Annotated in this window: 105 protein-coding genes and 1 other RNA gene (2 of these 106 only partly in view); 68 read left to right on the top strand and 38 right to left on the bottom strand. The window is 68.7% G+C overall.

Annotated features, from left to right (window positions below):
• Positions 1–705, bottom strand: the 5' portion of a protein-coding gene (gene cysK / locus AC07SQ_RS18365) for a cysteine synthase A (protein ID WP_062478599.1). It extends 216 nt beyond the left edge of the window; 705 of the gene's 921 nt are visible here — the first part of the coding sequence; the start codon lies at positions 703–705; the stop codon falls past the left edge of the window.
• Between the two features lie 115 nt (positions 706–820).
• Entirely contained in the window at positions 821–2005 is a 1185-nt protein-coding gene (hmpA, locus tag AC07SQ_RS18360) for an NO-inducible flavohemoprotein (RefSeq protein ID WP_495272295.1), read from the bottom strand.
• A gap of 135 nt (positions 2006–2140) precedes the next feature.
• Here hmpA and norR point away from each other — a divergent pair, with 135 nt between their 5' ends.
• The 7 genes from norR to AC07SQ_RS18325 all read left to right on the top strand — a co-directional run bounded on the left by norR (position 2141) and on the right by AC07SQ_RS18325 (position 9521).
• Positions 2141–3733: a nitric oxide reductase transcriptional regulator NorR gene (gene norR / locus AC07SQ_RS18355; protein WP_495272296.1), complete on the top strand. Its 1593-nt coding sequence runs from the start codon at positions 2141–2143 to the stop codon at positions 3731–3733.
• Positions 3734–3792: 59 nt separating this feature from the next.
• Positions 3793–4161: RNase P RNA component class A (gene rnpB / locus AC07SQ_RS18350), an RNA gene on the top strand.
• Positions 4162–4320: 159 nt separating this feature from the next.
• Positions 4321–4779, top strand: coding sequence for a MarR family winged helix-turn-helix transcriptional regulator (locus AC07SQ_RS18345; RefSeq protein ID WP_139701559.1), 459 nt, complete (start codon positions 4321–4323; stop codon positions 4777–4779).
• A 12-nt stretch (positions 4780–4791) separates the two neighbouring features.
• Complete coding sequence (locus tag AC07SQ_RS18340; RefSeq protein ID WP_495313010.1) at positions 4792–6891, top strand: FUSC family protein; 2100 nt, start codon at positions 4792–4794, stop codon at positions 6889–6891.
• Complete coding sequence (locus tag AC07SQ_RS18335) at positions 6888–7094, top strand: DUF1656 domain-containing protein (RefSeq protein WP_062483051.1); 207 nt, start codon at positions 6888–6890, stop codon at positions 7092–7094. The genes AC07SQ_RS18340 and AC07SQ_RS18335 overlap by 4 nt, the downstream gene beginning before the upstream one ends.
• A gap of 25 nt (positions 7095–7119) precedes the next feature.
• Entirely contained in the window at positions 7120–8043 is a 924-nt protein-coding gene (locus AC07SQ_RS18330; protein ID WP_495272298.1) for an efflux RND transporter periplasmic adaptor subunit, read from the top strand.
• Positions 8040–9521, top strand: coding sequence for an efflux transporter outer membrane subunit (locus AC07SQ_RS18325; RefSeq protein WP_495272299.1), 1482 nt, complete (start codon positions 8040–8042; stop codon positions 9519–9521). Before AC07SQ_RS18330 ends, AC07SQ_RS18325 begins: the two co-directional genes overlap by 4 nt.
• A 30-nt stretch (positions 9522–9551) precedes the next feature.
• Here AC07SQ_RS18325 and AC07SQ_RS18320 read toward each other — a convergent pair whose 3' ends face one another.
• The 3 genes from AC07SQ_RS18320 to AC07SQ_RS18310 form a co-directional block, all read right to left on the bottom strand.
• Complete coding sequence (locus AC07SQ_RS18320; RefSeq protein ID WP_495272300.1) at positions 9552–10121, bottom strand: hypothetical protein; 570 nt, start codon at positions 10119–10121, stop codon at positions 9552–9554.
• Between the two features lie 85 nt (positions 10122–10206).
• Positions 10207–10935 carry an RNA pseudouridine synthase gene (locus AC07SQ_RS18315; RefSeq protein ID WP_159278590.1) on the bottom strand — a complete coding sequence of 243 codons (729 nt, stop codon included), beginning with the start codon at positions 10933–10935 and terminating at the stop codon, positions 10207–10209.
• On the bottom strand, positions 10932–12614 hold the full coding sequence (locus AC07SQ_RS18310; protein ID WP_495272301.1) for an MBL fold metallo-hydrolase: 1683 nt from the start codon (positions 12612–12614) through the stop codon (positions 10932–10934). The genes AC07SQ_RS18315 and AC07SQ_RS18310 overlap by 4 nt, the downstream gene beginning before the upstream one ends.
• A 110-nt stretch (positions 12615–12724) precedes the next feature.
• On the opposite strand from AC07SQ_RS18310, the gene AC07SQ_RS18305 reads away from it, so the two are divergent.
• Positions 12725–13729 carry a Bug family tripartite tricarboxylate transporter substrate binding protein gene (locus AC07SQ_RS18305; RefSeq protein WP_095743580.1) on the top strand — a complete coding sequence of 335 codons (1005 nt, stop codon included), beginning with the start codon at positions 12725–12727 and terminating at the stop codon, positions 13727–13729.
• On the opposite strand, the gene AC07SQ_RS18300 is transcribed toward AC07SQ_RS18305, so the two are convergent.
• The 3 genes from AC07SQ_RS18300 to AC07SQ_RS18290 all read right to left on the bottom strand — a co-directional run bounded on the left by AC07SQ_RS18300 (position 13730) and on the right by AC07SQ_RS18290 (position 16395).
• Positions 13730–14560: a TorF family putative porin gene (locus AC07SQ_RS18300; protein WP_495272302.1), complete on the bottom strand. Its 831-nt coding sequence runs from the start codon at positions 14558–14560 to the stop codon at positions 13730–13732.
• A gap of 50 nt (positions 14561–14610) precedes the next feature.
• Positions 14611–15558, bottom strand: coding sequence for a DMT family transporter (locus AC07SQ_RS18295; protein ID WP_495272303.1), 948 nt, complete (start codon positions 15556–15558; stop codon positions 14611–14613).
• 69 nt (positions 15559–15627) lie between these two features.
• Entirely contained in the window at positions 15628–16395 is a 768-nt protein-coding gene (locus tag AC07SQ_RS18290) for a GntR family transcriptional regulator (RefSeq protein ID WP_495272304.1), read from the bottom strand.
• Positions 16396–16562: 167 nt separating this feature from the next.
• On the opposite strand from AC07SQ_RS18290, the gene AC07SQ_RS18285 reads away from it, so the two are divergent.
• From AC07SQ_RS18285 to AC07SQ_RS18265, 5 genes are read left to right on the top strand one after another with little or no spacing between them, the layout of a single operon-like run.
• Positions 16563–16781, top strand: a complete 219-nt coding sequence (locus AC07SQ_RS18285) for a DUF3311 domain-containing protein (protein WP_495272305.1) — start codon at positions 16563–16565, stop codon at positions 16779–16781.
• Positions 16778–18253, top strand: coding sequence for a sodium:solute symporter family protein (locus tag AC07SQ_RS18280; RefSeq protein WP_495272306.1), 1476 nt, complete (start codon positions 16778–16780; stop codon positions 18251–18253). The genes AC07SQ_RS18285 and AC07SQ_RS18280 overlap by 4 nt, the downstream gene beginning before the upstream one ends.
• Positions 18254–18291: 38 nt before the next feature.
• Positions 18292–19494: an amidohydrolase family protein gene (locus AC07SQ_RS18275; protein WP_495272307.1), complete on the top strand. Its 1203-nt coding sequence runs from the start codon at positions 18292–18294 to the stop codon at positions 19492–19494.
• Entirely contained in the window at positions 19491–20804 is a 1314-nt protein-coding gene (locus AC07SQ_RS18270; RefSeq protein WP_495272308.1) for a cyanate transporter, read from the top strand. Before AC07SQ_RS18275 ends, AC07SQ_RS18270 begins: the two co-directional genes overlap by 4 nt.
• Positions 20805–20824: 20 nt before the next feature.
• Entirely contained in the window at positions 20825–21319 is a 495-nt protein-coding gene (locus AC07SQ_RS18265) for a nucleoside deaminase (RefSeq protein WP_139702979.1), read from the top strand.
• 4 nt (positions 21320–21323) lie between these two features.
• Here the strand turns inward: AC07SQ_RS18265 and AC07SQ_RS18260 are convergent, their stop codons facing one another.
• Positions 21324–22169, bottom strand: coding sequence for a DUF7822 domain-containing protein (locus AC07SQ_RS18260; RefSeq protein ID WP_495272309.1), 846 nt, complete (start codon positions 22167–22169; stop codon positions 21324–21326).
• Between the two features lie 131 nt (positions 22170–22300).
• On the opposite strand from AC07SQ_RS18260, the gene AC07SQ_RS18255 reads away from it, so the two are divergent.
• Positions 22301–22690 (top strand): hypothetical protein, encoded by a 390-nt coding sequence (locus tag AC07SQ_RS18255; protein ID WP_495272310.1) that lies wholly within the window; start codon positions 22301–22303, stop codon positions 22688–22690.
• 25 nt (positions 22691–22715) lie between these two features.
• Here AC07SQ_RS18255 and AC07SQ_RS18250 read toward each other — a convergent pair whose 3' ends face one another.
• The 5 genes from AC07SQ_RS18250 to AC07SQ_RS18230 all read right to left on the bottom strand — a co-directional run bounded on the left by AC07SQ_RS18250 (position 22716) and on the right by AC07SQ_RS18230 (position 27003).
• Positions 22716–23141 carry a PaaI family thioesterase gene (locus AC07SQ_RS18250; RefSeq protein WP_070060148.1) on the bottom strand — a complete coding sequence of 142 codons (426 nt, stop codon included), beginning with the start codon at positions 23139–23141 and terminating at the stop codon, positions 22716–22718.
• A 98-nt stretch (positions 23142–23239) separates the two neighbouring features.
• Positions 23240–23572, bottom strand: coding sequence for a hypothetical protein (locus AC07SQ_RS18245; protein WP_495272311.1), 333 nt, complete (start codon positions 23570–23572; stop codon positions 23240–23242).
• A gap of 185 nt (positions 23573–23757) precedes the next feature.
• Positions 23758–24696, bottom strand: a complete 939-nt coding sequence (locus tag AC07SQ_RS18240; protein WP_495272312.1) for a M35 family metalloendopeptidase — start codon at positions 24694–24696, stop codon at positions 23758–23760.
• A 225-nt stretch (positions 24697–24921) separates the two neighbouring features.
• Positions 24922–25743 carry a 2,5-didehydrogluconate reductase DkgB gene (dkgB, locus tag AC07SQ_RS18235; protein ID WP_495272313.1) on the bottom strand — a complete coding sequence of 274 codons (822 nt, stop codon included), beginning with the start codon at positions 25741–25743 and terminating at the stop codon, positions 24922–24924.
• Positions 25744–25800: 57 nt separating this feature from the next.
• Positions 25801–27003 carry an MFS transporter gene (locus AC07SQ_RS18230; RefSeq protein WP_070060146.1) on the bottom strand — a complete coding sequence of 401 codons (1203 nt, stop codon included), beginning with the start codon at positions 27001–27003 and terminating at the stop codon, positions 25801–25803.
• 247 nt (positions 27004–27250) lie between these two features.
• Here AC07SQ_RS18230 and AC07SQ_RS18225 point away from each other — a divergent pair, with 247 nt between their 5' ends.
• Positions 27251–28231 (top strand): DUF4238 domain-containing protein, encoded by a 981-nt coding sequence (locus AC07SQ_RS18225; RefSeq protein WP_495272314.1) that lies wholly within the window; start codon positions 27251–27253, stop codon positions 28229–28231.
• A gap of 56 nt (positions 28232–28287) precedes the next feature.
• Here the strand turns inward: AC07SQ_RS18225 and AC07SQ_RS18220 are convergent, their stop codons facing one another.
• Positions 28288–29091, bottom strand: coding sequence for a hypothetical protein (locus AC07SQ_RS18220; RefSeq protein WP_495272315.1), 804 nt, complete (start codon positions 29089–29091; stop codon positions 28288–28290).
• A 411-nt stretch (positions 29092–29502) separates the two neighbouring features.
• Here AC07SQ_RS18220 and AC07SQ_RS18215 point away from each other — a divergent pair, with 411 nt between their 5' ends.
• Complete coding sequence (locus tag AC07SQ_RS18215) at positions 29503–29823, top strand: hypothetical protein (RefSeq protein ID WP_495272316.1); 321 nt, start codon at positions 29503–29505, stop codon at positions 29821–29823.
• 48 nt (positions 29824–29871) lie between these two features.
• Here the strand turns inward: AC07SQ_RS18215 and AC07SQ_RS18210 are convergent, their stop codons facing one another.
• On the bottom strand, positions 29872–30717 hold the full coding sequence (locus tag AC07SQ_RS18210) for an alpha/beta hydrolase (protein WP_235944225.1): 846 nt from the start codon (positions 30715–30717) through the stop codon (positions 29872–29874).
• Positions 30718–30881: 164 nt separating this feature from the next.
• On the opposite strand from AC07SQ_RS18210, the gene AC07SQ_RS18205 reads away from it, so the two are divergent.
• Positions 30882–31511 (top strand): 2-hydroxychromene-2-carboxylate isomerase, encoded by a 630-nt coding sequence (locus AC07SQ_RS18205; RefSeq protein WP_495272317.1) that lies wholly within the window; start codon positions 30882–30884, stop codon positions 31509–31511.
• Positions 31512–31532: 21 nt separating this feature from the next.
• Here AC07SQ_RS18205 and AC07SQ_RS18200 read toward each other — a convergent pair whose 3' ends face one another.
• Positions 31533–32444 (bottom strand): LysR family transcriptional regulator, encoded by a 912-nt coding sequence (locus tag AC07SQ_RS18200; protein ID WP_056575757.1) that lies wholly within the window; start codon positions 32442–32444, stop codon positions 31533–31535.
• Positions 32445–32625: 181 nt separating this feature from the next.
• Between AC07SQ_RS18200 and AC07SQ_RS18195 the strand changes: the two genes are divergently transcribed.
• From AC07SQ_RS18195 to AC07SQ_RS18140, 12 genes are all read left to right on the top strand, one after another.
• Positions 32626–33279, top strand: a complete 654-nt coding sequence (locus AC07SQ_RS18195; RefSeq protein ID WP_495272318.1) for a hydrolase — start codon at positions 32626–32628, stop codon at positions 33277–33279.
• A 29-nt stretch (positions 33280–33308) separates the two neighbouring features.
• Positions 33309–33605: a DUF1427 family protein gene (locus AC07SQ_RS18190; protein WP_495272319.1), complete on the top strand. Its 297-nt coding sequence runs from the start codon at positions 33309–33311 to the stop codon at positions 33603–33605.
• 80 nt (positions 33606–33685) lie between these two features.
• A complete protein-coding gene (locus AC07SQ_RS18185) occupies positions 33686–35578 on the top strand; it encodes an amidohydrolase (RefSeq protein ID WP_495272494.1) in 1893 nt (630 codons plus the stop codon).
• Positions 35579–35586: 8 nt separating this feature from the next.
• On the top strand, positions 35587–35985 hold the full coding sequence (locus AC07SQ_RS18180; RefSeq protein WP_492686307.1) for a DoxX family protein: 399 nt from the start codon (positions 35587–35589) through the stop codon (positions 35983–35985).
• On the top strand, positions 35978–37561 hold the full coding sequence (locus AC07SQ_RS18175) for an MFS transporter (RefSeq protein ID WP_070060141.1): 1584 nt from the start codon (positions 35978–35980) through the stop codon (positions 37559–37561). Before AC07SQ_RS18180 ends, AC07SQ_RS18175 begins: the two co-directional genes overlap by 8 nt.
• Positions 37562–37621: 60 nt before the next feature.
• On the top strand, positions 37622–38443 hold the full coding sequence (locus AC07SQ_RS18170; protein WP_495272320.1) for an alpha/beta fold hydrolase: 822 nt from the start codon (positions 37622–37624) through the stop codon (positions 38441–38443).
• Positions 38444–38519: 76 nt separating this feature from the next.
• On the top strand, positions 38520–39404 hold the full coding sequence (dapF, locus tag AC07SQ_RS18165; RefSeq protein ID WP_489059356.1) for a diaminopimelate epimerase: 885 nt from the start codon (positions 38520–38522) through the stop codon (positions 39402–39404).
• Positions 39401–40096 (top strand): DUF484 family protein, encoded by a 696-nt coding sequence (locus AC07SQ_RS18160; protein WP_062474254.1) that lies wholly within the window; start codon positions 39401–39403, stop codon positions 40094–40096. Before dapF ends, AC07SQ_RS18160 begins: the two co-directional genes overlap by 4 nt.
• Positions 40093–40737: a YdcF family protein gene (locus AC07SQ_RS18155; protein WP_489059354.1), complete on the top strand. Its 645-nt coding sequence runs from the start codon at positions 40093–40095 to the stop codon at positions 40735–40737. Before AC07SQ_RS18160 ends, AC07SQ_RS18155 begins: the two co-directional genes overlap by 4 nt.
• Before the next feature lie 41 nt (positions 40738–40778).
• Positions 40779–41699, top strand: coding sequence for a tyrosine recombinase XerC (locus tag AC07SQ_RS18150; RefSeq protein ID WP_495272321.1), 921 nt, complete (start codon positions 40779–40781; stop codon positions 41697–41699).
• A gap of 61 nt (positions 41700–41760) precedes the next feature.
• Positions 41761–42975: a class I SAM-dependent rRNA methyltransferase gene (locus AC07SQ_RS18145; protein ID WP_159273863.1), complete on the top strand. Its 1215-nt coding sequence runs from the start codon at positions 41761–41763 to the stop codon at positions 42973–42975.
• 101 nt (positions 42976–43076) lie between these two features.
• Positions 43077–44129, top strand: coding sequence for a CobW family GTP-binding protein (locus AC07SQ_RS18140; protein WP_062474247.1), 1053 nt, complete (start codon positions 43077–43079; stop codon positions 44127–44129).
• Positions 44130–44210: 81 nt separating this feature from the next.
• Here the strand turns inward: AC07SQ_RS18140 and AC07SQ_RS18135 are convergent, their stop codons facing one another.
• Positions 44211–45749, bottom strand: coding sequence for a YdgA family protein (locus AC07SQ_RS18135; RefSeq protein WP_495272322.1), 1539 nt, complete (start codon positions 45747–45749; stop codon positions 44211–44213).
• Positions 45750–46191: 442 nt separating this feature from the next.
• Here AC07SQ_RS18135 and dksA point away from each other — a divergent pair, with 442 nt between their 5' ends.
• From dksA to AC07SQ_RS18030, 21 genes are all read left to right on the top strand, one after another.
• Entirely contained in the window at positions 46192–47082 is an 891-nt protein-coding gene (gene dksA, locus AC07SQ_RS18130) for an RNA polymerase-binding protein DksA (RefSeq protein WP_409574652.1), read from the top strand.
• A gap of 48 nt (positions 47083–47130) precedes the next feature.
• On the top strand, positions 47131–48783 hold the full coding sequence (locus AC07SQ_RS18125) for an STAS domain-containing protein (RefSeq protein ID WP_495272323.1): 1653 nt from the start codon (positions 47131–47133) through the stop codon (positions 48781–48783).
• A gap of 104 nt (positions 48784–48887) precedes the next feature.
• Complete coding sequence (gene hslV / locus AC07SQ_RS18120) at positions 48888–49433, top strand: ATP-dependent protease subunit HslV (RefSeq protein WP_042578379.1); 546 nt, start codon at positions 48888–48890, stop codon at positions 49431–49433.
• Positions 49434–49435: 2 nt separating this feature from the next.
• Positions 49436–50764, top strand: a complete 1329-nt coding sequence (gene hslU / locus AC07SQ_RS18115) for an ATP-dependent protease ATPase subunit HslU (RefSeq protein WP_139702997.1) — start codon at positions 49436–49438, stop codon at positions 50762–50764.
• A 273-nt stretch (positions 50765–51037) separates the two neighbouring features.
• Positions 51038–51466: a division/cell wall cluster transcriptional repressor MraZ gene (gene mraZ / locus AC07SQ_RS18110; protein ID WP_056576192.1), complete on the top strand. Its 429-nt coding sequence runs from the start codon at positions 51038–51040 to the stop codon at positions 51464–51466.
• 8 nt (positions 51467–51474) lie between these two features.
• Positions 51475–52398 carry a 16S rRNA (cytosine(1402)-N(4))-methyltransferase RsmH gene (gene rsmH, locus AC07SQ_RS18105; RefSeq protein WP_062474238.1) on the top strand — a complete coding sequence of 308 codons (924 nt, stop codon included), beginning with the start codon at positions 51475–51477 and terminating at the stop codon, positions 52396–52398.
• Positions 52399–52400: 2 nt separating this feature from the next.
• The gene (gene ftsL, locus AC07SQ_RS18100) at positions 52401–52742 is read left to right on the top strand and encodes a cell division protein FtsL (protein WP_062474236.1); all 342 of its coding nucleotides are present in this window, start codon (positions 52401–52403) and stop codon (positions 52740–52742) included.
• On the top strand, positions 52739–54493 hold the full coding sequence (locus AC07SQ_RS18095; RefSeq protein WP_095743607.1) for a peptidoglycan D,D-transpeptidase FtsI family protein: 1755 nt from the start codon (positions 52739–52741) through the stop codon (positions 54491–54493). The genes ftsL and AC07SQ_RS18095 overlap by 4 nt, the downstream gene beginning before the upstream one ends.
• 1 nt (position 54494) lies before the next feature.
• Positions 54495–56051 (top strand): UDP-N-acetylmuramoyl-L-alanyl-D-glutamate--2,6-diaminopimelate ligase, encoded by a 1557-nt coding sequence (locus AC07SQ_RS18090; RefSeq protein ID WP_495272324.1) that lies wholly within the window; start codon positions 54495–54497, stop codon positions 56049–56051.
• 5 nt (positions 56052–56056) lie between these two features.
• Positions 56057–57496, top strand: a complete 1440-nt coding sequence (locus AC07SQ_RS18085; protein WP_495272495.1) for a UDP-N-acetylmuramoyl-tripeptide--D-alanyl-D-alanine ligase — start codon at positions 56057–56059, stop codon at positions 57494–57496.
• Positions 57497–57511: 15 nt separating this feature from the next.
• Positions 57512–58690 (top strand): phospho-N-acetylmuramoyl-pentapeptide-transferase, encoded by a 1179-nt coding sequence (gene mraY / locus AC07SQ_RS18080; RefSeq protein WP_070060130.1) that lies wholly within the window; start codon positions 57512–57514, stop codon positions 58688–58690.
• A 10-nt stretch (positions 58691–58700) separates the two neighbouring features.
• On the top strand, positions 58701–60983 hold the full coding sequence (gene murD, locus AC07SQ_RS18075) for a UDP-N-acetylmuramoyl-L-alanine--D-glutamate ligase (protein ID WP_495272325.1): 2283 nt from the start codon (positions 58701–58703) through the stop codon (positions 60981–60983).
• Entirely contained in the window at positions 60980–62275 is a 1296-nt protein-coding gene (ftsW, locus tag AC07SQ_RS18070; RefSeq protein ID WP_062474228.1) for a putative lipid II flippase FtsW, read from the top strand. Before murD ends, ftsW begins: the two co-directional genes overlap by 4 nt.
• Entirely contained in the window at positions 62272–63333 is a 1062-nt protein-coding gene (gene murG, locus AC07SQ_RS18065; RefSeq protein ID WP_492698066.1) for an undecaprenyldiphospho-muramoylpentapeptide beta-N-acetylglucosaminyltransferase, read from the top strand. Before ftsW ends, murG begins: the two co-directional genes overlap by 4 nt.
• The gene (gene murC / locus AC07SQ_RS18060; protein WP_307635886.1) at positions 63330–64793 is read left to right on the top strand and encodes a UDP-N-acetylmuramate--L-alanine ligase; all 1464 of its coding nucleotides are present in this window, start codon (positions 63330–63332) and stop codon (positions 64791–64793) included. The genes murG and murC overlap by 4 nt, the downstream gene beginning before the upstream one ends.
• On the top strand, positions 64790–65761 hold the full coding sequence (locus AC07SQ_RS18055; RefSeq protein WP_492698064.1) for a D-alanine--D-alanine ligase: 972 nt from the start codon (positions 64790–64792) through the stop codon (positions 65759–65761). The genes murC and AC07SQ_RS18055 overlap by 4 nt, the downstream gene beginning before the upstream one ends.
• 3 nt (positions 65762–65764) lie before the next feature.
• Positions 65765–66553 carry a cell division protein FtsQ/DivIB gene (locus AC07SQ_RS18050; RefSeq protein WP_062474220.1) on the top strand — a complete coding sequence of 263 codons (789 nt, stop codon included), beginning with the start codon at positions 65765–65767 and terminating at the stop codon, positions 66551–66553.
• A 20-nt stretch (positions 66554–66573) separates the two neighbouring features.
• Positions 66574–67803, top strand: coding sequence for a cell division protein FtsA (ftsA, locus tag AC07SQ_RS18045; protein ID WP_056575685.1), 1230 nt, complete (start codon positions 66574–66576; stop codon positions 67801–67803).
• Positions 67804–67973: 170 nt separating this feature from the next.
• Entirely contained in the window at positions 67974–69188 is a 1215-nt protein-coding gene (ftsZ, locus tag AC07SQ_RS18040) for a cell division protein FtsZ (RefSeq protein WP_062474218.1), read from the top strand.
• Positions 69189–69518: 330 nt separating this feature from the next.
• Positions 69519–70442: a UDP-3-O-acyl-N-acetylglucosamine deacetylase gene (gene lpxC / locus AC07SQ_RS18035; RefSeq protein ID WP_056575680.1), complete on the top strand. Its 924-nt coding sequence runs from the start codon at positions 69519–69521 to the stop codon at positions 70440–70442.
• 25 nt (positions 70443–70467) lie between these two features.
• Complete coding sequence (locus AC07SQ_RS18030) at positions 70468–70644, top strand: hypothetical protein (protein WP_167394968.1); 177 nt, start codon at positions 70468–70470, stop codon at positions 70642–70644.
• A gap of 10 nt (positions 70645–70654) precedes the next feature.
• Here AC07SQ_RS18030 and AC07SQ_RS18025 read toward each other — a convergent pair whose 3' ends face one another.
• Positions 70655–71602 carry a LysR family transcriptional regulator gene (locus AC07SQ_RS18025; protein WP_495272326.1) on the bottom strand — a complete coding sequence of 316 codons (948 nt, stop codon included), beginning with the start codon at positions 71600–71602 and terminating at the stop codon, positions 70655–70657.
• 123 nt (positions 71603–71725) lie between these two features.
• Here AC07SQ_RS18025 and AC07SQ_RS18020 point away from each other — a divergent pair, with 123 nt between their 5' ends.
• Positions 71726–73048 (top strand): alpha-methylserine aldolase, encoded by a 1323-nt coding sequence (locus AC07SQ_RS18020; RefSeq protein WP_495272327.1) that lies wholly within the window; start codon positions 71726–71728, stop codon positions 73046–73048.
• A gap of 4 nt (positions 73049–73052) precedes the next feature.
• On the opposite strand, the gene ruvC is transcribed toward AC07SQ_RS18020, so the two are convergent.
• Entirely contained in the window at positions 73053–73601 is a 549-nt protein-coding gene (ruvC, locus tag AC07SQ_RS18015) for a crossover junction endodeoxyribonuclease RuvC (protein WP_062474210.1), read from the bottom strand.
• 148 nt (positions 73602–73749) lie between these two features.
• On the opposite strand from ruvC, the gene AC07SQ_RS18010 reads away from it, so the two are divergent.
• The gene (locus tag AC07SQ_RS18010) at positions 73750–75834 is read left to right on the top strand and encodes a tetratricopeptide repeat protein (RefSeq protein WP_495272328.1); all 2085 of its coding nucleotides are present in this window, start codon (positions 73750–73752) and stop codon (positions 75832–75834) included.
• A 19-nt stretch (positions 75835–75853) separates the two neighbouring features.
• Here AC07SQ_RS18010 and AC07SQ_RS18005 read toward each other — a convergent pair whose 3' ends face one another.
• Both AC07SQ_RS18005 and AC07SQ_RS18000 read right to left on the bottom strand, forming a co-directional pair.
• Positions 75854–76843: a phosphatidate cytidylyltransferase gene (locus AC07SQ_RS18005; protein ID WP_095948182.1), complete on the bottom strand. Its 990-nt coding sequence runs from the start codon at positions 76841–76843 to the stop codon at positions 75854–75856.
• Positions 76844–76847: 4 nt separating this feature from the next.
• Positions 76848–77717, bottom strand: coding sequence for a lysophospholipid acyltransferase family protein (locus AC07SQ_RS18000; RefSeq protein ID WP_495272329.1), 870 nt, complete (start codon positions 77715–77717; stop codon positions 76848–76850).
• A gap of 9 nt (positions 77718–77726) precedes the next feature.
• Here AC07SQ_RS18000 and AC07SQ_RS17995 point away from each other — a divergent pair, with 9 nt between their 5' ends.
• A complete protein-coding gene (locus AC07SQ_RS17995; protein ID WP_307583343.1) occupies positions 77727–78164 on the top strand; it encodes a ribosomal maturation YjgA family protein in 438 nt (145 codons plus the stop codon).
• On the opposite strand, the gene mtgA is transcribed toward AC07SQ_RS17995, so the two are convergent.
• The 5 genes from mtgA to AC07SQ_RS17970 form a co-directional block, all read right to left on the bottom strand.
• Positions 78109–78852, bottom strand: coding sequence for a monofunctional biosynthetic peptidoglycan transglycosylase (mtgA, locus tag AC07SQ_RS17990; protein ID WP_307583033.1), 744 nt, complete (start codon positions 78850–78852; stop codon positions 78109–78111). The genes AC07SQ_RS17995 and mtgA overlap by 56 nt on opposite strands.
• On the bottom strand, positions 78849–79706 hold the full coding sequence (gene aroE / locus AC07SQ_RS17985; RefSeq protein WP_495272330.1) for a shikimate dehydrogenase: 858 nt from the start codon (positions 79704–79706) through the stop codon (positions 78849–78851). Before aroE ends, mtgA begins: the two co-directional genes overlap by 4 nt.
• A 35-nt stretch (positions 79707–79741) precedes the next feature.
• Entirely contained in the window at positions 79742–80593 is an 852-nt protein-coding gene (locus AC07SQ_RS17980) for an energy transducer TonB (protein ID WP_062481214.1), read from the bottom strand.
• Between the two features lie 49 nt (positions 80594–80642).
• The gene (locus tag AC07SQ_RS17975; RefSeq protein WP_495272331.1) at positions 80643–82712 is read right to left on the bottom strand and encodes a ribonuclease catalytic domain-containing protein; all 2070 of its coding nucleotides are present in this window, start codon (positions 82710–82712) and stop codon (positions 80643–80645) included.
• A 136-nt stretch (positions 82713–82848) separates the two neighbouring features.
• Entirely contained in the window at positions 82849–83445 is a 597-nt protein-coding gene (locus AC07SQ_RS17970) for a YqiA/YcfP family alpha/beta fold hydrolase (protein WP_062481219.1), read from the bottom strand.
• 290 nt (positions 83446–83735) lie between these two features.
• Between AC07SQ_RS17970 and AC07SQ_RS17965 the strand changes: the two genes are divergently transcribed.
• From AC07SQ_RS17965 to AC07SQ_RS17940, 6 genes are all read left to right on the top strand, one after another.
• A complete protein-coding gene (locus AC07SQ_RS17965; RefSeq protein WP_307635879.1) occupies positions 83736–84479 on the top strand; it encodes a response regulator transcription factor in 744 nt (247 codons plus the stop codon).
• A gap of 6 nt (positions 84480–84485) precedes the next feature.
• Positions 84486–86321 carry a sensor histidine kinase gene (locus AC07SQ_RS17960; RefSeq protein WP_495272332.1) on the top strand — a complete coding sequence of 612 codons (1836 nt, stop codon included), beginning with the start codon at positions 84486–84488 and terminating at the stop codon, positions 86319–86321.
• Positions 86322–86356: 35 nt separating this feature from the next.
• Entirely contained in the window at positions 86357–87511 is a 1155-nt protein-coding gene (gene rodA, locus AC07SQ_RS17955) for a rod shape-determining protein RodA (protein WP_062481224.1), read from the top strand.
• A 48-nt stretch (positions 87512–87559) separates the two neighbouring features.
• The gene (tldD, locus tag AC07SQ_RS17950) at positions 87560–89020 is read left to right on the top strand and encodes a metalloprotease TldD (RefSeq protein ID WP_095743620.1); all 1461 of its coding nucleotides are present in this window, start codon (positions 87560–87562) and stop codon (positions 89018–89020) included.
• An 81-nt stretch (positions 89021–89101) separates the two neighbouring features.
• Positions 89102–89641 carry a hypothetical protein gene (locus tag AC07SQ_RS17945; protein ID WP_062481228.1) on the top strand — a complete coding sequence of 180 codons (540 nt, stop codon included), beginning with the start codon at positions 89102–89104 and terminating at the stop codon, positions 89639–89641.
• Between the two features lie 235 nt (positions 89642–89876).
• A complete protein-coding gene (locus AC07SQ_RS17940; RefSeq protein ID WP_495272333.1) occupies positions 89877–90995 on the top strand; it encodes a 3-deoxy-7-phosphoheptulonate synthase in 1119 nt (372 codons plus the stop codon).
• 15 nt (positions 90996–91010) lie between these two features.
• Here the strand turns inward: AC07SQ_RS17940 and AC07SQ_RS17935 are convergent, their stop codons facing one another.
• Complete coding sequence (locus AC07SQ_RS17935; protein ID WP_495272334.1) at positions 91011–91520, bottom strand: cupin domain-containing protein; 510 nt, start codon at positions 91518–91520, stop codon at positions 91011–91013.
• Positions 91517–92929: a UDP-N-acetylmuramate:L-alanyl-gamma-D-glutamyl-meso-diaminopimelate ligase gene (mpl, locus tag AC07SQ_RS17930; RefSeq protein WP_495272335.1), complete on the bottom strand. Its 1413-nt coding sequence runs from the start codon at positions 92927–92929 to the stop codon at positions 91517–91519. Before mpl ends, AC07SQ_RS17935 begins: the two co-directional genes overlap by 4 nt.
• Before the next feature lie 101 nt (positions 92930–93030).
• On the opposite strand from mpl, the gene AC07SQ_RS17925 reads away from it, so the two are divergent.
• From AC07SQ_RS17925 to AC07SQ_RS17895, 7 genes are all read left to right on the top strand, one after another.
• Positions 93031–93627, top strand: coding sequence for a hypothetical protein (locus tag AC07SQ_RS17925; protein WP_062481235.1), 597 nt, complete (start codon positions 93031–93033; stop codon positions 93625–93627).
• A complete protein-coding gene (locus tag AC07SQ_RS17920) occupies positions 93627–94187 on the top strand; it encodes a TlpA family protein disulfide reductase (RefSeq protein ID WP_159273882.1) in 561 nt (186 codons plus the stop codon). The genes AC07SQ_RS17925 and AC07SQ_RS17920 overlap by 1 nt, the downstream gene beginning before the upstream one ends.
• A gap of 101 nt (positions 94188–94288) precedes the next feature.
• On the top strand, positions 94289–94750 hold the full coding sequence (gene accB, locus AC07SQ_RS17915; RefSeq protein WP_070060113.1) for an acetyl-CoA carboxylase biotin carboxyl carrier protein: 462 nt from the start codon (positions 94289–94291) through the stop codon (positions 94748–94750).
• Between the two features lie 2 nt (positions 94751–94752).
• On the top strand, positions 94753–96102 hold the full coding sequence (accC, locus tag AC07SQ_RS17910) for an acetyl-CoA carboxylase biotin carboxylase subunit (protein WP_062480332.1): 1350 nt from the start codon (positions 94753–94755) through the stop codon (positions 96100–96102).
• 20 nt (positions 96103–96122) lie between these two features.
• Positions 96123–97013 carry a 50S ribosomal protein L11 methyltransferase gene (gene prmA / locus AC07SQ_RS17905; protein WP_070060112.1) on the top strand — a complete coding sequence of 297 codons (891 nt, stop codon included), beginning with the start codon at positions 96123–96125 and terminating at the stop codon, positions 97011–97013.
• Positions 97014–97095: 82 nt separating this feature from the next.
• Positions 97096–98514, top strand: a complete 1419-nt coding sequence (locus AC07SQ_RS17900; RefSeq protein WP_495272336.1) for a zinc-ribbon and DUF3426 domain-containing protein — start codon at positions 97096–97098, stop codon at positions 98512–98514.
• 58 nt (positions 98515–98572) lie between these two features.
• Positions 98573–99475, top strand: a complete 903-nt coding sequence (locus AC07SQ_RS17895) for a carbohydrate kinase family protein (RefSeq protein ID WP_095948198.1) — start codon at positions 98573–98575, stop codon at positions 99473–99475.
• Positions 99476–99584: 109 nt separating this feature from the next.
• Here AC07SQ_RS17895 and AC07SQ_RS17890 read toward each other — a convergent pair whose 3' ends face one another.
• From AC07SQ_RS17890 to AC07SQ_RS17855, 8 genes are all read right to left on the bottom strand, one after another.
• The gene (locus AC07SQ_RS17890) at positions 99585–100145 is read right to left on the bottom strand and encodes a histone H1-like DNA-binding protein (protein WP_056575601.1); all 561 of its coding nucleotides are present in this window, start codon (positions 100143–100145) and stop codon (positions 99585–99587) included.
• 199 nt (positions 100146–100344) lie between these two features.
• The gene (locus tag AC07SQ_RS17885) at positions 100345–101535 is read right to left on the bottom strand and encodes a ribonucleotide-diphosphate reductase subunit beta (protein ID WP_062480340.1); all 1191 of its coding nucleotides are present in this window, start codon (positions 101533–101535) and stop codon (positions 100345–100347) included.
• Between the two features lie 212 nt (positions 101536–101747).
• Complete coding sequence (locus AC07SQ_RS17880; RefSeq protein WP_062480342.1) at positions 101748–104660, bottom strand: ribonucleoside-diphosphate reductase subunit alpha; 2913 nt, start codon at positions 104658–104660, stop codon at positions 101748–101750.
• Between the two features lie 349 nt (positions 104661–105009).
• Positions 105010–105627: a 1,6-anhydro-N-acetylmuramyl-L-alanine amidase AmpD gene (ampD, locus tag AC07SQ_RS17875; protein WP_495264411.1), complete on the bottom strand. Its 618-nt coding sequence runs from the start codon at positions 105625–105627 to the stop codon at positions 105010–105012.
• The gene (locus AC07SQ_RS17870; protein ID WP_495272337.1) at positions 105614–107164 is read right to left on the bottom strand and encodes a sigma-54-dependent transcriptional regulator; all 1551 of its coding nucleotides are present in this window, start codon (positions 107162–107164) and stop codon (positions 105614–105616) included. Before AC07SQ_RS17870 ends, ampD begins: the two co-directional genes overlap by 14 nt.
• 5 nt (positions 107165–107169) lie before the next feature.
• A complete protein-coding gene (locus tag AC07SQ_RS17865) occupies positions 107170–108867 on the bottom strand; it encodes a two-component system sensor histidine kinase NtrB (RefSeq protein WP_495272338.1) in 1698 nt (565 codons plus the stop codon).
• A complete protein-coding gene (locus tag AC07SQ_RS17860; RefSeq protein ID WP_062480350.1) occupies positions 108864–109121 on the bottom strand; it encodes a PP0621 family protein in 258 nt (85 codons plus the stop codon). Before AC07SQ_RS17860 ends, AC07SQ_RS17865 begins: the two co-directional genes overlap by 4 nt.
• Positions 109118–109930, bottom strand: coding sequence for a cytochrome C assembly family protein (locus tag AC07SQ_RS17855; protein ID WP_056575582.1), 813 nt, complete (start codon positions 109928–109930; stop codon positions 109118–109120). Before AC07SQ_RS17855 ends, AC07SQ_RS17860 begins: the two co-directional genes overlap by 4 nt.
• Before the next feature lie 162 nt (positions 109931–110092).
• Here AC07SQ_RS17855 and ffh point away from each other — a divergent pair, with 162 nt between their 5' ends.
• The gene (gene ffh / locus AC07SQ_RS17850; RefSeq protein ID WP_095743629.1) at positions 110093–111487 is read left to right on the top strand and encodes a signal recognition particle protein; all 1395 of its coding nucleotides are present in this window, start codon (positions 110093–110095) and stop codon (positions 111485–111487) included.
• A gap of 47 nt (positions 111488–111534) precedes the next feature.
• Complete coding sequence (locus tag AC07SQ_RS17845) at positions 111535–111870, top strand: ankyrin repeat domain-containing protein (RefSeq protein ID WP_495272339.1); 336 nt, start codon at positions 111535–111537, stop codon at positions 111868–111870.
• A 90-nt stretch (positions 111871–111960) separates the two neighbouring features.
• On the opposite strand, the gene mdoH is transcribed toward AC07SQ_RS17845, so the two are convergent.
• Positions 111961–112077, bottom strand: the end of a protein-coding gene (mdoH, locus tag AC07SQ_RS17840) for a glucans biosynthesis glucosyltransferase MdoH (protein WP_495261927.1). 1902 nt of this gene lie beyond the right edge of the window; only the last 117 of its 2019 coding nucleotides appear in the window; the start codon falls outside the window, past its right edge; its stop codon occupies positions 111961–111963.

The following is a 112077-nucleotide window of genomic DNA, read 5'->3' as shown; positions in this document are numbered from 1 at the left end:
CAGCGAGGTGTCCAGGTTCTTCGGAATGAAGCCTGCGCCGATGCCCTGGATGGGGTGGGGTGCCGGCGCGCCGCCCGAGATCACGGGCGAAGCCACGGGCTCCACTGCGAACACCTGCAGCTTGGGCCACTTCTTCTTCAACACCTTCGCCACGCCGGTGATGTGGCCGCCCGTGCCCACGCCGGTGATGAGCACGTCGATGCCCTCGGGAAAGTCGGCCGCGATCTCTTCGGCCGTGGTGCGCACGTGCACGTCGACGTTGGCGGGGTTGTTGAACTGCTGCGGCATCCACGCGCCCGGCGTGCCGGCCACGATTTCCTCGGCGCGGGCGATGGAGCCCTTCATGCCGTTGGCGCGCGGCGTGAGGTCGAAGGTGGCGCCGTAGGCCAGCATGAGGCGGCGGCGCTCCACCGACATGCTGTCGGGCATCACCAGGATCAGCTTGTAGCCCTTGACGGCCGCGACCATCGCCAGGCCGATGCCGGTGTTGCCCGAGGTGGGCTCGACGATGGTGCCGCCGGGTTTCAGCGCGCCGCTCTTCTCGGCGTCTTCCACCATCGACAGCGCGATGCGGTCCTTGATCGAGCCGCCGGGGTTGGCGCGCTCCGACTTGATCCAGACCTGCTGCTTCGCATGGCCGAACAGGCGGTTGATGCGGATGTGCGGCGTGTTGCCGATGGTCTGGAGGATGTTCTGGGCCTTCATGGAATCTCCTTGGGTGCGAGGGTCGGATGGTCAGCGCGCATTGTGGCGCCCCCTGGGCCGGGTTGCACCCGGCCCGCGACCGTTTCAGCACGAGGGGATGGCGGGCCGTTGCGGTTCAGGCCTCCAGGGCTTCCAGCGGCCCGAAGAACTCGTAGCGAAGCTGCTGCTTCGGCACGCCGAGCGCCAGCCCGTTCGCATACACCGCCTGCATGAAGGGCTTCGGTCCGAGGAAGTACAGGTCGACGTCGCGGTCGGCCGGCAGCAGCCCGGCCAGCAGCTCGCGGGTGACGAAGCCGGTCGCGTGCGGCGTGTCGCTCTCGCGCGGCGCGTCGTAGACATACAGCGGCTTCACGTTCGCATGCCGCTGCGCGAGCGCGTCGACGCGGGCGCGGAACGCATGCGCGCCGCCGTGCCGCGCCGCATGGACGAAGTGCACCGGCCGGCCCGTGTGCGCCACCGATTCGAGCATGCTCATCGCGGGCGTGATGCCCACGCCGCCCGTCACCAGCACGAGGGGCCGCGCCTGCTCGCCGGCGGGCTGCAGCACGAAGTCGCCGCACGGCGCCTGCACCTGCAGCCGCGTGCCGACCGCGGCGGCCTCGTGCAGCCAGTTCGAGGCGCGGCCCCCTTCTTCCTTCTTCACGCTGATGCGGTACCACGGCTTGCCCGGCGCGTCGGACAGCGAGTAGTTGCGCCGCACCGGCTGGCCGTCGATCTCCAGCACCAGCGTGAGGTACTGCCCCGGCGAAAAGGCCAGCAGCGCGCCGCCGTCCACGGGCTCCAGGTAGAACGAGGTGATGACCTCGCTCTCGTCCTCGCGCCGGGCCACGCGGAATTCGCGCGTGCCGCGCCATCCGCCGGGCTGCGCCGCGTTGGCGCTGTAGACGGCTTCTTCCGCGGCGATGAGAAGGCCCGCCAGCGATTCGTAGGCCTCGCCCCAGGCGGCGATCACTTCGTCGGTGGCGGCATCGCCGAGCACCTCCTTCACGGCGCGCAGCAGGTAGTGGCCGACGATCGGGTAGTGCTCCGGCAGCACGCCCAGCGCGGCGTGCTTCTGGATGATGCGGGGCAGGGCGCCCGCGATCGCTTCGAGCCGGTCGATGTGCGCGCCATAGGCGATGACCGCGCCCGCCAGCGCGCGCGCCTGCGTGCCGGCGGCCTGGTGCGCCTCGTTGAAGAAGGCCTTCACCTGCGGATGGCCCTCGAACATGATCTTGTAGAAGTGGCTGGTGATGGCCTCGCCGTGGGCCTGGAGCGCGGGCACGGTGGACTTGACGATGGCGATGGTTTGCGGGTTCATGGTCTGGCGCTTCCTCTGTTGAGATGCCTTTGTCTTCTCACGATCCGTGCCAGCCGGAAGGCCTCTGCAAGTGCTTGACGCCATTGGGGATTTATTGGGCGTGGTCAAATTAGCAACAACTTCAGCGTTGTACTTATGACCACATTGCGTGTCGATTCGACCACCGAGGCCTCACCACCCGAGCCTGAGCCCGAAGCCGAGGCTGCCCGCTACCGGTCGCTGCTCGCCGCCGCGCGGGGACTGGTCCGCTGCGATGCCGCCGCGCTGCTGCAGCTCGACGTCGACGTGCTGAAGCCCATCGCGGTCGACGGCCTGAGCGATGAAACCCTGGGGCGCCAGTTTCCCGTCGCCGCCCATCCGCGTTTTGCGCGCCTGCTCGACAGCGAACGGGGCCTGCGTTTCGCGCACGACTGCAACCTGCCCGACCCGTACGACGGCCTCGTCGCCGGCCAGCCGGGCATCCTGCCGGTGCACGACTGCATGGGCGCGCCGCTGCGCCTGCGCGGCGCCGTCTGGGGCCTGCTCACGCTGGATGCGCTGGAACCGCACGCCTTCGATGCCGTGGGCCCGGCGCAGATGGAGGCACTGATCGCCCTCGTCGAAACCGGCATCGAGGCCGCCCACACGATCCGCGAGATGCAGGCGCGCGCCATGCGCGAGCAGGCCGTCGCGCAGGCGCTGCGTGCGGGGCGTGGCGCGCCCCGCGAACTGCTGGGCAGCAGCCCGGCGATGAAGCAGCTGTGCCACGAGATCGACACCGTCGCCGTGTCCGACCTCACGGTGCTGCTGCTCGGCGAAACCGGCGTCGGCAAGGACCTGGTCGCGCAGCGGCTGCACGCGCGCTCGCGCCGCAGCGAGCAGCCGCTCGTGCAGGTCAACTGCGCGGCGCTGCCCGAGTCGCTGGCCGACAGCGAACTCTTCGGCCACAAGCGCGGCGCGTTCACCGGCGCCGTGCAGGACCGCGACGGCAAGTTCGAGATCGCCGACGGCGGCACGCTCTTTCTCGACGAGGTCGGCGAGCTGCCGCTGAGCGTGCAGGCCAAGCTGCTGCGCGTGCTGCAAAGCGGCGAGGTGCAGCGCCCCGGCAGCGACCGCATGCGCAAGGTCGACGTGCGCGTGATCGCGGCCACCAACCGCGACCTGCCCGCGGCGATCGCGCAGGGGCGTTTTCGCGCCGACCTGTACCACCGGCTGTCGGTCTATCCGCTCGTGGTCGCGCCGCTGCGCGAGCGGGGGCGCGACGTGCTCGTGCTCGCCGGCAGCTTTCTCGAGGAGAACCAGCACCGGCTGGGCGCGCGCAACCTGCGGCTCTCGCCGGCGTCGAAGGCCGCCATGCTGGCGCACGGCTGGCCGGGCAATGTGCGCGAGCTCGAGCATGTGATCAGCCGCGCCTCGCTGCGGGCGTTCCGGGAACAGCCGCGCGGCTCGCGCTGGACGGCGATCGAACCGCATCACCTGGCGCTGGACAGCGCTGCCGTCGTCGGAAGCGCCATGGCAGCGCCCGTGCAGGCCCCGGCGAACGAACACGCGGGGCCTGCCATCGCTGGCGGCACGCTGCGCGACGCGACCGAGGCCTTCCAGCGGGCCTGGCTCTTGGAACTGCTCGCCCGCCACGGCGGCCGCGTGGCCAGCGCCGCGCGCGAGGCCGGCATCGACCGCAGCAACTTCCACCGGACCTTGCGCAAGCTGGGCCTGGTGCAGGCTGGCGACAGCGAAACGCCCGGTTGAAAGTCGGCGCGCGGCACCGCCTGAAGGGTCATTGATGGAGCGGGCGATAATCGAGCGGTGAAGCACGCCAGACCGCCGCTGGTGCAAGCCCGAAAGGGACGATGCTCTGCCTTCGGGCAACAGCATCGGGTCGAAAGATCGCACTGGAGGAACGTCCGGACTGCACAGGACAGCGCAGGAGTTAACGACTCTCCACCGTGAGGTGAGGATCAGAGCAACAGAGACGAGCCGATTCAGTTCGGGTGAAACGGGCAATCTCTGCGCGCAGCAACACCAAGTAGGCCAGTATCGAGGTGGTTCCGCTGAGCTGGCGGGTAGGTGGCATCGAGCCGTTTGGCGACAAACGGCCCAGAGTAATGGCGGTCACGCCGGGGTCTTCGCAAGAGGGCTCCGGTGCACAGAATCCGGCTTATCGGCGAGCTTCACACTTTTCTTTCCCTTCCCCCTTTTCCCTGGGCCGCGCGCTGACGTCGTGCGCGGCCACGTGCAAGACTTGGTAGAAACCCGTACAATTGTTAGCAAGCTAACTAATTGATAACGCCGTGGCCGATACCGAACCCATCTCCCCGTTGCGCGAACATGCGCTGATGCGGCTCGGCACCTCGCTGTCGGTGCTCCAGCGCGGCTACCGCGCGGCGGCCGACAAGGCGGTGGCGCACGTGGGCCTGTCGCAGACGCTGGCCTGGCCGGTGGTGGTGCTCGGGCGCATGGAAGACGGCGTGCGCCAGGGCACGGTGGCCGAGGCGCTGGGCATCGAAGGGCCGTCGCTGGTGCGTTCGCTCGACCAGCTGGTCGAGGCCGGCTTCGTCGAGCGCCGCGAAGACCCGGCCGACCGCCGCGCCAAGACGCTGCACCTCACGCCCGCCGGCCGCGCCGTCTGCGAGCCCATCGAGGCCGCGCTGCGCCAGATGCGCGCCGCGCTGTTCGAAGGCATTCCCGACGAGGACATCGCCGCCACCTTGCGCGTCTTCGGCGCGCTCGAGGCCAAGCTCGGCCGCAGTGCCGCCGGCATGCAGAGCCTGCAGCAGGAAGGGCGCGGCCAGTAGATGTCCACGGCGATGACGTTGCCGCGCTTCACCCGCGCGGAAGTTCTCTTTTCCGTCAAGAGCTTCGCCGCCGCGATGCTGGCGATGTACCTGGCCAGCCGCGCCGGCCTGCCGCGCCCGTTCTGGGCGCTCATGACCACCTACGTCGTCGCCCATCCGCTGGCCGGCGCCGTGCGCTCCAAGGCGGTGTTCCGCTTCTGCGGCACGCTCATCGGCAGCGTTGCCACCGTGCTGATGGTGCCCGCGCTGTCCAACGCGCCCGAGCTGCTCACGCTGGTGCTCGCGCTGTGGGTCGGGCTGTGCCTGTATGTGTCGCTGCTCGACCGCACGCCGCGCTCGTACGTCTTCATGCTCGCGGGCTACACGGCGGCGCTGATCGGCTTTCCGTCGGTGCAGACGCCGCTCGTGCTGTTCGACACCGCCGTGGCGCGCGTGGAAGAGATCGGCCTGGGCATCTTCTGCGCCACGCTGGTCCACAGCCTCGTGCTGCCCGCGGGGCTCGCGCCCACCGTGCTGGGCCTGCTCGACCGCACGCTGAAGGACGCGCGCCAATGGATCGGCGACCTGTTCCAGCCCGGCGACCGCAGCACGCCCAAGGACGCCGACCCCAAGCGCCTGGACGACGACCGCCGCCGCCTCGCCGGCGACATCACGCAGCTGCGCCTGCTCTCGACCCACGTGCCCTTCGACACCACGCACCTGCGTTGGACCGCCGGCGCGATCCGCGCCATGCAGGACCGCGTGGCGGCGCTCACGCCCGCGCTGTCGGCCGTCGAAGACCGGCTGCAGGCGCTGGCGCAAGCCGAAGGCCGCCTCGCGCCCGACGTCACCGCCGTGCTGGCGCTGGCCGCACAGTGGCTGCGCGACGAAAGCGACCCGGCCGTCGATGCCTCCGCACGCCTGCAGGCGCTGCGCCAGGCGATCGCCGCGCTGGGCAGCGCGCAGGACGCGGGGTTTAGTCCCTGGACCCGCGCACTGCGCATCGGCCTCGCGGGCCGGCTCGAAGAACTGGTCGACGGCTGGACCGCCTGCGCCCGGCTGCGCCGCGACATCGACGAAGGCCTGAAGGGCGGCGCGCCGCTGCGCCGCACGGCCGCGCTGGGCCAGCGCGCGATGCACCGCGACCACGGCATGGCGCTGCTGTCGGCGCTGGCCGCCGTCATCGCGATCTGCGTGTGCGGCGCGTTCTGGATCCTCACGGGCTGGACCATGGGTTCGGCCGCCACCATGATGGCCGCCGTCTTCTGCTGCTTCTTCGCCACCATGGACGACCCCGTGCCCGCGATGCACGGCTTCCTGAAGTGGACGCTGTGGTCCATTCCCATCTCGGCCGTCTACGTGCTCGTGCTCATGCCCACGGTGCAGGACTTCGGCATGCTCGCGCTGGTCTGCGCGCCGCTGTTCCTGGTGCTGGGCCTGTATCTGCCGCGCCCGACGCACTTCATGGCCGCGATGGCGCTGGTCTTCGGCGTGTCGGGCACGCTGGCGATGCACGACACCGCCAGCGCCGACCTCGTGAGCTTCATCAACAGCATGACCGGCCAGATCGTCGGCGTGGTGATGGCCGCGCGCGTCACGCGGCTGGTGCGCTCGGTGGGCGCCGACTGGAGCGCGCGCCGCATCCAGCGCGCCACCTGGCGCGAGCTCGGCGACATGGCCGCCTCCACCCAGCCGCAGTACGCGCAGAGCGACGCCTACGCCGTGCGCATGCTCGACCGCATCGGCCTGCTGGCGCCGCGCATCGCGCAGGCCGGCGGCACCGTCGAGGGCGTGGCTGCCAACGACGCGCTGCGCGACCTGCGCATGGGCGCCGACATCGCCGTGCTGCAGCGCGTGCGCGCCCAGCTGCCGATGGCCACCTCGGCCGCGCTGCTCGGCGGCATTGCGCGGTTCTTCCGCCAGCGCGGCGAAGGCCGCATGGCGCCGCGTCCGGCGGCGCTGCTGCCGCAGATCGATGAAGCGCTGGCGGCCGTGCTCGCCGCGCGCGACAGCTCCACCGCCTCGCGCGCCGCCGTCACCGCGCTGGTCGGCCTGCGCCGCAACCTGTTTCCCGACGCACCGCCTTCGCTCGCGGCTGTGTCTTCCTCTTCACCGCAAGGAGCTTCCGCATGATCGGCGAAGCCAGTTTCTACGGGCTCTACGTGCCCTGGCTCATGCTGCTGGCCGGCGCCGCGCTGCTCGCCCTGTGGGGCGTGCGCCGGCTGCTCGCCGCCACCGGCCTGTACCGCTGGGTGTGGCACCCGGCGCTGTTCGACATGGCGCTGTACCTGCTGCTGCTGTACGGCCTGAGCCGCCTCACGGCGCACCTGCAATGACAACGCAAACCACACAGAGATTTCCATGAAAGCCAACCCCTTCGCAGACAACCCCCGGGCCCAGAGCCTGCTGCGCGTTCTCCTCACCGTGGCCGTGGTGGCCGCCGCCGTCTGGGCGGGCTTTCGCCTGTGGGACCACTACGAGCTCGCACCGTGGACGCGCGACGGACGCGTGCGCGCCAACGTGGTCCAGATCGCACCCGACGTCTCGGGCCTCGTCACGGCCGTGCCGATCCGCGACAACCAGCCGGTCGCCGCCGGCACGCTGCTGTTCGAGGTGGACCGCGCGCGCTACGACCTCGCCGTGCGCCAGGCGCAGGCCGCGCTCGCCGCGCAGCGCGCCGTGAGTGCGCAGGCCCAGCGCGAGAACGCGCGCAACACGGGGCTCGACGAGCTGGTGTCCAAGGAGTCACGCGAACAGACCCGCGCCCGCGTCGAGCAGGCGCAGGCCGCCGTCGCGCAGGCCGAGGTGGCGCTCGATTCGGCGCGCCTGAACCTGCAGCGCGCCGAAGTGCGCGCGCCGGCCGACGGCCTCGTCACCAACCTCGACCTGCGCCAGGGCAGCTACGCCGCCGCGGGCCGTCCGGTGCTCGCGCTGGTCGATGCGCAGTCGTTCTACGTCGAGGGCTACTTCGAAGAAACCAAGCTGCCGCGCATCCACCTGGGCGACCGCGTGCGCGTGACGCCGATGGGCGGCGGCGCGGTGCTCGAAGGCGCGGTCGACAGCGTGGCCGCCGGCATCGCCGACCGCGACCGCTCCACCAGCGCCAACCTGCTGCCCAGCGTGAACCCGACCTTCAACTGGGTGCGGCTGGCGCAGCGCATCCCGGTGCGCGTGAAGCTCGACCCGCTGCCCGAGGGCGCGCGCCTCGTGGCCGGCCAGACGGTCACGGTGCAGGTCCTCGAACACGACACGGCCCACGCTGCCGCCGCACCGAAGAAGGGATGACCGCCATGACCCGCTTCGCCTTTCGCATGGCTTCGCTCGCGGTCGCGGCCGGGCTCGCGGCCTGCGCGGCGGTCGGCCCCGACTACCGGCAACCGCCCGAGGCGCTGGCCAGCCAGCCGGCTGCCGGCAAGCCGTTCGCCGAAGCATCGGCCAACGCCGCGCCGCTGCCCGCGCACTGGTGGCGCCTGTACCACGACCCGCTGCTCGACCGGCTCGTCACCCAGGCCCTTGCGCACAACACCGACCTGCGCCAGGCCGTCGCCAACCTCGAGCGCGAACGCGCCATCGAAACTGAAGTGGCCGGTGCCAAGTACCCCACCATCGGCGTGAACGGCGGGCCGTCGTTCGGCCACGTCTCGGGCCTGTCGCTGCTGCAAAAGGGCTACGAGCCGCCGAACACCTTCAACTACAGCGCGGGCGCGTCGCTGTCGTACCAGGTCGACCTGTTCGGCCAGATCCGCCGCGCCATCGAGGCCTCGGCCGCCAGCAGCCAGGCCGCCGAAGCCGCGCTCGACCTCGTGCGCGTGAACGTTGCGGCGGGCACCGCGCGCGCCTACGCCGAGGCCTGTTCGGCCGGCCTGCGGCTGCAGATCGCGCAGAAGTCGGTTGCGCTGCAACAGGACGCCGTGAACGTCACCGAGCGCCTGCAGCGCGCGGGCCGTGCCGGCGCCATCGACGCCGGCCGCGCGCGCGCCCAGCTCGCGCAGCTCGACGCCGCGCTGCCGCCGCTGAAGGCCCAGCGCCAGGGCGCGCTCTACCGCCTGGCCACGCTCACCGGCGCGCTGCCGCAAGACTTTCCGCGCGAGGTGGCCGACTGCACCACGCCGCCGCGCGTGGCCGGCGCACTGCCGGTGGGCGATGGCGCCGCGCTGCTGCGCCGCCGGCCCGACATCCGCCAGGCCGAGCGCAGCCTCGCTGCCTCGACCGCGCGCATCGGCGTGGCCACGGCCGACCTCTATCCGAAGGTGACGCTGGGCCTGTCAGGCTCGTCGGCCGGCCATGCCACCGGCTTCGGCCGCCAGGACACGCTGGCCTGGAGCGTCGGCCCGCTGATCTCGTGGACCGTGCCCAATACCGGCGCCGCGCAGGCCCGCATCGCGCAGGCCGAGGCCGGCACGCGCGCCGCGCTCGCCAAGTTCGACGGCACCGTGCTGACGGCGCTGCGCGAGACCGAGACCGCGCTCGGCACCTACGCCCGCGAGCTCGACCGCCGCGCCGCCCTGCAGGCCTCGCGCGACGAAAGCGCCAAGGTCGCCGCGCAGGCGCGCCAGCTGTACCGCAACGGCCGCACCGCCTACCTCGACGCGCTCGACGCCGAGCGCGCACTGGCCGGCGCCGACGCCGCATTGGCCGCCAGCGAGGCGCAGCTGGCCGACGACCAGGTCGTGCTGTTCATGGCGCTCGGCGGCGGCTGGGAGCCGGCTGATGACGCGCTCGCACAAGGCCAACAAGACAAGCCCGCCACGACCGTCCGCTGAGCGGCACGCGCCGCTCGCCGGTCACACCGCTCAGCGCGTGAACAGCCAGCCGCCCTTGGGCTGGCGCGTCAGCTCGTGGCGCTTGATGGCGCGCTCCTCGCCGTCGTCGCCCACGTAGACCACCTCGAAGCGCAGCAGCCGGGGTGACACCAGCTTCCAGTTCTGGATGCGCTGCACCGTCACGCAGGCGGTCTTGTCGTGGTACTGCATCTCGGCCATCGGCCCGCCCTGGAAGCCCGTGCCGTCGAACAGCCGACCCGGGGCCGCGAAGGGGTTGAGCACCGCGCCGTTGCGCGCCGTGATGCAGCCTTCGGTGCGCAAGAAGGATTCGATGGTCGGCGACGCGCTCCCCACCACCTTGCCCACCGCGGGGCTCGGGGGCTTGCCGCCGACGGCTTCGCGGATGCGATCCACCTGCACCGCGGTGATCGGCGCGAGGCCGTCCTTGGAAACCACGGCGGGCGGGGCGGCTGTTGTCGCTTCGGTCGGCGAACCGACCGGCGCGTCCGGGAACAGCAAGGCCGTGAGGTAGCTGCAGCCCGCCAGCAGCGTCAGGGGCAGGGTGCAGGCCAGGGTGCGGATCGGTGTGCCGAACTTCATGGTGCTGGTATCTCCCGTGTGCGGCGCGGGGCCGCTGTCTTCAGGTGGCAGTTTGCGGTGCTGCCTCGTCGTCCTCAAGCCGCTTTCAAAAACGCTCGTTCGGCGCCAGGTAGCGCCACTGGCCCGGCTGCAGCCCGGCCAGCGAGACGCGGCCCACGCGCAGGCGCCGCATGGCGACGATGCGCAGGTTCACGCCGTCGCAGATGTGCGCGATCTGCCCGGGCCGCGCGCCCTTGAGTGCAAAGCGCAGGCCGGTCTGCTCGGGCGACTGCCGGCCGATGCTCACGCGCGCGGGCGAACGCTCCAGCCGCGCCAGCACCTCGGGGCTCACCGGGCCGGCCACGTCGACCATCACTTCGTGTTCGAGGATGCCCGCGTCTTCCTGCAGTTTGCGCTCGATGCGCCATTCCTGCGTGTAGGCCACGAGGCCGCTGGCGCCGGTTTCGAGCGGCGTCATGCAGCGCTGGCCGCGCGCATGCGCCGGCAGGAAGCGCTGGCCCTCGCGCTCGGGCTCGTGGTGGTTGGCGGCCACCAGCAGCTGGTGGGCGTTGTCGGTCGGCATGCCGGCGGGCTTGTAGAGCACCATCGTCACCGGCACCACGGGCTCGGGCCGCGCGCCGGCGGCGATCTCGACCTGCTGGTGCGGCTGCACGCGCGACTGCGGCAGCAGGGCGGGCACGCCGTCCACGCGCACTGCGCCGTTCTCGATGAGCAGCTCGGCCTCGCGGCGCGACACCTGGGCCATGGCGGCCACGCGCTTGGCCAGGCGCACGCCTTCGTCGTCGGGCGCAGAGGGGCGGTTCGAGCGGTTCATCGCGCGTCGGCCAGTTGACGGATGCGCGCCACGTGCGCCGCCAGCGAACGCGCCGCCACCGGCCACATGCGCTCGGGCACGTCGTCGTAGGCGAGCGGCAGCCACTGCTCGGGCGTGCCGTCGGGCAGCCGCTGCATCGCGGCGGCGATCTTGGCCTCGCGCCTGAGGCGGTGCGCCTTCAGGTGCGCGATGGCCGTGCGCGCAAAGCCGATCACGTAGCCGTGCGCCGGCAGGATGAAGTCGATGCCGCCGGCCGCGCAGGCCGCGTCGAGCTTGTCGAGCGAATCGAGGTACGCCGTCATGTCGCCGTCCGGCGGATCGACCACCGTCGTGCTGCCGTTGAGGATGTGGTCGCCCGAGAACAGCAGGCCGTCTTCTTCCAGCACCAGGCACAGGTGGTTGGCCGCGTGGCCGGGCGTGTGGATGGCGCGCAGCGTGTGCACGAGCGGCGTGCCGTCGGGCGCGGTGCCCGAGAGCACCAGCCGTTCGCCGTCGGCCAGCTCGCGCTCGGCGCTGAAGCGCGCGGTGGAACGGGCCGTGGGCGCGGACGACAGGCCCAGGATCGGCGGCTTGCGCTCTGCAGCGCACAACGCCTGCAGCGGCGCGGCGCCCGGCGAGTGGTCGGCGTGCGAGTGCGTGCAGACGATCAGGCGGATGTCGCCCTGCGTGGCTTCGATCAGCCGTGCGAGGTGCGTCGCGTCGTTCGGGCCCGGGTCGATCACGAGGTAGCCGGTGGCCGCGTCGCCCACGAGATACGTGTTGGTGCCCGGGCCGGTCATGGCGCTGGGGTTCGGCGCCGTGAGGCGCTGCACGTTCTTCAGCAACGCCACGGGCTGCGTGCTCTGCCAGTCGAGCGCGTGCGCGATCTGGCCGTCGGGGCACACCAGCGCGAGCTCGCCGAAGGGCGACTCGTGTTCCATGTAGCGCGCGTCTTCGCCCTTGAGCAGGCCGGCGCGCGGGCAGCTGGTCCACAGCGGCCTCTCCTGGCCGTCGGCACCGGGCGCGCAGGCCGCGAGCACCGCATCGACCGTCGCATAGGCCGCCATGCGCTGCAGCGTGCGGATGGTCGGGAAGATCATGAAGAAGCTGCCCGCCTCGTGGCGCGCCAGCGCGTCGGCCGGGCGCACCCAGCAGGGCTCGAACTGCTCGCTCTCGTCGGCCGTGGGCACCTGGCCCTCGGGCATGCGTGCCACCAGGAAGGGCACGTCGAAGCGCTTGGGCAGGTCGCGGTCGGTGATCCAGTGCGCGAAGGTGAAGACCTGGTCGGCCGACAGCACCAGGCCGCGCGCCGCGCACTGGTCGGCGAAGGCCGTGCCGGCGGTGGCGTTGCGGTCCATCGCGGCGACCTCGCCGGCAGTCACGGCGCGGCCGTCGGCGTGGCGGGCCAGCAGGATGCCGAGTTCTTCGAAGGCCTCGCGGATCGCGGCGATGGCCTGCGTGTGTTGCGTGTCGCTTTGCGTGGCGCGGCGTGCCGCGATGCGCGCGGCGGCGGCGTCGGCCGCGTCGATGTGGCCCCCCGGAAAGACGTAGGCACCGGGTGCGAAGCTCGCGGTGGCCGAGCGGCGGGTCATCAAGACCTCCAGGCCGGCGTCGGTGTCGCGCAGCAGCAGGACGGTGGCGGCGGCGCGCACGGGCACCGGTTCGCGATGGGTGTGGAGTTGTTGTGTGGGGCGGACCATGGAGCGATTATGGAGAGGCAAGGGGCGCGGTGCATAAGCACATGTGCAAACAGATATCAGCCGCGCGCCACAATCGGCGCCTGCACCGTCCGCCTCGAAGAAAGACCGACATGGCCCATTCTCCCTTCCCGCGTCGCGCCCTGCTGGCCGCTGGCGCCTTGCTCTGCACCGCTGCCGCATCGACCCTGGCGCTGGCCCAGCCCGACTGGCCGCAACAACCCGTCACACTGATCATGGGCTTCCCGGCCGGCTCGGGCGTCGACGTGGTCGCCCGCGCCATCCAGGAGCCGCTGTCGCGCCAGCTCGGCAAGCCCGTGATCATCGACTACAAGTCGGGCGCCGCCGGCAACATCGCCAGCGAGTACGTCGCGCACGCCAAGCCCGACGGCTACACGCTTTCGTTCGGCACCGCCGCCACGCACGGCAGCAACGCTGCGCTGTACAAGAAGCTGCCCTTCGACGTGGAGGCCGACTTCGTGCCCGTGGCGCCCGTGCTCGACGTGTCGAACGTGCTCACCATCAACCCCGACGTGATCAACGTGCGCACGCTCAAGGAGTTCGTCGAGCTGGTGAAGGCCAACCCCGGAAAGTACAACTACGCCTCCACCGGCAACGGCGCGGGCACGCACATGGCCTTTGCCGAGTTCAACTCGCGCCTGGGCCTGAACATGGTCCACGTGCCCTACAAGGGCGGCCCCGAGGCCATCACCTCGGTGGTGCGCGGCGAGACCTGCTGCATCATGAACCAGGTGCAGACCGTGCTGCCGCACTACAAGGCCGGCAAGGTGCGCCTGCTGGGCGTGACCACCGCCACGGCGGTGCCGGCCGTGAAGGAGGTGCCGACCATCGCCTCCAGCGGCCTGCCCGGCACCAAGGGCTTCGACAGCGCCATCTGGTTCGGCATCTTCGCGCCCAAGGGCACCGACGCGCACATCGTCGACAAGCTCAACGCCGCCGTGAAGACCGTGCTCGAGCAGCCCGAGATCCGCGAGCGCTTCGAGAGCCAGGGCAACACCGTGCGCATCGAGTCGCCCGCCCAGTTCAAGAAGACCGTGCACGCCAACCGCGTGAAGTGGGCCGAGGTCGCCAAGGCGGCGAACATCAGCATCGACTGATCACAGCGTCTTGGTCAGCGTGAGGATGAAGCGGGCCTTGTTCGGCGAGTAGGTCGTCTGGCCGACGGTGCCGAAACCGTAGTCGAAGCCCGGGTTGGCCACGGAAACGTACGAACTCTTCTTGTTCGCGCCCTGCACCGAGCCGGTCAGCGTGAGGCCGCTGCCGAAGTCGTACGTCGCGCCGACGTTGTAGTCCACGTAGCTCCTGTAGCCCAGGCTGCGGATGTCGCTCGACATGTTCGTGTAGCCCACGGCCGCCTTCAGCGTGACCTTGGGCACGATCTCCTTGCTGTAGGCCAGGTTCAGGTAGCCGGTGTTGCGGCCCGTGCGGCCCGAGCCGGTCTTGGCACCGGCATAACCGAAGTAGTCCTTCGACACCGTGTGCGAGTACTTCAGCGTGAACGAGCCGAGCGTGGCGTCGGTGTAGCCCGCGCTGGCGTACAGCTCCGTCGTGTTGCCCGTCGAATTGCCCGGGTACAGGTAGGTGAGGGCGCCCACGTCCATGTCGAGCGGGCCGGCCTTGAACTTGTAGCCGCCGTACAGGTCGCTCTCGAGGCTGTTGCCCTTGAGCCAGTTGACGCTGGAGTTCCAGTTGCCGATGTAGAAGCCGCTGTCGCCGAAGGTGTAGTCGAAGCCGCCCTGCACGGCGGGCTTGAAGCCGCGGGTCTTGGCGTAGTCGTTCTTGCCCAGCGTGTCCTGGTCCTGGCCGCGGAACTTGTAGTTCGTGGTCAGCGCCACGTTGCCCGTGAGCTGCGCGTTGGCGAGCATCGGCAGGGCGAACAGGGTGGGAAGAACGAGCACCGGCAAGGCGGTGCGAAGGAGGTGTTTCATCGAAAGAATTCGCTAACGGATGGAGGAGCCGGCAGCGTAGAAGCGCGGGTCTAAAAGCCGCGTAAAAAACGAAGGCCCCGGCGCAAAAGTTGTGTGTCGGGCATCGTCATCGCGACCACGCCCACCACCACACAGGCCAGCCCGATCCACGCCGTGGGCGCCAGCGTCTCGCCCAGGCACACCACGCCGATCGTCACGCCGATGGGCACGCGCAGGTAGGCCTGCGCCGAGGTCGACATCGGCCCCAGCGTCTTGATGAGCCGGAAGTAGATCGTGAAAGCCAGCGCCGTGGAGAGCACCGCCAGCGCCAGCACGGCGAGCACCGAGGCGGTGGAGGGGGCGAGCGTCCAGGGCCTGTCGATCGCCAGGCTCGCGGGCACGAGCAGGGCCGCGCCGCTCAGCAGCGAGCCGGCCGCGGGCACCATCGGGTCCAGGCCCTTGAACACGCGGCCGAACATCGCGGCGCAGCCGTAGCAGACGGCGGCCACCACCAGCGCCAGCTGCGCCAGCAGCGAATGCCCCAGCCCCTGCAAGGCCTCGAAGCCCACGATCAGGCAGATGCCCGCCAGCCCCGTCCCCACGCCGAAGAGGCGCTGCAGCGTGGGCTTGCCCGCCCCGCCCAGGCCCCAGCCCAGCAGGAAGATGAAGATCGGCGAGGTCGAGTTGAGGATGGTCGCCAGCCCCGCATCCACGCTGCGTTCGGCCCACGCGATCAGCCTGAACGGCAGCACGCTGTTCAGGCAAGCCTGCAGCGCGAAGCGCCGCCATGTCGCGCCATCTGTTGGCAAGCGCACGCCGCGCACGCGCAGCATCAAGAGCAGCAGCAACCCCGCGATCAGGGTGCGCGCCGCGATCAGCGTGACCGGCGGGATCGTCGCCACGCCGATCTTGATGAAGGTGTACGAGGCGCCCCAGCAGGTCGCGAGCACCGCGAGCAGCGCCCATTCGAAGGCAGGGGCGTGGGGGCGGCCTGAGGCGGCGAGCGGGGTCGTTGGCATGGTGCGCCGATCTTCGCGAGACCGGCCCCTCGACACTTCGCTGGTGGACGAAATGTGGGCGCGAAAGCCTCAGTGATCGTGGCCGTGGCTTCGCGCCGGGGCACTGCCGTTCAGCAGCGCCGCCAGGTCGACTTCCTGCTCCGCCGCCGCGCCTGCGATCACGCGCTGCTCCAGCTCGTCCAGGTGCTCCAGCGCCACGGCCAGCGCGGCGTCGAGCGAGTCGCCCATGAGCGCTTCGATGATCTGTTCGTGCTCGCGCGGCGCGCAGCTCGCGGCCTCGGCCGAGTCGTACAGCGCCTTGTACAGCTCGGTGTTCGCAATCAGCCGCCGGATGTACGACAGCAGCTCGTCGCTGCCCGCCATCTGCGCCAGCAGCAGGTGGAAGTCGCCGGCCAGGCGGATCGCGTCCTCGCGCCGGCCTTCCTTGAACGCCTTCTGCTCCGCCTGCACGTGCTTGCGCAGCGCGGCCACCTGCTCGCGCGCCAGCCGGCCGAACAGCGTGGCGACCAGCCCGGCCTCCACGATGCGGCGCGCGCGGTAGATGCCGCGCATGTCGTCGATCGACGGGTTGGGCACGAAGGCGCCGCGGTTGTGCTCCAGCACCAGCCGCCTTTCGGAGCCCAGCCGCGCCAGCACCTTGCGCACCGCGCCGCGCGTGCAGCCCAGCGCCTCGGCCAGCGCGCGCTCGCGCAGCGGCGTGCCGGGGCGCAGCTTGCCGCTGAGCAGCGCCTTGGACACGGCGGCGTAGACGCGCTCGTCCACGTTCGCGTCGTCAGCGGACTCGATGGGTTCGGTCGAAGGGGCGGGCGTGGCGGATCGGCGGGTGGCGGCAGGCATGGGCCTGCGGATTATTGCCTGCACCCCGTCACCTCCGGGAAAGCCCCCGGATTGACGCGGCCCGCCCGGCTCCGTACCATTTGCGCCGTTTGGTTAACCAAAATATACAAAATGGTTAACCAAAAGAAGATCGAATTTCCAACCACCCGAACACACAGAGACATCCCATGAAACTCGCCAAATGGCTGGCCCTGCTGCCGGTCGCCGCCTTCTTCAGCGGGGGATGGCTGTCGTCCGTCGCGCCCACCTTCGTGCTCGGCATGCCCTTCCTGATGGTCTGGAACGTGAGCTGGCTGGTGCTGACCTCGCTGGTCATGGTGGTCATCGACCGCGCCGAGGGTGACCTCGACGCGCAGGACGCGCAATCTGCAGGAGACGCGCGATGAACGCCGCACTCGGCGTGATCGCGCTCTTCGTGGCCGGCGCCCTCGGCCTGGCCGTGCTCGCGCGGCGCGGGCGCACCATGAGCCTGGAGCAATGGGCGCTGGGCGGGCGCGGGCTGGGCACGATCATGGTGTTCCTGCTCATGGCGGGCGAGTCGTTCTCGACCTTCACCTTCCTGGGCGCCAGCGGCTGGTCGTACAGCAAGGGCTCGCCGGCCTTCTACATCCTGGCCTACGGCGGCCTGGCCTACCTCATGGCCTTCTGGATGCTGCCGGCCATCTGGCGCTACGCCACCGCGCACAAGCTGGTGTCGTTCTCCGACTTCTTCGCCCACAAGTACGACAGCCGCCCGCTCGGCGTGCTGGTGTCGGTGGTCGCGCTCATGGGCATGGTGGCGCTGCTCACCATCCAGCTGCGCGGGCTGGGCATCATCGTGTCGGAGGCCTCGTACGGCTCCATCGCGCCGCAGGTGGCGATCTGGATCGGCACGCTGGTGATGGTCAGCTACATCCTGTTCTCGGGCATCCACGGCTCGGCCAGCATCGCCATCGTGAAGGACATCCTGATCCTCGTGCTCGCCGTGTTCCTGGGCGTGTACCTGCCGTGGCACTACTACGGCGGCGTCACGCCGATGTTCAGCGCCATCCACGCGGCCAACCCCAGCTTCTTCGAGTTTCCGAAAGAGGGCCTGAACCTCACCTGGTACAACTCGACCATCCTGCTCACGGCGCTGGGCTACTACCTGTACCCGTTCAACCTGACCTCGGTGTATGCCGCGCGCAGCGCGAGCGCGGTGCGCCGCAACACCATCCTGATGCCGCTGTACCAGGTGGTCATCGCCTTCCTGTTCCTGGTGGGCTTCGCGGCCATCCTGCAGGTGCCGGGGCTCAAGGGCTCCGAGGTCGACCTGGCCCTGTTCGGCCTCGTGAAGCACACCTTCGATCCGTGGTTCGTCGGCGTGATCGGCGGCACGGGCGTGCTCACCGCGCTGGTGCCGGGCTCGATGATTTTGCTCACCGCTTCCACGGTGATCGGCAAGAACGTCTACAAGGAAGGCTTCGCGCCCCATGCCACCGACAAGCAGGTCTCGCGCGTGGCGCGCGGCGTGCTGCCCCTGTTCGCGCTGGTGGCCGTGTACTTCGTGCTGCGCGGCGGCACCACCATCGTGGCCGTGGCCATCTTCGCGTCGAGCCTGCTCACGCAGCTGCTGCCCTCGCTGCTGTTCAGCCTGCGGAAGAAACCCTTCGGCAGCAAGCACGCCGCCTTTGCGGGCATCCTCGCGGGCGGTGCGGTGCTGGCCTTCACGATGACCACCGGCGCGAACCTCGGCACGCTGTTCCCGGCGGCGCCCGTGGTCTTCAAGTCGCTCAACACCGGGCTGGTGGCGCTGGCGGTCAACGCGCTGGTCTTCGTGGCGGTGGCGCTCGTCACGCCGCGCGTGCTGCCGCGCACCGTGGCGGCGCAACCCGCCTGACCGGTCTTCTCTTGCCTCTGACCCACGAACGAAACCGAATGACCCAGCTATTGATCCGCAACGTGCGCCCCCTGGGTGCGTCTCCTGTCGATGTGCGCGTGCACGACGGCCGCATTGCCGAGATCGGCGCGGCGCTGGCCGCGCCGGCCGGCGCCACCGTCGAAGACGGCGAGGGCGCCTTGCTGCTGCCCGGCCTCGTCGAAGGCCACACCCACCTCGACAAGACGATGTGGGGTATGGACTGGTACCGCAACGAGGTCGGCACCCACCTCACCGACAAGATCGAGAACGAGCGCGCCTTCCGCCACGCCAGCGGGCACGACGCCGCCGCGCAGTCGCTGGTGCTGGCCAAGGCTTTTCTCGCGCTCGGCACCACGCGCCTGCGCACGCACGTCGACGTCGACACCCAGGCCGGCCTGCGCCACCTCGAAGGCACGCTGCGCACGCGCGAGACGCTGCGCGAGGTGCAGCAGATCCAGGTCGTCGCGTTTCCGCAGTCGGGCCTGCTCGGGCGTGCCGGCACGCCCGAGCTGCTCGACCAGTCGCTGGCCCTGGGCGCCGACGTGCTCGGCGGCCTCGACCCCTGCGCCATCGACGGCGACCCCGTGAAGTCGCTCGACGTGCTCTTCGGCATCGCCCACAAGCACCAGCGCCCCGTCGACATCCACCTGCACGAGCCCGGCGCCATGGGCGCCTTCTCGCTCGAGCTGATCCTGCAGCGCACCGAGGCGCTCGGCATGCAGGGCCAGGTCGCGATCAGCCACGGCTTCTGCCTGGGCGACGTGAGCGAACGCGAGCGCGACGTGCTGCTCGCGCGCATGGCCAAGCTCGGCGTGGTGCTCATCACCAGCGCGCCGGCCTCGCGCAACGTGCCGCCGCTCATGGCGTGCCGCGCGGCCGGCGTCACCGTGCTCGGCGGCAACGACGGCATCCGCGACACCTGGTCGCCCTACGGCAACCCCGACATGCTTGAGCGCGCCATGCTCATCGGCCTGCGCTACAACCTGCGCCGCGACGACGAGCTCGAAGTGGCGCTCGACACCGTCACCCATTCCGGCGCGCGCGGCTGCGGCTTCACGGCCTACGGGCTCGACGTGGGCTGCCGCGCCGACCTCGTGCTGGTCGACGCGCAAACGCCCGCGCAGGCCGTGGTGAGCCGCCCGGTGCGCAAGCTCGTGGTGTCGGGCGGCCGCGTGGTCGCGCGCCACGGCACGCTCGTGCCCGGCGCCGTGCCCGCGTGAGCCGCGCCACGCTCCCCGCATCCGACAACCCGCGCACCGGCGCGGGCCCGGTCTTCTTCGCCTGCGTGGTCGTGCTGGTGGCGCTCAACCTGCGCGCCTTTCTCACGTCGAGCAGCCCCTTGCTCGAACCGATCCGCGCCGCGACCGGCATCGGCTTCCACGCCGTCGCATTGCTCACCGTGCTGCCGATGTTCGCGATGGGCGCGGTGTCGCTGTCGGGCGCGGCCGTGGGCCAGCGCCTGGGCGCGCGCGGCGGCATCGCGCTCGGGCTCGGCGCCATCGCGCTGGCCTGCGCCAGCCGCTACGTGGCGGGCGGCGCCGCGGCGCTGCTGTGGAGCGCCGCGCTCGCGGGCGCGGGCGTGGGGCTGGTGCAGGCGCTCATGCCCGGCGTGGTCAAGCAGGCCTACCCCGCGCGGCTCGGCCTCATGACCGGGCTCTACTCGGCCGCCATCATGGGCGGCGGCGGGCTCGGCGCCATGGCCAGCCCGTGGCTCGCGCGCGCCGTGGGCGGCGATGCGCAACTCGACTGGCACGCCGGCCTCGCCATGTGGGCGGTGCTCGCGGTCGTGGCGCTGGCGGCCTGGCTGCGCGGTGCGCGACAGCTGCCGTCCGCGTCGTCATCCGTGCGCGCCGCCGACCCCTCGCTCGACCGCGCCTGGCTGCGCTGCTTCGGCCACCGCCGCGCGTGGCTGCTGGCGCTGTGCTTCGGCCTCATCAACGGCGGCTACACCAGCCTCGTCGCGTGGCTGCCGCATTACTTCCACGCCGAGCGCGGCTGGACGGCGCAGCAGGGCGGCGCTGTGCTCGCGCTCATGACGCTGGCGCAGGTCGTCGGCGCGCTCACCCTGCCGGCGCTTGCGCGGCGCGGCGGCCAGCGCGACCTGCGGCGCTGGCTGGTTGGGGCGCTGCTGGCGCAGCTCGCGGGCTTTGCGGCGCTCGGGCTTGCGCTGCCCGTGCCAGCGGCCGTCATCGCCGTCGTGCTCGGCGCGGGCCTGGGCGGTGCGTTCTCGCTGTGCATGGTGCTCGCGCTCGACCACCGGCCCGACCCCGCGCAGGCCGGCGCGCTCGCGGGCTTCATGCAGGGCGTGGGCTTCATGATCGCGGCGCTCGCGCCCTTCGTCACCGGCTGGGTGCGCGAGCAGACCGGCGGCTTCACCATGGCCTGGGCCTACCTGGCCGCCGTCACCGTGCTGCTGCTGCCCGCCGTGCTGCGCTTCGACCCGCGCCGCTACGCCAGCGCCACCGCCGGCCTGTTCGACGCGCAGGCCGCGCCCGCGCCGTCCCCCATCGAGCAGGCCCGCAAGGCCTGAGACAAACGGAGATCCGACCCATGTACAACGAACACTTCATGCAGCGCGCCCTGGCCCTTTCGGCCCGTGCACTCCAGGAACCCGGCACCGAGCCCTTCGGCGCGGTCGTCGTCAAGAACGGCGAGGTGGTGGGCGAGGGCTTCAACCACTCCGTCGCGCACCACGACCCCACCTCGCACGGCGAGGTCGAGGCCATTCGCGATGCCTGCCGCCGGCTGGGCACCGTCGACCTGTCGGGCTGCGAGCTCTACACCTCGTGCGAGCCCTGCGCCATGTGCGTGGCGGCCATGCACATCGCGGGCATCGGCCAGCTGTACTACGCGGCCACGCTCGCGCAGTCGGGCGACGCCTTCAAAGGCGTGACCGTGGCGGCGCGCCACCCGATCGACGTCGATGTGCTGCGCACCGAAGCCGGCGCACCGCTGGCCGCGCGTGCGCAACCGGCCGAGCAGAAGATGGACGCCGAGGCCGTGCGCATCCTCTCGGCGTGGGCCGAGCCGCGACGCGGCAACTGACACGCTACGCGGCCGCAGCATCGCCACGCGTGGCCGCTTCGAACTCGGCGCGGTTGAGCAGGCCGAAGTACAGCACGTCGTACCACTGCAGCCCCAGCGGATATTCCGTGGCGCGGCTGCGCGTGCTGTCGCAGTCGTCGTCGAAGCGCAGCCCGAAGAACGCATCGAGCGGGGCCGCCTGCTTTTTCGCACCGGCTTCGCGCAGCAACTGCGCCGCTGCCGCGATGTCTTGCGGCAGCGCATCGAGCGCGGCGCCGGCCTGCTGGCAACGCGCGAGCTCCTTCTCGACGCAGGCCCGCAGCGGGGCTTCTTCCGATTCGGTCATGGTGTCGAGCTCGACCGTCTCCAGCAGCAGGTGCTCGTTGCGGTGGGCTTCGAGAAAAGCCAGGGTCTCGTCCAGCCAGCCCGGCAGCTGCGTCGAGCCCGTCGCGGGCGCGACAGCCGCAGGCGGTGCCTTCGGTGCGGCGGGCGGCGAGAACCAGCCCTTGAGCCGATCGACGAACGACGTGGCCTTCGGCGCGGCCACGACGGGTGGGGCAGCGGGTGCGGGCGCAGGCACCGGCGCTTGCGCCGCCAGGTACCGCACGATGTCGCTCAAGCGCTTCACCCGCGCAAAGCCCGGCTCGAAGCGGCCGCTGATCGCGTACAGCCTGACCTTCTCATCCCCCTCGTCGCTGTCGAGTCCGTCGGAGATCAGCGACGCGCACAGTTGCGGGTCGCCCGACATCAGCAGCCGGTACATGAACGGAATGTCGTAGTTCCATTCGGACAGGCCCGAGATGGTTTCGGGCCGGTCCGTGTACGCCGTGGGCCGGTTGGTGAGGCTGTAGAGGTAGGAGCGATTGGCCATGGATCAAAGTGTGAATGGCGGCTGCAATGCGAACGCGTCGCCGTGACAAGAATGAAGAAGAGCCACCCCTTGCGAAGCGGCCTTCGGCCTGGTCGGCAGATTCTGCCTTCGCCAGATTTACACTCCGCCCCATGCAAGGAAAGCAAGGCAACGGCGAGGTTCAGCGCGGTCTGCAGCCCGTGGTGGAGCTGCGGTCTGAAGGCGCGTCGTACCTGTATTCCGTGCGCGCGCCGCGCTCCAAGGGCGTGATCCCGCCCAGCTCGTACAGCCACACCGGCTTTGCCAGCGTGGCCGATTGCCTGCGCGACATTGCCCGCGCGCTCGGGGGCAACTTCAGTCGCATCTATGTGCGCCTCGAAGGCCACTGCGTCGGCGAGCGCGACATTGCCGAGCTGCGCAAGGCGCCCGACATCGTCGCGGCCGAACTGCAGGCGCTGTGCCGTGCGGTGATCGCCGAGCAGCAGAAGCAGCAACAACAACAAGAACAGCCCAGCGAAGTCACCGCCACGCCGCGCTGCTAGCCGCGCGAAGCGGGGTGCCGTCAGCTTACTGCGGCACGTTCACGATGGTCGCCTGCATCATCGCCACCACCTTGTAGTCCGTGTCGCCCGCCTTCGCGAAGGCACGCACTTCGCCCGTGCACACCGCGAGCAGCTTGCCCGAGCTTTGCACCCGGCCCACGGCCAGGAAGCGTTCGCCCAGCGCGGGCCGCATGAAGTTGATCTTGAACTCCGCCGTCACCACGTCGCAGCCCTGCGGCGCCTTCGTGAGCCCCGCGTAGCCGCAGGCGCTGTCGACGATGCTCGTCACCGCGCCCGCATGCACATAGCCGCGCTGCTGCGACAGCGCCTTCGAGAACGGCATCTCGATGTGCACCTCGCCGTCGCCCACATGCACCAGCCGCGCGCCGAGCGTGGCCATCAGGCCCTGTGCGTTGAAGCTGTCGGAGATGCGGGTGTGGAGGTCGGTCATGGCTGGCAGGGAAAAGAAGCAGAAGAAAAGGGTGCCGGTGGAGGCGCCCCGAGGGGGCACTGCATTCTGCCGCGCGGCGTCATTTCTGTTTTCGGACCTCAGCCGCTCGCCCCGGTCGAGTGCCGCGGAGCCGGTGCCTTGTAGAGCGGGTCACCCATCTGGCAGGTGCATTCATGCGGACAGGCCGGCAAGAAGTCGAGCTGAACGCCGAGGGCCCGCTGGTTCTCTACCGACTTGTTCGCAGACGGCTCACGGCCGACAACGTGGCTGGTTTTCGGAAGATCGATCCTGGCGGTGAATTGCAGGTTCTCCCGAAGCACGCGGGCCACGTTGCGACCTCGTTCCAAACCCAGCCCGTGAGGGCGATGGTCACGCTCCCCGGGCTCGACCGAGGCTCCGACATAGATCGCCTCATGGTTGGGATAGCGCATTCGAAGCTCTGTCATCCAGCTGCCAAGCCGTAGCACTTGATCGGCCGATACGGCCGCGGAGTCTCGGTCGAAGTACACGTAGAAGACCTTGATGGGACTGCATGCGAGCACGGCGGTCGGCCCGAGTGTTGCCAGAGCGAGAGCCACGCCCCTCAGAGATTTCAGATGCCTGATCACGGTGTGCCTTAGCGGGTAACGCCAAGAATATAGGCCGCAAGGCTGTCTGCATTCAGCCGGGACTTGAATTCCTTCGCATGCTCTCTGGAGTTCGAGGTTCCGTACCAGGTGTCGTCCGAGCCAAAGGTGTCATCGAAGTGGGTGACCTCATGGATCAGCGTCAGCAATCGCGAGTCACCGTCCAGCACGGCACCTGTGTCGAAGTTGGTCTTGTTGTCGAACCTGAAATTGCAGAAGACAAGCGCGATCGCCACAGTGTGGGTGCCCGTGTCCGGTTTGCAGACTGCCGCGGCGGCGCCGTTCGCGCTGGGCAGAACGCAGGTCGCCACCTTGCCGTCTTCCGTGTATCGAATGAAGTTTTTCGCTTCCATGCCTTGAAGCACACGGATGCATGCGGACAGGCCTTTCTGCAGATGTTCGCGGATGCCTTGATCGGCCACGCCAAACCATTCGCTCACCCGGGCCTGGGCCCCCTTGTCCCATCGCTCCAGTTCAGGGAGCCGCTTTTTCGCGATGTAGTCGACCGCCATGTCGCGCAGCTTCATCACCAAGGCGGCGAACTCCTTGTTCGTCATGTTCGGGCAGATTCTTTCGGTCTGCGCCGCTTCGGGTGGATGCGTGACGCCTTCGTCCACCGCCTGCTTCAGGGCTGCCATCTCCGCTGAAGGCACGGTGACTGCCGTCATCGCCGATGCCATCAGATTCGTCTGCGCCGTAGCAGCCTGCCAGGCCCCGTCGTCGCAGGTCGACGTGTGCTGAAGTGTGGCAACCAGTGGCTGCGGCACCGGACAGTGGCAGACCACCACGTCTCCCTCCAGCGCAGCCTCCGAGATGAATCGAGGGCGCCGTGTCCCTCCGGCCTTGGCAATGATGCCGACGCTGTTGCAGCCCTCGCAATAGGCCCTGCCGCCGATCAGGGCGACCCGATGCCCGTGCAGGTCGAACATGGGTCCGCTGTACGGAAGGATTCGACCACCAGGGACTGGTGGGTCTCCAACCACAAGAATCTTTCGCTCCATTCGATACGCTCCCGTTTGATGACGGGGCGTTGTATGTGGGCGAGCGCGCTAACACTGTTGTCTATCGTCAACCGGTTGGGAGCGCGTCATCGGCGCACGTGCGACCCGCGAATGCGGGTCGCACAAAAAGCGGCTGGGGAATGGCTGGGGTGATCAATCCCACGCCGGCGACAGCCCTTGCGGATCGGTCAGCCGCTCGCCGCGGTCGAGCGCGGCGATCTGCGCCATCTCGGCCTCGGTCAGCGTCAGTTGCTGCGCCTTCAGGTTGCTTTCGAGGTTCGCGCGCTTCGTCGACGAAGGAATCACCGCGTAGCCCAGCTGCATCGCCCAGGCCAGCACCACCTGCGCGGGCGTGGCGCCGTGCGCCGTGGCAATCGCGCCGATCACCGGGTCGTTCAGCACCTTGCCGTAGGCCAGCGTCATGTACGAGGTGATGCGGATGCCCTGGCTCTGCGCGAAGGCCGCCACCTTGCGGTTCTGCAGGTAGGGGTGCAGCTCGATCTGGTTCGTGGCAATGGCCGGCGCGCCCACGGCGGCAATGGCCTCCTGCATCAGCGCGATGTTGAAGTTCGACACGCCGATCTGCTTCGTGAGCCCCAGCGCCTGGGCCTCGGCCAGCGCGCCCATGAACTCGGCCACCGGCACGGCGTTGCCGGGCGAGGGCCAGTGGATCAGCGTCAGGTCCACATGGTCTGTGCGCAGCTTGGCGAGGCTGTCTTTCAGGCTGGGCACCAGCTTGCCTTTCGCGTAGTGGTCGGTCCAGATCTTGGTGGTGATGAACAGGTCGTTGCGGGCCACGCCGCTTTCGGCAATGGCCTGGCCCACCTCGGCTTCGTTGCCGTAGATCTGTGCCGTGTCGATCGTGCGGTAGCCCAGGTCGAGGCCGCTCTTCACCGAGTCGATCACCACCTGGCCCTGCAGGCGGAAGGTGCCGAGGCCGAAGGCGGGAATGGAAGAGTTGTTGTTCGTGGTCATGGCGTGTGTTGTCCTTGTGCGTTCAAAGAAAGGGAAAAGAAGAGGGAGGAAGAAGGCTCAGTGCCCGACCGGCACCGGCCCCGAGGCGCGCACCGGAATGCCGGCACGGCGGTCGAGCGAGCCGCTCCACTGCGTGAGGGCCAGAGAGACCAGCACGACGAGTGCGCCGATCCAGGGCGTGTGCATCAGCCCGAGGTGCGTCACGATCAGGCCGCCGGCCCAGGCCGCGCCGGCAATGCCCAGGTTGAAGGCCGCGATGTTCAGGCCCGAGGCCACGTCCACCGCCTGCGGCGTGAAGCGCTCGGCCTGCTTCACCACGTACACCTGCAGCCCCGGCACGTTGCCGAACGCCACCGCGCCCCACATCAGCACCGCCACCAGCGCCAGCCACTTGTGCGGCGCCGCGAAGTTGAAGACCAGCAGCACGGCCGCCAGCAGCGCAAAGATGATCTTCAGCGCCGGAATCGGGCCCATGCGGTCGGCCAGCTTGCCGCCCCAGATGTTGCCCACCGCCACCGAGATGCCGTACACCAGCATCACCCAGCCCACCGCGCCGGCGCTGAAGCCCGACACATCAGTGAGGATCGGCGCCAGGAACGTGAACGGAATGAACGAGCCGCCGTAGCCGATGGCCGTCTTGGCATACACCAGCAGCAGGCGCGGCTCGGCCAGCACCTTGGCTTGTTGCGCCAGCGAGGCCGGCGGCGTGTGGCGGATGTTGCCCGGCACGAAGATCCAGCTGCCGATGAAGGCGACCACGCCCAGCGCCGACACCGCCAGGAAAGTCTCGCGCCAGCCGAAGTGCTGCCCGATGAACGTGCCCAGCGGCACGCCCGTGACCAGCGCCACCGTGAGGCCCGTGAACATGATCGCGATGGCGCTCGCCGCCTTTTCCTTCGGCACCAGGCCGGTGGCAATCGTCGAGCCGATCGAGAAGAACACCCCGTGCGCCAGCCCCGTGAGCACGCGGGCGGCAATCAGCGATTCATAGCTGGGCGCCTGCCACGCCAGCAGGTTGCCGACCGTGAACAGCGCCATCAGCCCGAGCAGCAGCGCCTTGCGCGGCAGCTTGCCCGTGAGGGCCGTGAGCACCGGCGCGCCAATGGCAACGCCCAGCGCATAGAGGCTGACCAGCAGGCCCGCCGAGGGAAGGCCGATGCCGAGGTCGGCAGCGACGGTGGGAATGAGGCCAACGATGACGAACTCGGTCGTTCCGATGGCGAAGGCGCTGAGGGTCAGCGCGAGTAAGGCGATTGGCATGAGAGCACTCCTTGTGGGATGAGGAGGAGTGTCTTGCGGTTACCTTTGCGGATAAATGGGGTTAAATGCAGAAGATAGTTGACTTGGTGGCAAATATGTCTGAAGGCCAATTTTGAAGGGCTGACCGTGAGTTGTTGACTCGGGCAGTCCAAGTGAGCATTTCAGAAGTAGATAGCCCTTTCGCATCCCATTTGTGGGGGTGACTCGATCAAATACCATGACTGGAGTCGAAATCAGAAGAGACCAAATGACCGCCGCAAAAATTCAGCACTATGTTCCTCAGTTTCTCCTGCGAAATTTTGGGACGGGAAAGAAAGACCAAGTTTTTGTCTTCGAGAAGCGATCGGGTAAGACTTTCACCGCGAATGCTAAGAACATCGCAAGCGAGAGTCGCTTTTATGATTTTCAAACTGAGGATCGTGCGATTTCTCTAGAGCCCTATTTGTCCAAGCTTGAATCCGCTGCGAAGCCAGTTTTTCAGTCAGTTCTTGATGCAGATTCACTCAAAGGACTGGATGCAGATGACAAATTTGTTTTGGCTGAATTTTTCTCGGTTCAACTCGTGCGTACGCGAGCCTTTCGAGAGCAGTGGGCTGAGTTTCCTCGAATGCTGCGAGAGCATCTGAGGAGAGCGGGTGATGAAGTGGCACTTGGATCGCAAGCAGAAGAGCTGCTCAAAGAACCATCTGAGAACGACTTGAAAGCTCAGACGGGAAAATTTCTAGTCAACGCCCCAAGCATGTTCGTCGAACACTTTCTCAGCAAGGTATGGGGGCTTGCTGCCACATCAAAGAAGGACCCTTTCATACTTGGGGATCACCCTCTTGCGATGCAAAACAGACGCGACATATCACCACGCGGCAATGTCGGGCTGGCAGCCCCTGGAATTGAGGTGTACTTTCCGTTGAGTCCAACGCGCGCCTTAGTGCTCTGGTGTTCAACGTTGGCTGATACGGTGTTTAGCGGAGCAGATAAATTGCGACGCATGCCGCCTGGGATGATGAAAGCTCAGATCGAGCACCCCGAGGAGATCCTTCTCCTTGATTCCGCTTTGCGCAACGGCACGCCAATCTCGTATCGGCCTCAAAACGTAGAGAACTTCAACTCGCTACAAGTGAAATGGAGTGAGCGTTATCTCTTCTCATATGCTGATCACTTTGATCTAGCTAGGCGGATGCTGAGTGAGCATCCAGAGTTGAAGAAGGGGCCACGCATGCAGGTCAACTAGGCGCGGCAGCTGTTCCAAAAACGCTTGAGGACGACCACCTTGTTCGGGCGAACCGCTTATGAGTCAGCTTCACTGGAAGTGTTGGTCTGAGAAGCATCCACCGTAGAACTTCCGTCACTGGATTCTTCGACGTAGAAGTCAAACCGAGTGCCATTGGGTTTTGTTGCTGTAGCAAGGGTGAGCACCTTGCCGCCGTACGGGGTGGAAGCAACATCTAAGGGGAGTTGCTCTGTCATTGTCCTGATACCAACCCCGACACGCGACACTTCCATCGCGATCCCTTGAGCATTTTTAACAAACCACTCCTCACCATTGGGTGGGCAGTATTGGACCCAGAAGTCGCCTGATCCGAGCGGCGCGTGGTCAAGCATGGTCGTGCTCACCGCGTCATCTGTCAGAAGTATTTGAAGCAGGGCTGGCATGGCTCCCACTAGTTCTCCTGATTTGCGAAACCACTGTGCATCGAAAGCGTTGTCGATGCGCTCGAAAGACCCATTCGGGTGTTTCACATCTATGAATGGTCTGAAGGCGGGTGAAACCAAGCGAACTTGCGCTCCCACCATACTTCGAGCCTTCGCCGCCCAGTCCGTTTTCTCGACATCTTTGGCGGACACGAGGTCTATTTTGAAAAGGCGAGCTTTGCTTATGGCGGTCCGCGAGAACCCATTTCGAGACCAAAGCACGAGCTTAGAAGTCGGCAGGCTCTCGTGTTTCTTCGCCATAGCTTCGACCCAAGTGACGTCGGCGGGGCGTGCATGATCCCGACACTCAATACACAAGAAGAGCTTGTGCTCCATGACAGTTGCTAGCGCCACTACATCGACTTCGCGCTCCTGACCGGTGGACAAGTCGCGCAGCATTCGCGACTCCTCAACTTCCCAAGCCTTGGAGAGCCGTCCGTGAATCACTGCCGCGAGGCGTTGGAATTGATTTGTCCGCTTAGGCATAGATTTAGAGTAGGAAGCCCAGCAAGTTTCCCATGGGCGAACGCCGTTTTCTACGGGGGCGTCCCCGCCTATACTGCGCCCGTCGCGCAAAATCGCGACCGGGTTTGGAAGCCCGTTCGAAACTCTGCGACGAAAGCCGCAGCCACCGCACAGAGTCTGCGGCTTTTTCGTTCGCGCGCCAGTTTTTGGCGGCTCGGACGGGAGGGCGCGAGCCCTGCCGGTTTCTTGCAAGAGTTTCCCGGTCTTCCAACCCGTTCGAGCTGCCGCCCCCGTTTGGAAGCGGGTGCGGCGGTTGTAGCAAACCGAAATTCTTGGAGGCCTCTCATGGCTGAAGCTGCATCCGCGCCCGAGCAATCGCCCACTCGGCACGACCCCGCATTCCCCTGTCTCGACGACCTCGCCCTGCAAGCCTGCGACGACGCCGACAACCTCAACGCAGTAATGCGCGCCTACACCGCCCTAGAAAAGCTCGTAGACACCAGCGCTCTGAACGACAGCGAAGAGCTCGCCCCCACCCGCACCGAACTGAGCGCCTTGCTGCGCCTGCTCAACGAAGCGTTGATGACGCGCATCGCCACCGTCAACGCAACAGCCGGCGCCGTGCGCGATGCGCTGCAAGCGCACCCCTCGCTCAAGCCGGCCTAGCCCCGGCGGCCGGCGTGAAGCCTCTGCCTCACGACCGGCCCGCAGCCCTCAAGCCGCCTTCGTCTCCGGCAACACAGCCGTCAACGCAAAGTCCACCAGCATCAGCCAGGTCTCTTCGAGCCCGGTGATGTTGTGGTGGTCCGAGTTCGACACGGTCTGCACGCTCACGGGCGTGGGCCAGGCGGCGATGAGTTTCTCGGAGCGCTCGTGGGGCACCACGTCGTCCTTCGCGGCGAGCAGCACCTGGGTCTTGGCGGCGACTTCCTTGCTGTGTTCGATGGAGTTGAAGCGGTGGCGCAGCAACAGCGACAGCGGCACGAGCGGAAAGCGCTTCTTGGCGACTTCGAGCAGCGAGTCGTAGGGGGTGATGAGCTGCAGGCTCGCAAATTCCTGCCGCGCCACGAGCTGGATGGCCACGCCGGTGCCCAGGCTGCGGCCCACCACGTGCAGCCGTGCCTGCGGAAAGGCGCGGCGCAGGTGGCTGGCGAACTGGGCGGCGTCGGCCACGGAGGCGATTTCAGACGGCGCGCCCTGCGAGTCGGCCACGCCCCGGTAGTTGAGCGCCGCAAAGCCGAAGCCCTCGGGCAGCCAGTGCAGCATCTGCGCGGTGGCGCGCACGTCTTCGCCGCGGCCGGCGAAGTAGATGAACAGGTCCTGCAGCGCGTCTTCGCCCTGCGGGTGGTAGACGTAGCCGCGCACCATGCCGCCGGGCACGGGGTGCGAGTAGGTCGAGAAGTCGTCCGACAGATGCACCACGGGCAGCTTGCGGGCGTTGAAAAGAATGTGGCCCTGTCGCGTGGCGAGCAGGGTCCAGTAGGCGGCCAGGCTGCCAATGGCGGCGGCCGAGGCCGACAGGGCAATGCGGGCAATCTTGGCTTGGGTGTTCTTCTGCAAATCAGGGCTCCCGAGAAAGTGGCGGCGTGGCATCGCAAGGGCAGGGCCCGGCCGGTGCACAACGCGCAAGGGGCGTAGTTTCACCGCGTTCGCGAGGCGGTGCGTTGCGAGGTGTATGGCCGTGGCGCGCGGCGCGCCGGCCGGGGGCTGAAGATAATCCCCGCATGATCGCCATCGACTGCTACTACAGCCTTTCCTCGCCCTGGGCCTACCTCGGCGGCCCGCAACTGCAAGACATCGTGCGCCGCCACCATGTGCAGCTCACGCTCAAGCCCTACGACTTCCAGGCGGTGGTGCCGCAGACCGGCGGCATTCCGCTGAAGACGCGCCCCGAGCCGCGCCGCACGTACCACGCGCTGGAGCTGTCGCGCTGGCGCGATTACCTCGGCATGCCGATGAACCTGGAGCCCGCGCACTACCCGAAGGGCGCGCCGACCGACCCGAACTGGAACAAGTACCCCGGCTGGATGGTGATCGCCGCCCAGCTGCAGGGCCTGGACGCGCAGCCGCTGTCGCACGCGCTGCTGCGCGCGCTGTGGGCCGAGGAGCGCGACACGGCGCAGGCCGCGGTGCGCATCGCGATCGCCGACGAGAACGGCTACGACGGCGCGGCGCTGCAGGCGCTGGAGCAGTCGGCCGAGGTGCTGGCGGTGTACCGCGCCAACAGCGCCGACGCGGTGGAAGCGGGTGTGTTCGGCGCGCCCACGTTCATCCTGAACGGCGAGCGCTTCTGGGGACAAGACCGGCTGGCGTTTCTCGACCGCGCGCTCGACAAGCTGCGCGCCGGCCGCTGAACGACAACCTCTCTTTTTTCTTCAGAGGAACGAACGCGGCAGCAGCGCAGGCACCAGCGTGCGGTGCAGCCGCTCGCGCCACCAGCGCAGCGCCTGGCCCTGCGCGCCGGTTTTCCACGCGAGCCAGAAGGCTTCGGGCGCGCGCGGTTCCTCGGTCGGCAGTTCGACCAGCGTGCCGCGCGCCAGCTCGTCGGTGATGCAGGCGCGCGGCAGAAAGCCGTGGCCCAGCCCGGCGACCTGGCAGGCGACCTTGGCGGCCATCGACGGCACGGTGATGCGCGGCTGGCCGGCCATGAGGCCCACGGTGCGGTCCGACAGGGTGCGCGCGGTGTCGCCGACCACGATGGCGTTGCAGTCGATGAGATCGCCGCGCTGCACGGGGCGCTTCAGCCGCGTGAGCGGGTGGGTGGGCGCCACGCAGAAGGCGAACGCCAGGCTGCCCACGGCCACGGCCTGGTGGCCGCCGCCGGCCGGGCCTTCGCCCGCGGCCACGACGATGTCGGCGCGGCCCTCGCGCAGCGCCTCCCAGCTGCCGGTGAGCGCCTCGCAGCCGATGCGCAGCCGCGTGCCGCAGCGCAGGTCTTCGAAGGCGCGGATGTCGTCCATGAAGGCCTGCGTGGGAATGAGCGAGTCGTGCACCAGCCGCAGTTCTGATTCATAGCCGGTGGCAATCTGCCGCATGCGCGATTCGAGGTCGCTCGCGGCGCCGAGCAGCCAGCGGCCTTCCTTGAGCATTTCCTCGCCGGCGGCGGTGAGGGTCACGCGCGGGCCGTTGCGCTCGAACAGCAGCATGCCCAGCTGTTCTTCGAGCTTGCCCACGGCGTAGGAGATGGTGGAGGGCACCTTGTTCAGCCGCGCGGCGGCGGCGGCAAAGGAGCCGTGGCGCGCGATGGCGTCGACGACCTCGATGGCTTCCAGGGTGAGCTTGAGCACGGGGCGTTCCTCGCAGGAAAAAAGGAATGATCGAAAACTTCGATCATTGATGGTGAAAAGTTTCGTCGATAGAGGCCTGCGTGCACCGGATGATTGAGCCCACGCCAAGGAGATTCCCTCCGAAAGCGATTGTGAACTGAATCGAATATCCACGCACCCAACTTTGCCGAAGGAGCCTTTCATGATCGTCCAAGCCACCCCCACCGCCGGCGCCAAGCTGCTCACCCCCACCGACCACACGCTGGTGATGATCGACTTCCAGTCGCAGATGGCCTTTGCCACGCACTCGATCGACGCCGTGAACCTGCGCAACAACGCCGCGCTGGTGGCGCAGGCGGCGGCCGGCTTCAAGGTGTCGACCATCCTCACGACCGTGGCCGAGAAGAGCTTTTCGGGCCCGATGTTCAGCGAGATCACCGACGCCTTCCCCGGCCAGAAGATGCTCGACCGCACCTCGATGAACACCTGGGAAGACGCCGCCGTGATCGAGCGCGTGAACGCCATCGGCAAGCCGCGCATCGTGCTGGCCGGCCTGTGGACCAGCGTGTGCATCGTGGGCCCGGCGCTGTCGGCGCTGGACCAGGGCTTCGAGGTGTACGTGATTGCCGACGCCTGCGGCGACGTGTCCACCGAGGCGCACAACCGCGCGATGGAGCGCATGGTGCAGGCCGGCGCGCAGCCGATGACCTCGCTGCAGTACCTGCTGGAGCTGCAGCGCGACTGGGCGCGTGGCGACACGTACGAGTTGACGACCGGTATTGCGAAGAAGGTGGGCGGCGCCTACGGTCTGGGCGTGACGTACGCCAAGACCATGTTCGGCGCCCACGAGGGTTGAGCGCAGCGCACCCGCAAGGCCGACCGACCATGAAGACCTATGTCGTTTCCCTCGCGCTCGGCCTGCTGGTCGGCGTGATCTACGCGCTCTTCCAGGTGCGCTCGCCGGCGCCGCCGGTGATCGCCCTGGTGGGCCTCTTGGGCATCCTGCTCGGCGAGCAGATCCCGCCGCTGGTGCGGCAGGTGTTCGACCGGCCGGCCGCCACCTCGTGGCTGCATGACCAGGTCAAGCCGCATGTGTTCGGCAAGCTGCCGACCTGCGCGCAGCCCGGGGCGGTGAAGTCTGCCGCCGTCGGCAGCCGCCCGTCCGAGCGGAGCGACGCATGAACGCCCCCGACCCGCAACGCCGCCACTTCCTGAGCGCCCTCGGCGCCTTTGCAGCCACCTCCCTCGCACCCGCATCCACCATGGCCACCACCCAGACCCCCGACCTCATCCTGCGCAACGGCCGCTTCACCACGCTGGACCGTGCCAACCCCACGGCCGACGCGGTGGCCATCAAGGACGGCCGCTTCACCCGCGTGGGCCGCGCCGAAGACGTGCTGCCGCTGGCCGGCAGCCACACCCGCGTGATCGACCTGCAAGGCCAGCGCGTGCTGCCGGGCCTCATCGACAACCACCTGCACATCATTCGCGGCGGCCTGAACTACAACATGGAGCTGCGCTGGGACGGCGTGAAGAGCCTGGCCGATGCCATGGGCATGCTCAAGCGCCAGGTGGCGATCACGCCCGCGCCGCAGTGGGTGCGCGTGGTGGGCGGCTTCACCGAGCACCAGTTCGTCGAGAAGCGCCTGCCGACCCTGGCCGAGCTGAACGCTGTGGCGCCCGACACGCCGGTGTTCATCCTGCACCTGTACGACCGCGCGCTGCTCAACGGCGCCGCGCTGCGCGCCGTGGGCTACACCAAGGACACGCCCGCGCCGCCCGGCGGCGAGATCGTGCGCGACAGCGCCGGCAACCCCACGGGCCTGCTGCTGGCCAAGCCGAACGCGGCCATCCTGTACGCCACGCTGGCCAAGGGGCCGAAGCTGCCCTTCGACTACCAGCTCAATTCCACGCGCCACTTCATGCGCGAGCTCAACCGCCTGGGCGTGACCGGCGCCATCGACGCGGGCGGCGGCAACCAGAACTACCCCGACGACTATGAAGTGATCCAGAAGCTGCACGACGACGGGCAGCTCACGATCCGCCTGGCCTACAACCTCTTCACGCAGAAGCCCAAGGCCGAGAAGGACGACTTCCTGAACTGGACGGCCAACTCCAGATACAAGCAGGGCGACGACTACTTCCGCCACAACGGCGCGGGCGAGATGCTGGTGTTCTCGGCGGCCGACTTCGAGGACTTCCGCCAGCCGCGCCCCGACATGGCGCCCGAGATGGAAGGCGACCTCGAAGGCGTGGTGCGCATCCTGGCGCAGAACCGCTGGCCGTGGCGCATGCACGCGACCTACGACGAAACCATCAGCCGCTCGCTCGACGTGTTCGAGAAGGTCAACAAGGACACGCCGCTGGCCGGCCTGAACTGGTTCTTCGACCATGCCGAGACGATTTCCGAGAAGTCGATGGACCGCATCGCCGCGCTCGGCGGCGGCGTGGCGGTGCAGCACCGCATGGCCTACCAGGGCGAGTATTTCGTCGAGCGCTACGGCCCCGGCGCGGCCGAGGCCACGCCGCCGGTCAAGAAGATGCTCGAGCGCGGCCTGAAGGTGTCGGCCGGCACCGACGCGACGCGCGTGGCCTCGTACAACCCGTGGGTGTCGCTGTCGTGGCTGGTCACGGGCAAGACGGTGGGCGGCATGCAGCTGTACCCGCAGCGCAACTGCCTGGACCGCGAGGCCGCGCTGCGCATGTGGACCGAGAACGTCACCTGGTTCTCGAACGAGGAGGGCAAGAAGGGCCGCATCCAGGAAGGCCAGCTGGCCGACCTGGTGGTGCCCGACCGCGACTTCTTCGCCTGCGCCGAATCGGAGATTGCCGACACCACGGCGCTGCTCACGATGGTGGGCGGCAAGGTGGTCTACGGCGCCGGCCCGTTCGCCGCGCACGACGAAGGCGGCCTGCCGCCCGCCATGCCCGACTGGTCGCCCGCGCGCACCTTCGGCGGCTATGCGGGCTGGGCCGACACGGCCGAGGGCGCGCCGCTGCAGAAGGTGATGCGCAACGCCGCGATGTCGTGCGCCTGCGCCAACGACTGCAACGTGCACGGCCACAGCCACGCGACGGCCTGGAGCAGCAAGCTGCCCATTGCCGACCTGAAGAGCTTCTGGGGCGCGCTGGGTTGCGCCTGCTGGGCGGTGTGATGAAGGCCATGCACTGGACCCTTTCGCCCGCCGTGCGCTGGATCGCCTTGCTGCTGCTGTGCGCGGCCTACCTGCAGGGCGGCCTGAACAAGGCGCTGGACTTCAACGCCGCCATCGCCGAGATGAACCACTTCGGCCTGTCGCCGGCCGGCCCGCTGGCCGTGGCGGTGATCGTGCTGGAGCTGGGCGCCGCGGCGCTCATCCTCACCGGCTTCTGGCGCTGGCTCGGCGCGCTCGCGCTGGGCGGCTTCACGCTGATGGCGACCTTCGTCGCGCTGCGTTTCTGGGAGATGCCGCTGGGGCAGGAACGCTTCATGGCGGCCAACTCCTTCTTCGAACACCTGGGCCTGGTCGGCGGCTTCGTGCTCGTCGCCTGGCTCGACCTCAAGGAGCGCCACGATGACTGAGCCCCAAGCCAAAGCCGCCGGCGCCTTCGCGCCGCTGCGCCAGCCGGTCTTCGCCGTGCTGTGGGCCGCCACGGTGCTGGGCAACATCGGCAGCTTCATGCGCGACGTGGCCAGCTCGTGGCTGGTGACCGACCTGTCGGCCAGCCCGACGGCGGTGGCGCTGATCCAGACGGCGGCGACGCTGCCGATCTTCCTGCTGGCGATTCCGGCCGGCGTGCTGTCGGACATCCTCGACCGCCGGCGCTTCCTGATCTTCGTGCAGGTGCTGCTGGCCGCGGTGAGCGGCACGCTGCTGGTGCTGTCGCACACAGGCACGCTCACGGTCGAGTACCTGATTGCGCTGACCTTCGTGGGCGGCATCGGCGCGGCGCTCATGGGGCCGACCTGGCAGTCGATCGTGCCGGAGCTGGTGCCGCGCAGCGAGCTCAAGGGCGCGGTGGCGCTGAACTCGCTGGGCATCAACATCGCGCGCTCCATCGGGCCGGCGGCGGGCGGGCTGATCCTGGCGAGCTTCGGCGCGGCCGCCACCTACGGGCTGGACGTGCTGAGCTATGTGTTCGTGATCGCGGCGCTGTTGTGGTGGAAGCGCCCGGCGGCGGTGGACAGCGGGCTGTCCGAGAACTTCTTCGGCGCCTTCCGCGCGGGCCTGCGCTACACGCGGGCCAGCAAGGAGCTGCATGTGGTGCTGCTGCGTGCGGCGGTGTTCTTCCTGTTCGCCAGCTCGGTGTGGGCGCTGCTGCCGCTGGTGGCGCGCCAGATGCTGGGCGGCACGGCGAGCTTCTACGGCATCCTGCTCGGCGCCGTGGGCGCGGGCGCCATCGGCGGCGCGCTGGTGATGCCGCGGCTGCGTGCCCGGCTCGATGCCGACGGCATGCTGCTGCTGGCCTCGCTGCTCACGGCCGCGGTGATGGGCGCCCTGGTGTTCGCGCCGCCGCAATGGCTGGCGGTGCCGATGCTGGGCGTGCTCGGGCTGGGCTGGATCATTGCGCTGACCACGCTCAACGGGGTGGCGCAGTCGATCCTGCCGAACTGGGTGCGCGGGCGCGGGCTGGCCGTGTACCTCACGGTGTTCAACGGCGCCATGGCCGCCGGCAGCCTGGGCTGGGGCCTGGTGGCGCAGCAGATCGGCGTGCCGGCCACGCTGGTGGCGGGGGCGGTGGGGCTGGTGGTGATGGGGCTGGTGTTCCACCGCGTGCGGCTGCCCGCCGGCGAGGCCGACCTGCAGGCCTCGAACCACTGGCCCGAGCCGCTGCTGGCCGAGCCGGTGGCGCACGACCGCGGGCCCGTGATGATCCAGGTCGAGTACCGCATCCGCAAGGAAGACCGGCCGGCGTTCCTCGATGCGATGAAGCGCCTGTCGCTGGAGCGCCGCCGCGACGGCGCCTACGCCTGGGGCGTGCACGAGCACACGGCCGACGCCGAGCGCGTGATGGAGTGGTTCCTCGTGGAGTCGTGGGCCGAGCACCTGCGCCAGCACCACCGCGTGTCGCACGCCGACGCCGACCTGCAGGCCGAGGCGCTGCGCTTTCACATCGGCCCGGGCAAGCCCGAGGTGCATCACTTTCTGGCGCTCTGAGCGGCGCGGATTCTGCTTTCTCTTTTCCCTTCAACCTCTCGCCAACCTCAAGGAAAAACCATGACCACACTGACCCTTCGCGACGGCACCGAGCTCTATTACAAGGACTGGGGCAGCGGCCAGCCGATTCTTTTCAGCCACGGCTGGCCGCTGAGCGCCGACATGTGGGACGCCCAGATGCTGTTCTTCGCCGAGCGCGGCTACCGCGTCATCGCGTTCGACCGCCGCGGTTTCGGCCGCTCCAGCCAGCCCTGGACCGGCTACGACTACGACACCTTCGCCGACGACATCGCCGAGCTGATCGAAAAGCTCGACCTGAACAACGTGATCCTGGCGGGCTTCTCGATGGGCGGCGGCGACGTCACGCGCTACCTCGCGCGCAAGGGCAGCGCCCGCGTGGCGAAGCTGGCGCTCATCAGCGCGGTGACGCCGCTGTTCATGAAGACGCCCGACCATCCCGTGGGCCCCGAGGCCTCGCTCTTCGCGGGCATCCGCGCCGGGCTGGCCGCCGACCGGGCGCAGTTCATCGACGACTTCAGCACGCTGTTCTACGGCACCAACCGACCGGGCGCGAAGGTGTCGCAGGGCGTGTTCAAGCAGACGCTGCAGATCGCGCTGCAGGCCTCGATCAAGGCCACCATCGACTGCGTGACGGCGTTCTCCGAGACCGACTTCCGCCCCGACATGGCGAAGATCGACGTGCCCACGCTGGTGATCCATGGCGACGACGACCAGGTCGTGCCCTTCGAGGCCACGGGCAAGCTGGCGGCCGAAATGATCAAGAGCAGCCAGCTCAAGCTGTACGCCGGCGCGCCGCACGCCACCTGCACCACGCACGCGGCGCAGGTGAACGCCGACCTGCTGGCGTTCATCCAGGGCTGAGGCCGGGTGTGTCGAAAGGGCCGCGCCCTGCGGCCCTTCCGGCGCGAAGGGCGGCGCCGGTGGCGATAATCCGGCGATGCGAATCCGCTTTACCAAGATGCAGGGAGCCGGCAACGATTTCGTCGTGCTGGACGAAACGCGCGGCACGCTGGGCCTCACGGCCGCGCAGTACCGCTTCCTGGCCGACCGCCATTTCGGCGTCGGCGCCGACCAGATCCTCACGGTGCGCCCGTCGCCCGCTGCAGGCATCGACTTCCAGTACGTGATCCACAACGCCGACGGCGGCGAGGTGGAGCAGTGCGGCAACGGGGCGCGCTGTTTCATGCGCTTCGTGAGCGAGCACGGCCTGACCGAGAAGAAAGACGTGCGCGTGCAGACGCTGGCCGGCGTGATCGAACCCCGCATGGGCGACGACGGCCGCGTGACGGTCGACATGGGCGCCCCGGTCTTCGAGCCGGCGCGCGTGCCCTTCGACACGGCCGGGCTCGATCCGCAGCACGAAGGCGCGTGGCAGACCTGGCACCTGGCGCTGGGCACCCGGGCCGGCAGCGCTATCGTTTCGGTAGCGGTGCTGTCCATGGGCAACCCGCACGCGGTGCAGGTGGTCGACAACGTCGACACCGCGCCGGTGGCCGAGCAGGGCCCACAGATCGAGCACCACCCGCGTTTTCCGCAGCGCGTGAACGCCGGTTTCATGCAGGTGGTCGACCGCACCCACATCAAGCTGCGCGTGTTCGAACGCGGCGCCGGCGAAACGCTGGCCTGCGGCACGGGCGCCTGCGCGGCCGTGGTGGCGGGCATCCGCCTGGGGCTGCTGGACACCCGCGTCGACGTGCAGACGCACGGCGGCATTCTCACGATCGAGTGGCAGGGCGACGGCCGGCCGGTGCTCATGACAGGACCGGCCACGACGGTGTTCGAGGGCGAGATCGACGTGCCCGACATTTCGGAACAGCCATGACCCAATTCACCCACGACAACAACGCCATGAACCCGATCACCGAAGACGACATCGCGAACTACCTGTCGAACACCCCCGACTTCTTCGAACGCCACGCCCAGCTGCTGGCGCAGGTGCAGCTCACCAGCCCGCACGGCAACCGCGCCGTGAGCCTGCAGGAGCGCCAGGCCGAGATGCTGCGCGAGAAGATCAAGGCGCTGGAGCACCGCCTGATGGACATGGTGCGCCACGGCACCGAAAACGTCGTTATCGCCGATCGCCTGCAGCGCTGGACCAAGGGCCTGCTGACCACGCGCGACCCGCGCAGCCTGCCGTACCGCATCGCGGTCGACCTGCAGTCGCTGTTCCTGGTGCCGCAAACGGCCATCAAGGTGTGGGACTGCGGCACCGAGTACCTGAACGAAGCCTATGCCCAGTGGGTGAGCGACGACGTGAAGGCGCTGGCCACCTCGCTCACCTCGCCTTATTGCGGGCTCAACGCGGGCTTCGAGGCGGCCAACTGGCTGCCCGAGCCGCAGGGCGCCGCGTCGATCGCGCTGATTCCGCTGCGTCCCGACGCCGAGTCGCCGGCCTTCGGCCTGCTGGTGCTGGCCTCGCCGGACGCGCAGCGCTTCAACGCCGAGATGGGCACGGACTTTCTCGAGCGCATCGCCGAGCTGTCGTCGGGCGCGCTGTCGCGGCTGCGCCCTTGAGCCGTTCCGCGCGAAGCGGGTGGCGCCGCCGGCCTTGGCTGACCGGCCTGTGCGTGGTCCTGCTGGCCGGTGTGCTCACCTACGCCGCCATCGCGGGCGTGATCTGGCAGCGTGCCGAGGCCGCCCTGGCCGGCCCGATGCCGCGCGCGGCCGACGTGGCGCTGGTGCTGGGCAACCGCGCCTACCTCGACGGCAAGCCCAACCCCTGCCTCACGGGCCGGGTCGACCAGGGCATCGTGCTGGCGCGCGCGGGTCGTGCGCAGACGCTGGTGTTCTCGGGCGGCGTCGACGTGGAAGACGGCCGCATCGAGGCCGAGGTGATGCGCGACCACGCCACGGCCGAGGGCTACACGGGGCCGATGGTGCTGGAGTCGGTGTCGTCGTCCACGCGCGCCAACCTGTCGCTGTCGCGCACGGTGCTCGAAGCCAACGGCGTGCGCAGCGTGATCATCGTGTCGGAGCCCTACCACCTGTGGCGCATCGAGCGCCTGGTGCGTGCCAGCGGCTTCGACCAGGCCTTCGACGTGCAGTACGCCGCCGCGCCCACCTCGTGCTGGCGCCGCTGGGGCATGCTGTTCAAGGGCGCATTGCGTGAGCCGGCCGCCATCGTGAACAATGCATCGCTCGGTTATCTGTTCTAGCTAGCGCGGGCGCCGCGTGGCGCACGAAGCACGACCACACCATGGAATGGATCGACAAATACCTCGAACACGTGCGCGTGGAGCGTCGGCTCGCGCCGCGCACGGTCGAGCTGTATGCCTTCCACCTGCGCGCGCTGACCGACCATGCCGCCGAGGCCAACCTGCCGCTGGACCGCGTGCAGACCGCCCACGTCCGCCGCTGGATGGCGCAGCTGCACAGCGCGGGGCGCGAACCGCGCGGCATTGCGCTGGTGCTGTCGTGCTGGCGCAGCTTCTACCGCTGGCTCGGCCATGAAGGGCTGATCGGCTTCAACCCGGTGCAGGACGTGCACGCGCCCAAGGCGGGCCGCCCGCTGCCGAAGGCGCTGGGCGTGGACGACGCGGTGCGACTGGCCGAGCTGTACGACCCCGAGGCCGACCCCTGGACCGAAGCGCGCGACGGCGCCATCGTCGAAATGCTCTATGGCTGCGGCCTGCGCGTGAGCGAGCTCACGGGGCTCGACGCCCAGGCCAGCGCCACGGCGCTCGGCTGGGTCGACCTCGACGCCATGGAAGCCCATGTGCTCGGCAAGGGCAGCAAGCGGCGCAGCGTGCCCGTGGGCAGCAAGGCGGCCGAGGCGCTGCGCGACTGGCTCGCGGTGCGCGGCGAGCGCCAGGAGCCGGCGCTGTTCGTCAGTGCGCGCGGCGCGCGCATGTCGTCGCAGGCCGTATGGAAGCTGCTGCGCGAGCGCAGCCTGAAGGCCGGCCTGGCCGCGCCGGTGCATCCGCACATGCTGCGCCACTCGTTCGCGAGCCACGTGCTGCAGTCGAGCAGCGACCTGCGCGCGGTGCAGGAGCTGCTGGGGCATGCCAACATCGCGACCACGCAGGTCTACACGCGGCTGGACTTCCAGCACCTGGCCAAGGTCTACGACGCGGCGCATCCGCGCGCCAAGGCCCGCCCGGACAAGGACGGCAAGTAGCCACGGCCCGTCGCCTGCATCGTTTTCTTTCGTCTTTCATTTCTTCTTTCATTCATCTCCCATGAAAACCCTCCGCCTCAAGCCGGGCAAGGAGCGCTCGCTCCAACGCCGCCATCCCTGGGTCTTCGAATCCGCCATTGCGCGCGGCGGCGCGGACTCGGGGGAAACGGTGCGCGTGGAGTCGCACGACGGCCACTTTCTCGCGTGGGCGGCCTTCGGCCCGACCTCCAAGATCCGGGCGCGGGCCTGGAGCTTTGACGAGAAGCAGCGCATCGACGCTGCTTTTTTTTCCACGGTCTGCACGCGCGCGGTGAACGCGCGCGGCCTGTTCGACCTGCAGAGCGACGGCGTGCGGCTGGTGCACGGCGAGGCCGACGGCCTGCCGGGGCTGATCGTCGACCGCTATGGCGACACGCTGGTGGCGCAGTTTCTGTCGGCCGGCGTGGAGCGCTGGAAAGACGTGCTGGCCGATGCGCTGCTCAAGGCCACGGGGCTCACCAGGCTGTATGAGCGCTCCGACGCCAGCGGCCGCGAGCGCGAGGGCCTGAAGCCGGTCACGGGCTGGCTGCGCGGCGAGGGCCCCACCCAGATCACCATCCGCGAGCACGGCTGGCAGCTGTCGCTGGACATCGCGACCGGCCACAAGACCGGCTTCTACCTCGACCAGCGCGACAGCCGCCAGCGCTTTGCCGAGCTGGCGCAGCACCGGCGCTTTCGGCGCGTGCTCAACTGCTTCTGCTACACGGGTGGCTTCACCGTGGCGGCGCTCGCGGGCCTGAAGGCGGCCGGGGCGCTCGAGGGCGCCTCGCTGGTGTCGGTCGATTCGTCGCAGCCCGCGCTCGAGCGGGCGCGCGCGCACCTGGCGCTCAACGGCTTCGAGGGGCAGGGCATTGCCACGGAGTTTCTCGACGCCAACGTGAACACGGTGCTGCGCGAGTTCATCGACCAGGGCCGCACCTTCGACGCCATCGTGCTCGACCCGCCGAAGTTCGCGCCCACGGTGGCGCACGCCGAGCGCGCCGCGCGTGCCTACAAGGACATCAACCGCCTGGCGCTCAAGCTGCTGGAGCCGGGCGGCGTGCTGCTCACGTTTTCCTGCTCGGGCGGCATCAGCGCCGACCTGTTCCACAAGATCGTGGCCTCGGCGGGGCTCGACGCCGGCGTGGACGGCTACATCGCCGAACGCCTGGGCGCCGCGCCCGACCACCCGATGACCATCGAGTTCCCGGAAGGGGAGTACCTGAAGGGGCTGGTGGTGGTGAGAAAGCCGCTGTGAACGGGGGCTTGACCCCGTCGGCAACGCAACTCAGTGGCATTGGCTAAACTGCCCGCCAATCCCCCGCCTTTTTCTGTTTTCCGTTTCCGGAGCACTTTTCCATGGCCCTCATCCCCGCGACCATCCTGACCGGCTTTCTCGGCTCGGGCAAAACCACGCTGCTCAAGCGCATCCTGACCGAGGCCCACGGCCAGAAGATCGCGGTCATCGAGAACGAGTTCGGCGAGGAGAACATCGACAGCGACATCCTCGTGACCGAGTCGAAGGAGCAGATCGTGCAGATGAGCAACGGCTGCGTGTGCTGCACCATCCGCGAAGACCTGCGCGAAGCGCTGCAGCTGCTGGCCGCCAAGAAGCGCCAGGGCCTGCTCGACTTCGACCGCGTGGTGATCGAGACCACCGGCCTGGCCGACCCCGGCCCGGTGGCGCAGACCTTCTTCATGGACGACGAGATCGCCGAGAGCTACCTGCTCGACTCGATCCTCACGCTGGTCGACGCCAAGCATGCGCCGCAGCAGCTCAACGACCGCCAGGAAGCGCGCCGCCAGGTGGGCTTTGCCGACCAGATCTTCATCAGCAAGAGCGAGCTGGTGTCGGCCGAAGAGACCGACGCGCTCATCCACCGCCTGAAGCACATGAACCCGCGCGCGCCGCAGCAGAAGGCGCACTTCGGCGACGTGCCGCTGAAGGACATCTTCGACCTGCGCGGCTTCAACCTGAACGCCAAGCTGGACATCGACCCCGACTTCCTGAAGGAAGACGACCACGACCATCACGACCATGACCACGCGCATGGCGAGGCGTGCGACCACCCCTCGCACAAGCACGAAGGGCACGGTCACCATCACCACACCGATGACGACGTGAAGAGCTTCGTCTACAAGGCCGACCGCGCCTTCGACCCGGCCAAGCTGGAAGACTTCCTGGGCGCCATCGTGAACATCTACGGCCCGCGCATGCTGCGCTACAAGGGCGTGCTGAACATGAAGGGCACCGAGCGCAAGGTGATCTTCCAGGGCGTGCACCAGCTCATGGGTAGCGACCTGGGCCCGGAGTGGGGCAAGGACGAGGCGCGCCAGAGCCGCATGGTGTTCATCGGCATCGAGCTGCCGCGCGAGATCCTGGAGCAGGGGCTGGAGCAGTGCCTGGTCTGAGCACGTTCGCCTGAGCCGGACAAACAAATAAAAACGGCGCTGGCCTTGCGGTCAGCGCCGTTTCTCATTGGGTGGCAGTGCTTACTTGCCGAAATTCCCCATCGGCTTGCCCAGGAGCTTGAGCTGGCCTTCGCTGAACTCGACCTGGCTGACCAGGTCGTCGCCCGTGCGCTTCACGTAGCCGTTGGCTTCGCCCTGTTCGATCAGGCCCGCGAGCATTTCAGGCGGCGGCGTGCGGCCGCTCTCGGCGCCGGTTTCGGCCAGCTTCTCGATCCACTTCACGGGCAGGCGCGCGTTGGCCTTGAGCACGCCGCGCTTGAGCACCAGCGCGTTGCCGGGCAGCTGCAGGTCTTCGTCGGTCACGCCGGCGAGGGCCACCGAGTAGCTGAGCTCGGCGCTGTGGCCGCCGATCTCGACCAGCATGCGGTCCAGGCCGGCTTCGGGGCTGTGCTTGGCCATGGCCTTGAGGTCGGGTGCGAGCTGTTCGATGAGCGCCTGCATCGCGTCCTTCTGGGCCTTGCTGCGCTGGCCGCAGCCGGCACCGGCGGTCGACTGCAGCCAGGCGTCGGCCAGCTTCTTGTAGCCGGCCGCCTGGATGCGGCGTGCGCTGCTGGCGATCTCGAACTTGTCGATGGCTGTCTCGTTGACCTTGCCCTTGCCCTTGAAGGCGCCTTCGGAGGCGTACAGGCCGTCCTTGATGGTGGCTTCGCCGGTCAGGTCGATGCTTTGCAGCAGCACCTTGATCGCCTTGGCGGGGGCGGCCTCGGTGCCTGCGCCCAGGCCCAGTCCCTTGGGCGCGTTCAGCTCGAAGCTGTCGAGGCGGCCTTCGGACTTGCCGGTGGCCAGCATCCAGCCGGCGCTGCCGTCCATGTCGGCCTTGGCGGTGAACTTGCCCATCTTCAGCTGCACGCCCTTGGAGGCGGTGCTGACGTCCAGGCCGGGCATCGTCATGTCGTAGCGCACGTGGGTGCGGGCCGCGTTCATGTCCAGGCGGGCCTGCGCGCCTTGCCAGGCGAACTCGCCCTTGCCTTCTTCGGCCAGCTTGGCGGGCGCGACGGTGAAGTCGCTGGTGAAGCCGCCGCCGAAGCCGACCTTGGTGCGCGCGGTCAGCGGCTTGGCCTTGCCGAACAGCTTCTCGGCCTCGGCCTGCGCCTTGGCGTCGAGCACCAGTTCGCTGTCGATGACGGCCGCGGCCAGCGCGGCGCCGGCGATCGGGCCGTGGCGGATGGTGTCGCGGATGGTGATGCGCACGGGCTTGGGCGGGGTGGCCGCGGCGTCGCTGTCGTCTTCGGCGGGTTCTTCTTCGTCGCCTTCGGTCGCGGCCTCGGCGACATCGGTCGTGGCGGCGGCCGGCGCGGCGGCGGGTGCCGACGCGGCAGGGGCGGTGGCGGCTTCGGCCTCGGCCGGGCAACCGAGTTCGAGCGTCACGGTGCTCACGGCGCCGAGGAAGTTGCGCTCGTAGCTGCGCTCGATCACGCGCACCAGCGCGGTCTGCTTGGGCAGTTCGCCCAGGGCGACGTCATAGCTCGATTTGATTTGCGTGCCGGCCCACCAGGTGCTGCCGCCGTAGGCGACGGCGATGGCCGCGGCCAGGACTCCCAATACTGCTTTTTTGCTCAAGATTATTTTCCGATCGGTTGTTTGAAGGGCCGCCGCGGTGTCTCCCCGACCCGCGGCGTGCCTGCGCCACCCCCTGTGGCGGCGCCGGGCGATGCTACCGGAGCAGGGCAGTGCGTCACCCGATGGCCTTGCGTTTCGAGTTCTCTATACAATCGCGCGCCTGTTCCGGGAGCCATGCTTCGTCCACAGGGGCGAGATATGACTTACGGCACGGGGCGCCAAGGGTTTTTGGCGGGCTTTCGGGGGTATAACCCCGGGGTTCACCACTTGAGGACGCCCCCGACAACGTGAGCCGACGCGGCCTGACACCCGCAACGGTTCCCTTGGGAGGAGACACCCAGTGAAAGCGCGTTCCAGTTCGTACAAGGAGCCAGTCACCGTGAAGAAACCCGCCGCCAAGGCCACGCCAGCCACCAAGCCCGCCGCAAAGAAGGCGACGGCTGTGAAGGCTGTACCCGCGACGAAGAAGGTTTCTGCCACCGCTGCTGCTGCCTCTGCCGCGAAAGAGAAAAGCGCTGCCAAGAAGCCTGCGGCAACCCCGGCCAAGACCGGGACCGCGGCTGCCAAGAAGTCCGCCAAGCCCGCAACCAAGTCCGCGGGCGCGGCGCCTACGTCATCCCAACCGGTCGGCCGTCCTGCGGCCGCCCTTTCTGCTCCCCCGACCCCCATGAAAAAAACGGCTGCCGCCTCTTCTTCCGCCCCGGCGACACCCTCGATCCCCGCTACGCCCGCTCCCGCTGCGCGTGGTGGCCGCGTGTCCCGGCTGTCGCAACTGACCGTGCCCTCGATGCCCCAGTCGGTGGCCTCGACCGCCGCCAAATCCAGCTTCTCGCAGGCGCCTTCCACCGCGCTGGTGCCGCCGCCGCCCCTGGCCGTCAAGAAAGACCCGAAGCTGGCCAACAACTGGAAGACCAAGACGCCCGCAGAGCTGAGCGACGCCGAGGTCATCGCGATGCCCGACGACGAGTACATGAACGACAAGCAGATGGCGTTCTTCCGCCTGAAGCTCGAAGAACTCAAGCGCGGCATCCTCGAGAACGCCGGTGAGACCACCGAGCACCTGCGCGAAGACACCGTGGTCGTGCCCGATCCGGCCGACCGCGCCACCATCGAGGAAGAGCACGCGCTCGAACTGCGCACGCGCGACCGCGAACGCAAGCTGCTCAAGAAGATCGAGCAGTCGATCCAGCGCATCGACGCCGGCGACTACGGCTACTGCGACGAGACCGGCGAGCCCATCGGCGTCGGCCGCCTGCTGGCCCGCCCGACCGCCACGCTCTCGCTCGAAGCGCAGCAGCGCCGCGAGCTGAAGCAGAAAATGTTCGGGGATTGAACGGCTGCACGGTAGAACGGAACCCGCGCTTTCGATAACCTTCTCTGAATGCCAAAGGAAGAGTCAGGCCGCCTTTTCTCGAAGGTGGCCAAGTTCGTTCGAAATCCCCTGAAAGACTGGTCGGAGCTGGACACGCCGTCCTCCGACTCGTCGCTGCCCGAGCAGACCTACAGCCGCGAGATGCTGAAGGAAATGATCGAGCGGCGCCAGCGCAACGACTTCGTGCGCCGCCGCGAGTTCGACATGCTGCGCAAGCTGCGTCAGCGCGAGGCGGCGGCCCATGCCTTCGAGGCAACGGTCACGCCGTCGTCGTTCAACCTCAACAGCACCTCCGAAAAATCCGAAGGCCGCGCACTCACGCTCAAGAAGATCGACGAGATCGAAGAGCAGATGTCGCAGCAGTGGTGGAAGGGCCGCGGGCCGAACGGCGAGACGCTGGTCAATCCGCCGCCCGACGCGGGCGCTGAAACGCTGCCGCCGGTCGACAGCGGCGGCGACCAGCTGCCTGTCGGGCAGGGCGCACCGGCCGCTTCCGAACCCGTGGCCGCAGCGCCGGCGGTTGCCGTCGCCGCTCCCTCGCCGCAGCCGTCCCGGCTCGCGCACGACGGCGCGCTCGAAGAGGCGGTGATCCGCTTCGCGCACGGCGACGACACTGGCGCCGAGGCCATCCTGCTGCAGGCGCTGGCCGCCGAAAGTGCGTTCTCCGCCGACGACGCCACCGCAGCCGTCACGCTGGAGCGCGACGACGCCCGCTGGCGCGCGCTGTTCGACCTGTACCGCGCCACCGGCGACGCCGCCAAGTTCGCGGCCGCCCGCATGCGCTACGCGCAGCGCATGAAGCGCATGGGCCCCGACTGGGTTTCGCTCGACGAACTCGCGCGCAGCGTGAAGGCCGTCACCGCCAGAGAGGACGCCGAGGCGGCCTCCGACACCACCGGCGCCGCCGACTGGGCCAGCCCCGCGCACCTGACGCGCGAGGGGCTCATGGCGCTCACGCGCGCGCTCTCGCAGGCCGGCATGGTCTGGACGCTCGACTGGCGCGCGCTCACCGAGATCGATCCGCCGGCCGCCGCGCCGCTGCGCATCCTGTTCGCGCACTGGTCCGATTCGCCGGTGCAGCTGCGCTTCTTCGGCGCCTCGCAGCTCATGGCCGTGCTGGCCGCGGCCACGCCCAACAACGAGCGCCATCCCGACGACGCGTGGTGGCAGCTGCGCCTGGCGGCGCTGCGCATGATGCATCTGCCCGACGACTTCGAGCTGGTGGCGCTCAACTACTGCATCACCTACGAGGTGTCGCCGCCCTCCTGGCAGGACCCGAAGGGCGAGTGCACCTCGCTGGCCGCGCCGCCGGCGAGCCGGCCGAGCTCGGTGTGGTCGCTGCTGTCGGTCGGGGGCGATTCCGAGAGCTTTCCGTCCACCGACAGCGGCTTTGCCGCGCTGGCGGGCGACCTGCGTGGCGACTCGCTGTCGTGCTGGCAGCGCCTGGACCACGACCTGCGCCACACGACGGCGCCGGTCATCTCGTGCGCGGCCCTGCTGCGCATGGACCTGACGGCGGCCGGCACGCTGCTGAGTTGGGTCCGCGAGCGCGACGCGAACGGCGAACGGGTGCAGTTCGTCGACGCCCACCGGCTGATCGCCGCGCTGTTCGGGCTGATCGGCATCACCGACCACGCCACGGTCGCCGTCCGCAAGAACTGACCCCGCCACAGGGGTTCCGCGGCCCCTGCGCGGCCGTGTTTTCCGCCAGCAGTTTGTCCGACCGCAAGGGTTGCATTGGCGGGGCCCATCCCCAGATGGCTGCGATGGAACAGTTTCACGGCACCACCATCGTGAGCGTGCGCCGCAAGACCCCCCAAGGCGATCAGGTCGCCATCGGCGGGGACGGGCAGGTCACTCTCGGCAACATCGTCATCAAGGGCACGGCGCGCAAGGTGCGGCGGCTCTATCACGGCAAGGTCCTGGCGGGTTTCGCCGGTGCCACGGCCGATGCCTTCACGCTCTTCGAGCGCTTCGAGGCCAAGCTCGAGAAGCACCAGGGCCACCTGACCCGCGCAGCGGTCGAGCTCACCAAGGACTGGCGCACCGACCGCGTGCTGCGCAAGCTCGAAGCCATGCTGGCCGTGGCCGACGCCACGACTTCGCTCATCATCACCGGCAATGGCGACGTGTTGGAGCCTGAAGACGGCGTGATCGCCATCGGTTCGGGCGGCGCGTATGCCCAGTCGGCGGCCAAGGCGCTGATCGACAACACCGACCTCTCGGCCGAGCAGATCGTGCGCAAATCGCTGGCGATCGCCGGAGAAATCTGCATTTACACGAACATGAACCACACGGTGGAAGCGCTCTGACCATGTCCATGACCCCCCAGGAAATCGTCTCCGAGCTGGACAACCACATCGTCGGCCAGCCCGCCGCCAAGCGCGCCGTGGCCATTGCGCTGCGCAACCGCTGGCGCCGCCAGAAGGTCGACGAGAAGCTGCGCCACGAGATCACGCCCAAGAACATCCTCATGATCGGCCCGACGGGTGTCGGCAAGACCGAAATCGCCCGCCGCCTGGCCCGCCTGGCCGATGCGCCGTTCATCAAGGTCGAGGCCACCAAGTTCACCGAGGTGGGCTACGTGGGCAAGGACGTCGACTCCATCATTCGCGACCTCGCCGAGATCGCCGTCAAGCAGACGCGCGAATCCGAAAGCGTGAAGGTGCGCGCGCGCGCCGAAGACGCGGCCGAGGAGCGCATCCTCGACGCGCTGCTGCCTCCGGCGCGCGGCGCCGATGGCGCTGCCCCCGCACTCGACAGCCCCAACCCGACGCGCCAGGCCTTCCGCAAGAAGCTGCGCGAGCACCAGCTCGACGACAAGGAAATCGAGCTCGACCTCGCCGAAACCCGTGCGCCGCTGGAGATCATGGGTCCGGCCGGCATGGAGGAAATGACCGAGCAACTGCGCGGCATGTTCGGCCAGCTGGGCGGCGGCAAGCGCAAGACGCGCAAGCTCAAGATCGCCGAGGCGATGCGCCTCTTGATCGACGAGGAGGCCGCCAAGCTGGTCAACGAGGACGAGATCCGAACGCAGGCCATTGCCAACGCCGAGCAGAACGGCATCGTGTTTATCGACGAGATCGACAAGGTCGCCACGCGCAGCGAAGCGCAGGGCTCCGACGTTTCGCGCCAGGGCGTGCAGCGCGACCTGCTGCCGCTCGTGGAGGGCACGGCCGTGTCCACCAAGTACGGCGTGGTGCGCACCGACCACATGCTCTTCATCGCGAGCGGCGCGTTCCACCTGAGCAAGCCGAGCGACCTCATTCCCGAGTTGCAGGGGCGCTTTCCGATCCGCGTCGAGCTGCAATCGCTCTCGGTGTCGGACTTCGAGAGCATCCTCACGCAGACGCGTGCGTCGCTCGTGAAGCAGTACCAGGCGCTGCTGGCCACCGAAGGCGTGACGCTCGACTTCGCGCCCGACGGCATCACGCGGCTGGCGGCCATCGCCTTCGAGGTGAACGAGCGCACCGAGAACATCGGCGCACGCCGTTTGTCGACCGTGATGGAGCGCCTGCTCGATGAGGTAAGCTTCGATGCCACCCGCATCGAGGGCCAGACGGTCCGCATCGATGCCGCTTATGTCGACGAGCGCCTCGCGGCACTAAGTCACGACGAAGACCTTTCGCGCTTCATCCTCTGAAGCCGCCTCCCTCGGCCCCTGTAACGGGGTCGTCCTTCACGCATCACTTTCACTGCGTGAGCTAAGTACTTCATTTTCAACACAATTCGCCGATTTCCAGGTTTGGAAATCGGCGCTAAGTCGTTGATTCCATTACAAAAAATACCCCCGAGCCCCAGTTGCGTCGCAAGTGTTTCCTGCTACAGTGGAAAAAAGTGCAGTTAAGTGGGAAAAAGTGCGGGCAACGCCCCTTCCGGGTGTCGCGGCACCTCCCACCACAGGGGTTTCGTGGTCGTGTTTCAAGGCGCTTCATCGCTCAGTCTGGATGCCAAGGGGCGGCTCTCCGTGCCGACCCGGCATCGCGACGTCCTGAGCGCCACGGCAGGCGGCCAGCTCACGATCACCAAGCATCCGCACGGATGCCTGATGGTGTTCCCCCGTCCCGAATGGGAAAAATTTCGCGAACGCATTGCTGCGCTGCCGATGTCGGCGCAGTGGTGGAAGCGCGTCTTCCTCGGTAACGCGATGGACGTCGAGATGGACGGCACCGGCCGCGTGCTGGTGTCGCCCGAGCTGCGCGCCGCCACCGGCATCAACCGCGAGACGCTGTTGCTGGGCATGGGCAACCACTTCGAACTCTGGGACAAGGCCACCTACGAGGCCAAGGAGGCCGAGGCCACCCAGGGCGAGATGCCGGATGTGTTTCAGGACTTCGCGTTCTGAGGAGCCCCGTGAACACCCCCCTGACCCACACGACCGTCTTGTTGAACGAGGCGGTGGAAGCCCTTCTTTCCGGCAGCGCGGCAGCCACGGGCACGTACGTGGACGCCACCTTCGGCCGCGGAGGGCATGCGCGCGCCATCCTCGCGCGGCTGGCGCCGGAAGGCAGGCTCATCGCATTCGACAAGGATGCAGAAGCGGTGGCCGAAGCAGCGCGCATCTCGGATGCGCGTTTTTCTATCCGCCACCAGGGATTCCGCTCGCTGGGCGAATTGCCCGACGCCAGCGTCAACGGCTTGCTGATGGACCTGGGCGTGAGTTCGCCGCAGATCGACAACCCGGTGCGCGGCTTCAGTTTCCGTTTCGACGGTCCGCTCGACATGCGCATGGACACCACGCGCGGCGAGAGCGTGGCCGAGTGGCTGGCAACGGCCGAACTTCAACAAATTGCAGAGGTGATCCGTGACTATGGCGAAGAACGGTTTGCTGTTCAGATTGCAAAGGCGATTGTTGCTCGCAGACAAGAACGGGGCGCAATTTCAACCACCACCGAACTGGCCGAGCTCGTGGCTGGCACGGTCAAAACCCGCGAGCAGGGCCAGAACCCTGCAACGCGCACATTTCAGGCTTTTCGGATTTTCATCAACGCCGAGCTTGAGGAGCTGCAACAAGCGCTAGAAGCCAGCCTGTCGGTGCTCGCGCCCGGCGGCCGCCTCGCGGTGATCAGCTTCCATTCGCTCGAAGACCGCATCGTCAAGCAGTTCATCGCCAAGCACTCGAAGGAGGTCTACGACCGCCGCGCGCCCTTCGCTGCGCCCAAGGTGATGAAGCTGCACGCGCTCGAGCGCATCAAGCCGTCCGAAGAAGAAGTGCGCGGCAACCCGCGCTCGCGCAGCGCCATCCTCCGGGTGGCCGAACGCACGGAGGCCGGGTAGCCATGGCGCGCATCAACCTGCTTCTTCTGCTGGCCGTCATTGCGACGGCTTTGTACCTTGTGCACACCCAGTACCAGTCGCGCCAGCTCTACACGGAGTTCGACCGCGCGCTGCAGGAGACGCGCAAGCTCGAAACCGAGCATGACCGCCTGCAGGTCGAGAAGCGCGCCCAGGCCACGCCGCTGCGCGTGGAGAAGCTGGCCAAGGAACAGCTGCAGATGCGCACGGCCTCGCCGGCCATCACGCAGTACGTGCGCCCCGACGGCTCGGTGATCCCGGCCGTCGCGCCGCTGCCGCCGACCACGCCGCCCAAGCCCGGCACCACCGCGAGGCCCGCCCGATGAGCCGCGGCAACCGCAGCGTGCGCTACACCACCAGTCCCTTGCTCGCGAGCAAGACGCCGGTGTGGCGCAGCAAGTTCATCGTCGCCGGCATCGCCTTCGGCTTCGTCATGCTGGCGGGCCGGGCTGCGTACGTGCAGGTCTTCAACAACAGCTTCTTCCAGCGCCAGGGCGAGGTGCGCTTCGCGCGCACGCTGGAGCTGCCGGCCAACCGCGGGCGCATCCTCGATCGCAACGGGCTCATCCTGGCCTCGAGCGTGGTGGCGCCCAGCATCTGGGCCATTCCCGAAGACGTGGAGCGCGACGACCCCGAGGTGCGCGCCAAGCTCAAGCAGGTGGCCAAGCTGCTCGGCATGCCGCAAAAGGACTTCGACAAGAAGCTGGAAGACGAAGACAAGACCTTCGTCTGGATCAAGCGCCAGGTCGACGAGCCCATCGCCAAGCAGATCGCGGCGCTCAACCTCAAGGGCATCTACCAGCGCAAGGAATACAAGCGCCAGTACCCCGAGGGCGAGGCGGCGGCGCACGTGGTGGGCTTCACCAACGTGGAAGACAACGGCCAGGAAGGCATCGAGCTGGCGTTCAACAAGGAGCTGGCCGGCAAGGCCGGCTCGCGCCGCGTCATCAAGGACCGGCTGGGCCGCGTGGTCGAGGGCGTGGGCGAGCAGGTGCCGCCGGTCGAGGGCCGCGACATCCAGCTCAGCGTCGACAGCAAGGTGCAGTTCTTCGCCTACCAGAAGCTGCGCGACGCCGTCACCGCGCGCCGTGCCAAGGCCGGCAGCGTGGTGGTGCTCGACAGCACCACCGGCGAGGTGCTGGCGCTGGCCAACTACCCGAGCTACGTGCCCGACAAGCGCCAGAACCTCACCGGCGAGCAGCTGCGCAACCGCGCGCTCACCGACACCTTCGAGCCCGGCTCGACCATGAAGCCCATCACCGTGGCGATGGCGCTGGAGGCCGGCCGCGTCAAGCCCTCGACCATCATCGACACCGCGCCCGGGCGCTACCAGCTGGGCGGCTTCACCATCAGCGACACCCACAACTACGGCTCGCTGACGGTGGAGGGCGTGATCCAGAAGTCGAGCAACGTGGGCGCGCTCAAGATCGCCCAGAAGATGACGCCCCACGAGATGTGGGACACCTACACCGCGCTGGGCTACGGCCAGAAGCCGCAGATCCAGTTCCCCGGCGCCGTGACGGGCCGGCTGCGTCCGTGGAAGACCTGGAAGCCGGTCGAGCAGGCCACCATGGCCTACGGTTACGGCCTGTCGGCCTCGCTGTTCCAGATGGCGCATTCGTACACCTCGTTCGCGCACGACGGCTCCATCATTCCGGTCACCATCCTGAAGAACACCGAGCCGCCGGTCGGCGTGCGCGTGTTCTCGCCCTCCAACGCGCTTGCGGTGCGCAAGATGCTGCAGATGGCCGCCGGCCCGGGCGGCACCGGCACGCGCGCGCAGACGGTGGGCTACTCGGTCGGCGGCAAGTCGGGCACGGCCCACAAGCAGGTCGGCAAGGGCTACGCCAGCAACAAGTACCGCGCCTGGTTCACCGGCATGGCGCCCATCGAGAAGCCACGCATCATCGTCGCGGTGATGATCGACGAGCCGACCGACGGCCAGTATTTCGGCGGCCTCGCCGCGGCGCCGGTGTTCAGCGAAGTCGTGCAGCAGACCCTGCGCATGATGAACGTCCCGCCCGATCTGGCGGTCAAACCCCTCGTGCAGACGCAAGACGTCCCCGAGAGCTTCTGACATGCTGACACTCACTTCCCCCACCACCGCCGCGTTCTGGCTGAAAGAGCGCGTGCAGGGCGCGCTGCTCGCGGACAGCCGCGCGGTCGGCCCGGGCGACGCCTTCATCGCCTGGCCCGGTGCCGCCACCGACGGCCGACAGCATGTGGCGGCCGCGCTGGCGCAGGGCGCCGTGGCCTGCCTCGTCGAGCACGAGGGCGTGGACGCCTTCGGTTTCGATGGCGACGAGCGCATCGTGAGCTACCCCGGCCTCAAGGCCGCCACCGGCCCGATCGCCGCCGCCTTCTACGACAACCCCTCGGCGCAGCTCGACCTGCTGGCCGTGACCGGCACCAACGGCAAGACCTCCACCGCGTGGTGGCTGGCCGAATCGCTGTCCACGCTGCGCGCGGCCGGCGGCGTGCGCGCCATGCGCCCCGACGGCACCACCGAGCGCGGCGCGCCGTCGCCCTGCGCCGTGGTCGGCACGCTGGGCATCGGCGTGCCGCCCGAACTCACCTACACCGGCCTGACCACGCCCGACCCCGTGATGCTGCAGCGCGCGCTGCGCGGCTTCGTCACCGAAGGCTTCGGCGCCTGCGCCATCGAGGCCTCGTCGATCGGCATTGCCGAGCGCCGGCTCGACGGCTGCCGCATCGCGGTCGCCGTGTTCACCAATTTCACGCAGGATCACCTCGACTACCACGGCAGCATGGACGCCTACTGGCAGGCCAAGGCCGAGCTGTTCCGCTGGCCCGGCCTGCGCGCCGCGGTGATCAACATCGACGACATGCATGGCGCCAGCCTGTGCGCCAACCTGCTGGACGCCGGCATCGGCGCGCTCGACGTCTGGACCGTCTCGGCCGGCGGCAAGCCCGCACGGCTGGTGGCGCGCGACATCGGCTACGACGCGCAGGGCCTGCAGTTCACCGTGGCCGAGCACGGCAGCACGGCGCCCGCCGAACGGCTCGCCACCGGGCTCATCGGCCAGTACAACGTCGCCAACCTGCTCGGCGTGCTCGGCACCTTGCGCGCGCTGGGCCTCACGCTCGCCCAGGCCGTGGCCGCCTGCGCCCACCTCAGCAGCGTGCCGGGCCGCATGGACCGCGTGCAGCCGACCGACGGCGCGCCGCTGGCCGTGGTCGACTACGCCCACACGCCCGACGCGCTCGACAAGGCCCTCGCCGGCCTGCGCCCGTTGGCCAAACAACGCGGCGGCGCACTGTGGTGCGTGTTCGGCTGCGGCGGCAACCGCGACCCGATCAAGCGCCCGCTGATGGCGGCCGTCGCTGAGCGGCAGGCCGACCATGTCGTGCTCACCAGCGATAACCCGCGCAACGAGAACCCCGACGCCATCATCAGCCAGGCGCTGCGCGGCTTCACGCGCGTCGAAGCGGCCCGCGTGCAGGTCGACCGTGCGCGCGCCATCGCTGAAACCATCGCCCAGGCGGCGCCGCAAGACGTGGTGCTGATCGCCGGCAAGGGCCACGAAGAGTGGCAGGAGATCGCGGGCCAGCGCCTGCCGTTCTCCGACAAGACCCACGCGCTCGACGCGCTCGCGAAGCGGGGTGCCGCATGACCGCCATGGCCACGCCCGTCTCCACGCCGCTCAACCTCACGCTGGCACAGGCGCAGCAATGGGTGCCAGGGTCGCGCCTCGTGGGCGACCCGGCCACCGTGATTGCCCGCGTCCACACCGACACCCGCACCCTGGCCGCCGGCGACCTGTTCGTCGCGCTCAAGGGCGAGCGCTTCGACGCCAACGACTTCCTGGCCGACGCGAAGCAGCAGGGCGCCGTGGCCGCCATTGCGCACGGCGGCCTCGAAGCCGCGGGGCTCGCCGGCTTCGAGGTGCCCGACTCGCTCATCGCGCTCGGTGCGCTGGGCGCCGGCTGGCGCGCGCAGTTCCAGCTGCCGCTGATCGCCGTCACCGGCAGCAACGGCAAGACCACGGTCACGCAGATGATCGCGGCCGTGCTCGCGGCCTTCCGCGCCGACCGCGCGCTGGCCACGGCCGGCAACTTCAACAACGAGATCGGCGTGCCGCTCACGCTGCTGCGCCTGCGCGCGCAGCACCAACTGGCAGTGCTCGAACTGGGCATGAACCACCCGGGCGAGATCGCGCGGCTGGCCGCCATGTCGCGCCCGACCATCGCGCTGGTCAACAACGCGCAGCGCGAGCACCAGGAGTTCATGGCCAGCGTCGAGGCGGTCGCCATCGAGAACGCCGCCGTGTTTGCCGAACTGCCCGACGACGGCACCGCCGTGTTCCCGTACGGCGACACCTTCACCTCGCTGTGGACCGACCTGGCGCGCCAGAGCGGTTCGCGCCGCTGCCTGACCTTCGGCGAGCACGCCGATGCCGACATCTCGCTCGACAGCGCCGAATGGCAGCAGGGCGCCTGGCGCGTTCGCGTGCGCACGCCGCTGGGCGCCTTCGAGGCGCGCCTGCACATCGCGGGCCGCCACAACGTGGGCAACGCGCTCGCCGCCACCGCCTGCGCGCTCGCGGCCGGCGTGTCGCTCGACACCATCGCCGCGGGCCTGTCGGCCTTCGAGCCCGTCAAGGGCCGTTCGCGCGCCAGCGAGGTCGTGCTGCCCGGCGGGCACGCGCTCACGCTGGTCGACGACAGCTACAACGCCAACCCCGATTCCGTGATTGCCGCCATCGACGTGCTCACCGGCCTGCCCGCGCCGCGCCTGCTGGTGCTCGGCGAAATGGGCGAGGTCGGCGACCGCTCGCCGGAATTCCACGCCGAGGTCGGCGCTTGGGCGCGCCAGCGCGGCCTCGACGCCGTCTACACGCTGGGCGGCGAGACCGTGCATGCGGCGACGGCTTTCAACAACAACGATGGTGTCGATGGACGCCATTTCGACGATTTCGACACGCTCCGCGCGGCCGTGCTCGCCCGACTGCCGCAGCTGGGCAGCGTGCTGGTCAAGGGGTCGCGCTTCATGAAGATGGAGCGCGTGGTGCAGGCGATCGAAGCACAACAACAAAAGGAGGCCGGTCATGACGCATGAGCCGCGCAACACACCATGCTGATGTCCCTGGCCCAATGGCTGCAGACGCTGTCGCCCGAGTTCGGGTTCTTGCGCGTTTTCAACTACCTCACGTTCCGCGCCCTCATGGCCGCGCTGACCGCGCTCGTGGTCGGCCTGGTGGCCGGCCCGTACGTCATTCGTCGCCTCGCCGCGCTCAAGATCGGCCAGCCGATCCGCGGCTACGGCATGGAAACGCACCTGACCAAGAGCGGCACGCCCACCATGGGCGGCGTGCTGGTGCTGTTCGCCATCGCCTTCGCCACCTTGCTGTGGTTCGACCTCTCGAACCGCTTCGTGTGGATCGTGCTGTGGGTCACGATGGGCTTCGGCGCCATCGGCTGGGTGGACGACTGGCGCAAGGTGGTGCGCAAGGACCCCGAAGGCATGCGCTCGCGCGAGAAGTACTTCTGGCAATCGCTGGTCGGCCTGCTCGCGGGCTTCTACCTGCTGTTCAGCATTTCCGAGAGCTCCAACTGGCGCGTGCTCGAGCTGTTCTACGCCTGGGTGCGCTCGGGCTTCGACCTCGACTTTCCGCCCAAGATCAACCTGCTGGTGCCGTTCTTCAAGGAAGTCAGCTACCCGCTGGGCGGCATCGGCTTCGTGATCCTCACCTACCTGGTGATCGTGGGCGCGAGCAACGCCGTCAACCTCACCGACGGCCTGGACGGCCTGGCGATCATGCCGGTGGTGATGGTGGGCTCGGCGCTGGGCGTGTTCGCCTACGTCACGGGCAGCGCGGTGTACTCCAAGTACCTGCTGTTCCCCAACATCCCCGGCTCGGGCGAGCTGCTGGTGTTCTGCTCGGCCATGGCCGGCGCGGGGCTCGCGTTCCTCTGGTTCAACACCCATCCGGCGCAGGTCTTCATGGGCGACGTGGGCGCGCTCGCGCTGGGCGGCGCGCTGGGCACCATCGCGGTCATCGTGCGCCAGGAGATCGTGTTCTTCATCATGGGCGGCATCTTCGTGGTCGAGGCGATCTCGGTGATGGCCCAGGTCATGTACTTCAAGTACACGAAGAAGCGTTATGGCGAAGGCCGGCGCGTGCTCAAGATGGCGCCGCTGCACCACCACTTCGAGAAGAGCGGCTGGCGCGAGACGCAGGTCGTCGTGCGCTTCTGGATCATCACGATGCTGCTGTGCCTCATCGGCCTGTCGACGCTGAAGCTGCGGTAACAAGAAAACCATGCGGCACCTGAAAGACCTCCCCGTTCTCATCCTCGGCCTCGGCGCGTCCGGGCTGGCGATGGCGCGCTGGTGCGCGCGCCACGGCGCGGTCGTGACTGTGGCCGACACGCGTGAGGCGCCCGCCTCGCTCGCGACGCTGCAGGCCGAGCTGCCTGATGCCACCTTCATCGGCGGGCCGTTCACGGCCGCGCTGGTCGAAGGCACGCCGATCCGCGCCGTGTACCGCTCGCCGGGCCTGTCGCCCGCGACGCTGGCGCCGGTCGTCGACGCCGCCAAGGCCGTGGGTCTCGTGGTCGGCGGCGAGCTGGACCTGTTCGCGCGCGCGCTGCTCGATCTGCAGACGGTCGAGGTGCCGGTGGTGGAAGCCGAAGCTGAAGTGCCGGTCGAAACCGCCGTGGTCGAGCCTGTCGTTGAAACGCCGGCCCAGGCCGAACTGGCCTTGAGCGAAGAAGTCCCTGTGGCGGAGGCTGCGGTGGCCGAAACGCCGGAAGTGCCTGCGCCGGAGGCTGCTGCGGTTGTCGAAGGCGAGCCCGAAGCGGCCGCGCCCGTCGAAGCTGTTGAGGCGACCGAGGCGGTTGCACCCATGGAGGCCGTGGCCGCTGAGTCGACCGAAGCCGCACTGTCAGTCGATGCGACTGCCGCAGAAGCCGAACCCGTCGCTCCCGTCGAACCGACCGAAGCCGCTGAAGCCACACCGCCCGCCATGGCTGAAGCCATGCCGCGCGATGCATCGCTGAGCGTGCCGGTGACGCCGCCCACCGAAGACGTCGTCGCCGACGGCGCCACCACGGAAGACGCCACCACGGAAGACGGCGCAGCGCCGGCCACTGCTGATACGCCTGCCGTGTCGCCCGCCCCCGCCGCCACCGTCTCCCGGCTCCCGACCCCCGGCAAGCCCTACGTGCCCACCGCGGCGCGCGAGGCCGCCGAGTTCGTCGCCAAGATCGCCGAGCTGTCCGCCACCAACCCGGCGTCGGCCGCGGTCGAGGAAGAGGCCACGCCGCAACTCGAACTCGTGCCCGAACCCGAGCCCGAAGCGCCCAAGGGCTACACGCCCGCCGTGCTCGCCATCACCGGCACCAACGGCAAGACCACCGTCACCTCGCTCACCGGCCAGCTGGTCGAACGCGCGGGCAAGACCGTGGCCGTGGCCGGCAACATCGGCCCCACGCTGCTCGACACGCTGGCCGGGCACCTCGACGCCGGCACGCTGCCCGACGTGTGGGTGCTCGAACTCTCGAGCTTCCAGCTCGACGGCGTGCAGGGCTTCGAGCCCACGGCCGCGACCGTGCTCAACCTCACGCAGGACCACCTCGACTGGCATGGCGACATGCCGGCCTACGCGGCCGCGAAGGCGCGCATCTTCGGCGCCAAGGGCCTGATGATCCTGAACCGCGACGACGCCGGCGTGATGGCCATGCTGCCGCCGCCGGTCAAGGTGCGGCTGCAGCGTCCGCAGATCCGCACCCACGTCACCTTCGGCGGCGCGATGCCGCTGCGCCCGGGCGACTACGGCATCGAGCGCATCAACGGCGTGGCCTGGCTGGTGCGCGCGCTGGAAGCCGACGAAACGCAAAAGCGCAAGCGCGGCGCGGTGGTCGAAGAAGAGCTCTTCTTCCAGCGCCTCATGCCTGCCGACGCGCTGCGCATCCGCGGCCGCCACAACGCCATGAACGCCTTGGCGGCGCTTGCGCTCGCCAGCGCCGCCGACTGCCCGCTGGGCCCGATGCTCTACGGCCTGCGCGAGTACCGCGGCGAGCCGCACCGCGTCGAGCCGATCGCCATCGTGGACGAGGTCGAGTTCTTCGACGACAGCAAGGGCACCAACGTCGGCGCCACTGTGGCCGCACTGAGCGGCCTCGGTGAAGAACGCCGCGTGGTCGTGATCCTCGGCGGCGAAGGCAAGGGCCAGGACTTCGAGCCGCTGGCCGACCCCGTGCGCCAGTACGCGCGCGCCGTCGTGCTGATCGGCCGCGACGCCCCGCTGATCGAGGCCGCGCTGGCTTCCACCGGCGTCTCGCTGAAGCATGCGGGCTCGATGGAAGAGGCCGTGAAGCTCGCCGCCGCGCGCGCCCACCCCGGCGATGCCGTGCTGCTGTCGCCGGCCTGTGCGAGCTTCGACATGTTCAAGGACTACGCGCACCGTGCCGAGGTGTTCTGCGAGGCCGTCGAGGCCTATGCCGACAGCCCGCGCGAGGCCGTGGGTGGCGACGACGCGGTGGTGTCGTACGCCCCGCAAGCTTCGCTGTCCACCGCCGGATCGATGGAGGACCCGATTTGAACTCCGCAGCCGCAGGCCAGGAAACCAGCACCGGCAGCCGTTTCGGCGGCTGGTTCAGGCGCGCCCGCAGCGGCATGGATTCGCTGCCCGTGCACCTGCCCGTGCGGCTGGGCGGCGCCGGTGTCGCGCAGACCAAGGCCACGCCGATGCGCGTGCTGGGCTTCGACCAGGCGCTGGTCTGGGTCACGGTCGCGCTGATGACCTGGGGCCTGATCATGGTGTATTCGGCCTCGATCGCACTGCCCGACAACCCGCGCTTCGCACGCGCCGGCTACAGCGCCTCGTACTTCCTCACGCGGCATGCGGCCTCGCTGGTCATCGCCTTCATCGCCGCGCTGCTGACCTTCCAGGTCCCGATGAAGACCTGGGAGCGCGCCGCGCCCTGGCTCTTCGTGGCTTCGCTGCTGCTGCTGGTGGCGGTGCTCATTCCGCACATCGGCATCAACGTGAACGGCGCGCGCCGCTGGCTGCCGATGGGCTTCATGCGCTTCCAGCCGTCGGAGCTGGCCAAGTTCGCGATGGTGCTCTACGCCGCCAGCTACATGGTGCGCAAGATGGAGATCAAGGAGCGCTTCTTCCGCGCCGTGCTGCCGATGGGCATCGCGGTGGTGGTGGTCGGCATGCTGGTGATGGCCGAGCCCGACATGGGCGCCTTCATGGTGATCGCCGTGATCGCCATGGGCATCCTGTTTTTGGGCGGCGTGAACGCGCGCATGTTCTTCGTGATCGCGACGCTGGTGGTGGTGGCCTTCGGCTCCATCGTGGCGAGCAGCCCGTGGCGCCGCGAGCGCATCTTTGCGTACCTCGATCCCTGGAGCGAGGAGCACGCGCTGGGCAAGGGCTACCAGCTGTCGCACTCGCTGATCGCCATCGGGCGCGGCGAGGTCTTCGGCGTGGGCCTGGGCGGCAGCGTCGAGAAGCTGCACTGGCTGCCCGAGGCGCACACCGACTTCCTGCTGGCCGTGATCGGCGAGGAGTTCGGCCTCATCGGCGTGCTGCTGATCATCGGCCTGTTCCTGTGGCTCACGCGCCGCATCATGCACATCGGCCGCCAGGCGATCGCGCTGGACCGCGTGTTCTCGGGCCTCGTGGCCCAGGGCGTGGGCGTGTGGATCGGCTTCCAGGCCTTCATCAACATGGGCGTGAACCTGGGCGCACTGCCGACCAAGGGCCTGACCTTGCCGCTGATGAGCTTCGGCGGCTCGGCGATCTTGATGAACCTCGTGGCGCTCGCCGTCGTGCTGCGCATCGACTACGAGAACCGTGTGCTGATGCGGGGAGGTCGCGTATGACGCGCACTGCGCTGGTCATGGCAGGCGGCACGGGCGGGCACATCTTCCCGGGTTTGGCCGTGGCCGAGGCCCTGCGCGAGCGCGGCTGGCGCGTGCACTGGCTGGGCGCGCCCGGCAGCATGGAAGAAAAGCTCGTGCCTCCGCGCGGCTTCGCCTTCGAGCCGGTGCAGTTCGGCGGCGTGCGCGGCAAGGGGCCGCTCACGCTGTTCCTGTTGCCGCTGAAGCTGCTGCGCGCCTTCTGGCAGAGCCTGGCCGTGGTGCGCCGCGTGAAGCCCGACGTGCTGGTGGGCCTGGGCGGCTACATCACCTTCCCGGGCGGGATGATGGGCGTGCTGATGGGCAAGCCGCTGGTGCTGCACGAGCAGAACTCGGTCGCCGGCCTCGCCAACAAGGTGCTGGCGGGCGTGGCCGACCGCGTGTTCACGGCCTTCCCGAACGTGCTGAAGAAGGCGCAGTGGGTGGGCAATCCGCTGCGCGCGGCGTTCACGTCGCAGCCCGATCCGGCCACGCGCTTCGCGGGCCGCACGGGGCCGCTCAAATTGCTGGTGGTCGGCGGCAGCCTGGGCGCGCGTGCGCTCAACGCCGTCGTGCCGCAGGCGCTGGCGCGCATCGCGCCCGCCGAACGCCCGCAGGTGCTGCACCAGAGCGGCGCCAAGCAGATCGACGAACTGCGCGCCAACTATGCGGCGGCCGGCGTCGAGGGCGAACTCACGCCCTTCATCGACGACACCGCGCAGGCGTACGCCGAGGCCGACCTCATCGTCGCGCGCGCCGGCGCCAGCACCGTCACCGAAATCGCGGCCGTCGGCGCAGCAGCGCTGTTCGTGCCTTTCCCCTCGGCGGTCGACGACCACCAGACCACCAACGCGCGCTTCCTCGTGGACGCGGGCGGTGGCTGGCTGGTGCAACAGACCGACCTCACCCCTGAATTGCTGGCTGATTTGCTACAGAAAACCGAACGCGCGACCTTGATCGACCGGGCCACCAAGGCCAAGACCCTGCAGAAGACCGAAGCAGTGGACGCGGTCGTCCGCGCCTGCGAGGAGCTTGCGAAATGAAGCACGCGATCCGTCACATCCACTTCGTCGGCGTCGGCGGCTCGGGCATGAGCGGCATCGCCGAGGTGCTGCTGAACCTGGGCTACCGGATCACCGGCTCCGACCTGTCCGACAGCGCCACGCTGCGCCGGCTCGCGGGCCTGGGCATCGGCACCTTCGTGGGCCACGCCGCCGCGCACATCGACGGCGCGGACGCGGTCGTCACCTCCACCGCCGTGCAGTCGGACAACCCCGAGGTGTTGGCCGCGCGAGAAAAGCGCATTCCCGTCGTGCCGCGTGCGCTCATGCTCGCCGAGCTGATGCGCCTGAAGCAGGGCATCGCCATCGCCGGCACGCACGGCAAGACCACCACCACCAGCCTGGCCGCCAGCGTGCTCGAGGCCGCCGGGCTCGACCCGACCTTCGTGATCGGCGGGCGCCTGAACAGCGCCGGCGCCAACGCGCAGCTGGGCAGCGGCGACTACATCGTGGTCGAGGCCGACGAATCGGACGCCTCGTTCCTGAACCTGCTGCCTGTGATGGCGGTGGTCACGAACATCGACGCCGACCACATGGAGACCTACGGGCACGACTTCGCGAAGCTGAAGAAAGCCTTCGTCGATTTCCTGCACCGCATGCCGTTCTACGGCGTGGCCATCCTGTGCACCGACGATCCGGCGGTGCGCGAAATCGTGGCCGACGTGACCTGCCCGGTCACCAGCTACGGCTTCGGCGAGGACGCCCAGGTGCGCGCCATCGACGTGCGCGCCGTCGGCGGCCAGATGCATTTCACCGCGCAGCGCCGCAACGGCGTGACGCTGCCCGACCTGCCCATCGTGCTGAACCTGCCGGGCGAGCACAACGTGCGCAACGCGCTGTCGGTGATCGCCATGGCGGTCGAGCTCGGCATTGCCGACGAAGCGGTGCAGCGCGGCCTCGCCGGCTTCAAGGGCGTGGGCCGTCGCTTCCAGAGCTACGGCGACGTGGCCGTGCCGAACGACACGGCCGGCGGCACCTTCACCGTCATCGACGACTACGGCCACCACCCGGTCGAGATGGCGGCCACCATCGCGGCCGCGCGCGGCGCTTTCCCGGGGCGCCGGCTGGTGCTGGCCTTCCAGCCGCACCGCTACACCCGCACGCGCGACTGCTTCGAGGACTTCGTGAAGGTCATCGGCACGGCCGATTCGGTGCTGCTGGGCGAGGTCTATGCCGCGGGCGAGGCGCCCATCGTGGCCGCCGACGGCCGCACGCTGGCGCGCGCGCTGCGCGTGGCCGGCAAGGTCGAGCCGGTGTTCGTGGACGACATCGTCGCCATGCCGCAGGCCATCCTGGACAACGCCCGCGCGGGCGACGTGGTGCTGTGCATGGGCGCGGGCTCCATCGGCGCGGTGCCGGGCAAGGTGGTCGAACTCGGCACGCCGCCCGCACCCTCATCAACAACTTCAGAGCGCACTGCGCGCAAGGGGAGGGCCGCGTGAGCCTTCAGGATCCACAACTTTTCGGCAAGGTGGCCGTGCTGTTCGGCGGCAGTTCCGCCGAACGCGAGGTGTCGCTGATGTCCGGCGCCGGCGTGCTGCAGGCCCTGCGTTCGCGCGGCGTCGACGCGCATGCCTTCGACCCGTCGGAGCGCGAGCTGACCGACCTGAAGCGCGAAGGCTTCGATCGCTGCTTCGTCGCGCTGCATGGTCGCCACGGCGAAGACGGCACCGTGCAGGGTGCGCTCGAGCTGCTCGGCATTCCCTACACCGGCTCGGGCGTGATGGCCTCGAGCGTGGCGATGGACAAGGTCATGACCAAGCGCATCTGGCAGGCCGACGGCCTGCCGACGCCCAAGTACGTGCGCCTGGCCTTCGACCAGCAAAGCCGCGAGCAGATCATGGTGGTGCCCGACGTGCTCGGCCTGCCGTTGATCGTGAAGCCGCCGCGCGAGGGCTCGTCCATCGGCGTGACCAAGGTCGAGGGCTACTCGCAGATGCAGGATGCGGTCGCGCTGTCGGCGAAGTTCGACGCCGACGTGCTGTGCGAAGAGTTCATCGACGGCGAAGAAGTGACCTGCGCCGTGCTCGGCCAGGGCCTGGACGCGCGCGCGCTGCCGGTGGTGCGCATCGCTGCGCCCGAGGGCGCCTACGACTACCAGAACAAGTACTTCACCGACGACGTGAAGTACCAGTGCCCGAGCGGCCTGCCCGAAGCCGAGGAACGCGAGATCCAGCGCATCACGCTGGCCGCGTACCACACGCTCGGCTGCCGCGGCTGGGGCCGCGCCGACGTGATGATCCGCGCCAGCGACCGCAAGCCCTTCCTGCTCGAGATGAACACCTCGCCCGGCATGACCAGCCATTCGCTGGTGCCGATGTCGGCGCGCGCGGCGGGCATTCCCTACGAAGAGCTGTGCGTGCGCGTGCTCGCGTCCGCATCGCTGGATGCCAAGGGAGGCGCGAACTAAGCCATGGCCGACAGCATCCCCGCTCCCTTCGACGTCAAGCTGATGAACATCGTCGCGAACGTTGCGTTCGTGCTGGTGGCGCTCATGCTGCTGGCGGCGAGCGCGTGGTGGGTGCTGCGCCAGCCTTTCTTCCCGATCTCGGGCATCAAGGTGGACGGCGAGGTCACGCACAACAACGCGGTCACGCTGCGCGCCAACGTGGCGCCGCAGCTCAAGGGCAACTTCTTCACCATCGACCTGGCGCGTGCGCGCACCGCCTTCGAGACGGTGCCATGGGTGCGCAGCGCGGTGGTGCGGCGCGAGTTCCCGAACAAGCTGCGCGTGACGCTGACCGAGCAGGTGCCGGTGGCGGTGTGGGGCGACGAAGCCGGCTCCAAGCTGATCAACGGCTTCGGCGATGTGTTCGAGGCCAACGTGGCCGAGGTCGATGCCGACCTGCCGCGCCTGGACGGCCCGATCGAGCAGGCCGGGCAGGTGCTGGGCATGTACCGCGTGCTCGCGCCGATGTTCGAGCCCTACGACTTCGACATCGCCGAGCTGCGGCTGTCCAGCCGCGGCAGCTGGAAGGTGCTGCTGGACAGCGGGGCCGAGATCGAACTCGGCCGTGGCCAGAGCGACGAGGTGTCGGCGCGCCTGCAGCGGTTCCTGAAGACCGTGACGCAGGTCGCGGGCCAGTACCGCCGCACGGTGGCCGACGTCGAACGCGCCGATCTGCGCCACAACGACGCGTATGCCCTGCGGCTGCGCGGCGTCACCACGGTCTCGCCCGAGGCCCCAAGAAAAATCAAGTAGCGAATACCGAGGACATCTACATGCCCAAAGAATACAAAGACCTGGTCGTAGGCCTGGACATCGGAACCGCCAAGGTGATGGTGGTCGTGGCCGAGGTGCTGCAAGGCGGCGAGCTCAAGCTGGCCGGCCTGGGCATCGCGCCCAGCAACGGCCTCAAGCGCGGCGTCGTGGTGAACATCGACGCCACCGTGCAGAGCATCCAGCAGGCGTTGAAAGAAGCCGAGCTGATGGCCGACTGCAAGATCAGCCGCGTCTACACCGGCATCACCGGCAGCCACATCCGCGGCATCAACTCGAGCGGCATGGTGGCGGTGAAGGACAAGGAAGTCACGCCCGCCGACGTGGCCCGCGTGGTCGAGACGGCGCGCGCCATCAACATCTCGAGCGACCAGCGCCTGTTGCTGGTGGAGCCGCAGGAGTTCGTGATCGACGGCCAGGACGTGAAGGAGCCGATCGGCATGAGCGGCATGCGCCTGGAGGCCAAGGTGCACATCGTGACCGGCGCGCAGAGCGCGGCCGAGAACATCATCAAGTGCGTGCGCCGCTGCGGCCTGGAGGTCGACCAGCTGATGCTGAACCCGCTGGCCTCGAGCCAGGCGGTGCTGACCGAAGACGAGCGCGAACTGGGCGTGGTGCTGGTCGACATCGGCGCGGGCACCACCGACGTGGCGATCTTCACCAACGGCGCGATCCGCCACACGGCGGTGATCCCGATCGCCGGCGACCTCATCACGAGCGACATCGCGATGGCCCTGCGCACGCCCACCAAGGACGCGGAGGACATCAAGGTCGAGCACGGCTACGCCAAGCAGCTGCTGGCCGACCCTGAATCGCAGGTCGAAGTCCCCGGCCTTGGCGATCGCGGCCCGCGCATGTTGAGCAAGCAGGCGCTTGCCGGCGTGATCGAGCCGCGCATCGAAGAAATCTTCTCGCTGGTGCAGCAGGTGGTGCGCGAGTCGGGCTACGAGGAAGTGCTGTCGTCGGGCGTGGTGCTCACGGGCGGCAGCGCCGTCATGCCCGGCATGGTCGAGCTCGGTGAAGACATCTTCCTCAAGCCCGTGCGCCGCGGCATTCCGAAGTACTCGAGCGCGCTCTCGGACATGGTGGCGCAGCCGCGCGCGGCCACCGTGATGGGCCTGCTCGAGGAGGCACGTTTTGCACGCATGCGTGGCTTCAAGGTCGCACAGAAGAACGGGTCCGTAAAGACTGCGTTCGGACGTTTCAAGGACTTCATCGTGGGGAACTTCTGACCATGAACCACTCCCCACTCTGGCTCGCACGCGCGGGCCCTCCGCTGCATTTCAACGAGCGATGGCGACGCACCGGTCCACCATCGCGACGGCGATCCCGTTGATCACGTCACGGCAGAAGAAATATTCATAGACACATAACGGCAACTGCAATATTCAAGGAGTTAGAAATGACCATCGAAATGATCGAAGTCGAAGAATTCAACCAGGGCACGCAGATCAAGGTGATCGGTGTCGGCGGCGGCGGTGGCAATGCGGTCGCCCACATGATGGAGCGTGGTGTGCAAGGCGTGCAGTTCGTTTGCGCCAACACCGACGCGCAAGCCCTGCAACGCAGCAACGCGCACAAGAACATCCAGCTGGGCATCAGCGGCCTGGGCGCCGGCAGCAAGCCCGAGAAGGGCCGTGACGCGGCCGAAGCCGCGGTGGACGACATCCGCGCCGCCATCGACGGCGCGCACATGCTGTTCATCACGGCCGGCATGGGCGGCGGCACCGGCACCGGCGCGGCTCCCGTGATCGCGCGCGTGGCCAAGGAAATGGGCATCCTGACGGTGGGCGTGGTGACCAAGCCCTTCGACTGGGAAGGCGGCCGTCGCATGACCAACGCCGACGCCGGCCTGGCCGAACTCGAAGCCAACGTCGACTCGCTGATCGTCGTGCTCAACGAGAAGCTGCTGGACGTGCTCGGTGAAGACATCACGCAAGACGAAGCCTTCGCGCACGCCAACGACGTGCTGAAGAACGCCGTGGGCGGTATCTCGGAAATCATCAACGAGTACGGCGGCGTGAACGTCGACTTCGAAGACGTGCGCACCGTGATGGGCGAACCCGGCAAGGCCATGATGGGCACCGCTGCCGCAGCAGGCCCGGACCGCGCGCGCATCGCCGCCGAACAGGCCGTGGCCTGCCCGCTGCTCGAAGGCATCGACCTCTCGGGCGCCAAGGGCGTGCTGGTGCTGGTGACGGCATCGAAGGGTTCGCTGAAGCTGAACGAGTCGAAGCTCGCGATGAACACCATCCGCGCCTACGCCTCGCCGGACGCGCACGTGATCTACGGCGCCGCCTACGACGAAAGCCTGGGCGACCAGATGCGCGTCACGGTGGTGGCCACGGGCCTGTCGCGCGCCGACGCACGCCGCCAGGCCCCGACGCTCGAAGTGATCCGCACCGGCACCGACAACATCCCGTTCACCGTGCCGACGCTCGGCGGCGTGGGCCACGCGGGTGGTGGTTCGGGCAGCCAGCCCAACTACGACGGCATGGCCGTGCCCAGCGTGTGGCGCACCAACCGCACGATGGCCGCTGCCAAGGTCGACGCGCTGTCGTCGGGTGGCATGGACGACTTCGAGATCCCCGCATTCCTGCGTCGTCAAGCCGACTAAATAGGCTCGCCCCCAGGCTACGCGCACTTCGTGTCGCTTCTCCAACCCCCTACCGGGGGCAACACCTGCGGCCCGGCAAAGCCGGTTCCGCGGTGTTTCGCGAAGTGACACGCCACCGAACGCAGAGGGCACGAGGGTTCGCAAGGGGACGGGGAAGACCTGAAAGGGACTGCCCCCCGGCTCTAGGCGCTGCGTCCACCTCGTGCCCCTTGCGTCCATCGCCGGGGGCTCCCGGCTTTTTGTTTTTTCTTGTCTGACCGGACCATGTCTATCGCGGCCATAGCGAAGGGAATAGGGCGTCACGGTCGCCGCCCGCCTAAAATCTCGGGCGTGCTGCAACAACGAACCCTCAAGTCGATCAGCCGCGCCGTGGGCGTGGGGCTTCACAGCGGCCAACGCGTGGAGCTGACCCTGCGACCGGCCCCGGCCGACACGGGCATCGTGTTTCGCCGCGTCGACCTGCCCGAGCCGGTCGAGATCCGCATGACCGCCGAATCGGTCACCGACACGCGCCTGGCGTCCACCGTCTCCACGGGCGGCGCCAAGGTGCAGACCGTCGAACACATCATGTCCGCCTGCGCGGGCCTGGGCATCGACAACCTCTACATCGACATCACGGCCGACGAAGTGCCGATCCTCGACGGGTCGGCCTCGTCCTTCGTGTTCCTGCTGCAAAGCGCGGGCATCGAGCTGCAGAAGGCGCCGCGCCGCTTCATCCGCGTGCTGCGCAAGGTCGAGGTGCGCGAAGGCGAGGGCGCCAACGAGAAGTGGGCGAGCCTGGAGCCGTACCACGGCTTCAAGCTGAGCTTCGAGATCGACTTCGACCACCGCGTCGTCAACTCCACCGGCCAGCGCGTGGAGTTCGACCTGGGCACCGACTCGTACAGCCGCGACATCGCGCGCGCACGCACCTTCGGCTTCACGAAAGAAGTCGAGTACATGCGCAGCAAGGGCCTGGCGCTCGGCGGTGGCCTGGACAACGCCATCGTCATGGACGACACCAAGGTGCTCAATGCCGGCGGCCTGCGCTACGACGACGAGTTCGTGAAGCACAAGATCCTCGACGCCATGGGCGACCTGTACATCATCGGCAAGCCGCTGCTGGCCGCGTACACCGCGTTCCGCTCGGGCCATGCGCTCAACAACAAGCTGCTGCGCGAGCTGCTCTCGCACAGCGACGCCTACGAGGTCGTGACCTTCGAGGACGAGAAGCGCGCACCGCGCGGCTTCGGCGAAGTGGCGCGGGCCTGGTAAGCCCGGCGCACGCCTTTTCTTTCCGATGCTTCTCTTTCGCTGGGCCATCCTGCTGCTTCTGCTGGTGGCGGGCGTGTCCTTCGCGTTCTATGCGGGCACGGGGCAGGTCAAGTACCGCCGCTTCGGCTGGATCGTGTTCAAGTGGACGGTGCTGGCGGCGCTCGGCTTCTTCGCCGTTCTCATCGCCGAGCGCGTCGCGTAGCGCGAGCCGCTCAATCGACCAGGGCCTGCAGCGCCTGCACCTGCTGCGCGAGCAGCGGCCCCTTGCGGTGCGCAGGCACCAGCAGCATCAGCGTGTCTCCCAGCGCCTTCGGCCGCCCCCAGGGCGCGTGCAGCCGGCCTTTCTCGAGCAACGGCGCCACCAGCCGCTCGCGCCCCATCAGCACCCCTTCGCCGTCGAGCGCGGCCTGCAGCGCGAGGCTGTAGAGCGAGAAATCCGGGCCGGCAGCCAGCGCATCGGCTTCGGTCGAGGTGGTGCCGGGGCGCACGGCCTGCAGCCAGCGAGACCAGTCGTCGCGCCACACCGTGTCGTGCAGGCCGCCGCAGCGCGCGAGCACGTCGACGAGGTCGTCGAGCGGGCGCGGGCGTGCGCTCTCCAGTGATGCGCGCACGCGCGGGCTGCACACGGGCACGAGGCGGTCGCGCGCGAGCGCGATGCCCGTGGCGCCGACGGCGGCTTCGGCGCCGCGTGCGTAGAACAGCCCGAGATCGAAAGGCTCGCGCCGGAAGTTCGGCGGCTGCTCCAGCGCCGTCACCGACACCTGCACGCCGGGCAGCGCGGCCTTCAGCCGCGAGAGCCGCGGCGACAGCCACAGCTGCGCCATGGCCGGCAGGGCCGCCACCTGCAGCGTGCTGCGGCGCGCGGCGGTCTGCGTCTCCTGGCGCAGCGCCTGCACCGCGAGGCCGAGCTGGTCGACCGCCGCGCTGAGCGCGGGCAGCGCGCGCCGGCCGTGCGCGCTGAGCCGGATGCCCTGGCTGTGCCGCTCGAACAGCGCACCGCCGGCCCAGGTCTCGAGCGCCTTGATCTGCTGCGCGACGGCGGCGGGTGTCACGAACAGTTCCTCGGCCGCGCGCGCGAAGCTGCCGTGGCGCGCCGCGGCCTCGAAGGCGCGCACGGCCGTGTGCGGTGGCAGGCGAGGGCGGGGTGGGGCGAGGGACATGATCGGAATGACGTGCAGGCCAAGTTTTTCTAGGGCTCGGGCCCAGTTTATCCGTGTTGCCCGTTGAGGCACGGGGCGCGACCATGCGGTCATTCCCTTCCACCACTCCCAGCGAGACACCGCATGCCCGCAGCCCTCCACCGCCGTTCCTGGGTTCCCGCCGCCAGCGAGGACCACGTGCTCGCCATTGCCGCCGATGCCGCCGCGCGCGACGCGGCGGGCGTGGCCGCCGAGATCGAGCGCCTCGTGGCCGACAGCCACCGCATCCATGACGTCGACGGGCTGAACCTCAACCCGGCCACCAACGTGATGAACCCCGCCGCCGAGGCGCTGCTGTCACGCGGGCTCGGGTCGCGTCCGTCGCTGGGCTACCCCGGCGACAAGTACGAGATGGGGCTGGACGCCATCGAGCGCATCGAGGTCGTCGCCGCCGAGCTGGCGGCCGAGGTGTTCGGCGCGCGCTTCGCCGAGGTGCGCGTGAGCTCGGGCGCGCTGTCGAACCTCTACGTGTTCATGACGACCTGCCAGCCCGGCGACACGATCATCGCGCCGCCGCCCGCCATCGGCGGCCACGTGACGCACCACGCGGCGGGCGCGGCCGGGCTCTACGGCCTGAAGACCGTGCCGGCGCCGGTCGATGCCGACGGCTACTCGGTCGACGTAGTCGCGCTGGCCAAGCTCGCGCGCGAGGTGAAGCCGAAGCTCATCACCATCGGCGGCAGCCTGAACCTGTTCCCGCACCCGGTGTCCGCCATCCGCGAGGTGGCCGACAGCGTGGGCGCGAAGCTGCTCTTCGATGCCGCGCACCTCTCGGGCATGGTGGCCGGCAAGGCCTGGCCACAGCCGCTCGAAGAGGGCGCGCACGCGATCACCATGAGCACCTACAAGAGCCTGGGCGGCCCGGCCGGCGGGCTGATCGTGTCGAACGATGCGGCGCTGATGGAGCGCATCGACGCCATCGCCTACCCGGGTCTCACGGCCAACTCGGATGCGGGCCGCACCGCGGCGTTGGCCCGTGGCCTGCTCGACTGGAAGGTGCACGGCGTGGCCTATGCGGCGGCGATGCGCGACACCGCGCAGGCGCTCGCACGCGCACTCGATGCCAAAGGCTTGCCCGTGTTCGCCAGGGCACGCGGCTTCACGCAGTCGCACCAGTTCGCGCTCGAGGCCGCGCGCTGGGGCGGCGGGCAACGCGCCGCGAAGCAGTTGGCCCAGGGCGGCCTGCTGGCCTGCGGCATCGGCCTGCCGATCGCGCCGGTCGACGGCGACATCAACGGCCTGCGCCTGGGCGTGCCCGAGATCGTGCGGCTGGGCTTCACGCCCGAGGACATGCCGCAGCTGGCCGACTGGATCGCGCGGGCGCTGGCTGGCGATGCGATGTCGGTGGCCGCCGAGGTGCGCGAGCGCCGCCGGCGCCTGGGCGACCTGCGCTACATCGTGCGCTGAAGCCTCAGCGCGAACGCCCTTGCCGGTAGGTGCCGGCGTGGGTCTTCGACAGCTCGGCCGCCTCCGCGAGCCGCGCCATCGAGCGGCCGACCTGCGCGTGCGTGATGGCGATGCCCAGCGCGTCCGCCGCGTCGGCGCCCGGCAGGCCGGGCAGGTCGAGCAGGCGCTTCACCATCTCCTGCACCTGCGCCTTCGCGGCCTGGCCATGGCCGGCCACGGCCTTCTTCATCTGCAGCGCCGTGTACTCGGCCACCGAGAGGTTGTGGCTCACCAGCGCCGTCACGCAGGCGCCGCGCGCCTGGCCCAGCAGCAGCGTCGACTGCGGGTTGACGTTGACGAAGATGATTTCGACCGCCGACGCCTCGGGCTGGTAGCGCGCCGTGATCTCGCCGATGCCGTCGAACAGCACCTTCAGGCGCGCCGGCAGGTTGCCGCTGCCCAGGTGCCGGGTGCTGATGGTGCCGCTGGCCACGTAGCGCAGCGCATGGCCGTCCGCATCGACCACGCCGAAGCCGGTGGTCTGCAAACCGGGGTCGATGCCGAGGATCCGCATGAAAAGGAAGCGTAAAGGCCTAAGCCTGGGTGAGGAAGGTTGAAGAAGGTGCGAATTCGCGCGCGATGCGTGGGGGATCGCGGGCAGAATCCGCCGTTCTTGCATTCCGCCCCGCTCCGCGCGGGGCGCGCCACACAAGGAAGCGAAGGTGAATGTAGTCGAGTCCTCCGCGCAGCAGCAACCGAAGCCATTGAACGACGCCCCGGTCTTGCCCGCGCAGCTGCAGCAATCTCCCGCCGAACGTGCCGCCGCGAGCTTTCGCCAGGCGGAGCTGTTGAGCGACCTCGGCCGCCGCCGCGAGGCGATCGCCGCCTGCAGCCGGCTGATCGCCGAGTTCGGCGCGCTGCCCGATGCCGCCGTGGTCGTGCCCTGTTGCCAGGCGCTGCGGCTGCTCGCGCACGTGCTGCGCCAGCTGCACCGCCCGGCCGACGCGCTGGCCACGCTCGACCGCCTGGTGGCCGCGCACGGCGGGCGCAGCGAGCCCGAGATCCGCGCGCACATCGCTCACGCGCTGTACCAGCGCACCTGGCTCATCGACGACGCGGCCGCGCGTTGCGAGGCCTGCGACTTCATGAGCGAGCAGCTCGACGCACAGTCCGATGCCGCGCTCGATGCGTGGCGGCTCGACGCGCGCCTGCTGAAGGCCGAGATCGAACACCACCGCGGCCTGCCGCAGGACGCGTTGGCCACGCTCGAAGCGGCCATCGAACGCTTCGAGGGCGGCGCCGAGGCCGGCGTGGTGCTGCGCGTGGCGCGGGCCCGGCTGGCCGCGGTGCTCAACCTGCGCGAACTGGCGCAGCACACGCAGGCGCAGGTGCTGTGCCTGCAGGTGGCCGACCAGATCGAGACCGGCCTGGCCGAGGCCGCGCCCGAGTTGCGGCTGGAGGGCGTGCGCGCGCTGGCCCTGTTCTTCGACGGCCTCGGGCTCGACGAGGTCGCGCGCCGCGCCGAGCTGGTCGGCTGGCTGCTCGACCGCTACGGCCACGACGCCTCCGCGCAGGTGCGCCGCCTCGCGGCCGTGCGCGCCCACGAGTGGGCCGTGGGGCTGCGGGACCAGGGCGACGGCGAGGCCGCGCTGGCTGCCTGCGAGCGCCTGCTCGGCACCTTCGCGCGTGACAGCGACGCCGTGGTGCAGCGCACCGTGGCCACCACCTTGCTGCACAAGGGCTTCGTGCTGCTCGACCTGCTGGGCCGGCCCGAGGCGGCGCTTGCGGTGTACGAGCCGCTCGTCGCGGCCTCGCGCGACGGCGCCACGCCGGAGATGCGCGAGCTGCGCGCGAAGGCGACGGCCGGGCGCGAGGCCTGCCTGAAGCGGCTGCGCAAGACCGGCGGCCTCGACGCCGGCGAACTGCCGGCCGAGCTCTTCGATGCGGCGTGCGATACCGTCCGCGAAGGCCGCAAGCTCGGCGACGCGGGCGCATCGCACGAGGCCATCGCGCTGTTCGACGAGGTGCTCGCCGCGCATGCCGCCTCGCCGCACCCGCTCATGCGCCGCCAGTGCGCCCGCGCCCTGTCGCACAAGACCTTCTGCCTGCTGGCGCTGGAGCACTTCGCCGAGGTCGTCGAGGCGGCCGACGCGATGGACGCGCGCTACGGCGCCGATGCCTCCACCGAAATGCAGTCGCAGGTGGCGCTGTGCCTGCAATACAAGAGCACCGCGCTCGATCGCCTCGCGCGGCCCGCGGACGAGATGCGTGTGCACGACGAGATCGTTGCGCGCTGGGGCAATTCCGAGCTGCCCGACCTGCGCGCGCGCGTGGCCGGCGCGCTGTTCCGCAAGGGCGCCGTGCTGCGCCGCGCGGGCCGGTTCGCCGAGGCCGTGGCCAGCTACGACGAGGTGATCGCGCGCACGGCGATGGCGCGGGACAGCGCCCTGCAGCTGTGGGCCGCCAAGTCGCTGATCAACAAGGCCAAGGCCTTCGACAAGATGGACGACCTGGCCGGCCAGGCCAAGGCCTACCGCCTGCTCATCGCGCGCTTCGGCGAGTCGGGCGACGCGGCCTTGCGCGAGCGCGTGGCCAATGCCTGCGAATGGCTGGCCGAGGCCGAAGGGCGGCAGGGCCGGGTGGCGGCGCAGCGCGAGGCGCTGGAGCTGGCGCTCGGGCGTTTCGGCACCGCGCTGTCGGCCGAGCAGCGCACGCGGCTCAAGCGCGAGCTTCAGGCACTGAAGACGAAGGCCTTGGGACGGCGCGCGAAGCAGGCCTTCGACCGGGTGGTGCGGCGCAAAGTCTGATCGCCCGCCGGCCGGTGCGTCAGACGTTGAAGTACCAGCGGATCGAATGGAAGAAGATCGGCGCCGCGAAGCACAGCGCGTCGACGCGGTCGAGCAGGCCGTTGGCGCCAGTCACGCCCACGCCCTTCTGGCCCCAGTTCGGAATGCCGCGGTCGCGCTTGAGCGCCTTCATCACGAGGTGGCCCATCGAGCCCGCGACGCACGCAATGATCGACACCGCGAGTGCCTGCCCGAACTTGAACGGCGTGATGAACGAGAACAGCGCGCCCACCAGGCTGGCCACGACGATGCCGACGCCCCAGCTGGTCCAGTTGAAGCTGCGGCTCACGTTCGGCGCGAACGGCGTGCGCTGCATGCGCCGCGAGATCAGGTGCTGCACCAGCACCGAGGTCTGCACGACGAACACCAGGAAGAACACGAGGAACGCGCTCTTGCCTTCGTAGCCCGGGAAGGTCAGCAGCAGCAGCGCGGGCACGTGGCTCATGCCGTAGACGCAGACCATGATGCCCCACTGCAGCTTGGCGTTGCGTTCGAGAAAGTGGCTCGGGTCGTTCGCCAGCGCACTCGCCACCGGAATGGCGAGGAACACGTAGACCGGAATGAACACCGTGAACAGGTCGAAGCGCGCGGTGGCCACCAGCCAGAACTGGATCGGCAGCACCACGAAGAACGCGAGGATCAGGCTGCGGTGGTCGCCGCGCCGCGTCGGCGAGAGCGTGATGAACTCGCGCAGCGCAAAGAACGCGATCAGCGCGAACAGCACGGTGGCCACCGTTTCGCCCAGCGCCCAGCCGATCCAGAACACGATCACCATGAACCAGGTGGTGCCCAGCAGCGCGCGGAAATGCGCCAGCTCGGCCTGCCACGACTCGTCGTGCACCGGGTTGCGCCGCTCCTTGAAGCTCAGGAAGAAGACGGCGGTGCTCACGATGAAGAGCAGGCCGAAGACGATCAGGAAAAGGGCCGCGACCTGCTGGGTCGGGCTGAGGCTGCGCAGGAACTGGTTCATACCTTCAGACGTCGCGCAATGCGATCACGGCGGCACGCGCACGGTCGAGGAAAGGCCGGCGCTCTTCGCCTGCTTCGACGCGGATCGGCGCGCCGAAGGTGACGGAGCACAGGATGGGCACGGGCACGATCTCGCCCTTGGGCATGACGCGCTGCACGTTGTCGATCCAGGCCGGCACGAGCACCACGTCGGGGAACATCGTCGCCAGCGCGTACAGGCCCGACTTGAATTTCTGCGGCTCGCCGGTGTGGCCGCGCGTGCCCTCGGGGAAGATGATGATCGAGTCGCCGCTGCGCAGGGCGTCGATGAGCGGCGCGAGTGGATCGGCGGCGGGCGGCTCGGGCGCGGCGGCTGGCGCTTCGGGTTCGATGACCGGCGGCGGTGCGACCGGTGGTGGGGGCGGAGGGGGAGCGGGAAGGTCGAGCTGTCCCTGAATCTCCTGCGGACCTTCGGCAGCCGATGCGTGAGACACCGTTTCGATCGGCAGCAGCGGCTCCATCGACGGCTCGATGCGCTCGGCCGGGGCGATGGGCGCCGCGGGCGGCGGTGCCTGAGGCGGTGTTTCCGGCGGCGGCGCAACCGGTGCAGCTCCCGTGGCCGCCCGCTCCACATACACCGCGTTGAACACCTCCGTCGTGATCCAGCGCTTGACCGGCGTGTTGGCCCAGTAGTCGCGCGCCGCAATGGGCCGCGTGATGCTGCGCAGCTCTTCGGGCAGCGCGGCCCAGATCATCACGAGGTCCGCGTGGCTCTGGTGATTCGCGAAGTAGATGCGCTGCTCGGCTTTCGGTGGACAGCCGTACCAGCGCGCCTGCGCGCCGGTGAGCAATCGGACGATTCCCAGCAGCAACCAACCTGTGAGCTTTGCCAGCATATGGAGGCGATGATACGGGCCATGCGATGGCGATTCGATCTTCTTTCCCTGGCGTGGGCGGTGGCCCTCTTCGTGTTGCTCGTGCTGCTGGCCACCGTCGGCGCGCGCTGGGGCTGGGTGCGAAGCTTCTTCGGCGACGTGCTCGCCGTGGCGTGGGTGTACGTGGTGTTCAAGACCTTCGTCGCCGCGCGCGTGCTGCCGCTCGCGCTGGCGGCCTTCGGCGTGGGGCTGCTGGTGGAACTGGGGCAGTTCCTTGCGTCGACCTGGCACCTGCACATTCCGAACCGCGCGCTGCGCATCGTGCTCGGCGCCACCGCCGACTGGTGGGACGTGCTGGCCTACGCGATCGGCTTCGTCGCCGTGCTGGCGGTGGAAGGCGCGGTGCGCAAGCTCAGGGCAGGTCGACCGCCGGCATCCGCGCCACGATCGTCGATGCCCGTCCGTTGATGTACGACGAATTGGGCCGCCGCTCGAAGAACTTCGGGCTCGGCAGCATCACGGCCAGGCGCGCGGCCTCGTATGAAGTCAAGCGTGCGGCCGGCTTCCTGAAGTAGTACTGCGCCGCAGCCTCGGCGCCGAACACGCCTTCGCCCCATTCGACGTTGTTCAGGTAGATCTCGAGGATGCGCCGCTTGTCGAGCAGCACCTCGAGCAGCGTGGCGAGCACCAGCTCCTGGCCCTTGCGCAGCATGGTGCGCTCGCCCGACAGCAGCAGGTTCTTCGCGAGCTGCTGCGTGATGGTGGAGCCGCCGCGCAGCGGGGCCGGCTGCACCGGCTTGCCGCGTGCAGCCGCGCGCGCCATGCGCTTGGCGGCCAGCTGTTCGGCGCGGGCGTTGCGCTGCCGCGCCCGCTCGATGGCTTCCCACTCGACGCCGTTGTGGTCGACGAAGCCGGCGTCTTCGCTGGCGATCACGGCGCGTTTGAGGGTGTCGTTGATCTGCGTGTAGGGCACCCAGTCCTGGCGCCATCCGCCGTCGCGGCCCTGCGAGAGGGCGACGCGCCAGGCCTCGGAGCGCTGGAAGGCCGTGCTCTGCGGATCGATCACCGCCATGGCCGCGATGCGCACCACGAAGAACAGTTCGAGCGCCAGGCCCGCCACCACGAGGCAGGCGATCAGGCGCAGCAGGCCCTTCATGCGCCGGCGGCGAGCGAGGCGCGCAGCTCGGCCAGCACCTGCGCCGACGGCGGACGCACGCCGCGCCAGAATTCGAAGGCTTCGGCGGCCTGTTCCACCAGCATGCCGAGGCCGTCGCGCGCGACCGCGCCGTGCGCCTCGGCCCATGCCATGAAGCCTGCGGCGGCAGGGCCGTACATCATGTCGACGGCCAGCGCGCCAGGACGCAGCACTTGCGCGCGCACGGGCACCGCGTCGCCCGCGAGGCTGGAGGCCGTGGCGTTGACCACCACGTCGAAGTCGCCCGGCACCTCGTCGAGCGCCCAGGCCTCGAGCGTGGCGCCGTGGCGCAGCGCGAGCGCGGCATGGCGCTGCACCAGCGCGATGGCCTTGTCGAGCGTGCGGTTGGCCACCACGACGTGCGCGGCACCCGCGTCGAGCAGCGGCCCGAGCACGCCCGCCGCCGCGCCGCCGGCGCCGATCAGCAGCAGCGACCGGCCCGCCAGCGGCACGCCGGCGTTGCGCACGATGTCGTTGACCAGGCCGATGCCGTCGGTGTTGTCGGCATGGATGCTGCCGTCGGCTTCGAAGCGCAGCGTGTTCACGGCCTGCGCCAGCGTGGCGCGCTCGCTGGTGTGCTGCGCGAGCGCGGCGGCGTCGAACTTGAAGGGCACGGTGACGTTGCAGCCGCGTGCCGCATCGCCCTGCGCGGCAGCCTCGCTGCGGAAGGCGGCGATGCCTTCGGCGAAGGCGCCGATCGGCACCAGCCGCCGGCCGTAGGCCATGGGCTGGCCGCAGAGTTCGGCAAAGCGCGCGTGGATGCGGGGCGAGCGGCTGTGCTCGACGGGGTTGCCCATGACGCAGTACTGATCCATGGCCGATGCTCCGTGTTCTGCTGGGGGTGCTGTTGCTATTGGGACGACAGCTCGATGGTCTCGTCGCGCGTGAATTTGAAGCGCGACTGCAGCACGATCTGGTCGGTCTGCTTGCGCATGGCGTCGGTGAATTTGCCGAAGTTGCCGACGCTGCGCACGATGGCCTGGGCACGGCGATCGAGCGTGGTGTTGCCCGAGCTTTCGTCGACCACGGTGTCGAGCACGCGCCCGTCGTGGTTGATGGTGACGGTCATCTTGAGTTCGCCGTAGAGCTTCTTGCCGGCCGCGGTCGGGAAGTTCTCGGTGCCCTTGACCTCGATGCGGCGGCGCAGCGTGTCGACGTACAGCGCGTAGGCCGCCTCGCGCGTGGCGGGGCTCAGGTAGCGCTTCTTGGGGCGCGCGTTTTCCTCGTTCACGCGGCGCTCGATCTCGGCGAGCAGCGCGACCATCTGGCGGCGCTTTTCCTCGCGCGCGGCGGCTTCGGTGGGGTCGCCGGCCTGGCGCGGATCGGGCACGGGCATGGCGGCCAGCTCGCGCTTGAGCTGCGCCAGCATCTGCATCTGCTGGGCCTGCATGGCCTCGACCTGGCGGCGCGATTCCTCGAACGAGTCGCCCATGGTGGTGAAGCTCGACGGCGGCAGCGGGCTGGTGGCGCGGCCCTTGTCGAGGTCGCCGCCGCCCGCGAGCGTGGTCTGCGCCATCACGCGGGCCGCGGGGTCGGGCTTGTCGTTGGTCTTGCTGTTGACCAGGATCACCTCGAGCGGGGTTTCGCTGAAGACCCGGTTGAACGATTCGGGATCGACGAAGCGCACCGCGAGCAACGCGGCATGCGCGATGACCGACACGCCCAGAGCGATCTGCAGCGTGCTGAGGTCCTTGAGATTCATTCTCGAAACTCCTCCAGGGGGCGCGTGTCTCCGGTCGTTCGACCGGGGGTCATGCAGGCGTGGTCGTCGCCGGGTCGGGTGCGGCCTCGGTGTCGCTCAGGTCGACCGCGATGGCGATCGGGCCGGCGACTTCTTCTTCGTCGTCCTCGCCGCCGTCAGCGGTTGCGGCATCGGCCTGCGGCACGTCGAAGCGTTCGAGCACGGTGCCGCTCACGTCGAGCGCGATCTCGTCGATCTCGCCGAGCTTCACGCGCACGCGCGCGCCGCGCTCCTGCTGGCCGGCCACCGGGAACACCAGCGGCAGCGTGTCGGCGCGCACCAGCGCACCGTTGGGAATGTCCTTGATGACCGTGGCCTCGAGCTCGGTGATGCCCTGCTGCTGCAGGTACTTCAGCGTCCAGAAGCGCTCCATGCCGCCCTGGTAGGCGTTGTACGTGGCATAGGCCGCGTCGAAGCCCGAGAGGATGGAGAACAGGTCGGCGTCCTTCGGCTTGAAGGGCGCGGCCAGCGCGGCGGTCTTGCCGTGGCGCGCGGCCGCGATGATCTGCCACTGGTTCACGAGGTCGGTGTAGCGGCGCAGCGGCGAGGTGCTCCAGGCGTAGCTCTTCACGCCCAGGCCCGCGTGCGGCAGCGCGCGCGTGCCCATGCGCACCTTGATGCCGGGCGCCAGGCTGGCCTGGCTGCGGTACAGGCCCGGCACGCCGAGCTCGCCGAGCCAGCCGCCCCAGCTGCTGTTGGCCAGGATCATGGCCTCGGACACGATCAGGTCGAGCGGCGCGCCGCGCTGGCGCGTGCTGATCTGCACCTGCTCGTTGCCCGTGGGCTCGGCGCCGTCGTTGCCGACGAGGCGGAAGTTGTAGTCGGGCCGGCTGAAGTTCTCGGGCTTGCCGCGCACCACTTCGCGCTGCGCCTTCAGGTGCTTGGCCAGGCGGAACAGGAAGGACAGCGGCGCGCGCAGCTTCGCGGCGGCATCGGGGGTGTTGTCCGAATTGAAGGTGGCGTCTTCGAGCCAGGGCTGCGTGACGACGGCGTCGAGCTGGTCGTGGCGCAGGTTGGCGACGATCGGCACGCGTTCGAGTTTCGTCTCGGTGCCCTGCAGCTCGAGCGTGGCTTCGTCGAAGCGTGCATAGAGCGACACGGCCGGGCGGTCGCCGCCTTCGAGCAGCGTGTAGGTGTCGACCACCTCGTCGGGCAGCATGGTGATCTTGTAGCCCGGCATGTACACGGTGGACATGCGCGCGCGCGCCACGGCGTCGATGGCGCTGCCCGGCGTGAGCGCCAGGCCCGGCGCGGCGATGTGGATGCCGACCGTGATGGTGCCGCTGCCCATGCCCTGCACCGACAGCGCGTCGTCGATTTCGGTGGTCTGCGAGTCGTCGATCGAGAAGGCCCGCACGCCTTCGGCCAGCGGCAGGTCGTCGGCGACGGCCGGCGCCGCGAGCGCGGGAAAGCCGGTGCCCTTGGGGAAGTTCTCGAACAGGAAGCGCCGCCAGTGGAACTGGTAGGGCGAATCGATGGCGCCGGCGCGCTCCAGCAGGTCGAGCGGCGGGCGCTGCGTGGCGCGCGCGGCGTCGACCACGGCCTTGTACTCGGGCGCGTTCTTGTCGGGCTTGAACAGGATCTTGTAGAGCTGTTCGCGGATCGGCGGCGGGCACACGCCCTCGGCCAGCTGGCCCGCCCATTCGACGATCTGCGCCTGGATGGCCTTCTTCTTCTCGATGGCGGCCAGCGCCTGCTGCACGATCTCGGCCGGCGCCTTCTTGAAGCGCCCCTTGCCCGCGCGGCGGAAGTAGTGCGGCGCCTCGAACAGCGCGAACAGCGCGGCGGCCTGCTGGGCCAGCGAGGGCTTGTCGCTGAAATAGTCGGCCGCCAGGTCGGCAAAGCCGAACTCGCCTTCGGCCGCGAATTCCCAGGCGAGGTCGAGGTCCATGGCGGCGGCGAGCGTGCGCGCCTCGGCGATCAGCTCGGCCGGGGACGGTTTCTCGAAACGCAGAACGATGTTGGCGCCCTTGACCTTGACGCGCTTGCCGGTCTCGAGCTCGACCTGTGCCGAGGCTTCGGCTTCCGACAGGATGCGGCCGCCGAGGTATTTGCCGGCTTCTTCAAACAATACAAACATCCGGCGATTCTCCCACGCTGGATCAGGAGCTCCCTTGCCGGGGATGCCGCGGAACCGGCTTTGCCGGGCCGCAGGCATCGCCCCCGGAAGGGGGTTGGCGAAGCGACACGCAGTGCGCGAAGCCTGGGGGAGAGCTTTAGACGACGGGGTTGATGAACGCCATCACGTCGTCGAGGTGCGCTTTTTCGAAATCGGACAGCGCATGGTCGCCGCCCTCGAGCAGCTTGATGCGGCTGTCGGGGTAGCGCGCCGACATCTCGTGCCAGTCGAGCGCCTCGTCGCCCTTGGCGATGATCGCGAACAGGCGCTCGGGCCGCGTGAGCGCGCCGATTTCCATGGCGCGCAGCTCCTGGATGAATTCGGGCTGGAAATAGAAGTGCTCGGCCGGATCGTGCCAGGCGGTCTGGCTGCCGATGTAGCGCGTGAGGTCGCGCGCCGGGTGCACCGCGGGGTTGAGCAGCACGGCGCGGCAGCGGGTCATGCCAGCGACGTAGGTGGCGTAGAAACCGCCCAGCGACGAACCGATCACCGCCATCGATTTGCGCGGCCAGTGCGCGATGCCCTTCATCACCATGTCGATCGCATCATGCGGCGACGGCGGCAGCTGCGGGCACCACCACTCCAGGTTCGGGTGCTCGCGCGCCACGTGCTTCGCCACCAGCCGCGCCTTGGTCGAGCGGGGCGACGAACGGAAGCCGTGCAGATACAACAGATGGGTGGTTTGCGGTTCCATGGGAGGAGGTGACTGGGGTGCGCTGGTCGCGCCCCGTGGCCGGATTCAGACAATTTTGCATGAGGTCCGCACCGCTCACGGCGCGGTGACCCCACAAATCCCTGCGAATCGGCCCATGAGAAGGCCGCGAGGGCGTGGCTGGAATTCGAAAGTATTCACGGTGCGGCCGCGCAGGGGGCGGCGGTGCGGCGCAAGGGGAGAAAGAAGAGACAAGTTTCCTGACGCATCTGGCAGGGGGCATCCCATGAACGAGGGAGGCAGGCCCCGCGTGGCGGTGGGTGCCCAGGCTTATGCTTCATCCCATGAACACCGAGGTACAGGATGACGGGATGCCACGCCGCTGGGGCGTGCTCGTGGTCGAGGACGACAGCCGCGCACGCGCCTTCTTCGAGGCCAGCGTGCAGCGCAGCCCGCGCCTGTTCTGGCTGGGCAGCGCCGGCACCGTGCAGGAAGCGCGCAGCTGGCTGGCCGCGACCGCGACCATCCCCGACGTGTTGCTGGTCGACCTCGGCATGCCCGACGGCACGGGCCTGGACGTGATCCGCGACGCCGTCGCGCGCTTTCCCGGCTGCGAGCCGCTGGTGGTGTCGGTCTTCGGCGACGAGGAGAACGTGCTGGCCAGCATCGAGGCCGGCGCCGTCGGCTACATCCACAAGGACGCCGCACCGGAAGACATCGCACAGACCATCGTTGAGATGAAGGCCGGCGCCTCGCCGATCTCGCCCATGATCGCGCGCCGCGTGCTCGCCAAGTACCGCAGCCTGCAGGCGGCCGTGCCGGGCACAGCCGGCGCGGCGCCGGCAGAGACGGCGCTCGACGAGGCCGACCGCGGCCTGCTCTCGGCACGCGAGCACGAGGTGCTGACGCTGATCGCGCGCGGCTTCTCGTACGCCGAGATCGCGCGCCTCAAGGGCCTGAGCGTGCACACGGTGCAGACCCACATCAAGAACCTCTACGGCAAGCTCGCGGTGCATTCCAAGAGCGAAGCGGTGTTCGAGGCCACGCGCCTCGGCCTGCTGTCCCACCCGGGCTGAGGGCGGATGCTGCGGCGGCTGGCGTTCCTGTGCCTGCTCGGGCTGGCGGCGCTGCTTGCCGCGGGGGGCGCCGCCGCAGGGGAGACGCAGGGGCCGATCGAGCTGCGCCACGCCAGGGTGACCACCACCATCGACGGTGTCGTGCAGACCGAAGCGGTCGACCTGTCCTACCACTGGGACCGCCGGCACCGCGGCCGCACTGGCTTCGCGAGCTTCGAGCTGCCGTTCCGGGTCGAGACCCTGCCCGAGGTGCCCTGGGGCGTCTTCATTCCCCGCGCCGGCAGCGTCTTCGAGGTGCAGCTCAACGGCGCGCTGTTGCAGTCTTACGGCGACCTCGGCCAGGGCAACCGCGCCGACTACGCCAAGGCGCCCGTCTATGTGCCGGTGCCCGGGCGGTTGCTGAAAGAGGGCGAGAACCTGCTGCAGATCCGCATCCGCGCCGACAGCGAACGGCGCGCCGGCCTCTCGCGCGTCACCATCGGGCCGGCGACGCCGGTGCGCACCGCGTTGTTCGAAGGCGCCTACGCCTGGCGCTTCACGGGGTCGGTGCTGCTGACGGCGTTCAGCCTCATCGTCGGCAGCATCGCGCTGGCGCTGTGGTTCACCCAGGTCGACACCGGCGCGACCGGCCGCCGCCAGCGCGACGCCCTCTATTTCTGGGCCGCGGTCGCCGAGTTCTGCTGGGCGCTGCGCGTGGCCGACGCCATGATTCCCGAGCCGCCACTGCCGTGGCAGCTGTGGGGCGTGCTGATGGCCGGCTGCTACGCGGGCTGGGCCGCGTCCGCCATGATGTTCTGCTACCACCTGGCCGATTGGGCGCAGAGCCCGCGCACGCGCTGGGTGCGCTGGCCGACGGCGGCCGTGGTGGCCGGCACCGTGGTGTTCACCTGGCTGGCGCTGAACCGCGAGGAGCCGCGCTGGCTCACGGCCTGGCTGGCGGTCGAGATCACGATCGTCGTCGGCTTCGTGATCGCCTTTGCCGTCGCCACGGTGCGCCGGCCCAGCGTCGAGCGGCTGCTGGTGGCCGGCGCCGCACTGGTCACGGTGGCCTTCGGCACGCGCGACTGGCTGGTGATCCGCCTGAGCGACGCCTACGGCGAGACCACCTGGGTGCGCTATTCCTCGGTGATGTTCGGGGTGGCGCTGCTGCTGATCGTGCTGCGGCGTTTCCACTTCGCGAGCGTGCAGGCGCGCGGCTGGGTCAAGACGCTGGCCGACCGGGTGGCGCAGCGCGAACGCGAACTGGCCTCCACCTACGCCGAGCTGGAGGAGGTGGCGCGTGACCAGGCGCGCACTCACGAGCGCGAGCGCATCCTGCGCGACATGCACGACGGCGTGGGCTCGCACATCAGCTCGGCGATCCGCCAGCTGCAGTCGGGCCAGACCAGCCCCGAGGAACTGCTGCGCACCCTGCGCGACTCGCTCGACCAGCTCAAGCTGTCGATCGACTCCATCCACCTGCCGCCCGGCGACATCGGCGCGCTGCTGGCGGCGCTGCGCTACCGGCTGGAACCCCGGCTGGCGGCCGCGGACATCGCCTTCGAGTGGGGCGTGGACGAACTGCCCCCGGTGACGCAGCTCGACGCCCACGCCACGCGGCAGCTGCAATTCTTGCTGTTCGAGGCCATCTCGAACGTGCTGCAGCACGCCCATGCGAGCGCGCTGCGCATCGAGGCCGACGCGCGCGACGGCGCCGTTCGCCTGCGGGTGATCGATAACGGCGTGGGCTTCGACGCCACCGAGGTGCCGGAGGCGCTGTCGAAGCGCGCCGCCGCCATCGGGGCCCGGCTGGCGATCGAAAGCCGACCGGGGCGCACGGTCGTTCAGCTCGTTTTCGACTGAAGGGGCGGGCGGGGCGGGGATAATCCGCCCCCATCATGTCTGCCGTGTTCAACCAGCCCTCCTTGGCGCGTCGCATTGCGCCCATCTTCCAGGGCTTCGACGGCTTCCTGGCCTTTGCCGTGATGCTGCTCGCCTTCGCCGGGCTGCTCACCATGTATTCCTCCGGCTACGACCATGGCACGCGCTTTCTCGACCATGGCCGCAACATGCTGCTGGCCGGTGGCATCATGTTCGTGGTGGCGCAGGTGCCGCCGCAGCGGCTCATGGCCTTCGCCGTGCCGCTGTATGCGGCCGGGGTGGCGCTGCTGATTGCGGTGGCGCTCTTCGGCATCACCAAGAAGGGCGCCCAGCGCTGGATCAACGTGGGCGTGGTGATCCAGCCCAGCGAAATCCTCAAGATCGCGATGCCGCTGATGCTGGCCTGGTGGTTCCAGCGCCGCGAAGGCCAGTTGCGCCCGCTCGACTTCGTGGTGGCGACGCTGCTGCTGGCGGTGCCCGTCGGGCTCATCATGAAGCAGCCCGACCTGGGCACCTCGCTGCTGGTGCTGGCGGCCGGGCTGGCGGTGATCTTCTTTGCCGGGCTGCCGTGGAAGCTGATCGTGCCGCCGGTGGTGCTCGGCGCAGTGGCCATCACGCTGATCGTGGGTTTCGAGTCGCAGCTGTGCGTCGACGGCGTCGACTGGCGCGTGCTGCACGACTACCAGAAGCAGCGCGTGTGCACGCTGCTCGACCCGAGCAAGGACCCGCTGGGCAAGGGCTTCCACATCATTCAGGGGATGATCGCCATCGGCTCGGGCGGCGTGGGCGGCAAGGGCTTCATGCAGGGCACGCAGACGCACCTCGAATTCATTCCCGAGCGCACCACCGACTTCATCTTCGCGGCGTACTCCGAGGAATTCGGCCTGATCGGCAATCTGGCGCTGATCGCGGCCTTCATCCTGCTGATCTTCCGCGGGCTGACCATCGCGCTGAACGCGCCCACGCTGTTCTCGCGCCTGCTGGCCGGGGCGGTGACCATGATCTTCTTCACCTACGCCTTCGTGAACATGGGCATGGTCAGCGGCATCCTGCCGGTGGTGGGCGTGCCGCTGCCGTTCATCAGCTATGGCGGCACCGCCATGGTCACGCTGGGGCTGGGGCTGGGCATCCTGATGTCGATCGCGCGGGCCCGCAAACTCGCCCAGAACTAGAGTCCCCCGGGGCGGTACGGACGGGGGCGGCTGCCTAGAATGGCAGTCATGATCTCCCGCGAACCCACCATCGAGCGCCTCGCCACGGCGCAACAGCTCCTGCTCACGCCGTTCGGCCTGGACGAATCGCACCTGAGCAAGGCCCTGGCCGAGATCACCGCGCACCGCGTGGACGATGCCGACCTGTACTTCCAGTACACCCGCAGCGAGGGCTGGAGCCTCGAGGAAGGCATCGTCAAGACCGGCAGCTTCAGCATCGACCAGGGCGTCGGCGTGCGTGCCGTGAGCGGCGAGAAAACCGCCTTTGCCTACTCGGACGACATCTCCGAGGCCTCGCTGCTCGACGCGGCGCGTACGGTGCGTTCCATTTCTTCCGCCGGGCGCACGGCGCGCGTGAAGACCGTGCCGCGCAAGATCGCCTCCAGCCGCTCGCTCTACGGCGGCATCGACCCCATCGCCACGCTCGACAGCACGGCCAAGGTGAAGCTGCTCGAAAAGGTCGAGCAGCTCGCCCGTTCGCGCGACCCGCGCGTGGCGCAGGTCATGGCCGGCCTGGCCAGCGAGTACGACGTGGTGATGGTGGCGCGCGCCGACGGCACGCTGGCGGCCGACGTGCGGCCGCTGGTGCGGCTGTCGGTCACCGTGATCGCCGAGCAGAACGGGCGCCGCGAGGTCGGCTCGGGCGGCGGCGGCGGGCGCTTCGGCCTGGCCTACTTCACCGACGCGCAGATCGCCGAGTACGTCGACCACGCCGTGAAGGCCGCGCTGACCAACCTCGACGCGCGCCCGGCCCCGGCCGGCGAGATGACGGTGGTGCTCGGTTCGGGCTGGCCCGGCATCCTGCTGCACGAAGCCATCGGCCACGGCCTGGAGGGCGACTTCAACCGCAAGGGCTCGAGCGCGTTCTCGGGCCGCATCGGCCAGCGCGTGGCGGCCAAGGGCGTCACGGTGCTCGACGACGGCACCATCGCCGACCGCCGCGGCTCGCTCAACGTGGACGACGAAGGCCACGCCAGCCAGCGCAACGTGCTGATCGAGGACGGCATCCTCAAGGGCTACATCCAGGACTCGATGAACGCCCGCCTCATGAAGGTCAAGCCCACCGGCAACGGCCGCCGCGAGAGCTACGCCCACGTGCCGATGCCGCGCATGACCAACACCTACATGCTCGGCGGCGACAAGGACCCGCAGGAAATCGTCGCCAGCATCAAGAAGGGCCTGTACGCCACCAACTTCGGCGGCGGGCAGGTGGACATCACGAGCGGCAAGTTCGTGTTCTCGGCCAGCGAGGCCTTCTGGGTCGAGAACGGCAAGATCCAGTACCCGGTGAAGGGCGCGACCATCGTGGGCAACGGCCCCGACGCGCTCACCCGCGTGACCATGATCGGCAACGACATGGCGCTCGATTCGGGCGTCGGCACCTGCGGCAAGGAAGGCCAGAGCGTGCCCGTGGGCGTCGGCCAACCGACCCTTCGCATCGACGGCCTGACGGTAGGTGGAACGGCTTAGGACTTTCGGCACTTGCCGGCTGTTTCATTCGGTTGCTAAGCTGCGCTCCTTTTTGCGAACGACGAATCAAGGAGCATTTCAATGGGGAACAGGATCAATTCGCCCGCCGTGCTGTGGGCCGCGACCGCCGTGGTCGCGCTGGCCACAGCCGGTTGCGCATCGCGCGGCGGTTCGGGCAGCCAGCCCGCCGCCGCACCGGCACCCGCCCCGGCCGCTGCCGCGCCCGCGGCGCCCAGCGGTTCGAAGGCCGGCATGGACGCACGCGGCAACGTGGTCGATTCTTCCAAGGTCGAGGCCGGCAGCGGCCGCACCGTCAAGGGCCTGAACGGTTTCGAAGGCGAGATCACCGGCAACCCGGCGCGCAACAGCAAGTTCACGCGCCTGCAGATCGGCATGAGCACCAAGCAGGTCACCGACCTCGCCGGCCAGCCCACCGACCAGGGCGCCTACATCACCGGCAAGGCCTGGATTCCGTTCTACTTCGGCAGCGATCGCCACCGCTTCGAGATGACCTACAAGGGCCAGGGCCGGCTGATCTTCGCGGGCGGCGGCATGGGCGATTTCAGCAGCGGCAACCTGATCTGGATCATCCACAACGCCAACGAATCGGGCTACAGGTAAAAACAACACCGACCCGGCCGCCTGGCCGGGTTTTTGTTTTCCGTGCTACATTCCGCCCACATGTCCGCCCTCCGCGCTTACTTTTTTGCCTACTTTTGGTTCCCGGTTTCCGGCGGACGAGAGGCGAGCGCGTAAAGCAAACGAACACCCTCCCAGAACCGCCGGTGGCTTCCAGCCCCCGGCGGTTTTTTTATGCCCTGACGATTTTTCATTCACACCAACAAGGAAGAGAACCATGAGCACGAACACCCCTCCCGCCGGCGACAGCTGGTATGCGAGCGTCGAAAAAACCAGCAAGACCGACGACGAACGCATCAAGGACATCAACGTGCTCCCCCCTCCCGAACATCTGATCCGCTTCTTCCCGATCCGCGGCACGCCGATCGAAACGCTGATCACCGGCACCCGCCGCGGCATCCACAACATCATGGCCGGCAAGGACGACCGGCTGCTGGTGATCATGGGCCCGTGTTCGATCCACGACCCGGCCGCGGCCCTCGAATACGCCCGCCGCCTCAAGGCCGAGCGCGACAAGTACGCCGGCACGCTGGAAATCGTGATGCGCGTGTACTTCGAGAAGCCGCGCACCACGGTCGGCTGGAAGGGGCTCATCAACGATCCGTACCTGGACGAGAGCTATCGCATCGACGAAGGCCTGCGCATCGCGCGCCAGCTGCTGATCGACATCAACCGCCTGGGCCTGCCGGCGGGCAGCGAGTTCCTCGACGTGATCTCGCCGCAGTACATCGGCGACCTGATCGCCTGGGGCGCCATCGGTGCGCGCACCACCGAAAGCCAGGTGCACCGCGAACTGGCCTCGGGCCTGTCGGCACCCATCGGCTTCAAGAACGGCACCGACGGCAACATCCGCATCGCCACCGACGCCATCCAGGCCGCGGCGCGCGGCCACCACTTCCTGTCGGTGCACAAGAACGGCCAGGTCGCGATCGTGCAGACCAACGGCAACCGCGACTGCCACGTGATCCTGCGCGGCGGCAAGACGCCGAACTACGACGCCGCCAGCGTCGAAGCGGCCTGCAAGGACCTCGAAGCCGCCAAGCTGCCGCCCACGCTCATGGTCGACTGCAGCCACGCCAACAGCTCCAAGCAGCACCAGAAGCAGATCGACGTGGCCAAGGTCATCGCCGACCAGATCGCCGGCGGTTCGAAGCGCGTGTTCGGCGTGATGATCGAAAGCCACCTGCAGGCGGGCGCCCAGAAGTTCACGCCGGGCAAGGACCAGCTCTCGGGCCTCGAGTACGGCAAGAGCATCACCGACGCCTGCATCGGCTGGGACGATTCGGTGCAGGTGCTCGAGACCTTGTCTCAAGCCGTCAAGCAGCGCCGGGGCTGAAGCGCTATTAGTTAGTTAGAGCATGCTGGCCAGGTCGGGCCAGTGGTGCCGCATCGACGCCGCTTCGTCGCTGCCCTGCGGCACCAGCGAGAAATCGCTGAAGTCGAAGCCTGGCCCGACCATGCAGGCGACCAGCGTGTAGTCGCCGCTCGCGTGGCCCTGGATCGGGCGCGCGGCCTGCCACTGGCCGGCGGGCACCACGTGCTGCGGCCGGGTGCCGTGCACATCGACCGGGCCCAGCTTCACGTGGGCCGGCGCGGTCCGCATCGCGGCGTCGCAGGTCCACAGCGCCAGCGGCACGCCTTCCAGGTGCACCCAGACTTCGTCCGACAGCACCCGGTGCCAGCGCGAATGCTGGTGGACTTCGAGCAGGAAATAGATGCTGGTCAGCGCGCTGCGCGGCGCGCGGCCGTCGGCGGGCGTCACGCTCGTGGCCGACCGGAACACCTCGCTGTACCAGCCGCCCTCGGGGTGGGGCTGGAGCTTCAGGGTGTCGATCAGCTCGCGCGCGCGCATGCCGTTCATGATGATTGGGCGGCGCGCAGGGCGTCCAGCAGTTTCTCGTGCACGCCGCCGAAGCCGCCGTTGCTCATGCAGACGATGTGATCGCCGGGCCGCGCCGCGGCCACGACCTGCTGCACCAGCGGCTCGATGGCGCCGGCGACCTGGGCGCGTGCGCCCATCGGTGCCAGCGCGGCCGCCGCGTCCCAGTCGAGGCCGGCCGTGTGGCAGAACGACAGGTCAGCCGATTCCAGGCTCCACGGCAGCTGCGCGGCCATCACGCCCAGCTTCATCGTGTTGCTGCGCGGCTCGAAGGCCGCGAGGATGCGCTCACTTTGCTTGCCGGCGTCGTTGAGCTTCTTGCGCAGGCCGTCGAGCGTGGTGCGGATCGCGGTGGGGTGGTGCGCGAAGTCGTCGTAGACGGTGATCGCGCCGCCCTGGCCCTCGACCGTGCCGCGCAGCTCCATGCGGCGGCGCACGTTGCGAAAGCGTCCGAGCGCGCGGGCCGCATCGGCCGGCGGCACGCCCACGTGGTCGGCCGCCGCGATGGCGGCCAGCGCGTTCATCTGGTTGTGCAGGCCCGAGAGTTCCCACTCGACCCGGCCGACCACCTCGCCGCGGTGCAGCACGTCGAAGGCGTCGTGCGTGCCGCGCGCCTGCCATTCCGTGGCCGGGCCGCCGTCGCCGAAACGGGCGAGTTCGCTCCAGCAGCCCTGGGCCAGCACGCGCTGCAGGCTCTCTTCGGTGGCGTTCACCACCAGGCGCCCGGTGCCGGGCACGGTGCGCACGAGATGATGGAACTGGCGCTCGATGGCGGCCAGATCGTCGAAGATGTCGGCGTGATCGAACTCCAGGTTGTTCAGCACGGCGGTGCGCGGCCGGTAGTGAACGAACTTGCTGCGCTTGTCGAAGAAGGCGGTGTCGTACTCGTCGGCCTCGATCACGAAGGCCGGGCCGTCGCCCAAGCGGGCCGACACGCCGAAGTCCAGCGGCACGCCGCCGACCAGGAAGCCGGGCGCCTTGCCGCCCTGTTCGAGCACCCAGGCCAGCATCGAGGTGGTGGTCGTCTTGCCGTGCGTGCCGGCCACGGCCAGCACATGGCGGCCCTGCAGCACGTGCTCGGCCAGCCACTGCGGGCCACTGGTGTAGGGCTTGCCGGCGTCCAGGATGGCTTCCATCAGCGGAAACTTGGGGCTGCCGTCGGGCAGGCGGGCCCGCGAGACCACGTTGCCGACCACGAACATGTCGGGGGCGAGGGCCAGCTGGTCGGCGCCGAAGCCTTCGATCAGGTCGATGCCGAGCGCGCGCAGCTGGTCGCTCATCGGGGGGTACACGCCGGCGTCGCAGCCCGTGACCCGGTGGCCTGCTTCGCGTGCGAGGGCGGCCACACCGCCCATGAACGTGCCGCAGATACCCAGAATATGAATGTGCATCGGCCAATTCTAGGGAGGCGCTGCGGGTGCCCCGGCGGCTTCGCCCCGGGCGCCGTACTGATGTTCATGTGAGGGACGTCCGCAGCGGGCAAAATGCCCCGATGGACACGTCCAAGCGTGAAATCGCCGCCGTTGCCGCCCGACTCGTCGTCGAGGAGGGGCTCGAGTACGGCCCGGCCAAGCGTCGGGCGCTGCGCGAACTCGGCCTCCCGACGCGCACCGCGCTGCCCAACAACGACGAGGTCGAGGCCGAGGTGCGCGACTACATCGCGGTCTTCTGCGCCGATACCCAGCCCCAGGAACTGCACGCACTGCGCCTGCTCGCGCTCGAGTGGATGGAGCGCATGGCCGTGTTCCGGCCGCATGTGGGCGGCGCCGTCTGGCACGGCACGGCCACACGTTTGTCAGACATTTATATTCAATTGTTCTGCGATGATTCCAAGTCGGCCGAAATCGCCCTGATCGATCACCACGTGGACTACGAGCCGCGCATGGTGACCGGCTTCCATGGCGAGCAGGTCGAAGCCCTCAGCGTCCACGCGCCGAGTCGGGCGCTGGGCGAGGAAATTGGGGTGCACCTTCTGGTGTACGACCTCGACGACCTGCGCGGCGCCCTCAAGCCCGACGCCCAGGGGCGCGCGCCGCGCGGCGACCTGAACGCGCTGCGCCGACGCATTGAACAAGAAAAGGACCAGTAATGACTTCAACGCCCACACGACGCGGCATGCTGTATGCCGGCGTGGCGGCAGTCGCTGCCGCGGCCGGCATTGCCGGCGCCTGGTGGCGTGAGCGCAATGACAGCGGCGTCACGGCCACCGGCGGCGAAAAGCTCGATGCCGCCATGTTCTGGGACCAGCGCTTCGAGCGCCCCGAGGGCGGCGAGCTGGCCCTGTCGAGCCTGCGCGGCAAGCCCGTGCTGCTCAACTTCTGGGCCACGTGGTGCCCGCCCTGTGTCGAAGAAATGCCGATGATCGACGCCTTTTTCCGCGAACACGGCGCCAACGGCTGGCAAGTGGTGGGATTGGCCATCGACCAGCCCAGCGCCGTGCGCAAGTTCCTGCAGCGCACGCCGGTCACCTACCCGACCGCGCTGGCTGGCTTGCAGGGCATGGAACTGGTGAAGAATCTGGGCAACACCGGGGGTGGCCTGCCGTTCACCTTGGTGCTCCATGCCGACGGTTCGGTGCTGGCTCGTAAAATGGGCAAGCTTGAAACGACCGACCTGGACGCTTGGCGACGCCAACTTGTTCACGGTTAGAATTTAAATACACAAGCTGGCGTTAGACGCCAAACGCCGAAAATCGACGGTTTTCGGTCAAGTTCTTTCCTAAAGACCGGCAAAGCTGGCACTGGAGTCCCATGGATCTGCGCAAACTCAAGACACTGATCGATCTGGTGTCCGAATCGAATATTTCCGAACTGGAAATCACCGAGACCGAAGGCAAGGTCCGCATCGTCAAGGGTGGCGGTGCCGCCCCCGTCCAGTACGTGCAGACCCTGGCCGCCGCGCCCGCCGTGGCAGCGCCCGCCGTGGCCGGTGCTGCCGCTCCGGCTGCCGCGGCCCCCGCCGTCGAAGCCGCACCGAGCGGCCATGCCGTGAAGTCGCCGATGGTCGGCACCTTCTACCGTTCGTCCAGCCCGGGCGCTGCGGCTTTCGTCGAAGTCGGCAGCAAGGTGAACGAGGGCGACACGCTCTGCATCATCGAGGCAATGAAGATCCTCAACGAAATCGAGGCCGACAAGGCCGGCACGGTCACGCAGATCCTCGGCGAAAACGGCCAGGCGGTCGAATACGGCCAGCCGCTGTTCATCATCGAGTAAGCATGTTCAAGAAGATTCTGGTTGCAAACCGGGGGGAGATCGCCCTTCGGATCCAGCGCGCTTGCAGCGAAATGGGCATCAAGGCCGTGATGGTCTATTCCGAAGCCGATCGCGAAGCCAAGTACGTCAAGCTGGCGCAGGAAGCCGTGTGCATCGGCCCGGCGCCTTCGGGCCTGAGCTACCTCAACATGCCGGCCATCATCTCGGCCGCCGAGGTGACCGACGCCGAAGCCATCCACCCCGGCTATGGTTTCCTGAGCGAGAACGCCAATTTCGCCGAACGCGTGGAGCAAAGCGGCTTCCAGTTCATCGGCCCGACGCCCGACAACATCCGCACGATGGGTGACAAGGTCTCGGCCAAGCAGGCCATGATCAAGGCCGGCGTGCCCTGTGTGCCCGGCTCGGAAGGCGAACTGTCCGACGACGCCGCTACCAACAAGCGCATCGCCCGTGCGATCGGCTACCCGGTCATCATCAAGGCGGCAGGCGGCGGCGGTGGCCGCGGCATGCGCGTGGTGCACACCGAGGCGGCGCTGGTCAACGCGATCCAGATGACCAAGGCGGAAGCCGCTGCGGCCTTCAACAATCCGGCCGTGTACATGGAGAAGTTTCTCCAGAACCCGCGCCACATCGAAATCCAGATCCTCGCGGACAAGCACAAGAACGCCGTCTACCTGGGCGAGCGCGACTGCTCCATGCAGCGCCGCCACCAGAAGGTGATCGAGGAGTCGCCGGCCCCCGGCATTCCGCGCAAGCTGATCGAGAAGATCGGCGAACGCTGCGCCACCGCCTGCAAGAAGATCGGCTACCGCGGCGCCGGCACCTTCGAGTTCCTGTACGAGAACGGCGAGTTCTACTTCATCGAAATGAACACGCGCGTGCAGGTGGAGCATCCGGTCACGGAGTTCACCACCGGCATCGACATCGTGAAGACGCAGATCATGGTCGCCGCCGGCGAGAAGCTGCCGTTCACGCAGCGCCAGATCGAGATGCGCGGCCACGCCATCGAGGTGCGCATCAACGCCGAAGACCCGTGGAAGTTCACGCCGTCGCCGGGCCGCATCACCATGTGGCACCCGCCGGGCGGCCCGGGCGTTCGCGTCGACTCGCACGTGTACACCAACTACTTCGTGCCCCCGAACTACGACTCGATGATCGGCAAGATCATCGTGTACGGCGACACCCGCGAACAGGCCATGGCGCGCATGCGCACGGCCCTGAACGAGACGGTGATCGAAGGCATCCAGACCAACATGCCGCTGCACCGCGAGCTGATGGTCGACGCCAAGTTCATGAGCGGCGGCACGAACATTCATTACCTCGAAGAGTGGCTCGCAGCGCACAAGCGCTGAGTCCACGCGCAACGCCCTGTATGTTTGAACTCCGCCTCATGGCGCCGGAAGACCGGGTCGAAATGCTCGGCGATGCGCTCGACGCCCTCGATGCGCTGAGCGTGTCGGTCGAAGACGCCGATGCGCAGACCGATGCCGAGCAGGCCCTGTTCGGCGAGCCCGGCATGCCGCCGCCCAAGGAGGGCTGGCAGCGTTCGCGTGTGATCGCGCTGTTCCCCGATGAAGATGCCGCCAACGAGGCCGCCTCGGTGCTCGCGCTGCAGGACTTCTTCGAAGGCTGCGCGGTGCTCGGCGTGGCGCCGGTGCCTGATCAGGACTGGGTGCGGCTCACGCAATCGCAGTTCGCGCCGGTCGAAATCACGCCCGAGTTCTGGATCGTGCCGACCTGGCACGAACCGCCCGCGCAAGCCAAGCAGGTGATCCGGCTCGACCCGGGCCTGGCTTTCGGCACCGGCACGCACCCGACCACGCGCATGTGCCTGCGCTGGATCGCGACGCAAGGCGAGGGCGCTTTTGCCGACCAGCGCGTGCTCGACTACGGCTGCGGCTCCGGCATCCTGGCCATCGGCGCGGCCAAGTTCGGCGCGCGCAACATCGACGCCGTCGACATCGACGAAGCCGCGGTCTCCTCGACCCGGCTCAACGCCGAGGCCAACGGTGTGCAGCTGAACGCGGGCCTGCCCGAAGCAGCGAAGGGCGAGTACCAGACGGTGCTTGCCAACATCCTCGCGACGCCGCTCAAGGTGCTGGCGCCGCTGCTGCGCAGCCATGTGGCCGCCGGCGGCTCGCTGGTGCTGGCCGGCATCCTCGAGCGCCAGGCCGACGAGCTCAAGGCGGCCTACGCGCCGTACGCCGCGCTCGAAGTCAGCGACACCGAGGACGGCTGGATCCTCATGACCGCGCGCTGCTGAAGCGCGCGGCCGGGCGCTCGCACCGCGGGCGCCCCGGGCACCTGCCTGCACGGCGAGGGCCCAACCCTACAATCGCCCGGTCATGAGCCTCGTCACGCGTTGCCCCGCCTGCACCACCACCTTCAAGGTGGTGCGCGACCAGCTTCGCATCTCGGACGGCTGGGTGCGCTGCGGCCGCTGCAGCCATGTGTTCGATGCCACGCTCGACCTTCAGGAGGCGCCCGACGGTGCGGTGTCCGCGCCTGCCACGCCGGCACCCGCGCCCACGCCGTCGCCTTCGCCGTCGCCTTCGCCGATGTCGCCGATGTCGCCGATGTCGTCGATGGCCGCACTGGTGGCGTCTTTCGAGGACGCGCGCCTCGACCCGGCGGCCGCACGGCCGGCGGTCGAGGAGGCGGACTTTCTCGACGACGAGTCCGAGCCGCAGGCGCCATCGCCAGCCCCTCAAGACGAAGCCGGGTTGTCGACCGCCGCCACCAACGTCGCGCCGGCTGCGTCCCCGCTGCCTTTCGAGCTGACGCTGCCCGCGCACGGCCTCGCCGCGGACGAGCCCTGGTCCGACCTCGACGCCACCGAGCCCGCATGGCGTCCGCCCGCGAGTTCGCTGCCGCCGTTTCCGAACATCGACCTGAACCTCGGCGCGCCGCCGCCCGCATCGCCGCCGCCTGCGCCGCCCTTGCCCGACCTGCCGCGCAGCTCAGCGCTGCGCGGGCTGGTTGCAGCGACCGGTGAGAACGACGACGGCGCGGCCGCGGAGCGCGAGCAGGAAGAGAAAGACCACGACCAGCTCCTGATCCAGAAGGCGCTGCGCCGTGCGCGCGCCAAGTCGGCCAAGATCGCGAACGCCAAGGCGCGTGACGCGCAGCACGAAGAGGCCGCCGCGCCGCTGCCGGGCCCCGGCGTGCGGGCCGAAGGCGAGCCGGATTTCTCGCTCTCCGCGACCTTCGAGGCGCCTGAAGACCATCCCTTCGCCGAAGAAGACGAGCCGGCCGAAAAAGCCACCGGCTTCTGGCAGCGCAAGGGCGTGCGCCGCCTGCTCGTGCTGCTGGCCGTGCTCGCAGCGTTGGTCCTCATCGTGCAGATCGTTCGCCATGAGCGCGACGGCATCGTGGCGCGCCAGCCGAACCTGCGGCCCGCGCTGTCGGCGCTGTGTCAGTACACCGGTTGCGAGCTCGCGGCGCTGCGCCAGATCGGCGACATCGTGATCGAAGGCGCGGCCTTCGCGCGCGAGAAGAGCGGCGGCAACGACTACCGGCTGAGCTTCACCTTGCGCAATGCGGCGACCGTGCCGCTCGCCATGCCGGCCATCGAACTGTCGCTGCTCGACACGCAGGAACAAGCCGTCGTGCGGCGCGTGCTGACGCCGGCCGACTACGGCGCGCCGGGCGTGCTGGCCGCGCGTGCCGACCGCGCGGCCTCGCTGCCGCTGACCCTGTCGGTCAGCGAGGCGGCGGCACTGCCGCCGATCGCGGGCTACCGCGTCGAAGCTTTCTATCCCTGAGCGGAGCGCCGACACGCGCGCCGCTCGTTCCCTTTCTCATCCAACCTACGGTCCACCCATGGCAGCAGTGATTTGCGGTTCCCTCGCGTTCGACACCATCATGACTTTCGAAGGCCGGTTCGCCGACCAGATACTGCCGGACCAGCTGCACATCCTGAATGTGTCGTTCCTGGTGCCGGGCCTGCGCCGTGACTTCGGCGGCTGCGCCGGCAACATCGCCTACAGCCTCAACGCCCTGGGCGGCACGGCGCTGCCGATGGCCACGCTGGGCAGCGACGGCGCCGACTACGCCGAGCGCATGCGCACGCTGGGCATCAGCACGGAGTTCGTGCGTCAGCTCGACGACACCTTCACCGCGCAGGCGATGATCATGAACGACACGGACAACAACCAGATCACGGCGTTCCATCCCGGTGCGATGCAGCAGGCCCACATCACGAAGGTGGTGGCGCGCGAGGACATCAAGCTCGGCATCATCGCGCCCGATGGCCGCGAGGCGATGCTGCAGCACGCCGAGCAGTTCGCCGCCGCCGGCATTCCCTTCGTGTTCGATCCGGGCCAGGGCCTGCCGATGTTCGACGGTGACGCGCTGCGCCACTTCATCGAGCTCGCGAGCTGGGTCGTCGTCAACGACTACGAAGGCAAGATGCTGTCGCAGCGCACCGGCTGGAGCCTGGCCGAGATCTCGCAGCGCGTGCGCGGCCTCGTGGTCACGCTGGCTGCTGAGGGTTGCGAGGTGTGGACGAAGGGTGAACGCGAGCACGTGCCCGGTGTGACGCCGACGGCAGTCATCGAGCCCACGGGCTGCGGCGACGCGTGGCGCGGTGGCCTGCTGTACGGCCTGGAAAAGGAATGGCCGCTGGCGCGCTGCGCCGCGCTTGGCAACCGCATCGGTGCGCTCAAGATCGCGCAGCGCGGACCGCAGAACTACCAGATCGATCGCGCGACGCTCGACCTGTGATTCGCTGACGACCCGCCCACATCGCTTCGGCGACAGCGGGCGCCCATGAAAAAAGCCCGGCACCTTGCGGTGCCGGGCTTCGTGCCTTTCAAGGCCGCTGAGAATTCACTCAGGGCTTGCTGGCCGTCGGAAACGGCCAGGCTGCCTGGGGATTCAGCGTCGTTTGCGCCGCAGGGGCAGGCGCTACGGCAGCCTTCGCAGGCGCGGCGGCCTTCTTGGCAGCAGGCTTCTTGGCAGCAGCGGCAGGCTTGGCAGCGGGCTTTTTCGCGGCTTTCTTGGCCGCGGCCTTCTTGGCAGGGGCCTTCTTGGCGGCAGCCTTCTTCGCAGGGGCCTTCTTCGCAGCAGCCTTCTTGGCAGGCGCCTTCTTCGCTACGGCCTTCTTGGCAGGCGCCTTCTTGGCGGCGGCCTTCTTTGCCGGAGCCTTCTTGGCAGCGGCCTTCTTCGCCGGTGCAGCCTTCTTCGCTACGACCTTCTTGGCTGCAACCTTCTTGGCCGCGACCTTCTTTGCCGGAGCCTTCTTCGCTACGACCTTCTTGGCGACAGCCTTCTTTGCCGGAGCCTTCTTGGCCGCGACCTTCTTGGCCGGAGCCTTCTTCGCGGCGACAGCCTTCTTAGCCGGAGCCTTCTTTGCAGCGGCCTTCTTGGCCGGCGCTTTCTTTGCAGTTGCCATTTCTATTTCTCCTTGATCAAGTTGAAAAAATCAACCTATTGAAGCACTCCACGCGCGTTGGGAGCGTGAAGCGATTCATGGCGTTGGAATCTGAGCCCCAGCACCATGAACACCTGAGCCCTCGTCCATGCCGCGCTCTTTGGCGCAGTCGGTGGCAAGGGCAATTCTTGAATTCATGAATTGTTGTGTATCGAAAAATTCAATCCCAGGAGAGCGCACCACCCGACTGGTACTCGATCACGCGGGTTTCGAAAAAGTTGCGCTCTTTCTTCAGGTCAATCATTTCGCTCATCCAGGGGAACGGGTTTTCCTCGTTCGGGAAGAGCGTTTCGAGGCCGATCTGCTGCGCGCGCCGGTTGGCGATGTAGCGCAGGTAGCCCTTGAACATGGAGGCGTTCATGCCGAGCACGCCACGCGGCATGGTGTCTTCGGCGTATTTGTATTCGAGCTCGACGGCCTTCATGAAGAGGTCCTTGATCTCGGCCTTGAACTCCGCGGTCCACAGGCCAGGATTCTCGAGCTTGAGCTGGTTGATCAGGTCGATGCCGAAATTGCAGTGCATCGACTCGTCGCGCAGGATGTACTGGTACTGCTCGGCGGCGCCGGTCATCTTGTTCTGGCGGCCCAGCGCAAGGATCTGCGTGAAGCCGACGTAGAAGAAGAGACCTTCCATCAGGCAGGCGAACACGATGAGCGACTTGAGCAGCGTCTGGTCGGTCTCGTGCGTGCCGGTCTTGAAGTTCGGGTCGCTGATGGCGTCGATGAACGGGATCAGGAACTGGTCCTTCTCGCGGATCGACGGCACTTCGTTGTAGGCGTTGAAGATCTCGCTCTCGTCCAGGCCGAGCGACTCGACGATGTACTGGTACGCGTGCGTGTGGATCGCTTCCTCGAAGGCCTGGCGCAGCAGGAACTGGCGGCACTCGGGAGCCGTGATGTGGCGGTAGGTGCCCAGCACGATGTTGTTGGCGGCCAGCGAGTCGGCGGTCACGAAGAAGCCGAGGTTGCGCTTGACGATGCGGCGCTCGTCTTCGGTCAGGCCGTTCGGGTCTTTCCACAACGCGATGTCGCGCGTCATGTTCACCTCTTGCGGCATCCAGTGGTTGGCGCAGGTGGCGAGGTACTTTTCCCAGGCCCACTTGTACTTGAACGGCACCAGCTGGTTGACGTCGGTCTGGCCGTTGATGATCCGCTTGTCGGAAGCCTTGACGCGCTGGCCTGCAGCGGCGGCCACCGGTGCGGTGGCAGTGGCGGGTTGTGCAAGCGACGAAGTCGGAGCGGCGACCGCGCGGCCAGCGGAAAGACCGCCGGTCGATGCGTGGTGCTGCTGCAATCCTTGTTGCATATCCTTTGGTAAGGAGGGCTTGACTTCTTCGTCCCAGGTCAACATAGAAAAATCCAATGCGCAATTATCGGAGCAACGATGTGAGTTGCAAAGTGCTCGTTCACATCGTGCGCCATTTATGGGGTTGTTATGTTGCTCGCATGCATCGCGCGACGTCAGTCAATGCCTTGATTGATTGAACGTCGCGCGCTTTTCACTTGTGCGAGCACCTCGCTGATCGATCGAAGCGTCTTGTGTGTTGACGCTTCACTTGCACATCACTGGCAGGCTTCGCAGGTCGGATCGTCGACACCGCAGAACGCGATGTCGGTGGCGGGCATCGCGCTCATCTGTGCCTTCGCTGCAGCAGCGGCGGCTTCGAGTGCGCTCATGCCCGAGGGTGCGTCGTTGCCCGACGACACCGCGTTGAGACGGCCCGATTGCACCGTCGACTTTTCAGCGTGCGTCGCGCTCTGCGTGCGCAGGTAGTAGGTGGTCTTCAGGCCGCGCAGCCAGGCGAGCTTGTAGGTGTCGTCCAGCTTCTTGCCTGAGGCGCCGGCCATGTAGATGTTCAGCGACTGCGCCTGGTCGATCCACTTCTGGCGACGCGCGGCGGCTTCCACCAGCCACGTCGTCTCGACTTCGAACGCGGTGGCGTACAGCGCCTTCACGTCCTGCGGCACGCGGTCGATGGGACGCAGCGAACCGTCGAAGTGCTTCAGGTCCATGACCATCACGTCGTCCCACAGGCCCAGGCGCTTCAGGTCGCGCACCAGGTAGTGGTTGATCACGGTGAACTCGCCCGACAGGTTCGACTTGACCGACAGGTTGCCGAAGCAGGGTTCGATCGAGGCGTCCACGCCGATGATGTTCGAGATGGTCGCCGTGGGGGCGATGGCCACGCAGTTCGAATTGCGCATGCCGTCGGCCTTGATCTTGGCGCGCAGCGAATCCCAGTCGAGGGTGGCCGAGCGGTCCACTTCGACGTAGCCGCCGCGGGCCTTCTCGAGCAGGTCGAGCGAGTCGATCGGCAGGATGCCCTTGTCCCACAGCGAGCCCTTGTAGCTGGAGTACTTGCCGCGTTCCTTGGCCAGTTCGGTCGAGGCCCAGTAGGCGTGGTAGCAGATGGCTTCCATCGACTCGTCGGCGAACTGCACGGCTTCCTGCGAGGCGTAGGGAATGCGCAGTTCGTACAGCGCGTCCTGGAAGCCCATCAGGCCCAGGCCCACCGGGCGGTGGCGCAGGTTCGAGTCGCGCGCCTTCTTCACGGCGTAGTAGTTGATGTCGATCACGTTGTCGAGCATGCGCATCGCGGTCGAGATGGTGCGCTTGAGCTTTTCCTGGTCGACCTTGCCGTCCTTCAGGTGCTGCAGCAGGTTCACGGAACCCAGGTTGCACACGGCGGTTTCGGTGTCGCTGGTGTTCAGCGTGATCTCGGTGCACAGGTTCGACGAGTGCACCACGCCGGCGTGCTGCTGCGGCGAGCGCACGTTGCAGGCGTCCTTGAACGTGATCCAGGGGTGGCCGGTCTCGAACAGCATCGTGAGCATCTTGCGCCACAGGTCCGAGGCCTGGAGGGTGCGCGCGGGCTTGATCTCGCCGCGGGCGGCCTTCTCTTCGTAGGCGACATAGGCCTTCTCGAAGTCGGCGCCGAACAGGTCGTGCAGGTCAGGCACGTTGGAGGGCGAGAACAGCGTCCAGGTGCCCTTTTCCATCACGCGGCGCATGAACAGGTCGGGGATCCAGTTGGCGGTGTTCATGTCGTGCGTGCGGCGGCGGTCGTCGCCGGTGTTCTTGCGCAGCTCCAGGAACTCCTCGATGTCGAGGTGCCAGGTTTCCAGGTACGTGCAGACGGCGCCCTTGCGCTTGCCGCCCTGGTTCACGGCCACGGCCGTGTCGTTCACCACCTTCAGGAACGGCACCACGCCCTGCGATTCGCCGTTGGTGCCCTTGATGTGGCTGCCCAGTGCGCGCACGCGGGTCCAGTCGTTGCCCAGGCCGCCGGCGAACTTCGACAGCAGCGCGTTTTCCTTGATCGACTCGTAGATGCCGTCCAGGTCGTCGGGCACGGTGGTCAGGTAGCAGCTCGAGAGCTGCGAGCGCAGCGTGCCGGCGTTGAACAGGGTGGGCGTGCTCGACATGAAGTCGAACGACGACAGCACTTCGTAGAACTCGATGGCGCGGGCTTCGCGGTCGATTTCGTTCAGCGACAGGCCCATGGCCACGCGCATGAAGAACGCCTGCGGCAGCTCGATGCGGGTCTTGCGCACGTGCAGGAAGTAGCGGTCGTACAGGGTCTGCAGGCCCAGGTAGTCGAACTGGTTGTCGCGCTCGGCCTTCAGGGCGGCGCCCAGGCGGGGCAGGTCGTACTGCAGCAGCTTCTCGTCGAGCAGCTCGTTCTCGACGCCCTTCTTGATGAACTGCGGGAAGTAGTCGGCGTAGGCGGTGGCGCGCTCGACCGGCATCACTTCGCGGCCGATGATTTCCTTGAAGATCGTGTGCAGCAGCAGGCGCGCGGTGGCGAAGGTGTAGTCGGGGTCCTTCTCGATCAGCGTGCGGGCGGCCAGGATGGAGGCCTTGTAGACCTCGTCCAGCGGCACGCCGTCGTACAGGTTGCGCATCGTCTCGGCGACGATGGGGGCGGCGGTGATGCTGTCGCCCAGGCCCTGGCAGGCCGATTCGATCAGGCCCTTGAGCTCGTTCAGGTCCAGCGCCACGCGCTCGCCGTTGTCGAGCACGTGCAGTGCCGGTGCGGCGGGCACGTCCTGCTCGCCCTGCTTGGAGCGTTCCTGGGTGCGGCGTTCGCGGTACAGCACGTAGGCGCGCGCGATTTCATGGTGGCCGCCGCGCATCAGACCGAGCTCGACCTGGTCCTGCACGTCTTCGATGTGGAAGGTGCCGCCGCCCGGACGCGAGCGGACCATGGCGCGGATCACGCCTTGCGTCAGCGTGTCGACGGTCTCGCGCACGCTGGCGGAAGCCGCGCCCTGGGTGCCGTGCACCGCCAGGAAGGCCTTCATCATCGCGATGGCGATCTTGTTCGGTTCGAAGGGAACGACGGCGCCGTTGCGGCGGATGATCTGGTAGTGCGCGAGGTTCTGACCGGTGGGCGAGCCCGCAGTGTCTTGTTGCTGCTGCGGCGTCGCGGGGACGGCGCGGGGGGTCGACGGGGTGTTCAGTGCAGTTTGCATTCGCTTCCTCTCGGTTGTGCAATTCTTGTTGGTTGGCAAGGCCTCGCGGGCCTTGCGTCGGCGTTGTTGCCGAACGGGAAGACACTATATCTAGGGTGTCTGTGCCCTACAAGCCACTACAGGTAGTGTTTTCCTATGGACGCAACCCTTACAGGAATTGCGCCGCATCCAGCGCATCGCCAGCGATGCCGCGTGAATACTGGCCCATGGTGGCGCAACCCGCACGGGGCGCGGCTTGCAAGGCGATTTGGGCCTGCAGCCCGCATGGTTGCTACGTCGCGTGCCTGCGCTTGCGAGATTGCTGCGCTGCGAGAGCGGCGCATCGCGGGCCACGGAGCGATTGAAAAAATTAGCGCGCGACCACCTGCTCGGGAAACATCTGTGGATTCCAGCCGAGCTGTTCGCGCAGCAGGCGCCAGTCGAAACCGGCGCCGGGGTCCTGCTTGCGGCCGGGCGCGATGTGCTCGTGACCGGCGATGTGGGCGATGGCGTAGTGCTGCGCGAGCGCGGCGCAGAGGCTGGCCAGCGTCTCGTACTGCGCCTCCTCGAAGCGTTCGCCCTCGAGGCCTTCGAGCTCGATGCCGACGGAGTCGTCGTTGCAGTTGGTGCGCCCGCGCCACGACGACACGCCGGCATGCCAGGCGCGGTCCTCGCAGCTCACGAACTGCCAGAGCTCGCCGTTGCGCCGCACATAGAAATGCGAGGACACCTCGAGCCCGCGGATCGACTGGAAGTACGGGTGCGCGTCCCAGTCGAGCCGGTTGGTGAAGAGCTGCTGCACGGCGTCGCCGCCGTATTCGCCCGGCGGCAGGCTGATGGAGTGCAGCACGATCAGGTCGGTCTGCGCGCCGACGGGGCGCGGGCCGAAGTTGGGCGAGGGCAGGGCCTTGGCGAAGCGGTACCAGCCGGCGCGCCAAAGTCTGTCGTCGCCGGCCGGTGTCGTGGCGAGGTCGTCAGTCGTCGGCATGCGCCGTGGCACCGTCGTCGCCGTTGGGCGTGGAGATGCCCAGGCGCGCGATGCGGTAGCGGATCTGGCGCAGGCTCATGCCCAGCCGCGCGGCGGCGGCCGTGCGGTTGAAGCCGCTTTCGTGCAGCGCGCGCACGAGGATCTCGCGCTCCTGCTGGTCGAGCCAGGCTTGCAGGTCGGAGGGCAGCGGCGGCGGCGCGGGCTTGGGCTCGACGGCGGGCGCGGGGGCCGCAGCCACCGCAACGGCGGCTGGCGCTTCGGCGGATTCGTTGCGCTGCGCGGCCGGCATCGGCGTCATCGCGCCCATCAGGTCGATGTGCAGCTCGTCGCCGTCGTTCAGCGCCACGGCGCGGTGCAGCAGGTTCTCGAGCTCGCGCACGTTGCCGTCCAGCGGGTGCTGGGCCAGGCGCTGCAACAGCGCGTCGGACAGGCGCGGCACGGGCAGGCCGCCGTCCTGCGCGATGCGCGCGAGCAGCGCGGTGCACAGCGCGGGCAGGTCGTCGCGGCGCTCGCGCAGCGCGGGCACGGCGATCTCGATCACGTTGAGGCGGTAGAACAGGTCCTGCCGGAAGCGGCCGGCCAGCACCTCGGCGTGCAGGTCTTTATGGGTGGCGCTCACGATGCGCACGTCGACCGCGTCTTCCTGCGTCGAGCCGATGGCGCGCACGCTGCGTTCCTGGATGGCGCGCAGCAGCTTCGACTGCATGGCCAGCGGCAGGTCGCCGATTTCGTCCAGGAACAGCGTGCCGTCGCGCGCCGCCTGGAAGTAGCCGTCGCGGTCTTGCGAGGAGCCGGTGTACGAGCCCTTCTTGGCGCCAAAGAACTCGGCCTCGAGCAGGTTCTCGGGGATCGCGCCGCAGTTCACCGCGACGAAGGGGCCTTCGCTGCGCTGGCTGCAGCCGTGCACGGCGCGCGCGACCAGCTCCTTGCCGGTGCCCGATTCGCCGCGCACCAGCACCGGTGCCATGCCGCGCGCCACCTTGGCGATGCGCGACTTCACGAGGCGCATCGGGTCGGAGTCGCCGACCAGCCGGTCGAGCGCGGTGGCGCCGCTGCGCGTCACGGCCAGCACATCGGGGCGTTCGCCGCCGTGGCCGGCGGCCTGCGGTGCCGGCTTCTGCGGCACGACCACCGCCGCGCGGTTGGCCTGCACGGCCGACGCCACCACGGCGCGGAACTGCTTCAGGTCGACCGGCTTCGTGAGGTAGTCGAAGGCGCCGGCCTTCAGCGCCTCGACCGCGTTCTCGGCCGAGCCGTAGGCGGTCATGACCACGCAGCGCTCGCTGCGCTGGTCTTTCTGGATGCGGTGGATGATCTCCATGCCTTCGCCGTCGGGCAGCCGCATGTCGGTGATCACGGCGTCGAAGCGGCCGGCTTCCAGGTGCTGCCAGGCTTCGGACACGCTGCCCGCGGCTTCCACCCGGTAGCCTTCGCGCAGCAGCGTGAGTTCGTAGAGCGTGCGCAGGTCGGGTTCGTCGTCGATGACGAGGATCTGCGCGGGGCGCGGGGCGGCGGCGGAAGGCGGGAGGGAGCTCACGGCCGCTATTGTGTCAGCCGGTTTTCGCTCGGTGCGAAGCTGACGAAGAATTCGTTGCCCTCGGGGCCGCCCGGCACCAGCGCACGCCGTTCGTAGCCGATGGTGGCGCCGTGGCGCCGGCACAGCTCGCGGCACAGGAACAGGCCCAGGCCGCTGGAGCGGCTCTCGGACGAGAAGAAGGGTTCGAACAGGTGGCGCTGCACCGCCGGTTCCAGCGGCGCACCGTCGCTCCACACCAGCAACGCGGCGCGCTGCACGCTGGCCCGCTGCAAGGTGGTGATGACCTGGATCGCGCCCTCGCGCTGGCTGGCGTAGCGCGCCGCGTTGTCCAGCAGGTTCACCAGCAGGCGGCGCAGGTGCTCGGCCTCGAAGCGCACCTCGCTGCCCGGCGCCTCGAGCGCCACGCGCACGCCCTTGCGCTGCGTCTGGCGTATCCATTCCTCGGCCAGGATCTGCGCGGCCGGGTCGAGCACCAGTTGCTCGCCCAGCGAGAGCACGCGCTGCTGGCGTGCGCGCGAGACGTCGAGCACGTCGTCCACGATGCGCGCCAAGCGTTGTGCGTTGTGCTGCACCATGTCGGTCAGCTTGCGGTGCGCCGGGTCGGTCAGGTCTTCGCTGAGCAGCGCGCTGGCCTGCGCGATGGCGGCCAGCGGGTTGCGGATTTCATGCGCCACCGCGGCCGACATGCGGCCCATCGCGGCGAGCTTTTCGGTGCGGATGCGGGCTTCGAGCTCGCGCAGGTCCTGCAGGAACATCACGCACAGGCTGTCGGCACGCCGGTCGTCGGTGGGCGTGAGCCGGGTGCGCACGCGCACCTCGCGCGCCGCGCCGCGGGCCTGCGCCACCGGGATCTCTTCGGTCTGCGGCGCGCGGCGCGCGAAGGTCTGGCGCGCCAGCGCGGCCAGCGCGTGCCAGGCCGGCTGGGTGTGCAGCGGGAACGGCAGTGGCAGCTGCGCCAGGCCCTGGCCGAGGATTGCGTCGGCCGCCGGGTTGGCTGCGTGCACCAGGCCGTCGGTGTCGATCACCAGCACGCCTTCGCTCAGGGTTTCGATCACCAGGTCGTTGACCTGCGCCTGCATCTGCGCGTGGCTGCGGCTGCGCTGCGCCACCGCTTCTTCGCGTGCCAGCCGGCGCGCGAGCTCGTGCGCGAGCAGCGCCACCACGAACAGGCCGGTGCCGGTGAGGGCGGCCTGCACGAAGCGCGCCGACGGATCGCCGGGTTGCTGCAGCCAGTGCCAGCCGGCATCGGCCAGCAGCAGCAGCGTCACGGTGGCCGTGGTGCCCAGGCCCACGAGCAGCGTGCCGAGCACCGCACTCATCAGCACCGGCAACGCGAACAGCGGCGTGTAGTTGACGCTGCCGCCCTGCAGCACCTGCAAGGCGCTGAAGATGCCCAGGTCGACCCCGATGGTCAGCAGCCAGAGGGTGGAGAAGCCGCGGATCGGCGGCTCGAAGTGTGCGTGGCGCATCTCCAGCCAGGCCAGCACGAGGTAGCCGCCCGACAGCACGATCGGCAGCGGCTGCACGGCCTGCCCGATGGCGAAGGCCACGCCCTGCAGCAGCACCAGCACCAGCGCCACGAAACAGCGCGCCGCCATGAAGCCGCGCCACAGCCGCAGCAGCGCCGTGCTGTCGCCGGCGCCCAGGTCGAGCACGTCCCAGTCGGTGGCCGGCTCGCCGCGCGACCGGCGCAATGAACTCATGCGGAGGTGCCGGCCTGGCGGTGCGCGGCGCTGCAGAACACCGCGCCGTCCGGCCCGGGGAGTGCGTCGGCCGCGGGCAGGTGCAGCCCGCAGTGGGCGCAGCGCACCATCGCCTGCGGCGGGCCGACGGCCGGCGTGCGTTGCTGCGCTTTCTTGGCGCGTTCCTGCTGCGCGTCGCGCATCTCTTCGCGCCGGTTCTTGCGCCAGAGCCAGATCGCGACCCACACCACCGCGAGGACGAGCAGGTACTTCATGCCGGCAGGCGCGTCAGCACGACTTCGAGCACGAAGCGCGAACCCACGTAGGCCAGCAGCAGCAGCGCCGCGCCCGCGTAGAGCACGCGCCGCGCCGTGCGCCCGCGCCAGCCGAAGCGCGCGCGCCCGGTCAGCAGGACCGCGAAGCTGAGCCAGGCGAGCACCGAGAAGATGGTCTTGTGGTCCCACTTCCAGGCGCGGCCGGCGGCGCCGTAGAGCTGTTCGCTGAACAGCAGGCCGGCCAGCAGCGTGGCCGACAGCAGCACGAAGCCCGCCGTGACGAAGCGGAAGGTGAGCCGTTCCAGCGTGAGCAGCGGCACGCCGGCCTGCGCATCGGCGCTGGCGAGGCGGATCTGCTTTTCGGCCCGCGTGATCAGCCAGGCGTGCACCACGGCGGCGCCGAACAGGCCATACGAGGCGATGCCCAGTGCGAGATGCAGCGGCAGCCAGGGCGAGGCGCTGACATGCAGCGGCGTGCCCGGGAACAGCAGCGCCAGCAGCACGGCCGCCGCGCCCAGCCAGGCCAGCGCGCGGCGTGCCTTCAGTTGCGGGTACAGGCGGCTTTCGACCGCGTAGACCGTGAGCACCAGCCACGCCGTGACCGACAGCGCCGGCGCAAAACCGAAGCGAGGGTCGCCGCCGATCAGCCCGTGGCCGAGCACCGCAGCGTGCAGCAGCCATGCGATGCCGAGCGCCCATTGGGTGGTCTGGCGGCTGAGCCGCGCACCGGCGGCAGCGGCAAAACCGTAGGCTGCCGCGGTGGCGATGCCCAGCGCCACGCCGAGTGGGGAGGGGATCGCTAAAATCATCGGTGGAGTGTATAGGCTCGTCCCCCGGCTTCGCGCACGTCGCGTCGCTTCGCCCACCCCCTCCCGGGGGCACCCCCCGCGAGAGAGCGGGCCCACATACCGCTTCCAGGTTTTCACGACTTTCCATCGGTCCGCTGCCGCGGACAACAAGGTATTTCCTTCATGGCCACCGCCCTCACCGAAAAGTTCTCCCGCCTCGTCAAGACGATGAGCGGCCAGGCGCGCATCACCGAAAGCAACGTGCAGGACATGCTGCGCGAGGTGCGCATGGCGCTGCTGGAGGCCGACGTGGCGCTGCCCGTGGTGCGCGACTTCGTCGCTCGCGTGAAGGAGAAGGCGCTCGGCCAGGAAGTGCTGGGCTCGCTCAAGCCGGGCCAGGCGCTGGTCGGCATCGTCAACCGCGAACTCGCCGCGACCATGGGCGAGGGCGTGTCGGACATCAACCTCGCGGCCCAGCCGCCGGCCGTGATCCTCATGGCCGGCCTGCAGGGCGCCGGCAAGACCACCACCACCGCCAAGCTGGCCAAGCACCTGATCGAGAAGCGCAAGAAGAAGGTGCTCACCGTGTCGGGCGACGTGTACCGCCCGGCCGCCATCGAGCAGCTCAAGACCGTGACCAAGCAGGCCGGCGCCGAGTGGTTCCCGAGCACGCCCGATCAGAAGCCGCTGGACATCGCACGCGCCGCGCTCGACCACGCCAGGCGTCACTACTTCGACGTGCTGCTGGTCGACACGGCCGGCCGCCTCGCGATCGACGAAGTGCTGATGACCGAAATCAAGCAGCTGCACGCCGAGCTCGATCCGGTCGAAACCCTGTTCGTGGTCGATGCCATGCAGGGCCAGGACGCGATCAACACCGCCAAGGCCTTCAAGGAAGCGCTGCCCCTCACCGGCATCATCCTGACCAAGACCGACGGCGATTCGCGCGGCGGCGCGGCGCTGTCGGTGCGCCAGGTGACGGGTGTGCCGATCAAGTTCGCCGGCGTGAGCGAGAAGATCGACGGCCTCGAGGTGTTCGATGCCGAGCGCCACGCGGGCCGCATCCTGGGCATGGGCGACATCGTCGCGCTGGTCGAGCAGGTCACGGCCGGCGTCGACGTGGCGGCGGCGCAGAAGCTGGCCGCCAAGGTCAAGAGCGGCGCGGGCTTCGACCTGAACGACTTCCTCGGCCAGCTGCAGCAGATGAAGCAGATGGGCGGCCTCTCCAGCCTGATGGACAAGCTGCCGCAGCAGATGGCCGCCAAGGCCACCGAGGCCGACATGACCCGCGCCGAGCGCGACATCCGCCGCAAGGAAGGGATCATCCAGAGCATGACCCCGCTGGAGCGCCGCAAGCCCGAGCTGCTCAAGGCCACGCGCAAGCGCCGCATCGCGGCCGGCGCCGGCGTGCAGGTTCAGGAAGTGAACCGCCTGCTCAACGAGTTCGAGCAGATGCAGGGCATGATGAAGAAGATGAAGGGCGGCGGCCTGATGAAGATGATGAAGAAGATGGGCGGCATGAAGGGCATGGGCGGGATGCCCGGCATGGGCGGAGGCGGCGGCAAGCTGCCGTTCTGAGCCCGGCCGCTCGACGCATGCATATATAAGAGGCGCGCAGCCCAGCCATGTCCGCAGGCGACTGGAAAGAGCTCTACCAGGGCGCGCTGACCGGCGATCTCGACCTGGTGCGCTATCACATCGGTGCGGGCGTGAATCCGAACTACCAGCACCCCGAGATCCTGTGCACACCGCTGGTGGCCAGCCTGGTCCAGGGGCACGGCGAGATCGCCAGCTACCTGCTGGACCACGGCGCCGATCCGAACCTGCTGTCTGAATTCGACGGGCTCACGCCGCTGCAGGCCGCCCGCAAACACGGCCGCGAGGCGCTCGTCACGGCGCTGGTGGCGCGCGGCGCCCGCGCACCCCGTCCGCCGTTCTGGCGCCGCTGGCTGCCCTTCTGAGATATCGATGCGCATGGCGCACCGCCCAGCAAAAAGCCCGCCGAAGCGGGCTTTTTCTTTGGAGCGATCAGCCGCAGGGCGGCGATCGCATCAGGCCGTGGCCAGTGCTGCCGGGCGCGCCAGGCGCAGCGCATGCATCCAGGCGCGGCGCAGCACGGCGGGCGAGCGCGATTCCTCGGGAATCAGCAGGAAGCCGCGGTCGCGCAG

The organism is Variovorax sp. GW821-FHT06D12 (genome assembly GCF_059419205.1).
Note: the sequence above shows the minus strand (reverse complement) of the source record. Positions and strands in the feature narration are given on the sequence as shown.

Bases quoted from the DNA above. Each gene is read 5' to 3' on its own strand.
- hmpA (WP_495272295.1), bottom strand. From the start codon at position 2,005: ATGAACCCGCAAACCATCGCCATCGTCAAGTCCACCGTGCCCGCGCTC.
- norR (WP_495272296.1), top strand. From the start codon at position 2,141: ATGACCACATTGCGTGTCGATTCGACCACCGAGGCCTCACCACCCGAG.
- AC07SQ_RS18345 (WP_139701559.1), top strand. From the start codon at position 4,321: ATGCGGCTCGGCACCTCGCTGTCGGTGCTCCAGCGCGGCTACCGCGCG.
- AC07SQ_RS18340 (WP_495313010.1), top strand. From the start codon at position 4,792: ATGACGTTGCCGCGCTTCACCCGCGCGGAAGTTCTCTTTTCCGTCAAG.
- AC07SQ_RS18335 (WP_062483051.1), top strand. From the start codon at position 6,888: ATGATCGGCGAAGCCAGTTTCTACGGGCTCTACGTGCCCTGGCTCATG.
- AC07SQ_RS18330 (WP_495272298.1), top strand. From the start codon at position 7,120: ATGAAAGCCAACCCCTTCGCAGACAACCCCCGGGCCCAGAGCCTGCTG.
- AC07SQ_RS18325 (WP_495272299.1), top strand. From the start codon at position 8,040: ATGACCGCCATGACCCGCTTCGCCTTTCGCATGGCTTCGCTCGCGGTC.
- AC07SQ_RS18320 (WP_495272300.1), bottom strand. From the start codon at position 10,121: ATGAAGTTCGGCACACCGATCCGCACCCTGGCCTGCACCCTGCCCCTG.
- AC07SQ_RS18315 (WP_159278590.1), bottom strand. From the start codon at position 10,935: ATGAACCGCTCGAACCGCCCCTCTGCGCCCGACGACGAAGGCGTGCGC.
- AC07SQ_RS18310 (WP_495272301.1), bottom strand. From the start codon at position 12,614: ATGGTCCGCCCCACACAACAACTCCACACCCATCGCGAACCGGTGCCC.
- AC07SQ_RS18305 (WP_095743580.1), top strand. From the start codon at position 12,725: ATGGCCCATTCTCCCTTCCCGCGTCGCGCCCTGCTGGCCGCTGGCGCC.
- AC07SQ_RS18300 (WP_495272302.1), bottom strand. From the start codon at position 14,560: ATGAAACACCTCCTTCGCACCGCCTTGCCGGTGCTCGTTCTTCCCACC.
- AC07SQ_RS18295 (WP_495272303.1), bottom strand. From the start codon at position 15,558: ATGCCAACGACCCCGCTCGCCGCCTCAGGCCGCCCCCACGCCCCTGCC.
- AC07SQ_RS18290 (WP_495272304.1), bottom strand. From the start codon at position 16,395: ATGCCTGCCGCCACCCGCCGATCCGCCACGCCCGCCCCTTCGACCGAA.
- AC07SQ_RS18285 (WP_495272305.1), top strand. From the start codon at position 16,563: ATGAAACTCGCCAAATGGCTGGCCCTGCTGCCGGTCGCCGCCTTCTTC.
- AC07SQ_RS18280 (WP_495272306.1), top strand. From the start codon at position 16,778: ATGAACGCCGCACTCGGCGTGATCGCGCTCTTCGTGGCCGGCGCCCTC.
- AC07SQ_RS18275 (WP_495272307.1), top strand. From the start codon at position 18,292: ATGACCCAGCTATTGATCCGCAACGTGCGCCCCCTGGGTGCGTCTCCT.
- AC07SQ_RS18265 (WP_139702979.1), top strand. From the start codon at position 20,825: ATGTACAACGAACACTTCATGCAGCGCGCCCTGGCCCTTTCGGCCCGT.
- AC07SQ_RS18260 (WP_495272309.1), bottom strand. From the start codon at position 22,169: ATGGCCAATCGCTCCTACCTCTACAGCCTCACCAACCGGCCCACGGCG.
- AC07SQ_RS18255 (WP_495272310.1), top strand. From the start codon at position 22,301: ATGCAAGGAAAGCAAGGCAACGGCGAGGTTCAGCGCGGTCTGCAGCCC.
- AC07SQ_RS18250 (WP_070060148.1), bottom strand. From the start codon at position 23,141: ATGACCGACCTCCACACCCGCATCTCCGACAGCTTCAACGCACAGGGC.
- AC07SQ_RS18245 (WP_495272311.1), bottom strand. From the start codon at position 23,572: ATGCGCTATCCCAACCATGAGGCGATCTATGTCGGAGCCTCGGTCGAG.
- AC07SQ_RS18240 (WP_495272312.1), bottom strand. From the start codon at position 24,696: ATGTTCGACCTGCACGGGCATCGGGTCGCCCTGATCGGCGGCAGGGCC.
- dkgB (WP_495272313.1), bottom strand. From the start codon at position 25,743: ATGACCACGAACAACAACTCTTCCATTCCCGCCTTCGGCCTCGGCACC.
- AC07SQ_RS18230 (WP_070060146.1), bottom strand. From the start codon at position 27,003: ATGCCAATCGCCTTACTCGCGCTGACCCTCAGCGCCTTCGCCATCGGA.
- AC07SQ_RS18225 (WP_495272314.1), top strand. From the start codon at position 27,251: ATGACCGCCGCAAAAATTCAGCACTATGTTCCTCAGTTTCTCCTGCGA.
- AC07SQ_RS18220 (WP_495272315.1), bottom strand. From the start codon at position 29,091: ATGCTGCGCGACTTGTCCACCGGTCAGGAGCGCGAAGTCGATGTAGTG.
- AC07SQ_RS18215 (WP_495272316.1), top strand. From the start codon at position 29,503: ATGGCTGAAGCTGCATCCGCGCCCGAGCAATCGCCCACTCGGCACGAC.
- AC07SQ_RS18205 (WP_495272317.1), top strand. From the start codon at position 30,882: ATGATCGCCATCGACTGCTACTACAGCCTTTCCTCGCCCTGGGCCTAC.
- AC07SQ_RS18195 (WP_495272318.1), top strand. From the start codon at position 32,626: ATGATCGTCCAAGCCACCCCCACCGCCGGCGCCAAGCTGCTCACCCCC.
- AC07SQ_RS18190 (WP_495272319.1), top strand. From the start codon at position 33,309: ATGAAGACCTATGTCGTTTCCCTCGCGCTCGGCCTGCTGGTCGGCGTG.
- AC07SQ_RS18185 (WP_495272494.1), top strand. From the start codon at position 33,686: ATGGCCACCACCCAGACCCCCGACCTCATCCTGCGCAACGGCCGCTTC.
- AC07SQ_RS18180 (WP_492686307.1), top strand. From the start codon at position 35,587: ATGCACTGGACCCTTTCGCCCGCCGTGCGCTGGATCGCCTTGCTGCTG.
- AC07SQ_RS18175 (WP_070060141.1), top strand. From the start codon at position 35,978: ATGACTGAGCCCCAAGCCAAAGCCGCCGGCGCCTTCGCGCCGCTGCGC.
- AC07SQ_RS18170 (WP_495272320.1), top strand. From the start codon at position 37,622: ATGACCACACTGACCCTTCGCGACGGCACCGAGCTCTATTACAAGGAC.
- dapF (WP_489059356.1), top strand. From the start codon at position 38,520: ATGCGAATCCGCTTTACCAAGATGCAGGGAGCCGGCAACGATTTCGTC.
- AC07SQ_RS18160 (WP_062474254.1), top strand. From the start codon at position 39,401: ATGACCCAATTCACCCACGACAACAACGCCATGAACCCGATCACCGAA.
- AC07SQ_RS18150 (WP_495272321.1), top strand. From the start codon at position 40,779: ATGGAATGGATCGACAAATACCTCGAACACGTGCGCGTGGAGCGTCGG.
- AC07SQ_RS18145 (WP_159273863.1), top strand. From the start codon at position 41,761: ATGAAAACCCTCCGCCTCAAGCCGGGCAAGGAGCGCTCGCTCCAACGC.
- AC07SQ_RS18140 (WP_062474247.1), top strand. From the start codon at position 43,077: ATGGCCCTCATCCCCGCGACCATCCTGACCGGCTTTCTCGGCTCGGGC.
- AC07SQ_RS18125 (WP_495272323.1), top strand. From the start codon at position 47,131: ATGCCAAAGGAAGAGTCAGGCCGCCTTTTCTCGAAGGTGGCCAAGTTC.
- hslV (WP_042578379.1), top strand. From the start codon at position 48,888: ATGGAACAGTTTCACGGCACCACCATCGTGAGCGTGCGCCGCAAGACC.
- hslU (WP_139702997.1), top strand. From the start codon at position 49,436: ATGTCCATGACCCCCCAGGAAATCGTCTCCGAGCTGGACAACCACATC.
- ftsL (WP_062474236.1), top strand. From the start codon at position 52,401: ATGGCGCGCATCAACCTGCTTCTTCTGCTGGCCGTCATTGCGACGGCT.
- AC07SQ_RS18095 (WP_095743607.1), top strand. From the start codon at position 52,739: ATGAGCCGCGGCAACCGCAGCGTGCGCTACACCACCAGTCCCTTGCTC.
- AC07SQ_RS18090 (WP_495272324.1), top strand. From the start codon at position 54,495: ATGCTGACACTCACTTCCCCCACCACCGCCGCGTTCTGGCTGAAAGAG.
- AC07SQ_RS18085 (WP_495272495.1), top strand. From the start codon at position 56,057: ATGGCCACGCCCGTCTCCACGCCGCTCAACCTCACGCTGGCACAGGCG.
- mraY (WP_070060130.1), top strand. From the start codon at position 57,512: ATGCTGATGTCCCTGGCCCAATGGCTGCAGACGCTGTCGCCCGAGTTC.
- murD (WP_495272325.1), top strand. From the start codon at position 58,701: ATGCGGCACCTGAAAGACCTCCCCGTTCTCATCCTCGGCCTCGGCGCG.
- murG (WP_492698066.1), top strand. From the start codon at position 62,272: ATGACGCGCACTGCGCTGGTCATGGCAGGCGGCACGGGCGGGCACATC.
- murC (WP_307635886.1), top strand. From the start codon at position 63,330: ATGAAGCACGCGATCCGTCACATCCACTTCGTCGGCGTCGGCGGCTCG.
- AC07SQ_RS18050 (WP_062474220.1), top strand. From the start codon at position 65,765: ATGGCCGACAGCATCCCCGCTCCCTTCGACGTCAAGCTGATGAACATC.
- ftsA (WP_056575685.1), top strand. From the start codon at position 66,574: ATGCCCAAAGAATACAAAGACCTGGTCGTAGGCCTGGACATCGGAACC.
- ftsZ (WP_062474218.1), top strand. From the start codon at position 67,974: ATGACCATCGAAATGATCGAAGTCGAAGAATTCAACCAGGGCACGCAG.
- AC07SQ_RS18030 (WP_167394968.1), top strand. From the start codon at position 70,468: ATGCTTCTCTTTCGCTGGGCCATCCTGCTGCTTCTGCTGGTGGCGGGC.
- AC07SQ_RS18025 (WP_495272326.1), bottom strand. From the start codon at position 71,602: ATGTCCCTCGCCCCACCCCGCCCTCGCCTGCCACCGCACACGGCCGTG.
- AC07SQ_RS18020 (WP_495272327.1), top strand. From the start codon at position 71,726: ATGCCCGCAGCCCTCCACCGCCGTTCCTGGGTTCCCGCCGCCAGCGAG.
- ruvC (WP_062474210.1), bottom strand. From the start codon at position 73,601: ATGCGGATCCTCGGCATCGACCCCGGTTTGCAGACCACCGGCTTCGGC.
- AC07SQ_RS18005 (WP_095948182.1), bottom strand. From the start codon at position 76,843: ATGAACCAGTTCCTGCGCAGCCTCAGCCCGACCCAGCAGGTCGCGGCC.
- AC07SQ_RS18000 (WP_495272329.1), bottom strand. From the start codon at position 77,717: ATGCTGGCAAAGCTCACAGGTTGGTTGCTGCTGGGAATCGTCCGATTG.
- AC07SQ_RS17995 (WP_307583343.1), top strand. From the start codon at position 77,727: ATGATACGGGCCATGCGATGGCGATTCGATCTTCTTTCCCTGGCGTGG.
- mtgA (WP_307583033.1), bottom strand. From the start codon at position 78,852: ATGAAGGGCCTGCTGCGCCTGATCGCCTGCCTCGTGGTGGCGGGCCTG.
- aroE (WP_495272330.1), bottom strand. From the start codon at position 79,706: ATGGATCAGTACTGCGTCATGGGCAACCCCGTCGAGCACAGCCGCTCG.
- AC07SQ_RS17980 (WP_062481214.1), bottom strand. From the start codon at position 80,593: ATGAATCTCAAGGACCTCAGCACGCTGCAGATCGCTCTGGGCGTGTCG.
- AC07SQ_RS17975 (WP_495272331.1), bottom strand. From the start codon at position 82,712: ATGTTTGTATTGTTTGAAGAAGCCGGCAAATACCTCGGCGGCCGCATC.
- AC07SQ_RS17970 (WP_062481219.1), bottom strand. From the start codon at position 83,445: ATGGAACCGCAAACCACCCATCTGTTGTATCTGCACGGCTTCCGTTCG.
- AC07SQ_RS17965 (WP_307635879.1), top strand. From the start codon at position 83,736: ATGCTTCATCCCATGAACACCGAGGTACAGGATGACGGGATGCCACGC.
- AC07SQ_RS17960 (WP_495272332.1), top strand. From the start codon at position 84,486: ATGCTGCGGCGGCTGGCGTTCCTGTGCCTGCTCGGGCTGGCGGCGCTG.
- rodA (WP_062481224.1), top strand. From the start codon at position 86,357: ATGTCTGCCGTGTTCAACCAGCCCTCCTTGGCGCGTCGCATTGCGCCC.
- tldD (WP_095743620.1), top strand. From the start codon at position 87,560: ATGATCTCCCGCGAACCCACCATCGAGCGCCTCGCCACGGCGCAACAG.
- AC07SQ_RS17945 (WP_062481228.1), top strand. From the start codon at position 89,102: ATGGGGAACAGGATCAATTCGCCCGCCGTGCTGTGGGCCGCGACCGCC.
- AC07SQ_RS17940 (WP_495272333.1), top strand. From the start codon at position 89,877: ATGAGCACGAACACCCCTCCCGCCGGCGACAGCTGGTATGCGAGCGTC.
- AC07SQ_RS17935 (WP_495272334.1), bottom strand. From the start codon at position 91,520: ATGAACGGCATGCGCGCGCGCGAGCTGATCGACACCCTGAAGCTCCAG.
- mpl (WP_495272335.1), bottom strand. From the start codon at position 92,929: ATGCACATTCATATTCTGGGTATCTGCGGCACGTTCATGGGCGGTGTG.
- AC07SQ_RS17925 (WP_062481235.1), top strand. From the start codon at position 93,031: ATGGACACGTCCAAGCGTGAAATCGCCGCCGTTGCCGCCCGACTCGTC.
- AC07SQ_RS17920 (WP_159273882.1), top strand. From the start codon at position 93,627: ATGACTTCAACGCCCACACGACGCGGCATGCTGTATGCCGGCGTGGCG.
- accB (WP_070060113.1), top strand. From the start codon at position 94,289: ATGGATCTGCGCAAACTCAAGACACTGATCGATCTGGTGTCCGAATCG.
- accC (WP_062480332.1), top strand. From the start codon at position 94,753: ATGTTCAAGAAGATTCTGGTTGCAAACCGGGGGGAGATCGCCCTTCGG.
- prmA (WP_070060112.1), top strand. From the start codon at position 96,123: ATGTTTGAACTCCGCCTCATGGCGCCGGAAGACCGGGTCGAAATGCTC.
- AC07SQ_RS17900 (WP_495272336.1), top strand. From the start codon at position 97,096: ATGAGCCTCGTCACGCGTTGCCCCGCCTGCACCACCACCTTCAAGGTG.
- AC07SQ_RS17895 (WP_095948198.1), top strand. From the start codon at position 98,573: ATGGCAGCAGTGATTTGCGGTTCCCTCGCGTTCGACACCATCATGACT.
- AC07SQ_RS17890 (WP_056575601.1), bottom strand. From the start codon at position 100,145: ATGGCAACTGCAAAGAAAGCGCCGGCCAAGAAGGCCGCTGCAAAGAAG.
- AC07SQ_RS17885 (WP_062480340.1), bottom strand. From the start codon at position 101,535: ATGTTGACCTGGGACGAAGAAGTCAAGCCCTCCTTACCAAAGGATATG.
- AC07SQ_RS17880 (WP_062480342.1), bottom strand. From the start codon at position 104,660: ATGCAAACTGCACTGAACACCCCGTCGACCCCCCGCGCCGTCCCCGCG.
- ampD (WP_495264411.1), bottom strand. From the start codon at position 105,627: ATGCCGACGACTGACGACCTCGCCACGACACCGGCCGGCGACGACAGA.
- AC07SQ_RS17865 (WP_495272338.1), bottom strand. From the start codon at position 108,867: ATGAGTTCATTGCGCCGGTCGCGCGGCGAGCCGGCCACCGACTGGGAC.
- AC07SQ_RS17860 (WP_062480350.1), bottom strand. From the start codon at position 109,121: ATGAAGTACCTGCTCGTCCTCGCGGTGGTGTGGGTCGCGATCTGGCTC.
- AC07SQ_RS17855 (WP_056575582.1), bottom strand. From the start codon at position 109,930: ATGATTTTAGCGATCCCCTCCCCACTCGGCGTGGCGCTGGGCATCGCC.
- ffh (WP_095743629.1), top strand. From the start codon at position 110,093: ATGGCCACCGCCCTCACCGAAAAGTTCTCCCGCCTCGTCAAGACGATG.
- AC07SQ_RS17845 (WP_495272339.1), top strand. From the start codon at position 111,535: ATGTCCGCAGGCGACTGGAAAGAGCTCTACCAGGGCGCGCTGACCGGC.